At 67.3% G+C, this 113973-nt stretch carries 101 protein-coding genes (1 of these 101 only partly in view); 46 read left to right on the top strand and 55 right to left on the bottom strand.

Annotation, left to right across the window (positions count from 1 at the left end; translation table 11 throughout):
* From DWG20_RS04180 to DWG20_RS04195, 4 genes are all read right to left on the bottom strand, one after another.
* On the bottom strand, positions 1-132 hold the beginning of the coding sequence (locus DWG20_RS04180) for a rubrerythrin family protein (protein WP_115432623.1). The gene continues 291 nt to the left of window position 1, outside the view; only the first 132 of its 423 coding nucleotides appear in the window; its start codon is at positions 130-132; the stop codon falls past the left edge of the window.
* 364 nt (positions 133-496) lie between these two features.
* Entirely contained in the window at positions 497-2500 is a 2004-nt protein-coding gene (locus tag DWG20_RS04185) for a site-specific recombinase (protein WP_115432624.1), read from the bottom strand.
* Positions 2501-2638: 138 nt separating this feature from the next.
* Complete coding sequence (locus DWG20_RS04190; protein ID WP_181880970.1) at positions 2639-4282, bottom strand: methyl-accepting chemotaxis protein; 1644 nt, start codon at positions 4280-4282, stop codon at positions 2639-2641.
* Positions 4283-4429: 147 nt separating this feature from the next.
* On the bottom strand, positions 4430-4867 hold the full coding sequence (locus DWG20_RS04195; RefSeq protein ID WP_115432626.1) for a DciA family protein: 438 nt from the start codon (positions 4865-4867) through the stop codon (positions 4430-4432).
* A gap of 129 nt (positions 4868-4996) precedes the next feature.
* On the opposite strand from DWG20_RS04195, the gene secA reads away from it, so the two are divergent.
* Positions 4997-7726 carry a preprotein translocase subunit SecA gene (gene secA / locus DWG20_RS04200; RefSeq protein WP_115432627.1) on the top strand — a complete coding sequence of 910 codons (2730 nt, stop codon included), beginning with the start codon at positions 4997-4999 and terminating at the stop codon, positions 7724-7726.
* An 82-nt stretch (positions 7727-7808) separates the two neighbouring features.
* On the opposite strand, the gene DWG20_RS04205 is transcribed toward secA, so the two are convergent.
* Positions 7809-8351 (bottom strand): RBBP9/YdeN family alpha/beta hydrolase, encoded by a 543-nt coding sequence (locus DWG20_RS04205; protein ID WP_115432628.1) that lies wholly within the window; start codon positions 8349-8351, stop codon positions 7809-7811.
* A gap of 58 nt (positions 8352-8409) precedes the next feature.
* Positions 8410-10044: a methyl-accepting chemotaxis protein gene (locus DWG20_RS04210; protein WP_115432629.1), complete on the bottom strand. Its 1635-nt coding sequence runs from the start codon at positions 10042-10044 to the stop codon at positions 8410-8412.
* Positions 10045-10268: 224 nt separating this feature from the next.
* Here DWG20_RS04210 and DWG20_RS04215 point away from each other — a divergent pair, with 224 nt between their 5' ends.
* The 6 genes from DWG20_RS04215 (at position 10269) to DWG20_RS04240 (ending at position 17912) form a co-directional block, all read left to right on the top strand.
* The gene (locus DWG20_RS04215) at positions 10269-10862 is read left to right on the top strand and encodes a Maf family protein (RefSeq protein WP_115432630.1); all 594 of its coding nucleotides are present in this window, start codon (positions 10269-10271) and stop codon (positions 10860-10862) included.
* A gap of 65 nt (positions 10863-10927) precedes the next feature.
* The gene (gene rng, locus DWG20_RS04220; RefSeq protein ID WP_115432631.1) at positions 10928-12424 is read left to right on the top strand and encodes a ribonuclease G; all 1497 of its coding nucleotides are present in this window, start codon (positions 10928-10930) and stop codon (positions 12422-12424) included.
* A 132-nt stretch (positions 12425-12556) separates the two neighbouring features.
* Positions 12557-13339, top strand: coding sequence for a serine O-acetyltransferase (gene cysE, locus DWG20_RS04225; protein WP_115432632.1), 783 nt, complete (start codon positions 12557-12559; stop codon positions 13337-13339).
* Positions 13340-13646: 307 nt separating this feature from the next.
* A complete protein-coding gene (locus tag DWG20_RS04230; protein WP_115432633.1) occupies positions 13647-13946 on the top strand; it encodes a DUF3303 domain-containing protein in 300 nt (99 codons plus the stop codon).
* Between the two features lie 49 nt (positions 13947-13995).
* The gene (locus DWG20_RS04235) at positions 13996-16173 is read left to right on the top strand and encodes a UvrD-helicase domain-containing protein (RefSeq protein WP_115432634.1); all 2178 of its coding nucleotides are present in this window, start codon (positions 13996-13998) and stop codon (positions 16171-16173) included.
* An 11-nt stretch (positions 16174-16184) separates the two neighbouring features.
* Entirely contained in the window at positions 16185-17912 is a 1728-nt protein-coding gene (locus DWG20_RS04240; RefSeq protein ID WP_115432635.1) for a response regulator, read from the top strand.
* Positions 17913-17991: 79 nt separating this feature from the next.
* On the opposite strand, the gene DWG20_RS04245 is transcribed toward DWG20_RS04240, so the two are convergent.
* Positions 17992-19080, bottom strand: coding sequence for a L,D-transpeptidase family protein (locus tag DWG20_RS04245; RefSeq protein WP_115432636.1), 1089 nt, complete (start codon positions 19078-19080; stop codon positions 17992-17994).
* On the opposite strand from DWG20_RS04245, the gene DWG20_RS04250 reads away from it, so the two are divergent.
* A complete protein-coding gene (locus tag DWG20_RS04250) occupies positions 19075-19632 on the top strand; it encodes a L,D-transpeptidase family protein (protein WP_115434723.1) in 558 nt (185 codons plus the stop codon). The two genes, DWG20_RS04245 and DWG20_RS04250, sit on opposite strands and share 6 nt — an antisense overlap.
* Before the next feature lie 44 nt (positions 19633-19676).
* Here DWG20_RS04250 and DWG20_RS04255 read toward each other — a convergent pair whose 3' ends face one another.
* Positions 19677-19952, bottom strand: a complete 276-nt coding sequence (locus tag DWG20_RS04255; RefSeq protein ID WP_115432637.1) for an Lpp/OprI family alanine-zipper lipoprotein — start codon at positions 19950-19952, stop codon at positions 19677-19679.
* A 439-nt stretch (positions 19953-20391) separates the two neighbouring features.
* On the opposite strand from DWG20_RS04255, the gene DWG20_RS16540 reads away from it, so the two are divergent.
* Both DWG20_RS16540 and DWG20_RS04260 read left to right on the top strand, forming a co-directional pair.
* On the top strand, positions 20392-20520 hold the full coding sequence (locus DWG20_RS16540) for a hypothetical protein (protein ID WP_281269940.1): 129 nt from the start codon (positions 20392-20394) through the stop codon (positions 20518-20520).
* Positions 20521-21294: 774 nt separating this feature from the next.
* Entirely contained in the window at positions 21295-21705 is a 411-nt protein-coding gene (locus DWG20_RS04260; RefSeq protein ID WP_181880971.1) for a DUF4332 domain-containing protein, read from the top strand.
* A gap of 329 nt (positions 21706-22034) precedes the next feature.
* Here the strand turns inward: DWG20_RS04260 and DWG20_RS04265 are convergent, their stop codons facing one another.
* From DWG20_RS04265 to DWG20_RS04280, 4 genes are read right to left on the bottom strand one after another with little or no spacing between them, the layout of a single operon-like run.
* A complete protein-coding gene (locus tag DWG20_RS04265; RefSeq protein ID WP_115432639.1) occupies positions 22035-23102 on the bottom strand; it encodes a sulfate/molybdate ABC transporter ATP-binding protein in 1068 nt (355 codons plus the stop codon).
* Positions 23103-23111: 9 nt separating this feature from the next.
* Positions 23112-23996, bottom strand: coding sequence for a sulfate ABC transporter permease subunit CysW (gene cysW, locus DWG20_RS04270; RefSeq protein ID WP_115432640.1), 885 nt, complete (start codon positions 23994-23996; stop codon positions 23112-23114).
* A 10-nt stretch (positions 23997-24006) separates the two neighbouring features.
* Positions 24007-24846, bottom strand: a complete 840-nt coding sequence (gene cysT, locus DWG20_RS04275; protein ID WP_115432641.1) for a sulfate ABC transporter permease subunit CysT — start codon at positions 24844-24846, stop codon at positions 24007-24009.
* Positions 24847-24897: 51 nt separating this feature from the next.
* Positions 24898-25893 carry a sulfate ABC transporter substrate-binding protein gene (locus tag DWG20_RS04280; RefSeq protein ID WP_115432642.1) on the bottom strand — a complete coding sequence of 332 codons (996 nt, stop codon included), beginning with the start codon at positions 25891-25893 and terminating at the stop codon, positions 24898-24900.
* Positions 25894-26121: 228 nt separating this feature from the next.
* Here DWG20_RS04280 and DWG20_RS04285 point away from each other — a divergent pair, with 228 nt between their 5' ends.
* From DWG20_RS04285 to DWG20_RS04320, 8 genes are all read left to right on the top strand, one after another.
* The gene (locus tag DWG20_RS04285) at positions 26122-27405 is read left to right on the top strand and encodes a DUF3422 family protein (RefSeq protein WP_115432643.1); all 1284 of its coding nucleotides are present in this window, start codon (positions 26122-26124) and stop codon (positions 27403-27405) included.
* 124 nt (positions 27406-27529) lie between these two features.
* On the top strand, positions 27530-29152 hold the full coding sequence (locus DWG20_RS04290) for a mechanosensitive ion channel family protein (protein ID WP_115434724.1): 1623 nt from the start codon (positions 27530-27532) through the stop codon (positions 29150-29152).
* An 84-nt stretch (positions 29153-29236) separates the two neighbouring features.
* Positions 29237-30463: a PP2C family protein-serine/threonine phosphatase gene (locus DWG20_RS04295; protein WP_115432644.1), complete on the top strand. Its 1227-nt coding sequence runs from the start codon at positions 29237-29239 to the stop codon at positions 30461-30463.
* 20 nt (positions 30464-30483) lie between these two features.
* Positions 30484-31026, top strand: coding sequence for a SiaB family protein kinase (locus tag DWG20_RS04300; protein ID WP_115432645.1), 543 nt, complete (start codon positions 30484-30486; stop codon positions 31024-31026).
* Position 31027: 1 nt separating this feature from the next.
* Positions 31028-31414 carry a DUF1987 domain-containing protein gene (locus tag DWG20_RS04305; protein WP_115432646.1) on the top strand — a complete coding sequence of 129 codons (387 nt, stop codon included), beginning with the start codon at positions 31028-31030 and terminating at the stop codon, positions 31412-31414.
* A gap of 129 nt (positions 31415-31543) precedes the next feature.
* On the top strand, positions 31544-32803 hold the full coding sequence (locus tag DWG20_RS04310) for a glutamate-5-semialdehyde dehydrogenase (RefSeq protein ID WP_115432647.1): 1260 nt from the start codon (positions 31544-31546) through the stop codon (positions 32801-32803).
* Between the two features lie 93 nt (positions 32804-32896).
* Positions 32897-33307: a hypothetical protein gene (locus DWG20_RS04315; protein ID WP_115432648.1), complete on the top strand. Its 411-nt coding sequence runs from the start codon at positions 32897-32899 to the stop codon at positions 33305-33307.
* 154 nt (positions 33308-33461) lie between these two features.
* Positions 33462-34613 carry an MFS transporter gene (locus DWG20_RS04320; protein ID WP_115432649.1) on the top strand — a complete coding sequence of 384 codons (1152 nt, stop codon included), beginning with the start codon at positions 33462-33464 and terminating at the stop codon, positions 34611-34613.
* A gap of 196 nt (positions 34614-34809) precedes the next feature.
* Here DWG20_RS04320 and DWG20_RS04325 read toward each other — a convergent pair whose 3' ends face one another.
* Positions 34810-36546: a nitric oxide reductase activation protein NorD gene (locus DWG20_RS04325; protein WP_115432650.1), complete on the bottom strand. Its 1737-nt coding sequence runs from the start codon at positions 36544-36546 to the stop codon at positions 34810-34812.
* Between the two features lie 10 nt (positions 36547-36556).
* Positions 36557-37351, bottom strand: a complete 795-nt coding sequence (locus tag DWG20_RS04330; RefSeq protein ID WP_115432651.1) for a CbbQ/NirQ/NorQ/GpvN family protein — start codon at positions 37349-37351, stop codon at positions 36557-36559.
* Positions 37352-37454: 103 nt separating this feature from the next.
* Between DWG20_RS04330 and DWG20_RS04335 the strand changes: the two genes are divergently transcribed.
* Positions 37455-38165, top strand: a complete 711-nt coding sequence (locus DWG20_RS04335; protein WP_115432652.1) for a substrate-binding periplasmic protein — start codon at positions 37455-37457, stop codon at positions 38163-38165.
* Between the two features lie 11 nt (positions 38166-38176).
* Here DWG20_RS04335 and DWG20_RS04340 read toward each other — a convergent pair whose 3' ends face one another.
* Complete coding sequence (locus tag DWG20_RS04340; protein WP_115432653.1) at positions 38177-38956, bottom strand: tRNA threonylcarbamoyladenosine dehydratase; 780 nt, start codon at positions 38954-38956, stop codon at positions 38177-38179.
* 243 nt (positions 38957-39199) lie between these two features.
* Between DWG20_RS04340 and DWG20_RS04345 the strand changes: the two genes are divergently transcribed.
* The 8 genes from DWG20_RS04345 (at position 39200) to DWG20_RS04380 (ending at position 46603) form a co-directional block, all read left to right on the top strand.
* Complete coding sequence (locus tag DWG20_RS04345; protein WP_115432654.1) at positions 39200-39427, top strand: hypothetical protein; 228 nt, start codon at positions 39200-39202, stop codon at positions 39425-39427.
* 162 nt (positions 39428-39589) lie between these two features.
* Positions 39590-40618, top strand: coding sequence for a low-specificity L-threonine aldolase (gene ltaE / locus DWG20_RS04350; RefSeq protein ID WP_115432655.1), 1029 nt, complete (start codon positions 39590-39592; stop codon positions 40616-40618).
* A gap of 154 nt (positions 40619-40772) precedes the next feature.
* A complete protein-coding gene (locus tag DWG20_RS04355; protein ID WP_115432656.1) occupies positions 40773-42809 on the top strand; it encodes a prolyl oligopeptidase family serine peptidase in 2037 nt (678 codons plus the stop codon).
* A gap of 359 nt (positions 42810-43168) precedes the next feature.
* On the top strand, positions 43169-43594 hold the full coding sequence (locus DWG20_RS16545) for a type IV pilin protein (protein WP_115432657.1): 426 nt from the start codon (positions 43169-43171) through the stop codon (positions 43592-43594).
* Positions 43591-44070, top strand: a complete 480-nt coding sequence (locus DWG20_RS04365; RefSeq protein ID WP_115432658.1) for a prepilin-type N-terminal cleavage/methylation domain-containing protein — start codon at positions 43591-43593, stop codon at positions 44068-44070. Before DWG20_RS16545 ends, DWG20_RS04365 begins: the two co-directional genes overlap by 4 nt.
* Entirely contained in the window at positions 44067-44774 is a 708-nt protein-coding gene (locus tag DWG20_RS04370) for a prepilin-type N-terminal cleavage/methylation domain-containing protein (protein ID WP_181880972.1), read from the top strand. The genes DWG20_RS04365 and DWG20_RS04370 overlap by 4 nt, the downstream gene beginning before the upstream one ends.
* A gap of 9 nt (positions 44775-44783) precedes the next feature.
* Complete coding sequence (locus tag DWG20_RS04375) at positions 44784-46193, top strand: hypothetical protein (RefSeq protein ID WP_115432660.1); 1410 nt, start codon at positions 44784-44786, stop codon at positions 46191-46193.
* Entirely contained in the window at positions 46190-46603 is a 414-nt protein-coding gene (locus DWG20_RS04380) for a type IV pilus modification PilV family protein (RefSeq protein WP_115432661.1), read from the top strand. The genes DWG20_RS04375 and DWG20_RS04380 overlap by 4 nt, the downstream gene beginning before the upstream one ends.
* Positions 46604-46663: 60 nt before the next feature.
* Here the strand turns inward: DWG20_RS04380 and DWG20_RS04385 are convergent, their stop codons facing one another.
* Complete coding sequence (locus DWG20_RS04385; protein ID WP_115432662.1) at positions 46664-47197, bottom strand: YfaZ family outer membrane protein; 534 nt, start codon at positions 47195-47197, stop codon at positions 46664-46666.
* 251 nt (positions 47198-47448) lie between these two features.
* Here DWG20_RS04385 and DWG20_RS04390 point away from each other — a divergent pair, with 251 nt between their 5' ends.
* Complete coding sequence (locus DWG20_RS04390) at positions 47449-48210, top strand: TlyA family RNA methyltransferase (RefSeq protein WP_115432663.1); 762 nt, start codon at positions 47449-47451, stop codon at positions 48208-48210.
* Between the two features lie 102 nt (positions 48211-48312).
* A complete protein-coding gene (locus tag DWG20_RS04395; protein WP_115432664.1) occupies positions 48313-48639 on the top strand; it encodes a hypothetical protein in 327 nt (108 codons plus the stop codon).
* A gap of 110 nt (positions 48640-48749) precedes the next feature.
* On the opposite strand, the gene DWG20_RS04400 is transcribed toward DWG20_RS04395, so the two are convergent.
* The 4 genes from DWG20_RS04400 to DWG20_RS04415 form a co-directional block, all read right to left on the bottom strand.
* Positions 48750-51803 carry an efflux RND transporter permease subunit gene (locus DWG20_RS04400; RefSeq protein ID WP_115432665.1) on the bottom strand — a complete coding sequence of 1018 codons (3054 nt, stop codon included), beginning with the start codon at positions 51801-51803 and terminating at the stop codon, positions 48750-48752.
* A complete protein-coding gene (locus tag DWG20_RS04405) occupies positions 51800-52867 on the bottom strand; it encodes an efflux RND transporter periplasmic adaptor subunit (RefSeq protein WP_115432666.1) in 1068 nt (355 codons plus the stop codon). Before DWG20_RS04405 ends, DWG20_RS04400 begins: the two co-directional genes overlap by 4 nt.
* A 168-nt stretch (positions 52868-53035) precedes the next feature.
* The gene (gene pyrC, locus DWG20_RS04410) at positions 53036-54109 is read right to left on the bottom strand and encodes a dihydroorotase (RefSeq protein ID WP_245944767.1); all 1074 of its coding nucleotides are present in this window, start codon (positions 54107-54109) and stop codon (positions 53036-53038) included.
* Between the two features lie 27 nt (positions 54110-54136).
* A complete protein-coding gene (locus tag DWG20_RS04415; protein WP_115432667.1) occupies positions 54137-54367 on the bottom strand; it encodes a sulfurtransferase TusA family protein in 231 nt (76 codons plus the stop codon).
* 116 nt (positions 54368-54483) lie between these two features.
* Between DWG20_RS04415 and DWG20_RS04420 the strand changes: the two genes are divergently transcribed.
* The 3 genes from DWG20_RS04420 to DWG20_RS04430 all read left to right on the top strand — a co-directional run bounded on the left by DWG20_RS04420 (position 54484) and on the right by DWG20_RS04430 (position 56765).
* Entirely contained in the window at positions 54484-55254 is a 771-nt protein-coding gene (locus DWG20_RS04420) for an NRDE family protein (RefSeq protein WP_115432668.1), read from the top strand.
* Positions 55251-55760: a CNP1-like family protein gene (locus DWG20_RS04425; protein WP_115432669.1), complete on the top strand. Its 510-nt coding sequence runs from the start codon at positions 55251-55253 to the stop codon at positions 55758-55760. Before DWG20_RS04420 ends, DWG20_RS04425 begins: the two co-directional genes overlap by 4 nt.
* A 114-nt stretch (positions 55761-55874) precedes the next feature.
* The gene (locus tag DWG20_RS04430; RefSeq protein ID WP_115432670.1) at positions 55875-56765 is read left to right on the top strand and encodes a DMT family transporter; all 891 of its coding nucleotides are present in this window, start codon (positions 55875-55877) and stop codon (positions 56763-56765) included.
* A 76-nt stretch (positions 56766-56841) separates the two neighbouring features.
* On the opposite strand, the gene DWG20_RS04435 is transcribed toward DWG20_RS04430, so the two are convergent.
* The 22 genes from DWG20_RS04435 to gatC all read right to left on the bottom strand — a co-directional run bounded on the left by DWG20_RS04435 (position 56842) and on the right by gatC (position 79549).
* The gene (locus DWG20_RS04435; RefSeq protein WP_115432671.1) at positions 56842-57525 is read right to left on the bottom strand and encodes a ParB/Srx family N-terminal domain-containing protein; all 684 of its coding nucleotides are present in this window, start codon (positions 57523-57525) and stop codon (positions 56842-56844) included.
* Between the two features lie 17 nt (positions 57526-57542).
* On the bottom strand, positions 57543-58025 hold the full coding sequence (gene moaC / locus DWG20_RS04440; protein WP_115432672.1) for a cyclic pyranopterin monophosphate synthase MoaC: 483 nt from the start codon (positions 58023-58025) through the stop codon (positions 57543-57545).
* A 10-nt stretch (positions 58026-58035) separates the two neighbouring features.
* Positions 58036-58218, bottom strand: coding sequence for a hypothetical protein (locus DWG20_RS04445; RefSeq protein ID WP_115432673.1), 183 nt, complete (start codon positions 58216-58218; stop codon positions 58036-58038).
* Positions 58219-58230: 12 nt separating this feature from the next.
* Positions 58231-59142 (bottom strand): UDP-3-O-acyl-N-acetylglucosamine deacetylase, encoded by a 912-nt coding sequence (lpxC, locus tag DWG20_RS04450; protein ID WP_181881003.1) that lies wholly within the window; start codon positions 59140-59142, stop codon positions 58231-58233.
* A gap of 101 nt (positions 59143-59243) precedes the next feature.
* Complete coding sequence (gene ftsZ, locus DWG20_RS04455; RefSeq protein ID WP_115432675.1) at positions 59244-60428, bottom strand: cell division protein FtsZ; 1185 nt, start codon at positions 60426-60428, stop codon at positions 59244-59246.
* Positions 60429-60514: 86 nt separating this feature from the next.
* Entirely contained in the window at positions 60515-61723 is a 1209-nt protein-coding gene (gene ftsA / locus DWG20_RS04460; protein ID WP_220272039.1) for a cell division protein FtsA, read from the bottom strand.
* A gap of 23 nt (positions 61724-61746) precedes the next feature.
* A complete protein-coding gene (locus DWG20_RS04465) occupies positions 61747-62478 on the bottom strand; it encodes a cell division protein FtsQ/DivIB (RefSeq protein WP_115432677.1) in 732 nt (243 codons plus the stop codon).
* Positions 62468-63379 (bottom strand): D-alanine--D-alanine ligase, encoded by a 912-nt coding sequence (locus DWG20_RS04470; protein ID WP_115432678.1) that lies wholly within the window; start codon positions 63377-63379, stop codon positions 62468-62470. Before DWG20_RS04470 ends, DWG20_RS04465 begins: the two co-directional genes overlap by 11 nt.
* Positions 63380-63420: 41 nt before the next feature.
* Positions 63421-64812 carry a UDP-N-acetylmuramate--L-alanine ligase gene (murC, locus tag DWG20_RS04475; protein ID WP_115432679.1) on the bottom strand — a complete coding sequence of 464 codons (1392 nt, stop codon included), beginning with the start codon at positions 64810-64812 and terminating at the stop codon, positions 63421-63423.
* A 29-nt stretch (positions 64813-64841) separates the two neighbouring features.
* Positions 64842-65912 (bottom strand): undecaprenyldiphospho-muramoylpentapeptide beta-N-acetylglucosaminyltransferase, encoded by a 1071-nt coding sequence (gene murG / locus DWG20_RS04480; RefSeq protein WP_220272008.1) that lies wholly within the window; start codon positions 65910-65912, stop codon positions 64842-64844.
* A gap of 121 nt (positions 65913-66033) precedes the next feature.
* Positions 66034-67191: a putative lipid II flippase FtsW gene (gene ftsW, locus DWG20_RS04485; protein ID WP_115432681.1), complete on the bottom strand. Its 1158-nt coding sequence runs from the start codon at positions 67189-67191 to the stop codon at positions 66034-66036.
* Positions 67192-68556, bottom strand: coding sequence for a UDP-N-acetylmuramoyl-L-alanine--D-glutamate ligase (murD, locus tag DWG20_RS04490; RefSeq protein ID WP_115432682.1), 1365 nt, complete (start codon positions 68554-68556; stop codon positions 67192-67194).
* Between the two features lie 10 nt (positions 68557-68566).
* Complete coding sequence (gene mraY / locus DWG20_RS04495; protein WP_115432683.1) at positions 68567-69652, bottom strand: phospho-N-acetylmuramoyl-pentapeptide-transferase; 1086 nt, start codon at positions 69650-69652, stop codon at positions 68567-68569.
* On the bottom strand, positions 69653-71020 hold the full coding sequence (locus tag DWG20_RS04500; RefSeq protein WP_115432684.1) for a UDP-N-acetylmuramoyl-tripeptide--D-alanyl-D-alanine ligase: 1368 nt from the start codon (positions 71018-71020) through the stop codon (positions 69653-69655).
* A complete protein-coding gene (locus DWG20_RS04505) occupies positions 71004-72494 on the bottom strand; it encodes a UDP-N-acetylmuramoyl-L-alanyl-D-glutamate--2,6-diaminopimelate ligase (protein ID WP_115432685.1) in 1491 nt (496 codons plus the stop codon). The genes DWG20_RS04500 and DWG20_RS04505 overlap by 17 nt, the downstream gene beginning before the upstream one ends.
* The gene (locus DWG20_RS04510; protein ID WP_181880973.1) at positions 72491-74248 is read right to left on the bottom strand and encodes a peptidoglycan D,D-transpeptidase FtsI family protein; all 1758 of its coding nucleotides are present in this window, start codon (positions 74246-74248) and stop codon (positions 72491-72493) included. The genes DWG20_RS04505 and DWG20_RS04510 overlap by 4 nt, the downstream gene beginning before the upstream one ends.
* Positions 74248-74520 carry a cell division protein FtsL gene (ftsL, locus tag DWG20_RS04515; protein WP_115432686.1) on the bottom strand — a complete coding sequence of 91 codons (273 nt, stop codon included), beginning with the start codon at positions 74518-74520 and terminating at the stop codon, positions 74248-74250. Before ftsL ends, DWG20_RS04510 begins: the two co-directional genes overlap by 1 nt.
* On the bottom strand, positions 74517-75476 hold the full coding sequence (gene rsmH, locus DWG20_RS04520) for a 16S rRNA (cytosine(1402)-N(4))-methyltransferase RsmH (protein WP_115432687.1): 960 nt from the start codon (positions 75474-75476) through the stop codon (positions 74517-74519). The genes ftsL and rsmH overlap by 4 nt, the downstream gene beginning before the upstream one ends.
* A complete protein-coding gene (gene mraZ, locus DWG20_RS04525; RefSeq protein WP_115432688.1) occupies positions 75473-75919 on the bottom strand; it encodes a division/cell wall cluster transcriptional repressor MraZ in 447 nt (148 codons plus the stop codon). Before mraZ ends, rsmH begins: the two co-directional genes overlap by 4 nt.
* A gap of 338 nt (positions 75920-76257) precedes the next feature.
* Entirely contained in the window at positions 76258-77685 is a 1428-nt protein-coding gene (gatB, locus tag DWG20_RS04530) for an Asp-tRNA(Asn)/Glu-tRNA(Gln) amidotransferase subunit GatB (protein WP_115432689.1), read from the bottom strand.
* Between the two features lie 73 nt (positions 77686-77758).
* Positions 77759-79207, bottom strand: coding sequence for an Asp-tRNA(Asn)/Glu-tRNA(Gln) amidotransferase subunit GatA (gene gatA / locus DWG20_RS04535; protein ID WP_425451600.1), 1449 nt, complete (start codon positions 79205-79207; stop codon positions 77759-77761).
* A gap of 54 nt (positions 79208-79261) precedes the next feature.
* Positions 79262-79549 (bottom strand): Asp-tRNA(Asn)/Glu-tRNA(Gln) amidotransferase subunit GatC, encoded by a 288-nt coding sequence (gene gatC / locus DWG20_RS04540; RefSeq protein WP_115432691.1) that lies wholly within the window; start codon positions 79547-79549, stop codon positions 79262-79264.
* Positions 79550-79736: 187 nt separating this feature from the next.
* Between gatC and DWG20_RS04545 the strand changes: the two genes are divergently transcribed.
* The 5 genes from DWG20_RS04545 to rodA are packed head-to-tail and all read left to right on the top strand — an operon-like array spanning position 79737 to position 85264.
* Complete coding sequence (locus DWG20_RS04545; RefSeq protein ID WP_115432692.1) at positions 79737-80780, top strand: rod shape-determining protein; 1044 nt, start codon at positions 79737-79739, stop codon at positions 80778-80780.
* A gap of 43 nt (positions 80781-80823) precedes the next feature.
* Positions 80824-81684 carry a rod shape-determining protein MreC gene (mreC, locus tag DWG20_RS04550; RefSeq protein WP_115432693.1) on the top strand — a complete coding sequence of 287 codons (861 nt, stop codon included), beginning with the start codon at positions 80824-80826 and terminating at the stop codon, positions 81682-81684.
* A 4-nt stretch (positions 81685-81688) separates the two neighbouring features.
* Positions 81689-82186 (top strand): rod shape-determining protein MreD, encoded by a 498-nt coding sequence (gene mreD / locus DWG20_RS04555; RefSeq protein ID WP_115432694.1) that lies wholly within the window; start codon positions 81689-81691, stop codon positions 82184-82186.
* Positions 82187-82194: 8 nt separating this feature from the next.
* Positions 82195-84189 carry a penicillin-binding protein 2 gene (mrdA, locus tag DWG20_RS04560; protein WP_115432695.1) on the top strand — a complete coding sequence of 665 codons (1995 nt, stop codon included), beginning with the start codon at positions 82195-82197 and terminating at the stop codon, positions 84187-84189.
* Positions 84170-85264: a rod shape-determining protein RodA gene (gene rodA, locus DWG20_RS04565; RefSeq protein ID WP_115432696.1), complete on the top strand. Its 1095-nt coding sequence runs from the start codon at positions 84170-84172 to the stop codon at positions 85262-85264. Before mrdA ends, rodA begins: the two co-directional genes overlap by 20 nt.
* A 127-nt stretch (positions 85265-85391) precedes the next feature.
* Here the strand turns inward: rodA and DWG20_RS04570 are convergent, their stop codons facing one another.
* Positions 85392-90851 carry an autotransporter-associated beta strand repeat-containing protein gene (locus DWG20_RS04570; protein ID WP_147289913.1) on the bottom strand — a complete coding sequence of 1820 codons (5460 nt, stop codon included), beginning with the start codon at positions 90849-90851 and terminating at the stop codon, positions 85392-85394.
* 313 nt (positions 90852-91164) lie between these two features.
* On the opposite strand from DWG20_RS04570, the gene DWG20_RS04575 reads away from it, so the two are divergent.
* Positions 91165-91947: a response regulator transcription factor gene (locus DWG20_RS04575; RefSeq protein WP_115432698.1), complete on the top strand. Its 783-nt coding sequence runs from the start codon at positions 91165-91167 to the stop codon at positions 91945-91947.
* A 3-nt stretch (positions 91948-91950) separates the two neighbouring features.
* Positions 91951-94581 carry a hybrid sensor histidine kinase/response regulator gene (locus DWG20_RS04580; protein ID WP_147289914.1) on the top strand — a complete coding sequence of 877 codons (2631 nt, stop codon included), beginning with the start codon at positions 91951-91953 and terminating at the stop codon, positions 94579-94581.
* A 64-nt stretch (positions 94582-94645) separates the two neighbouring features.
* On the opposite strand, the gene DWG20_RS04585 is transcribed toward DWG20_RS04580, so the two are convergent.
* From DWG20_RS04585 to DWG20_RS04595, 3 genes are all read right to left on the bottom strand, one after another.
* Positions 94646-94966 carry an AzlD domain-containing protein gene (locus tag DWG20_RS04585; RefSeq protein ID WP_115432700.1) on the bottom strand — a complete coding sequence of 107 codons (321 nt, stop codon included), beginning with the start codon at positions 94964-94966 and terminating at the stop codon, positions 94646-94648.
* Positions 94963-95673, bottom strand: a complete 711-nt coding sequence (locus DWG20_RS04590) for an AzlC family ABC transporter permease (protein ID WP_115432701.1) — start codon at positions 95671-95673, stop codon at positions 94963-94965. Before DWG20_RS04590 ends, DWG20_RS04585 begins: the two co-directional genes overlap by 4 nt.
* Before the next feature lie 115 nt (positions 95674-95788).
* On the bottom strand, positions 95789-96634 hold the full coding sequence (locus DWG20_RS04595; RefSeq protein WP_245944768.1) for an AraC family transcriptional regulator: 846 nt from the start codon (positions 96632-96634) through the stop codon (positions 95789-95791).
* 222 nt (positions 96635-96856) lie between these two features.
* Between DWG20_RS04595 and DWG20_RS04600 the strand changes: the two genes are divergently transcribed.
* Positions 96857-97324 (top strand): copper chaperone PCu(A)C, encoded by a 468-nt coding sequence (locus DWG20_RS04600; RefSeq protein ID WP_115432703.1) that lies wholly within the window; start codon positions 96857-96859, stop codon positions 97322-97324.
* Between the two features lie 76 nt (positions 97325-97400).
* On the opposite strand, the gene DWG20_RS04605 is transcribed toward DWG20_RS04600, so the two are convergent.
* Complete coding sequence (locus DWG20_RS04605; protein ID WP_115432704.1) at positions 97401-98450, bottom strand: glycerophosphodiester phosphodiesterase; 1050 nt, start codon at positions 98448-98450, stop codon at positions 97401-97403.
* A 183-nt stretch (positions 98451-98633) separates the two neighbouring features.
* On the opposite strand from DWG20_RS04605, the gene DWG20_RS04610 reads away from it, so the two are divergent.
* The 3 genes from DWG20_RS04610 to DWG20_RS04620 all read left to right on the top strand — a co-directional run bounded on the left by DWG20_RS04610 (position 98634) and on the right by DWG20_RS04620 (position 102329).
* Positions 98634-101378: a bifunctional diguanylate cyclase/phosphodiesterase gene (locus DWG20_RS04610; RefSeq protein WP_115432705.1), complete on the top strand. Its 2745-nt coding sequence runs from the start codon at positions 98634-98636 to the stop codon at positions 101376-101378.
* 241 nt (positions 101379-101619) lie between these two features.
* The gene (locus tag DWG20_RS04615) at positions 101620-101913 is read left to right on the top strand and encodes an Rdx family protein (protein ID WP_115432706.1); all 294 of its coding nucleotides are present in this window, start codon (positions 101620-101622) and stop codon (positions 101911-101913) included.
* A gap of 11 nt (positions 101914-101924) precedes the next feature.
* Positions 101925-102329 carry an NUDIX hydrolase gene (locus DWG20_RS04620; protein ID WP_115432707.1) on the top strand — a complete coding sequence of 135 codons (405 nt, stop codon included), beginning with the start codon at positions 101925-101927 and terminating at the stop codon, positions 102327-102329.
* 72 nt (positions 102330-102401) lie between these two features.
* Here the strand turns inward: DWG20_RS04620 and DWG20_RS04625 are convergent, their stop codons facing one another.
* From DWG20_RS04625 to bioB, 8 genes are all read right to left on the bottom strand, one after another.
* Positions 102402-103061: a glutathione S-transferase family protein gene (locus DWG20_RS04625; protein WP_115432708.1), complete on the bottom strand. Its 660-nt coding sequence runs from the start codon at positions 103059-103061 to the stop codon at positions 102402-102404.
* A 69-nt stretch (positions 103062-103130) separates the two neighbouring features.
* Positions 103131-104036: a patatin-like phospholipase family protein gene (locus DWG20_RS04630; protein ID WP_115432709.1), complete on the bottom strand. Its 906-nt coding sequence runs from the start codon at positions 104034-104036 to the stop codon at positions 103131-103133.
* A 63-nt stretch (positions 104037-104099) separates the two neighbouring features.
* Positions 104100-105005, bottom strand: coding sequence for a malonyl-ACP O-methyltransferase BioC (gene bioC, locus DWG20_RS04635; RefSeq protein ID WP_115432710.1), 906 nt, complete (start codon positions 105003-105005; stop codon positions 104100-104102).
* Complete coding sequence (gene bioH / locus DWG20_RS04640; RefSeq protein ID WP_115432711.1) at positions 105002-105766, bottom strand: pimeloyl-ACP methyl ester esterase BioH; 765 nt, start codon at positions 105764-105766, stop codon at positions 105002-105004. The genes bioC and bioH overlap by 4 nt, the downstream gene beginning before the upstream one ends.
* A gap of 23 nt (positions 105767-105789) precedes the next feature.
* Positions 105790-106413 carry a class I SAM-dependent methyltransferase gene (locus DWG20_RS04645; protein WP_115432712.1) on the bottom strand — a complete coding sequence of 208 codons (624 nt, stop codon included), beginning with the start codon at positions 106411-106413 and terminating at the stop codon, positions 105790-105792.
* Between the two features lie 21 nt (positions 106414-106434).
* Positions 106435-109266: an EAL domain-containing protein gene (locus DWG20_RS04650; protein ID WP_115432713.1), complete on the bottom strand. Its 2832-nt coding sequence runs from the start codon at positions 109264-109266 to the stop codon at positions 106435-106437.
* 57 nt (positions 109267-109323) lie between these two features.
* Positions 109324-110493 (bottom strand): 8-amino-7-oxononanoate synthase, encoded by a 1170-nt coding sequence (bioF, locus tag DWG20_RS04655; RefSeq protein ID WP_115432714.1) that lies wholly within the window; start codon positions 110491-110493, stop codon positions 109324-109326.
* Between the two features lie 100 nt (positions 110494-110593).
* Positions 110594-111577 carry a biotin synthase BioB gene (gene bioB / locus DWG20_RS04660; RefSeq protein WP_115432715.1) on the bottom strand — a complete coding sequence of 328 codons (984 nt, stop codon included), beginning with the start codon at positions 111575-111577 and terminating at the stop codon, positions 110594-110596.
* 50 nt (positions 111578-111627) lie between these two features.
* Between bioB and DWG20_RS04665 the strand changes: the two genes are divergently transcribed.
* The 3 genes from DWG20_RS04665 (at position 111628) to DWG20_RS04675 (ending at position 113764) form a co-directional block, all read left to right on the top strand.
* Positions 111628-112359: a ComF family protein gene (locus DWG20_RS04665; RefSeq protein ID WP_115432716.1), complete on the top strand. Its 732-nt coding sequence runs from the start codon at positions 111628-111630 to the stop codon at positions 112357-112359.
* Between the two features lie 40 nt (positions 112360-112399).
* Positions 112400-112864 carry a tRNA (uridine(34)/cytosine(34)/5-carboxymethylaminomethyluridine(34)-2'-O)-methyltransferase TrmL gene (trmL, locus tag DWG20_RS04670; RefSeq protein ID WP_115432717.1) on the top strand — a complete coding sequence of 155 codons (465 nt, stop codon included), beginning with the start codon at positions 112400-112402 and terminating at the stop codon, positions 112862-112864.
* 108 nt (positions 112865-112972) lie between these two features.
* On the top strand, positions 112973-113764 hold the full coding sequence (locus DWG20_RS04675; RefSeq protein ID WP_245944769.1) for a septal ring lytic transglycosylase RlpA family protein: 792 nt from the start codon (positions 112973-112975) through the stop codon (positions 113762-113764).
* Positions 113765-113973 lie beyond the last annotated feature (209 nt).

Consider the following 113973-nt stretch of genomic DNA (forward strand, 5'->3'; position numbering starts at 1 on the left):
CAGCGCGGAGACGTCGTTATAGCCTTCGACGTCGGCCTTGGTCGCGAAGTAAAGATAACGCCGGTTGGCCTGCGATTCGCCGGCGAAGGCGTCCTTCAGGTTCTGTTCGGTCTTGCTGCCTTTCAGACTCATGACTCTCACCTCATCGGGTTCGGTTGCACAGGGCGGCCGCTCGGCCACCACCCGCCGCAAGCAGAATGACAGTCCGCGACGACAGCTCGACCACCCGCCGCGCGCGATCTGCCCACACGACGCTGTCAGCGGCTCTTAACCGTAGCCTAGGCAGGGAAAAGGCCAAGCGGTATTTGATTTTCTTTAAGGGTTGGATAGCGGAAGACAATCGCCGCCAGAAAAAAATAGCCCTGACAAGATGGACCGGCACCGCGTGCATTCCTGCCGGATTTCGCCGGCCTCAAACAAGCCTGCGCCGCCGATACTGCGCGCGTACAAAGAAACAGCCCGCCATCGGGCGGGCTGTCTGCGGCGACGGCGGTTCTTACGCCGGGTCCTGCTCCGCTGCCGCGCCGGGCACGGCCTTCGGCGGCGGCAGGATGAAGCTCAGCGGACTCCTGAAGAAGCGCCTGATCACCGCCGGAACCAGCGGCAGCGCCTCGCGCGCGCGCAGTTTGCGCGAACGCAGCGCGACCCACAGCGCCAGGCTGAAGCTGACCAGCAGGTTGGTCATGCCGACCAGCGCGATGCCGGCGACCGACCACAGCAGCACCGACATCGACAGCTGGTAGTCGAGCGTCACCGACGCGAACGACAGGTAGGCCGACGAGAAGGTGATGTGGCGGATGTCGAGCGGCAGGCCGAGCAGGAAACCGATGGTGCCGGTCACGCCGAGGAACATCCCGAAGTAGAAGTTGCCGGCCAGCCCGCCGAGGTTGTCCTCGATATAGCGCGAGAGCCTCAGCGTGCGGCGCTCGCCGAGCACGCGGTTCAGCCACGGCAAGGCGGCGATGCGCTCGGGGATGCGCCGGTAGATCGCCAGGTTGTCGTAGTAGCCGGCGATCAGGCCGGCGAGGAACAGGTAGACGCCGGCGATCGCCGCGTGAAAGAGCGCGAGGCTCGCCACCGGGTTGAGGTCGGCCAGCAGGTGCCGCGCCTTCGCCGCGTCGATCACCGGCGCGCCGGTGATGTAACGCCACGCCTCGGCGATCGCCCACGCGGTCGGGATCGCCAGCAGCACGTTGCCGAGGATGGCGACGAACTGGGTGCGCAACACCTTGACGACGAGCTCGGTCAACTCGTCGACCCACGCTCGGCCGCCGGCCTTGTCGTGGATCGCCGCGGCGATGCGCGCGGCGGTCATCGCCGGCTGCTTGGTCGCGATGGTGAAGTGCAGCACGTGCACCAGCATGAAGCCGAGCGAATAGTTGAGGCCGAAGGCCAACGCCTCCCAGATCAGCGGCAGGTGAGCCTTGCCGAGCAAGAGCTTGATCAAGGCCATGAAGCCGACGATCAGCCCGGCGCCGGCGGCGGCGCGCGCCATGCCGGACCACTCGGTGCGCGTCTCGGCGATGTAGTGCTCGCCGTGGCGACCGGCGTGCTCGGTCACCTGCAGCGCGATCAGCTCGGTGTTCTCAGTGAACAGGTCGCGCACGCTGTACTTGCGGTTATCGGCGCGCACCAGCTCGGCCAACAGCAGGAACAGCGTCGCATCCTCGGCCGGATCATGGCGCCAGTTCAACAGGTCGAGCAGCATGCGCATGCGGTCGATGTGCTGTTTGAGCCGCAGCACATGGTAGGTGAGGCCGACCGAGATGCCGTAGCGCGCGGCGTTCTTCTTGGCGCGCGCGAGGATGTCCTCGCACTGGTCGAGCAGCACCAGAAGCTGCTTCTCATCCTCGGCCGGTTCGGCCGACTCCATCAGCGCCTCGCGGTACGATTCCGAGTAGCGCAGCGTCTCGGCGCCCAGGTGCAGGAACGGCGACTCGAAGCGCTCGATCTCGGGCACCACGCGCACCAGTTCGGGTTCGAGCCCGATCGCGCTGATGCGCGCGGTCAGCACCTGCACCGCTTCGAGCAGCTGCAGGCGAGTATGGTCGGCGACGCGGCCGTCTTCCTCGCCCCAGGCGAGCGCGCGCCACAGGTCGGACCACACGTCGCGCGGCAGGGCGGCGACCCAGCGGTGATCCTTGCGGTCGGCGAACAGTTCGCCGAACACGTCCTTCAGGTATTCCGGGTTCTTGGCCGGCGGCAACAGCCGCTCGCCGACACGGCGCTTGAACGCCGGGTAGAAACCTTCGTTCGACAGCGTGCCGACGTCGGTGTAGAGGGCGACCTGGCGCGTGCCGCCCATCAGGTTCAGCAGCGCGCTACGCAGCGCCGCGCGGTAATCGGGTTCGCGGTTCAGAAGAAAGGTCAGCGCGCGAACGTTCTTGGTGGCCTGCTCGACGTCGTCGGCGTCGTCGGGGCGCAGCGCGGCGATCAGCCGCGCCAGCAGCGGCGCGGGGGCCGCGTCGGGCAGGCACATGGCTTTGAGGACTTCGTCCATAGGCTCCCTAACATGCGGGCGCCGGCAGGAGCCGGCGCGGGACGGACAATTTACCAAAAAAGGGGGATGACTGCCTAAAAAATAAGCGGGGCCGCTGATCGCGGCCCCGCTCGGCTCGTCACGGCGACGCACTCGGCGTCAGCGCAGCCTGAAGAAGCGCACGCTCTCCTCGAGTCGGGCCGACACTTCGGCGATGCGCCGCGAATTGGCGCTGATGGTCTGCATCGCCGCCGACGTCTCCTCGCTCATCTGCGCCATCTGCTCCATATTCCTGGCGATCTCGATGCTGGCCGCCTTCTGCTCGACCACCGATGCGGCGATGCCGTCGACGTCGGCGTTCGAGCGCTCGACGCTCACGTCGCTGGTGCGGAACAGTTCGGCCACCTGGCCGACACAGCCCCGGCTGGCTTCGAGCGACGACAGGCCCTGACGCACGACCGCGTCGAGCGCGGCCGACTTGTCGCCGAGCTGGCGGTTGACGCTGTCGATCTCGGACGCCGACGTCGCCGACTTCTCGGCCAACTTGCGCACCTCGTCGGCGACGACCGCGAAGCCGCGGCCCTGTTCGCCGGCGCGTGCCGCCTCGATCGCCGCGTTCAGCGCCAACAGGTTGGTCTGGTCGGCGATGTCGCGCACCTCGCGCGTCATGTTGGTGATCGCCTGCGTGCTGCTGACGAAGTCCTGCACCGACGACGCGAGGTTCTGGATCACCTGCTGCATCTGGTGCATCTCGGTCTCCAGCTGGGCGACGCTCCTCGAGCCGTTGCGGCTCATCTCGAGGTTGGCCGAGGAACGGCCGCGCAGCTCGTCGGCCGAGTCGGCGACGGTAGAGATGCTGACGGTCAGCTCCTCGACCGCGGCGGCCGACGCGCTCGCCGCTTCGGACTGGTGACGGCTGGCGTCGTGCACCTCCTCGCTCGCGCCGGCGAGCGATTCGACCATCGAGCGCGATTCGCCGACGCCCTCGCGCACGGTGCGAACCGTGCTCGTCAGGCTGTCGACCATGCGCCTGAGCGAGGCCTGCAGCTGGCCGACTTCGTCGGCGCGGTCGACCTCGATCGCGACGTCCAGACGGCCGTCGGCGACCGCGTCGGCCACCGACACCGCGCGCGTCAGCGGAGCGACGATGGAGCGGGTGATCAGCCACGCGAGCAGGCCGCCAATCAACACCGCCAGCGCCGAAACGACGAGGTTCAGCGTGTTCGCCTGGCTCATCGCCGCGTTGGCCTGCGCCGACAGCTCATCGTTGATCGCGAACTCGATCTCCATCAGTTCGCGCAGCGCGCCGAGCACCTTGTAGTTGGTCGGCGACAGCACGAAGCTGACGTCGGCGCGCGCCTTGTCGACGTCGCCACGCGCGTTCGCCTCGATGATCGCCGCCTGCTGCGCGCCGAAAGCCTGCAGATGCTGCTCGAGCTCGGCCAACTTGGCGCGCTCCTTATCGCTGCCCTCGGCCCCGCCGATCACCGTCTTGAGCTCGGCAAGATTGTCCTGGACGACCTTCTGGTTGACGCCGATCAGCTCGCGCAACTTCGCCTTCTCGGCCTCGTTGGGCGCGAAGTTGTAGTCGCCGGCCGAGCGGAAGGAAATCAGCGACGCCGTCTGCATCTGCGCGACGCGGCGCATGTTCGGGCTGCTGACCTTGGTAATCGAATAGACGGTCTGGTCGACCGACGCCAGCCCTCGCCACGCACCGCCGGCGATGACCACCATGAACGCCAGCAGCACGCCGAAGGCGAGCGCCAGCCGTGTGCCGATTTTCAGCCGCTGTGAAACTCCCATGATCTGACCGTCCTCCATTATTAGAATATGTTGTGCTTGTTATTTTCTGCCCTAATAACCCATAAAGCTTAGGGCGGAGTCATTATTGATGAAGTCAGACGGGGCAACAAGACGGAGCAGACCATGGCCTTACGCCATGGGAAAAGACTATGATTCGCGGGCTTTTTGATGACGAACAAATTTCGCGAGCGCGCGGCGCAGGCCGTCGTCGGGCAGCGTCTCGGCCGCCGCCGACAAGGCGGCGAGGCCCGTTTCGCCGATCTTCAGCCGGTTCTCGCGTTGGCGCGGCGCCAGCGGCGCGGCGACACGGATGCGCAACACGCGAGCCGGGTAACCGGCCTCGGTCAACCTCGGCAGCAGCGTCGCTTCCATGAAGCGCAGGCGGCTGGCGACCGCCGAGTTGGCGGCGAACACCACTAGCGCGTCGCCGTTGATGCACACCGCCTGGCTCGCCTCGGCGAGCGCGTCGGGCAAGAGGCGTCGCCACGCGGCGTCGAGCCGCATCAGCTGCTGCGCCTGGCCGGCGAGCTCGGACAGCTTGCGGTCGGCGTGGATCAGCGCGCCTAAGGTTTTGTTACTCATCATGTGCACCTTCGGGCAGGGGTTCTCATTCTAACGCCCTTGAACGAAGGCATGTCCGCCCCAACCATGGGGAGATTCGCGATGTGCTACACTCAACCGCATTTTTTGCCCTTTTGCCCTGGAATCCTCCGGATGATTTCGACGCTCCTCAAGAAAGTCTTCGGTAGCCGCAACGATCGGCTGATCAAGCAATACCGAGACCAAGTCGCCCGCATCAACGCGCTCGAAGACGGCATGCAGGCGCTCACCGACGCGGCGCTCGCCGGCAAGACCGACGAATTCAAGGCGCGTCTCGCCAAGGGCGAAACGCTCGAGGCGCTGCTGCCGGAGGCCTTCGCGGTCTGCCGCGAGGCGAGCCGCCGGGTTCTGGGCATGCGCCACTTCGACGTGCAGCTGATCGGCGGCATGGTGCTCAACGACGGCAAGATCGCCGAGATGCGCACCGGCGAGGGCAAGACGCTGGTCGCGACGCTGCCGGCCTACCTGAATGCGCTCTCCGGCAGCGGCGTGCACGTGGTGACGGTGAACGACTACCTCGCCAGCCGCGACGCCGGCATCCTGGGCAAGCTGTACAACTTCTTGGGCCTGTCGGTCGGCGTGAACCTGTCGCAGATGCCGCACGACGCCAAGCAGGCCGCGTACGCGTCGGACATCACCTACGGCACCAACAACGAATTCGGCTTCGACTACCTGCGCGACAATATGGTGTTCTCGCAGGACGAGAAGGTGCAGAAGAGGCTCGCCTTCGCCGTCGTCGACGAGGTCGACTCGATCCTGATCGACGAGGCGCGCACGCCGCTGATCATTTCCGGCCCGGCCGAAGACAACGTCGAGATGTACCGCCGCATGAACGCGGTGCCGGCGCTGTTGACCCGCCAGCAGGAAGAGGAAGGCGAAGGCGACTACTGGGTCGACGAGAAGGCCAACAGCCTGATGCTGTCCGAAGCCGGCCACGAGCGCGCCGAACAGATCCTCGCCGACATGGGCCTGTTGGCCGACGGCGACAGCCTGTATTCGGCGACCAATATCACGCTGATGCACCACCTGCTGGCCGCGCTGCGCGCGCACGCGCTGTACCACCTCGACCAGCACTACGTGGTGCAGGACGGCGAAGTCATCATCGTCGACGAATTCACCGGCCGCCTGATGCCCGGCCGCCGCTGGAGCGAAGGCCTGCACCAGGCCGTCGAGGCGAAGGAAGGCGTCGACGTCAACCGCGAGAACCAGACGCTCGCGTCGATCACCTTCCAGAACTACTTCCGCCTGTACGGCAAGCTGTCGGGCATGACCGGCACCGCCGACACCGAGGCGTACGAATTCCAGCAGATCTACGGCCTCGAAACGGTGGTGATCCCGACCAACCGCCCGATGATCCGCGAGGACACGCACGACAAGGTCTACCGCACCGCGCAAGAGAAGTACGGCGCGATCATCACCGATCTCAAGGACTGCTCGGCGCGCGGCCAGCCGGCCCTGGTCGGCACGACCAGCATCGAGAACTCCGAACTGGTGTCGCAGCTCCTGAAGGAAGCCGGCCTGAAGCACAACGTGCTGAACGCCAAGGAACACGCGCGCGAAGCCCACATCATCGTGCAGGCCGGCCGCCCCGGCGTGATCACCGTCGCGACCAACATGGCAGGTCGCGGCACCGACATCGTGCTCGGCGGCAACCCCGAGCCCGAGATCAAGGCGGTCGCCGAAGACCTCGCGCTCGCCGACGCCGAGAAAGCTGCCAGGATCGAAGGCATCCGCGCCGAATGGAAGGGCCGCCACGAAGCGGTGCTCGCCGCCGGCGGCCTGCACATCGTCGGCACCGAACGCCACGAATCGCGCCGCATCGACAACCAGCTGCGCGGCCGTTCCGGCCGTCAGGGCGACCCGGGTTCGAGCCGCTTCTATCTGAGCCTCGAAGACCCGCTGCTGCGCATCTTCGCGTCCGACCGCGTCGCCGCGATCATGGAACGGCTGAAGATGCCCGAAGGCGAAGCGATCGAGCACCCTTGGGTCAGCCGTTCGATCGAGAACGCGCAGCGCAAGGTCGAGGGCCGCAACTTCGACATCCGTAAACAGCTGCTCGAATACGACGACGTCGCCAACGACCAGCGCAGGGTGATCTACGCGCAGCGCAATGAATTGCTCGAATCGGAAGACGTGTCCGACGTGACCGCGAACATGCGCGAAGGCGTGTTCTCGGATCTGGTCGACGCGCACCTGCCGCCCGAATCGATGGAAGAGCAGTGGGACCTCGCCGGCCTGGAGAAAACGCTCGAAGCCGAGTACCTGATCTACGCGCCGGTCGGCGAATGGCTGAAGGCCGAGCCGACGCTCGACATCCCCGACGTCAAGCAGCGCGTGCTCAAGTTGGCCGAGACCGCCTACCGCGGCAAGGTCGAGGAAGCCGGCCCGGGCGTGCTCGCGCAGTTCGAACGCGCGCTGGTGCTGCAGATGCTCGACAACCACTGGCGCGAACACCTCGCGGCGATGGACCACCTGCGCCAGGGCATCCACCTGCGCGGCTACGCGCAGAAGAACCCGAAGCAGGAGTACAAGCGCGAGGCGTTCGAACTGTTCGCCGACATGCTCGAGCGCGTGAAGAAGAGCGTGGTCGGCGTGCTGATGACGGTGCAGGTGCGCGGCCAGGACGACGTCGAGGCGGTCGAGCCGCACGCGCCTTCCGAGATGCAGATGTCGCACGCCGAACCGGAACCGGCGCTGGCCGGCTACGCCGAGGCCGCCGAGGGAGGCAACAACCCGTACGCGCCGGCGGTGCTCGCCGCGCAGGGTATCCGCATCGGCCGCAACGACCCTTGCCCGTGCGGCAGCGGCCAGAAGTACAAGGCCTGCCACGGCAAGCTGGCCTGATTCACACCCGCCGCATCATGAAAAAAGCCGGTCTTCACGACCGGCTTTTTTGTTTCCCGACGTTGGCCGAGCTCGGCCAAGCTTACGCTGCGGCGTAACCCTTCAGCGTCGAGAGCCGCACCAGCCCTTCCGGCCAAACGCCGAGCCCGCTCGCGGCGTTGAGATGGCCGCGCGCGCCGATCTTGACGAAGCGGCTGCCCCAGTCGCCGGCGACGCCGGCCGCGAAGTCCGCGCTGCCGTAGGGATCGTCCTCGCTCGCGACGACGATGGAGTCGAAGCCGAGGCGCTGTCGCGGCAACTGCGTGAAACCCGCCGCCTCGGCCGGGAAGGCCGGGCCGTTGGGGTCGGGCACCGCGACGAGCAGCGCGCCACGGATCGTACGGCGCGTCGTCGCCGCCCAATGCGCGACGGCGAGGCAGCCGAGGCTGTGCGCGACGAGCAGGGTGTTCGGACCCGACGCCGCGACGGCCGCATCGAGCGCCGCCACCCATTCGGCGCGCACCGGGCGCTCCCAGTCGCGCTGCGCGACGCGTGTGAACGCCGGGTTCGTTTTCTCCCACAGGCTCTGCCAGTGTTCCGGGCCCGAGTTGCCGATGCCCGGCACGATAAGAATACGGTTTGCCAAGACGAACTCCTCCTATTTTTATGCGGACCATTCGGCCAACGTTGGCCGAGCTTTTTCGTCAGATCGTGAAGCGCGCCAGCGCGCCGTTCAGGCTCTGCGCCGCGCTCTCCAGGCTCTTCGCCTCGTGGCTCAGCGCGACCGTCTCCTCGACATTGTCTGCGGTCTGGCCTTCGAGCACGGCCAGGCCGACGCGCATCGCGTCGATGTCGCCCTCGATCGCATGGCTTTGCGCGACCGCGTCGGCGAAGGCGCCGCGCAAGGTCTGCATCAGGCCGGTGGTCGCTTCGAGCGCGCCGAGCACCTCGCCCGACGCCGACGACAGCGTGCCGGCCTCCTCGGCCTGCGATTCGATGCGGCCGGCGGTGTCGGCGATGGTCGCCAGCAGGTTCTCTACGTAGGCGTTGGTCTCGGACAGCGTGTTCTGCGTCTGGCCGGCGAGTTTGCGCACCTCGTCGGCGACGACGGCGAAGCCGCGGCCGGCCTCGCCGGCGCGCGCCGCCTCGATCGCCGCGTTCAGCGCCAACAGGTTGGTCTGTTCGGAGATGCCGGCGATGCGCGACAGGATGCGCGTGATCGACTGCACATCCTGCGACAGCGCGTCGAAACGGTGCGCGAGCTCCTGGTTGGCGGCGACGTGGCCGGACAGCGAGCCGGCCATGTCGCCGACGCTGGCGCGCGAGCGCTCGATCTGCCCGGACACGCCGTCGATGCGGCCTTCGAGCGCGGCGACGGTCGCGCTCGACGCACCGGCCAGCTCGACGATATGGCCGGCGCGTCCCGACAGCTCGGTCAGCCGCTCGCGGCTCGCCGCGGCGCTCTCGCGCAGCCTGGCGGCGCTTTCCTGCACGTTTTCGGCGGTGTGAAAGGTGTTGCGCGCGTTGTCGGCGGCGTCGGTGAGAATCTTTCGGAACGCGTCGGCGAGGCGGTTGAAGCGCCCGGCGATGCGGCCGACCTCGTCGTCGCCCTTCACTTCGAGGCGACGCGTCAGGTCCTGGCTCTCGGCGGTGCGCTCGATATGGTCGGCGATGCGGGTGATCGAACCGGCCAAGAGCCGCGCCAGCGCCCACGCGATCACGCCGCCGACGAGCAGGGTCAGCACGCCGATCAGCAGCGTCTCTCTCAACGCCCGTTCGCGCGCGGCGGCGACGTCGGCCAGCGGCACGTCGGCCGCCATCACCACGCGCCGACCATTGAGCTCGGCAGGGATGAACACCGAGCGGAAGGTACCGAACTGGTCTGCATATTCGTCGTAGGTGATCTTGCCCGAGTCGAACGCCGTCTTCAGCCCGGCGCTGCCCTTGTACGGCTGCAGGTGGTGGCCGAATTCGCCCGACTTCAGCTCGGCCTCGCCGGCGCCGTCGGCCAGGTACACGATCTGACCGCCCTGTTGGCCGAGCAGATACAGATACACGACGCCGAAGGGCTTCGCGTACGCGTCGAGCCTGCGCGCGTTGGCCAGCATCTGGTCGTTGCTCACGCTGCCCGGCGTGTACGCACGGGCGAGGAAGGGTTGGCCGAGCAAGGACGGCACCGCGCGCGCGGCGGCGTTCAGCCGGGTGTCGATCAGCTCGACCGCGTGGCGCTCGCTCTCTGCATAGGTGTAGGCGGTGTACGCCGATACGGTCGCGAGGTTGAGCAGCAGGAACAGCCAGGTCAGCTTGGTGCGGACCGACAGACGAGCGAGCCAGGACATGTGACGACTCCGGAATATTATTTAAAAGCAATTCTTGCAATTGGAATAATATCTGGCGGGTTTGACAACCATTTTCTGCATGCCATTGGCAATACTGTCGCATTCGGCGCGCGAGCCCGCGCAAGCCGTGTCAATGTCATGAGCTGTCATCGAAGCACGGCTGACGCGCCGCCCCCGGCTCTGGTAACCTGTGGTGCAGATTTGCCTTACCCGTGGTCCACCCGATGTCCGTCCCCTCCCTGCTCTACCTCGCCTCCGGCAGCCCGCGCCGCCGGGAACTGCTCGAACAACTGGGCCTTGAACTCAAACGCGTCCCGGCCGACATCGACGAAACTCCGCGCGAAGGCGAAACCGCCCGCGACTACGCGCTGCGCCTGGCGATCGAGAAGGCCGCCGCCGGCGAAGCGGCCCGCATCGCCCAGGGCCTGCCGGCCGCCCCCTTGCTCGCCGCCGACACGACGGTGACGCAGGACGACGAACTCTTCGGCAAGCCCGAAAACGCGGCCGACGCGCGCCGCATGCTCGAAGCGTTCTCCGGCCGCAGCCACCGCGTGATCACCGCGGTCGCGGTGTGCGACGGCGACACGGTACGCACCGCGGTGTCGGACACCGAGGTATGGTTCAAAACCCTGTCCGCCGCCGAGATCGACCGTTACCTGGAATCGGGCGAACCGTTCGACAAGGCCGGCGCCTACGGCATCCAGGGCCGCGCCGCGGTCTTCGTCGAACGCATCGCCGGCAGCTACACCGGCGTCGTCGGCCTGCCGGTCTATGAAACCGCCCAGCTTCTGAGCGGTTTCGGCTACCGCTTCCCCTAGAGCGGGCTTCGCGCTGGCGTGCGCGCACGCCAGATCAAAACCCGTTCCAACAAAGAGACAACGCCATGCTGCACCAACCGATTGCCCTGCCGCGCGACATCCCGCGCCCTAAGGAACAGATCCTGGTCAATATCACGCCGCAGGAAACGCGAGTGGCGGTGGTGGAAGACAGCGTCGTCCAGGAATTGCACGTCGAGCGCGCCGCCAGCCGCGGCATCGTCGGCAACATTTATCTCGGCCAGGTCAAAAGGGTGCTGCCGGGCATGCAGTCGGCGTTCATCGAGATCGGACTCGAGCGCGCCGCCTTCCTGCACATCGCCGACGTGCTCGAACAGCGCCAGCACCCGACCGAACCGCAGCGCATCGAGCGCATGCTGTTCGAGGGGCAAACGGTGCTGGTGCAGGTGATCAAGGACCCGATCGGCACCAAGGGCGCCAGGCTCAGCACGCAGATCTCGCTCGCCGGCCGCTTCCTCGTGCACCTGCCGCAGGAAGAGCACATCGGCATCTCGCAGAAGATCGAGAACGAATCCGACCGCCTCGGCCTGAAGGCGCGACTCGAAAAACTGCTGCCGCCCGACAGCCCGCGCGGCTACATCATCCGCACCAGCGCCGAGACGGCGACCGACGCCGAACTGTTGGCCGACATCGAGTACCTGTCGAAGCTGTGGGCCGACATCCGCCACAAATCGGTGCACGAGCCGGCGCAGAGCCTGCTGTACCAGGACCTGTCGCTCGCCTTGCGCGTGCTGCGCGACATGGTCAGCGAGTCGACCGAGCGCGTGATCGTCGACTCGACCGAGAACTACGGCAAGATGGTCGAATTCGCCGAGCTGTACGTGAACCAGGCGATCGAGAAGATCGAGCGCTACAGCGGCGAGCGCCCGCTGTTCGAGCTGCACGGCATCGAGGCCGAGATCGACAAGTCGCTCGCGCGCCGCGTGAACCTGAAATACGGCGGCTACCTGATCCTCGACCAGACCGAGGCGATGACGACGATCGACGTCAACACCGGCGGCTTCGTCGGCAACCGCAACTTCGACGAGACGATCTTCAAGACCAACCTCGAGGCGACGTACGCGATCGCGCGCCAGCTGCGGCTGCGCAATATGGGCGGCATCATCATCGTCGACTTCATCGACATGGATAACGAGGAGCACCGCAACCAGGTGCTGTCGGAACTGGCCAAGACGCTGGCGCGCGACAGGACGCGCGTCACGCTGAACGGTTTCACCAGCCTCGGCCTCGTCGAGATCACGCGTAAGCGCACGCGCGAGAGCCTCGCGCACATCCTGTGCGAGCCGTGTCCGACCTGCCAGGGCCGCGGCGAGATCAAGACCGCGCAGACCGTGTGTTACGAGGTGCAGCGCGAGATCGTCCGCGAGGCGCGCAAGTTCGACGCGAAGAGTTTCCGCATCCTCGCCGCGCAACCGGTGATCGACATGTTCCTCGACGAGGAATCGCAGAGCCTCGCGATGCTGATCGACTTCATCGGCAAGCCGATCTCGCTGTCGGTCGAGGCGACGTACACGCAGGAACAGTTCGACGTGGTGCTGTCGTAAGGCTAGTCCGACCTTGCTGGCGAAGCGCCCCCGCCGAGTCGGGGGCGTCGTCTTTCGGCGCGGCGCAGACATATCCATGTCATAGTCTGCGCGCGCAATAATAGAAAAAACATGAGATCCCGGAGTACACCGATGACCGTCCCCGCCCCCGACCCCTTGTGGGAGGCGATCCGCGCCGAGGCCGCAGACGCCGCGCGCGACGAACCCTTGCTCGCCAGCTTCCTGCACATGACCGTGCTGCGCCACGGCACGCTCGAGGACGTGCTCGCCTTCCATCTGTCGAGCAAGCTCGCCAGCCCGATCATGGACGCGCGCGCGCTGATGGAGCTGTTCTGCGAAGCACTGGCCGACGATGGCTCGATCGCGCGCGCGATGCGCGCCGACATCCGTGCCTGCTACGACCGCGACCCGGCGTGCGACGCGTACTCGATGCCGCTGCTCTACTTCAAGGGCTTTCACGCAATCCAGAGCCAGCGCATCACCCACTGGCTGTGGAAAAAGGGCCGCAAGACGCTGGCCTACTTCCTGCAGAACCGCATCTCCGAAGTGATGGGCGCCGACATCCACCCGGCGGCGGCGATCGGCGAGGGCATCATGCTCGACCACGGCACCGGCGTCGTCGTCGGCGAGACCGCGGTGATCGGCGACAACGTGTCGCTGCTGCAGGGCGTGACGCTCGGCGGCACCGGCAAGGTGCACGGCGACCGCCATCCGAAGATCGGCAACGGCGTGCTGATCGGCGCCAACGCCAGCATCCTCGGCAACATCGAGGTCGGCGACGGCGCCAAGATCGGCGCCGGCAGCGTGGTGCTCGAAGACGTGCCGCCGCACACCACCGTCGTCGGCGTGCCGGCGCGCGAGGTCGGCCGCCCGGACGAGGACATGCCGGCGCTGGGCATGGACCAGCGCATCTGAGACCAGGGTTGGCCGAGCTCGGCCAACCTTTGCCTACACAAGGCCGGGCGCGTCCCGTGTCTTGTCCTCTGGACGTGATCGAGAGCCTACGGCGCCCCCCCGTCGCCACTTCGGCCACCTGCACTGAAGGCTCGGCCATGGCTCCCAACGTTGGCCGAGCCCGCCGCCGCGCGTGCACCCGGCTATGCTGATCTGAGCACCCCGCACGGGTTTGTCCCTTCTTCCTCGTCTAGCCCACCCGCCGCGGCAAGGCACGCGCCGCGCACGGGCGCCGTAGAGCCGTGCCGCTACGCGTTGGAGGTGCAAGATGTTGTTCATCGTCAGCTGGACCGCCTACCCCGAGCACCGGGATACCGCCATCAAACGCTTCGTCGAGACCGGCGGCAAGCCGCCGGCCGGCATCACCCTGCTGGGACGCTGGCACGCCGTCGGCCCGCTCGCCGGCTTCGCGCTGGCCGAAACGGACGACCTGCAGGCGCTGTCGACCTGGACGATGGAGTGGAGCGACCTCCTGCACTTCGAAGTCCACCCGGCGCTGACCGACGATCAGTTCGGCCAGTCGCTCGCCGCCAACCAGGCCTACTGGACCCGGCCGCCCGGCAGCTGAGCGGCCGCGCCGGCAAAGCGCCGGCCCGCCGCTGGTGTAGAATCGCGCCATGGAATCCAACGTCGCCGCACAAGGCAGCCTGCTTGCCGGGCTCAACACCGAACAACTGTCCGCCGTCACCTGGCCGAACAAGAGCGCGCTGGTGCTCGCCGGCGCCGGCAGCGGCAAGACGCGCGTGCTGACCACGCGCATCGCGTGGCTGCTGTCCACCGGCCAAGCCAACCCGGCCGGCATCCTCGGCGTCACCTTCACCAACAAGGCCGCGCGCGAGATGCAGACGCGGCTGGCCGCGATGGTCCCGGTCAACGTCCGCGCGATGTGGATCGGCACCTTCCACGGCCTGTGCAACCGTTTTCTAAGATTGCACCACCGCGACGCCGGCCTGCCGAACACCTTCCAGATCCTCGACTCGGCCGACCAGATGTCGGCGATCAAGCGGCTGATGAAGAGCCTCGACGTGTCCGACGAACGCTTTCCGCCGAAGGCGGTGCAGGGCTTCATCAACGGCAACAAGGAGAACGGCCAGCGCGCCGACGTGCTGGCCGCCGGCGACCCGTACACGCGCAAGCTGATCGAGCTGTATGCCGCCTACGACGCGCAGTGCCGGCGCGAGGGCGTGGTCGACTTCGCCGAGCTGCTGCTGCGCAGCTATGAGGTGCTGATCGCCAACCAGGCGCTGCGCGCGCACTACCAGGCGCGCTTCACCCACATCCTCGTCGACGAGTTCCAGGACACCAACCGGCTGCAGTACGCGTGGCTGAAGCTGTTGGCCGGCGACATGGGCTCGGTGTTCGCCGTCGGCGACGACGACCAGTCGATCTACGCGTTCCGCGGCGCCGAGGTCGGCAATATGCGCTCGCTGCTGAACGACTTCGCGATCGCCGAGCCGATCCGCCTCGAGCAGAACTACCGCTCGGCGGGCAACATCCTCGCCGCGGCGAACGCGCTGATCGAGAACAACGACGGGCGGCTCGGCAAGAACCTGTGGACCGACGCCGGCGAAGGCGAGCCGATCCGCCTCTACGAGGCGTATTCGGACGGCGAGGAAGCGAGCTTCATCGTCGACGAGGTCAAGGCGCTCGAGCGCGACGGCTGGAACCTCGCCGGCATGGCGGTGCTGTACCGCAGCAACGCGCAGTCGCGGGTACTCGAACACGCGCTCGTCAACGCCAAGCTGCCCTACCGCATCTACGGCGGCCTGCGCTTCTTCGAGCGCCAGGAGATCAAGCACGCGCTCGCCTACCTGCGCCTGAGCGCCAACCCGGACGACGACAACGCGGTCTTGCGCGTGATCAACGTGCCGGCGCGCGGCATCGGCGCGCGCACCGTCGAGAACCTGTTGGCGGTCAGCCGCGAGCAGGGCGTCAGCCTGTGGCAGGCGGCATGCGCCGGCGGCGCCGGGCGCAGCGCCGGCAAGGTGTCCGACTTCGTCGCGCTGATCGAATCCTTGCGTGCCAGGAGCGAGAACGCCGAATTGACCCTGGCCGAGACGGTCAGCCTGATCGTCGACGCGTCGGGCCTCAGAGCCATGTATGAAGCCGACCGCAAGGAAGGCGAAGAGCGCCTCGCCAACCTCGACGAACTGGTCAACGCCGCCGCGAGCTTTATGCCCGACGCCCCGCAGGCCGCGCTGATCGAGTTCCTGACCGCCGCCGCACTCGAAGCGGGCGAGCACCAGGCCGAGGCCGGCCAGGACGCGCTGCAGCTGATGACGGTGCACGCGGCCAAGGGTCTGGAATTCTCGGCGGTGTTCGTCTCCGGCCTCGAGGAAGGCCTGTTCCCGCACGAGAACAGCACGGCCGACCGCAAGGGGCTCGAGGAGGAAAGACGGCTGATGTACGTCGCGATCACCCGCGCGCGCAAGCGACTCTACCTGTCGTGCGCGCAGAGCCGCATGCTGCACGGCCGCTCGAGCTACCCGCTGCGCTCGCGCTTCGTCGAGGAACTGCCCGAGGACTTACTCAAGTCACTGTCGGTCAAGGCCGCGCCGCGTGCGGAACGCGCCGCGTGGGCGGCACCGGCCGCGTCCAAGCCGTCACGCAGCGGCATGGGCTCGGCCAAGCTCGGCGGCTACCGGATCGGCCAGTCGGTCGAGCACGCCAAGTTCGGCCTCGGCGTGGTGATCGACGCGGAGGGCGCCGACGACGACGTCAGGCTGCAGATCAATTTCGCGGAACACGGCATCAAGTGGCTCGATCTGCGCTACGCTAAACTCACTCCGGCCTGAAAGACGACCCGATGAGCGCATCGAGCCCTCCCCCCAACCCGCTGGCCCAGCTCGCCGCCGGCCGGCTAGGCCGATCCGAGCGCGACGCCGCCGCCGAAAAGGCGCGGCGCAACCCGTACGCGCACCGGCTGTTCCTGGTGATCGACAGCGTGCCCGAGATGCAGCGCGCGCTGGCGATGACGCTGGCGAGCTTCGGCGCCGACAAGGTCGAGTACGCGAGCCGCGCGTCCGACGCGCTCGCCAAGCTGTCCAAGTACGACTTCGACGTCGTGCTGTGCGACTACGACCTCGGCAACGGCTACGACGGCCTTTACCTGTTCGAAGAGGTGAAGGAGCGCAACCTGATCAAGCAGTCGTGCGTGTTCATGATCGTCACCGGCGAGCGCCGCGCGCCGCGCGTGATCTCGGCCGCCGAACTGGTGCCCGACGATTACCTATTGAAACCGTTCACCGGCGAGGTGCTGCGCCTGCGTCTCGAGCGCGCGATGCGCCGCCGCGAGGCGTTCAAGGTCGTCGACGACGCGGTGCAGCGCCACGACTACCTCGGCGCGATCGACATCTGCAACCGCATGTTGGCCGAGCGCAACGAGTTCATGATCGACTTCATGAAGCTCAAGGGCTCGCTCGCGCTGAAGATCGAGGACTTCCACACGGCGGGCCAGCTGTATCAAGAGGTACTGAAGATCAAGGAAGTCGGCTGGGCCAAGCTCGGGCTCGCCAAGTCGCTGACCGGGCTGAAGTCGTACGACGAGGCCCGCCAGCTGTTCGAGGAGGTGCTGGTCGAGAACGGCCGCGTGATGGAGGCGTACGATTGGCTCGCGCGCCTGCACCAGAACAACCACCAGCTCGAAGAGGCGCAGGCGGTGCTCAAGACCGCGACCGGGCTGTCGCCGGTGGTGATCCGCCGCCAGCAGGCGCTCGCCGCCGTCGCGCTCAGGAACGGCGACCTCGACGTGGCCGAGGCGGCGTGCCAGACGACGCTCGAGCTCGCCAAATACACCTGGCACCGCCACCCGACGCTGTACGCCGACCTCGCGCACGTGCAGCTGTCGCGCGGCGAACCCAGCCAGGCGAGCCGCACGCTGTCCAACCTCAGGCGCGACTTCCGCTACAACGAGGTCGGCGAATGGATGGCCGATGTCGTCGACAGCCAGATCCAGACCAAGACCGGCCAGCCGCAGAAGGCGCAACAGCTGTTGGCCGCCGCCAAGGAGCGCTACCAGAAACTCGCGGGCGAGTTGCCGGCCGAAGCGCAGATGGAATTCGCGCGCGCGTGCTACGCGCAGAAAGACCTCGAAGCCGGCGACGCGGTGATGCGCGAGCTGGTGCGCAACCACCACGACGACGAGGCGCTGCTGTCGCGGATCGGCGCGCTGTTCGAGGAGTCGTCGCGCGGCGAAGCCGGCCGCGAGCTGATCTCCGCGAGCGTGCAGACGGTGATCGACCTGAACAACGCGGCGGTGAAGGAGGCGCAGGCCGGGCGGCTCGATGAGGCGCTCGAGCGCTTCGCCAAGGCACATGAGGAAATGCCCGCCAACGTGCAGGTGACGCTGAACCTGGTGAACGCGACGCTGGCGCTGGTGCAACGCCAGGGCTGGCACGAGAGCCACATGCGCCGCGCGCACGAGCTGATGCTGAAGGTGCGGAAGGACGCGCCGGCCAACGCCAAGTTCCAGAAGCTGCAGCAGGCGTGGCGGCTGGCGATAGACAAGCTCGGCATGCCGCAGTGGACGCTGTAGCGGCGTAGCCGGTCCGTAGGAAAAGCTCGGCCAACCTTTAAGGGTTGGCCGAGCTTTTTGCTTGCGGACGCACCCGCCGTCACGGCCTTTCGCCGGCCGGCGCCGAAGCCTCGGGCGGCAGCTGCGCATTGTTGGCCTCCACGCCATACGGCGGATAGGTGTACGGCTGGACCGCCAGCGCCTGCAGCCAGCGGGGCAGATCGGGCTGGCTGGCCGACAGCGCCACCGGCACCGGCTGCGGCGTACGGCTCAGCCGTGCCACGCGGCCCTGGTCCACATCGGCGGGTAGCGCTTGAGCCGGCATCGTCGCGAGCGCCGCCAGGATGGCCTGGGCGCGCTCGGCGAGCGGGCGCTGATCAGGGTATTCGCGTACCGGCTCGTACGACGCCATCACCCAGCGACCGCGGTCGTTGCCGATCAGGAAAGGCTCGTCGATGAAGCGCACCGGCGTCCCCGTGCGCAGCATCGGGAAGATCTGGGCGGCGTCCTCCGGATACAGGTGGATGCAGCCGTGGCTGGTGCGCAGCCCGACCCCCCACGGCCGGTTGGTCGCGTGGATGAAGATGCCGGGATAGCCGGTCTGCATCGCGAGCATCCCCATCGGGTTGTCCGGCCCCGGCGGGAAATACTCCGGCATCTCGACGCCCTCCTCTTTCAGGTGCTCGGCGCGGATGCTCTTGGGCACGAACCAGCCGGGGTCGCGGAATTTCGCCGTGATCTTGGTGCTGCCCAGCGGGGTCGACCAACCCTCGCGGGCTATACTGACAGGGTAGGTGATCACCTGCCGCGGCTGCCCCTTGGCCGCCGGCGGGAAGTAATACAAGCGGCGCTGCGGGATATTGACCACGATCCCGTTCCAGGGCTTGGCCGGCAGGATGAACTGGGTCGGAACGACCACGCGCCCTGCCGCCAGCCACACGGACACCCCCGGGTTGGCGGACACGATTTCCTCGTAGCCCACGTCGAAGCGCCGGGCGATGTCGAGCAGCGAGTTGTCCGGCGTCGGGCTGACTATCCTCACCTCCCCGACGACGGTGGATTCGTCGGTCGGCAGCGCAAAGGTGGCGGCCGGCGCGTTGAAAGCGACCAGCGCGGCGGCGAGGGCCGCACAGGCCCTGACCCCGTACGAACGTCCGACAATGGCGATGGATTGACGATGTTGATGCATAAGAGGCTCCGACTCGCGTCGTTGCTGTTGTGGCTGTCCCTATATTATGGCCCGGCTTGGGCGGACCAAGCGGGCTGGGTGCTGGTCGAGTCCGGAACCCGCACGCTGACCGTGCTCTCTGGCGAGAACAAGACGCTCGACCGCTTCGACAATATCTCCGTCGGCCGCGGAGGGATCGCGCCGCTGCACTACCGTGGCGACGACACCACCCCGCGCGGCGACTACCGCATCCTGGCCATCCGCCCTTCCCGGCGCTTCGGCACCTTCGTCGCGCTCGACTACCCGACCCCCGACCACGCCGGGCAGGCGGCCGACGCGGGCCGGCTCGACCCGGATAGCTTCGACGCCATCGTCGAGGCGTGGCTGGCCCGCCGCCTTCCGCCGCAGGACACCGTGCTCGGCGGCGCCATCGGCATCCACGGCGTCGGCCGCGGCGACCCGGCGATTCATCGCGCCTTCGACTGGACCGACGGCTGCGTGGCGCTCAGCAATGCCCAACTGCATCGTTTCGCCCGCTGGGTCAGAGTCGGCATGCGGGTGGTTATCCGCTGAGCGCAAAACCGTCACGCCCATGGCACGGGACCACCCGCCTGACCTCACTTCATCATGGTCTTTTTGAACATCCGGTTGAGCTTCTCGTTGGTGTCAGTGGCGGTCTGATTGGCCTGGTTCGACGTGTTCAGCGCCCGATCGGCCTTCTGGTTGGCGGCATTGGCCGTCTGGTTGGCCTGGTCGGCGCTCTGCTGCGCCTGCATGGCCATCGCACGCACCTTTTCCAGTTCGCCGCTGCTGGCGCATCCACCCAATAACAGCAACGAGAGACCAGCCGCCGAGGCGAGCAACAAGGGACGAGCATGGGAAGATCGAAGCATGGCATTCCTCCTAAAAAAAGGGAGACAAACGCGGCGGGCACACACCACCGTCTGGCACGACCCATACGGCGACGCGCATCCGCGCACGATAGAAGCCCGCGGCAGCCCGGCCACCTTCGGTTCGGACGGCAACGACCCCTATACACTGTTCTTTAAGTCCGGCAGAACCCTATCGCGGAAGGCGGAGGCAAACGCGGGCCACTCTATGCAGAGATCGGATTCGGCTGGCGATCGACACCTCCACCCGATCGCCATACGCCCGGCGTTCCATGCTGCGGTCTCGTTGATTTTTTTGAAGCGTAGTCTACGGCTGCGCCAAGCGGTAGGCGCCGGCCGCAATGGGCCCTCTTGGCGGACGCAAGGCACGCAGGCCGGACAAGGCACCGGTGACGCCCGAAGCCCTCAAAACGCCCTGGCGATGCGGCGATACGAAAACCCCATGCGCCGCGTGCACGCACTGCTGCTGAAGGAGTGCAAGGACGCGCCGACCAACGCCAAGTACCAGAAGCTGCAGCAGGCGCGGCGGCTGACGATAGACAAGCTCGGCATGCCGCAGTGGACGTTGTAGCGGCGTAACCGGTTCGCAGAATAAGGCTCGGCCAACCTTCAAAGGTTGGCCGAGCCTTTATGTTCGCACCTAATAAATGGCACGGGGGCTCGGGGCCACGGAAGACACAGCCTCTGGCCGACCAGGAGCCTCTTCGGGGGCGCTGCCGACGTGGGCCCCATGTCTGCCCCCCGCCTGTTAACAGAACTCAGCGGAAGGGCCTCATACGGGCAGGAGCGGACTTTCAACCGCTCTCCAACTCTGGCGGGGGGTGACGTATTTTGATTATGCTATGTGAATATTTAGTGCCGTGAAGCTAGGCAGGACAAGGCTTGGCGGCGACGGTTGGCGGCAGTGACGCAAAAAATTACGCCTTTTAGGACGTCTACTTATAGTTAGGCTATACCTTAGCAGGGTCTATTGCTGAAACACCAAAAAAGGAAGACTTTGCGGTGTTTAAAACCTTCGGCCTACTGATGCCTAGACGGCATGTTTCAATGCGGGTCCATGGAACATCCGCGCATATATAGATCGATCCACCTGATAGGGCAGAGAAGAAATTCCTTATTCAGAGGTTGCCACAAGGCACCTTTGTAACAAACTAAAGGGGTCGTAGTGATTAATCTGAGTTAAATCACTACGACCCCTTATCGCGGCCGCCCCTTAGCCAAACTACAAGGGCTTCCCAAAACGCGTGTTACGAGGCGAGTGGTAAGGAGGTGATGATAGGAAATAAAAAATACTAGAGTCAAAAACACTTATCGACAACCATTTGACGCATTATTGGAGATGACAATGGCTATACCACTTAGCAAACTCGTAGGCATGACCTCAGAAATTGAGGGAAAGTTGAATGAAAAAGGTATCCATGACAGCGATCAATTCGTAGACGCATGTCGGATACCCCACGACAGAAGCGAACTAGCAAAGCACTGCGGCCTGACAAGGCAAAAGCTCTTGGCATTGGCCGACCGCGCAGATCTGGCTCGTATTCATGGGGTCGGCGGGGTTTTATCCGACCTATTAGAGCAAATTGAAGGCGTGAAAACGGTCTCCGATCTCGCCAAACAACGGCCAGAAAAGTTGCACCATGAGCTGGAGGATTTGATAGATCAAAAGAAAATCAGATTGGTAGGCAACCCTACCTCCTTGGAAATGGTGAAAGACTGGATCAAACAGGCCAAAGCTTTGGAAAAGCTACTGTAGCCAGGATGGGGAGGCAAAAGCGGAGCATTGCCCACCTTAACGGCCTAACAGTCGCATCAACTCGGACTGTCAATTACGCTTCGTTGGCAGCCGGTTATGCGGCACGTTATCCTTGGGAATGGCCGCTTCGTATCGACTCCCGACGTCCGGCAATGGCGGTCAACTGCAACAAATATTGCGGGTAAAGGCTAAACCTCACTGACAAAGGTCCGCATGGATAGAATCTCCCATTGCGTCAGTCGGCACATCCCTCGCGACATAGCGCAAAAAAGCTCGGCCAACCTTCAAGGTTGGCCGAGCTTTTGACTAAACGCCGCCGGAAACGACGATCAGATTGAGTAGTCGCCGCCGTCGGACAGGAACACCGACACCTTCTTCGGCTTAAGGTGCACCGATTCGCCGAGCGCGATGCCGAGTTCGCGGTAGGTCTCCTTGGCGAGCACCGCTTCGAGCGTCTGCCCGTTGCCGGTCGCGACCTCGAGCCGCACCACCGGGCCGACCGCGTGGATGTGCTCGACGGTGCCCGACGCGAGCGCGTCTTCCGGCGAGCGGCTCACAATTAAATCATGAGGCCGCACGTAGGCGACCGCCTTACCCTCGCCCGGCACCGTGGTTAGCCGGTGCGCGTAGTCGCCGATGGTCAGGTGCGAGCCGTCGACGCGGCCGTGGAACAGGTTCACGTCGCCGAGGAACTGGGTGACGAAGGGGCTGGCCGGATGCTCGTAGATGTCGTCCGGCGCACCGACCTGCTCGATGTGGCCGTGGTCCATCACGACGACGCGGTCGGACACCTCGAGCGCCTCTTCCTGGTCGTGGGTGACGAACACGCTGGTCACGTGGATCTCGTCGTGCAGGTCGCGCAGCCAGCGGCGCAGGTCCTTGCGTACCTTGGCGTCGAGCGCGCCGAACGGCTCGTCGAGCAGCAGCACCTTCGGTTCCACCGCGAGAGAGCGCGCCAAGGCGATGCGCTGGCGCTGGCCGCCGGACAGCTGGGTCGGGTAGGCGTCGGCCAGCCAGTCGAGCTGGACCAGCTTCAACAGCTTCATCACCTTGTCGCGGATTTCTTCCTTGCCCGGACGGATCGAACGCGGCTTCACCGTCAGGCCGAACGCGACGTTGTCGAACACCGTCATGTGGCGGAACAGCGCGTAGTGCTGGAACACGAAGCCGACCTCGCGCTCGGACACGTGGGTGTGCGTCGCGTCCTCGCCGCCGAACAGCACCTGGCCGGAATCCGGCGTCTCGAGGCCGGCGATGATGCGCAGCAAGGTCGTCTTGCCGCAGCCGGACGGGCCGAGCAGCGCCAACAGTTCGCCCGAGTTGACGGTGAGGTTGACATTGTCGAGCGCGACGAAGTCGCCGAAGCGCTTCTGGATATTGCGGATTTCGATGCTCATGATGTGCTCTCAGTGCGCGGCCGCCAGGCGGGCCTCACGGGTACGATTTAGCGACGCGGCGTGCGCGCGGGCGAGGCGCCACTCGATGAACGTTTTCACGAACAGCGTAATCAGCGCGAGGAAGGCCAGCAAAGACGCGCACGCGAAGGCGCCGACGAAGTTGTATTCGTTGTACAGAATCTCGACGTGCAGCGGGATGGTGTTGGTCTCGCCGCGGATGTGTCCGGAGACGACGCTGACCGCGCCGAATTCGCCCATCGCACGCGCGTTGGTCAATATGAAGCCGTACAACAGGCCCCACTTGATGTTCGGCACCGTCACGCGCCAGAAGGTCTGCCAGCCGGACGCGCCGAGCACCATCGCCGCCTGCTCCTCGTCCTGGCCCTGTGCCTGCATCAGCGGGATCAGTTCGCGCGCTACAAACGGGAAGGTCACGAAAACGGTGGCCAGCACGATGCCGGGCACGGCGAACATGATCTTGATGTCGTGCTCGGCCAACCACGGGCCGAGCCAGCCCTGCGCGCCGAACATCAGCATATACATCAGCCCGGCGACCACCGGCGACACCGAGAACGGCAGGTCGATCAGCGTGATCAAAAAGCTCTTGCCGCGGAACTCGAAGCGCGCGATCGCCCACGCGGCGGCGACGCCGAACGCGAGGTTGAGCGGCACCGCGAACAGCGCGGTCAACAGCGTCAGCTTGATCGCCGACCACGCCTCGGGCTCGACCAGCGAATCGAGATAGAGCTGCCAGCCCTTCGAGAACGCCTCCCAGAACACCGACACCAGCGGCACCAGCACGAACAGCGCGACGAAGACGAGCGCGACGGTGGTCAAAGCGACGCGCACCCACAACGGTTCGTTGGTCGACGTGCGCTTGGAAGAATCGGCCATGGTCCGCTCCTTAACGTTTGGCGCCGTGGCGGCGTGACGCCCACCACTGGATGGCGTTGATGGCGAACAGGATCACGAACGACAGGCCGAGCATCACGACGGCGACCGCGGTCGCGCCCAGGTAGTCGTACTGGTCGAGCTTGGAGATGATGATCAAGGGCGCGATCTCGGACACCAGCGGGATGTTGCCGGCGATGAAGATCACCGAGCCGAACTCGCCGGTCGCGCGCGCGAACGCCATCGCGCCGCCGGTGATCAGCGCCGGCACCGCCGCCGGGAAGATCACGCGGCGGAAGATCTGCCAGCGGTTGGCGCCGAGGCAGGTCGCCGCTTCTTCGAGTTCCTTCTCGAGGTCTTCGAGCACCGGCTGCACCGTGCGCACGACGAAAGGCAGGCTGATGAAGATCAGCGCGACGACGATGCCCAGCGGTGCAAACGCGACCTTGATGCCGAGCGGCGCGAGGTACTGGCCGAACCAGCCGTTCGGCGCGTACAGCGTGGTCAGCGCGATACCGGCGACCGCGGTCGGCAGCGCGAACGGCAGGTCGACCAAGGCGTCGATCAGCTTCTTGCCCGGGAATGGGTAGCGCACCAGCACCCACGCGAGCAGAAAGCCCATCACGATATTGATCAGCGCGGCGATCGCCGACGCGCCGAACGACAGCTTCAGCGACGCGACGACGCGCTCGGCGGTCACCGTCTCGACGAAGGCGGTCCAGCCCATGTCGGTGGTCTTGAAGAGCAGCGCGGCGAACGGCAACAGCACGATCAGCGTCAGCCAGAACAGCGTGACGCCGAACGACAGGCCGAAACCGGGCAGCACGCTGTGTTGTCGGTTAAGCAGGTTCATAAGCGGGACTCTAAAGATAGGCGCGGGCGGCTTGCCCGCGCCGTGCGGGACTTACTTTTTCGTATAGATCTGGTCGAACACGCCGCCGTCGGCGAAGTGGGTCTTCATCGCCGCGCGCCAGCTGCCGAACACCTGGGTGACGCGGAAGGTCTTCACCGGCGGAAACTGCGCGGCGTACTTGGCGGCGACCTGCGCGTTCTGCGGGCGCAGGTAGTTCTGCGCGGCGACGGTCTGGCCTTCTACGCTCCACAGGTAGTTCAGGTAGGCGTCGGCCTCCTTGCGCGTGCCCTTCTTGTCGACGACCTTGTCGACGACCGCGACCGGGTTCTCGGCCAGCACCGACACCTTCGGATAGACGATGTCGAAGCCGCCGCGGCCGAATTCGCGCGCGATCATCTCGGCCTCGTTCTCGAAGGTGACGAGCACGTCGCCGGTCTGGCGCTGGATGAAGGTCGTCGTCGCCGCGCGGCCGCCGGTGTCGAGCACCGGCACGTTCTTGAACAGCCGGTTCACGAAGTCGCGCGCCTTCGCCTCGCTGCCGCCCGGCTGCTTGAGCGCCTGGCCCCACGCGGCCAGATACGTGTAGCGGCCGTTACCCGACGTCTTCGGGTTCGGCACGATCACCTGCACGCCGGGCTTGGCAAGGTCGTTCCAGTCGCGGACCGCCTTCGGGTTGCCCTTGCGGACCAAGAACACCGTGATCGAGTTGAACGGCACGCTGTCGTTAGGCAGGCGTTTGGCCCAGGCCGCCGGGATCAGGCCCTTGTCGGCCAACAGGTCGATGTCGGTCGCCTGGTTCATCGTGATCACGTCGGCCGGCAGGCCGTTGACCACCGACAGCGCCTGCTTGCTCGAGCCGCCGTGCGACTGCTGCAGCGTGACGGTCTCGCCGGTCTTGGCCTTGTAGGCCTTCTGGAAGACCGGGTTGTAGTCCTTGTAAAAGTCACGCATCACGTCGTACGAGACGTTCAGCAATTGGGTATCGGCGAACACGCTGGTGCTCGCGAGCGACAACAACAGGGCGGTCAGGGTCAGACGCGGTTTCATGCCGTATCCTCGGGGAGGGTAATCAGAATGGCTAGAAGACTAACCCAAGCAATATATATCAACAAATAACAATATTTGCCGACAGTTTATTTAAACGGTTATAAGAAGGCTCAGGGTCGGCCCTCAAGTACGTGGGCATCGTGTATGCTGACGCCCCGGCGAGAGCCGTTCGCCCAGCCCCTGCTTAGGGGGCTCGGCCAACGTCTTTTGCGCTTGAAGGATTGTTTCATGTCCCAACTCACCGCCCACCCGATGCGGCGGCCGCTGAACGACGAGGCGCACGCGCGCCCGCCGGTCGCGGTGCCGTCGCCGTCGCGGCTGACTTCGCTGACGCTGTTGTTCGAGAAGAACGACGCCGGCCAGCGCGAGGCGCTCGCCGATCTGGCGCGCCGCCTCGGCCTGCCCGCGCCGAACGACAACGGCAGCAACTACACCGGCGTCGCCGGCGAACTCTCCTTGCGCTGGTCGCTGCACACCGAGTTCGCGCACTACGTGTTCATCCTGCCCGGCGTCTGTCCGGACCCGTTCGACCGCACCGTGCTCGACAGGCTGCCGAAGGACTGGCTGTCGTCGCTGCCCGGCTCGCTGATGGTCGCAATCCACGCGGTGCTCTTGCCCGCGTCGGAAGAAAAGCCGGTGCAGGAGATCGCGCGCCGCTGGTTCGGCGGGCGCGAGCTGATCGGCGGCGAGATCGGCGAGGGCAACGGCGTCGCCTATACCGACCTCAGGCTGCACCCGGACCCGAGCTTGGCCGAGGGTTTTTCGCGCTACGTGATCATCGACCGCGCAATGGGGCCGAACCAGAGCGGCCGCATGCTGCAGCGGCTGTTCGAGATCGAGACCTACCGCATGCTCGCGCTTCTCGCGCTGCCGATCGCGAAGCAGCAGATGGGCGAGATCAACCGCCTCGGCCAGAAGCTGCGCGACGTGACCGAGGGCATGCTCGAGGAAGACCGCCGGGACGCGACGCTGCTGTCCGACCTCACCGAACTGGCGACTCACGCCGAGCGGATGGTCGGCGAGCACCAGTTCCGCTTCTCGGCGAGCCGCGCCTACTATCAGTTGGTGACGCAGCGCGCGCTGGAGCTGCGCGAGCGGCGCCTGCCGGGACTGCAGCCGTTCCGCGAGTTCATCGAGCGGCGGCTGTCGCCGGCGATGGCGACGTGCGAGACGGTGGTCGGCCGCCAGGACCGCCTGGTCGCGCGCGTGCAGCGCACCACCGCGCTGTTGCGCACGAGGGTCGAGGTGCTGCACGAACAGCAGAACCGCGCGCTGTTGGCGAGCATGGACAAGCGCGCCGAGCTGCAGCTCAGACTGCAGCAGACGGTAGAAGGACTTTCGGTCGGCGTGCTGACCTATTACGCGGTCGGCCTCTTGGGCTACGCCTTCAAGGCGGCCAAGGCGGCCGGCGTGCACCTTGACGTCGAACTCGCGATGGGGCTCTCCATCGTGCCGGTCGCGGCGCTGGTCTGGTTTGGCGTCAACCGCGTCAAGCGTTCGCTCGGACACTGAGACAAGGCCGCCCGCACGGGCGGCCTTTTTTGACACATTAGGAGAGGCGATGGGGGCTGGGGCTTTCGCGCGCGTGCCGCGCATGACGTTGGGTTTTGCTTTGGCTTGGCGGCATATCATTTTCATGTTGTGCGCCATACTGGTTGCGCTGCCGGCGCTCGCCGCGTCGGCCGAAGCGGCCGAGCCGGCAGACGCCGCGGCGGCGCAAGAAGAGCGCACGCTCAGGGTCGCCAACCGCGAGGTGTTCACCTTCGCCGCGACCGTGTTCGGCCTCAGTCCCGAAGAGCGTGCCGAGCGCGCCGGAGGGCGCATCCGCGCGCTCGCGCCCGACGATCTCGTCGCACCCGTCGTCGCGCAGCCGCTCACCTTCGAGAAGGAGACCGGTGTCGCGATGATGCACAAGGGCGTGCCGCTGTTCACCGTCTATCAGTCCGACCTCGACCCGGTCGAGTCGCCGCCCTTGCCCAAGGTCGCCGCCGAGGTGCGAACGAAGCTGCAAGCGGCGCTCGCCGCGCGCTACGAACAGGGCAGCGCCAAGCGGCTGGCTATAGGCACCGCGCTCGCGGCCGCCGCGACGATAGCCCTCGCGATCGTGCTGGTCGCGCTCTACCGCTCGCAGCGGCGCCTCCTGACGGTGATCGACAGCAAACTCGTACGCCTGTCCAACCGCCACCTACTCAACTGGCGCGTGCTGCTCTTGGGCGCCGAGCGCTATCTCTTGATCGCAAGCAGCGGCGTCGCCGCCTTCGCGCTCGTCTACCTGTGGCTCGCGTTCTCTCTCGCGCAGTTCCCTTACACCGCGCCTTGGGGCGCGCGCCTCGGCCAGTCTATGGTGTCGCTCGGCGAACGGCTCGCCGGCGGCGCGATCGACGCGCTGCCCGGCCTCGTCACCGTGCTGGTGATCTTCGCGCTGACGCGCTTCGCCGCGCGCGGCCTGACGATGATCTTCGACGCGGTAGAGAGCGGGCGCCTCGCCCTCCCCGGCCTGCACCCGGAAACGGTCGGCGCGACGCGCCGGCTGACGCTGGTCGTGCTGTGGCTGTTCGCGCTGACCGTCGCCTACCCCTATCTGCCCGGTTCGCAGTCGGACGCTTTCAAGGGCGTCAGCGTCTTCCTCGGCCTGATGGTCACGCTCGGCTCGGCCGGCATCGTCAATCAGGCGATGAACGGGCTGGTGCTGGTCTATTCCCGCGCGCTGAAGAACGGCGACTACGTGGTGATCGGCGACGTCGAGGGCTATGTGAGCGAGCTCGGCCCGCTGTCGACCAAGCTCGTCACCCGCAACGACATGGAGGTGACCGTGCCCAACTCGGTGATCACCGGCGGCAAGATCGTCAACGCTTCAAGGTTGGCCGAGGGGCGCGGCATGCCGGTCACGACCACGGTGACGATAGGCTACGACACGCCGTGGCGCCAGGTGCACGCGATGCTCGAACTGGCGGCGCGGCGCACCGCGGGGCTCAGGGACGACGCGCCGCCGCGCGTGCGCCAGACCGCGCTGCAGGACTTCTACGTCGCGTACGAACTGATGGTCAGGCTCTCCGACGGCGCGAGCCGCGCCGACACGCTGACCGCTCTGCACGGCCACATCCAGGACGTGTTCAACGAATTCGGCATACAGATCATGTCGCCGAACTTCGAGGCGCAGCCGCACCAGCCGGTGCTGTCGCCGCCCGACACGTGGTACGCGTCGCCGGCCGCTCCGCCGGACGAGGCCCGCACCATTAATGACATTGGCGTCATTTAGTCAATCCTTCATCTATTCGTCACGCCGACGCAACGGCGGCTTCCTACAATGCGGCGCATTTCCCAGCCCTACCGGAGTCGCCCCATGCCGCTGGATAGCTCGCTGGTCGCCACCGCCGGCCAGTTGCTGCAAAGCCCGCCCACCGTCGGCCCCGAGCACAGCAACTACCAGGTGCTCGACCTGTTCTCCGCCGATGTCTCGCTGTCCAACCTGCCCGTGATCGACGGCGCACGCCCGGTCGGCATCATCAACCGCAACACCTTCATGAGCACGATCGCGCGGCCGTTCCACCGCGAGATCTTCGGCCGCAAGCCGTGCACCGCGTTCATGAACGCGTTGCCCTTGGTGGTCGACTACCACATGCCGCTGACCGAGCTGTCGTTCCAGGCCTTGTCGGCCGGCGCATCGGTGCTGTCCGACGGTTTCCTGATCACCGTAGACGGCGACTACGCCGGCCTCGGCCAGGGCGTGTCGCTGATGCAGGCGCTCGCCGACCAGCAGGCCGAGAAGCACCGGCAGATGATGGAGAGCATCCACTACGCGAGCGTGATCCAGCAGTCCTTCCTGCAGAGCTCGCGCCGCGACATGGCGGCCGCGCTGTCCGACTACTTCATGGCGTGGGAGCCGCGCGACGTCGTCGGCGGCGACTACTACTACTTCGTCAAGCGCGACGACGGCTTCTTCGTCGCGGTGATCGACTGCACCGGCCACGGCGTGCCCGGCGCATTCATGACGCTGATCATGGCGTCGGCGCTGAAACAGGTTTTGACCACGCGCGACCTGCACGACCCGGCCGCGCTCTTGGGCGCGATCAACCGTCAGGTCAAGGAATCGCTCGGCCAGCTGTCGTCCGACGAGCTCGAACACGACGCCGAGGTCGAGATCCGCTCCGACGACGGCATGGACTGCGCTTTCTGCTGGTACGACAAGAACAGCCGCACCTTGACCTACGCCGGCGCAAAGACGCCGATCTTCGTGCTCGACCCGGCGGCCGACGACGTCGAGGTGATCGACGGCAACAAGAAGGGCGTCGGCTACGTGTCGACGCCTCTGGATTATGCGTGGACCAACAAGAAGATCGCGCTCGACCCCGGCAGCCAGCTCTACATCAGCACCGACGGCATCATCGACCAGATCGGCGGGCCGAAACGCATCGGCTTCGGCAAGAAGCGCTTCAAGGAACAACTGCTCAAACACCGCCACCGGCCGATGACCGAGCAGCGCGGCCGGCTGCTCGACGCCTTCCACGCGTGGCAGGGCGAAAACTCGCGCCGCGACGACGTCAGCCTGTTCGGCGTGCGCCTGCCCTAACTACATACGGATTGAGCACTATGGGCCTTGCCGCCTTCCACCGCTTCCAGGACCTCGCCCGCGAACAGAACGTGGTGTTCTATTACACCGGCTATTTCTCGCAAGCCGTCGTCACCGCCATGGGCGATGCGCTGCGCCAGCGCCTGAACCGTTCCGACGCCGCCAACGTCACCCGCCGCAAGCTGTTCTCGGTCTTCATGGAGATGGCGCAGAACGTCGTCCACTACTCGGCCGACCCGCTGACCGAGTCCGACGACCACGAGCTGCGCCGCGGCGCGCTATGGGTCGGCGAGAGCGACGGCCATTTCTACGTCGTCTGCGCCAACCCGATCGAGCGCGACAAGGTCGCGCGCATGCAGGACAAGCTCGAGCCGCTGCGCACGATGACCAACGCCGACATCAAGGCGCTCTACAAGGAAAAGCTGCGCGCCGACGGCGAGGCCGGCAGCAAGGGCGCAGGCCTGGGCTTTTTAACCGTCGCGCGCGACGCCTGCGAACCGATCGAATTCGACTTCGTCGACGACGACACCTCCACGCTGTTCTATCTGAAAGCGACCATCTGATATGCAGAACATCCACCTTTCCGCGACCGCGGCCACGCCGGAAGTCGACTTCCGCTTCGACAGCCACCAGCTGAGCCTGAAGGGCGAGAGCTACCCGGAAAACGCGCAGTCCTTCTACGGCCCGCTGCTCGACGCGGTGGCCGGGTATCTGGCCACGCTCGACCACGTGCACATCGCCGTCGACGTGCAGCTCGCCTACTTCAATAGCTCGAGCACCAGGCTGTTGATGAGCCTGTTCGAGCTGTTGAACGACGCCGCGGTGAAAGGCAACTACGTCACGCTCAACTGGCACTACGACGAGGACGACGACACCATCCTCGAATTCGGCCAGGAAATCGCCGACGACTATCCGTCGCTCGACTTCCACCCGCTCGCGCTGGTGGCCTGACGCTTTACCGTTTCTTCCCTGTCTGATTTGCGCCGGCTCCTGCCGGCGTTTCGGGCTAGGCCAACCTTGGCGGCGGCCTGCGCTTGGGATAAGCTTTTCCCATCCGATAAAGACACGCCAGAGCCCGCCATGAACGTCCACGACTATATGCAAGAGGTCGGCCGAGCCGCCCGCGCCGCCAGCCGCGCCATCGCCCGCGCCGACACCAACCAGAAGAACAAGGCGCTGTTCGCCATCGCCGACGCGCTCGAGCGCGACCACGACAAGCTGGTCACCGCCAACATGCTCGACCTTAACGCCGCCGAGAAGGCCGGCCTGGAAGCCGCTCTCGTCGACCGGCTCGCCGTCACCGAAGCCACCGTGCGCTCGATGGCCGAGGGCTTGCGCCAGATCGCCGCGCTGCCCGACCCGGTCGGCGAGATGGACGACTTCACCTACCGCCCGAGCGGCATCCAGCTCGGCAAGATGCGCGTGCCGCTCGGCGTCGTCGGCATCATTTACGAATCGCGCCCTAACGTGACCGCCGACGCCGCCGGCCTGTGCCTCAAGTCGGGCAACGCCGCGATCCTGCGCGGCGGCTCCGAGGCCTTCCACAGCAACCAGGCGATCGCCGCCTGTGTGCACGAGGGCCTCGCCGTCGCCGGCCTGCCCGCCGGCGTGGTGCAGGTCCTCGGGACCACCGACCGCGCCGCGGTGACCGAACTCGTCACCATGCCCGACTACGTCGACGTGATCGTGCCGCGCGGCGGCAAGGGGCTGATCGAGCGCGTCAGCCGCGAGGCGCGCGTGCCGGTGATCAAGCACCTGCACGGCAACTGCCACGTCTACATCGACGACACCGCCAACCCGGACAAGGCGTTCAACATCGCGCTGAACGCCAAGACGCACCGCTACGGCACCTGCAACACGATGGAGAGCTTGCTCGTGCACTCGGCGTTCGCCGAATTCATCCTGCCGCGCCTCGCGGCAGCGTATTGGGAAAAAGGCGTCGAGCTGCGCGGCTGCGAGCGCACGCGCGCGATCCTCGGCGACAAGGTCGTCGCCGCGACGGCCAAAGACTGGGAAACCGAGTACCTCGCGCCTATCCTCGCGGTGAAGGTGGTCAAGGACCTCGACGACGCGATCGAGCACATCAACACGCACGGCAGCCACCACACCGACGCGATCGTCACCGAAGACTACGGCCGCGCGCGCCGCTTCCTGCGCGAGGTCGACTCGGCGAGCGTGATGGTCAACGCCAGCACGCGCTTCGCCGACGGTTTCGAGTACGGCCTCGGCGCCGAGATCGGCATCTCGACCGACAAGATCCACGCGCGCGGCCCGGTCGGCCTCGAAGGGCTGACCAGCCAGAAATGGGTGGTGCTCGGCGACGGGCAGATCCGCGAATAAGCTTTAGCCGGCGCGGTGAAAAAAAGCGGGCCTTGCGCCCGACGGCACCCGGCCCACCAAGGCGGGTGCCGTTCGTTTTTCGAGGAGCTTGCCATGAACCCAGCCTTCCCGCGCCGCGGCGCGTGCGTGGCCATCGCCGCCCTCGTCCTGTCGGCCTGCGCCGGGACGGGCGCGACGCGCGACGGCCGCGGCGACGCCTCGCGCGTCGAACCCTCGCGCAGCGGCCGGGTGCTCGTCGACGTCGCGAGCGGCCGCTCGCCGCAGGCGGTCGCCGACTGCGTCGTCGACGGCGTGCGCCGGCTAAAAATCCCGGACGACTACCTCGCCCGTCGCCGGCTGCCGGGCGGCGGCCAGGCGGTGATGCTCAACAACCCGGCGACCGGGCGCACCGGCCTCACCGTCGACGTCGCCGCGCGCGGCAGCGGCTCGCAGGTCAGGCTGTATGAGAACGGCATGGTGGTGTCGGGGCAGTGGCGCGCGCTGGTGCGGCGCTGCGCCGGCTAATATCTTTATATGAAGATTTATGGTTTATCCCGGTATTTTGCCGATTTGCAACAAAGATCAGGGCTAATACAGCCATAAGTCCGAATAAATCATTTATCTTCATCAGAAGATAAGTGATGATGGTCCGCATCGCCTCTACGGAAGGAGACGGACCATGAACCCCCGCATCGCGCTGCTCGCGCTCACCGCCTTCGCCGCCGGCATGGCCGAAACCCTGGTCGGCGGCATCCTCGGACCGGTCGCCTCGAACCTTAACGTCTCGCTGTCGGCCGCCGGCCAGCTGACCGGCGTGTTTTCGCTGACCTTCGGGCTGACCGCGCCGCTGCTGTTCTACGCGACCGCGCGCGTCGAGCGCCGGCGGTTGCTGCTTACGACGCTCGCGCTGTTCGCGCTGACCAATATCGCAGCGGCGCTCTCGCCCAATTACGCGGCGCTGTTCGCATCGCGCGTCGCGTCGGCCGCGTGCTGTGCGCTGATCGTCGTGCTCGCGACGACGCTCGCGTCGCAGCTGGTCGAACCGGCGTTGCGCGGCCGGGCGATCGGCGCCGTGTTCATGGGTATCAGCAGCTCGCTCGTGCTCGGCGTGCCGGCCGGCATCCTGCTCGCCGGAGCGGCCGGCTGGCGCGCGCCGTTCGCGGCGATCGCCGTGCTGTCGCTGTTGCTGATCGGCGTGCTGCGCGCGACGCTGCCGGTCTTCGCGCCGCGTCCGCCGCCGCCGCTGTCGCGCTACTGGAACCAGCTCGCCACACCGCGGCTGTTGGCCGGGCACCTGGTGTCTATCCTGCTGATTGGCGGCCACTTCACGCTGTTCGCCTACCTCGCTCCCTACGTCGGGCAGGAGCTCGGCTTGGTCGGCGACACGGTCGGCGGCGTCTTCCTGCTGTTCGGCGTCGCCGCGGTCGCGGGCGGCTATCTGGGCGGCTGGCTGTCCGACACGCTGGGCGCGCGGCGCGCGCTCGCGTTGATCCCGGCGCTGTTCCTCGCTGCGCTCGCCGCCTTGCCGCTGGCAAGCGCGTTTACGCCACTCTTCCTCGTCGCGATGGTGGCGTGGAGCGCGCTGAGCTGGACGATCTCACCGGCGGTGCAGAACTACCTGATCGAGACCTCGCCCGACGACGCCGAGGCGGGCATCGGCGTCAACAGCTCGGCGATGCACCTAGGCGTCGCGCTCGGCTCGGCCTTCGGCGGCGCGGTGCTCGCGTGGCGATCGATCGACTGGAACCCGTGGGCCGGCTGCGTGCTGGTCGCGTTGTCGCTCGCCGTCGCGCTCGGTGCGGCTCGCGCAAGGCCGCTGGCCGCATCCTGACGGGGCTTATCCGGTGACGGCGGCGCGATGCGAATCGAAATTATCCGCCACCATGCCCTCCTTCCATCGCATCGCCCTTTCCCTGCTGGTCGCGCGCCGCTAGCCAAGGTTGGCCGAGCTCGGCCAACCTTGGCCCCAAAAGAAAACCGCCGCCCGGATCGCTCCCGGCAGCGGTTTGGCATTGCTAAAGACAAGCTCAGCGCGTCATCTGCGCGTACAGCCGCGTCAGCACGTGCGGCAGCGTGTCGGCCTGCTGCACGACGACGAAGCCGTTGCTGCCGAAGATGTGCGGCAGGTAGGCGCTCGCCTCCTGGTCGACCGTCACGCAGAACGGCGTGACGCCGGCGGCGCGCGCCTCGCGCACCGCTTCGCGCGTGTCCTCTACCGCGTAGCGGCCGTCGTAATGATCGAGGTCGCTCGGCTTGCCGTCCGACACGATCAGCAGCAATCGCCGCTCGGCCGGCTGCTCGGCCAACACCGCGGTCGACTGGCGGATCGCCGCGCCCATCCGCGTGTAGTAGCCGGGCCTGAGAGCGAGCACGCGGCCGCGCGTCTCGTCGTCGTAGCGCTCGGCGAAGTCCTTCAGCACCAGGTAGCGGACCTCCTCGCGCTGGATCGACGAGAAGCCGTACAGGCCGAAGCGGTCGCCGCTCGCGGTCAGCGCCTCGGCGAACAAAGTCAAACTATCCCGGATCACGTCGATGATCTTGTGCCCCGTCGGCAGCCGGTTCTCGGTAGACAGCGACAGGTCGGCGAGCAGCAGGCAGGCGAGCGAACGCTCGCGCTGCGGCCACGCCTGATAGAGGCCGGGTTCGCCGATCGCGTGGCCGCTGTGGCGCTCTACGAAGAAGCGGATCACGCGGTCGAGGTCGATGTCCGGGCCGTTGAACTCGCCGTTCTTGCGGCTGCGCTCGGGCGTCAGCGCCTGGAACTGGCGCTGGATGTAGCGTGCTAGGCTACGCAAGCGCTCCGGTAGAGGCTGGCGGCTCGCGCCGGCAGGCAGCATCGGCTTCAATAGACAGTAGTCGGGCAGCAGCACGTTCTTGCGGCAGTCCCACTCGGGCAGCTTGATCCCCGGGCCGAGCGGCGTGTCGTCGTTCTCGGTGTGCCACGCGAAGCCGTAGGTCATGCCGCTGGTCGCCGGCGGCGCGTCGTCGCCGTCGATCGCGCCGGTCGCGCGCGGGCCCTTCTCCTCCTCGCCGCTGCCGCCTTCGCCGCCGCCCTGACTATCGCGGTGGTCGTTGAGGTAGTCCTCCCAGCGCGGCTTGGCCTCGAACTTGAAGTCGGTCAGCGCGACCTTCTTCTCTTCGCCGGTCTCGTTGTCGGTCTTCTTCGCGCGCGGCCCGTCAGCAGGCGCTTCCGCCGGCGCGGCGCCGCCCGATTGCTTGTTCGCGCCGGCCTCGGGCTTGGCCTGAGGACGCGGCGGGTTCGGGTGCAGCCACAGCGGAACCGGTGCCAGACCTGAAAGGTTGGCCGAGGCCGGCTGTCCCTGTTCAGGATTCAACAAGGCGGCGCGCACGGCGAGCTCGACCAACCTTGCGTCGCCCTCCAGGCTTTCCGGGTCGGGACGCAAGGGCAGGAAGGCGGCGACGAGTTCACGGTACTCGTTCGCCAGCCCCGGCTGGCGCGCGAGGCAAGCTGCTGCGGCGGCGCGGTTGCGCTCAAGCCAATCGAGATGGCTATCGACCGGCTCGGCCGACAGCGCGGCGAGCCACACGTAGAGCTGGCGGTTCAGGTCGGCGTCGGCAAACAGCGCGATCGATTCGGGCAGGTAGAGCGTCGCCTCGTCCTGCCAGGCGTGCGCACCGTGGCCGCCGGCCGGCTTGAGTTTGAGCGCCGGGTCGCCGCCGAGCGCGCGGAACAGCACCGGCAGCAGCGTTTCCATCGCCGACAGCGGCACCGCCGCCTCGGCGTGGACCGGGTAGGCGTTCATCGCGCGCCCCTTACGCGGCGAACTGCGCGTTGACGATGGCGGCCAGCGCGGCGACGGTGTCGGTGTCGTCGGACAGCGGCTCGACGAGCGCGGTGCGGCACGCGAGGCGCGCGGCCATGCCGGCGGCCATCAATTTCGCCGCGTACACCAGCAAGCGCGTGCTGACGCCCTCTTCGAGGTCGTAACCGGCCAGCCGGCGCAACTGACCGGCGAGCGTGACGAGCTGGCCGATGCGCGCGTCGTCGAGGCCCGACTCCTGCTTGAGCACCGCGGTCTCGACCTCGGGGCGCGGGAAGTCGAACGACAGCGCGATGAAGCGCTGGCGCGTCGACGGCTTCAAGGATTTCAGCACGTGCTGGTAGCCCGGGTTGTACGACACGACGAGCATGAAGTTTTTCGGCGCGACCAGCGTCTCGCCGGTGCGCTCGATCGGCAGCACGCGGCGGTCGTCGGTAAGTGGGTGCAGCACGACGGTGGTATCCTTGCGCGCCTCGACCACCTCGTCGAGGTAGCAGATGCCGCCCTCGCGCACCGCGCGCGTCAGCGGGCCGTCGACCCAGTAGGTCGCGCCGTCGCCGATCAGGTGGCGGCCGACGAGGTCGGCGGCGGTCAGGTCGTCGTGGCAGGAGACGGTGATCAGCGGCAGGTTCAGCTTCGCGGCCATGTGCGCGACGAAGCGCGTCTTGCCGCAGCCGGTCGGGCCCTTGATCAGCACCGGCAGCTGCTGGCGCCACGCGGCCTCGAACAGCTCGCATTCGTCGCCGACCGGCTGGTAGTAGGGCAGTTCGCGCTCGGGGGCGGTCATGGTGGTGTCTCCTTAGGTTTTATCTCTTGGCCGCTATTGTAGAGCGTCGCACCGAGCGAAGCTGCTATCCTGCGCAAAACTCATTCGACATAAACCCGCCCGCATGTCGCTCCCCCGCTTCGCCATCGCCTTCGTTCTCGCCGCCGCCTGCTGCCCGCTCGGCGCCGAGCCGCTGGTCCTGCACTATTTCGAACGCCCGCCGTTCTACTACTCGCTGCCCAACGGTCAGCCGGCCGGCCTCGTGGTCGATCGATTGCGCCGTGCACTCGCGCTCTCGGGCCTGCCGTACCGCTGGCAGCAGACGCCGTCGAACCGGCAGCTCGCGCAGATCGAGGCCGACAGCGGCGCCGACTGCATCGTCGGCTGGTTCCGCACCGCGGAGCGCGAGCGCATCGGCCGCTTCAGCGCACCGCTGTACCGCGACCGGCCGCAGGTGGCGATCGTCAACGAGAGCCTGCCGCTCGACGGCCCGCCGGCGGTGGCGCGATTGTTGGCCGAGCGGAACGGGATCTTCCTGCGCCGCGAGCGCTTTTCCTATGGCCACGCGCTCGACGCGCTGTTGGCGGCGAAAAAGCCGCGCGAGATGGCGACCAGCGTGCCGATCGCCGACATGGTGCGCATGGTAGGCGCCGGCCGCGCCGCCTACACCTTCGTCAGCGCCGAGGAGGCCGAGACGCTGAAGCTCGACGGCGCACGCGCCGTCACGCTGGCCGACATGCCGGCCGGCGAGACGCGGCATCTGCTGTGCAGCCGGCACGTGCCGGCGGACACGCTGGCGCGGCTCGACGCGGCGCTGCTCAAGCTGGGGGAGTGAATCGGGGAGGATCAGCGCTTCTTCGGGCGCGCGATCGCCTTGAGCGCCTCGGCGACGGCGAACAGGCCGAAGCTCGCGGTCACGACCATACTCGCGCCGAAACCGGCACAGGATAGGCCTTGTGGCGCGGCGGTGTTCGCGGCGTCGATGTCGCAGGCGGCGGCCTTCGGATAGATGAGCTGCTCGGTCGAATACACGCAGGGCACGCGCATCCTGCCCTCGCGCGGCAGACCGTAGCGGCGGCGCAGGTTGTAGCGCAGGTTCGACAGCAGCGGGTCGTTCGTCGTCTCGGACAGGTCGCCGACGCGGATCAGCCCCGGGTTCATCTGGCCGCCGGCGCCGCCGGACACGACGAAGGGCTGGCGATGCTTCACGCACCAGGCGGCGATCGCCGTCTTGATCTTCAGGCTGTCGATCGCGTCGAACACGAAGTCGTAGCCACGGCCGAGCAACTCGTCGAGGTTGTCCTCGTCGACGAAGTCCTCGACCTCGCTCACCACGCATTCCGGGTTGATCGCGCGCGCGCGCTCGGCCAAGGCCGAGACTTTCGCCATGCCGAAGTAGGGATCGAGCGCCGGCAACTGGCGGTTGACGTTCGATTCGGCGATATGGTCGAGGTCGATCAGCGTCAGATGGCCTATCCCGCTGCGCGCCAGCGCCTCGACCGCCCACGAGCCGACGCCGCCGACGCCGATCACGCACACGTGCGCGGCGGCGAAACGCTCGAGAACGTCGTCGCCGTAGAGACGGGCGATGCCGCCGAAACGGCGTTCGAAGTCGGCTTGCGACATGAGGCTTTTTCTCCACACGGAAACGGCAGGGGCGAAGCATAGCGAATCGCACCGCACAAGGCCAGCGCCGGCGCCCCCACGGCCACGGCAAGGCGCTGAATCGAAAGCGGTTTTCCGCACTGCAGCAACGGGCGCACCGCTTGGCCTTTCCGAGCGGCGGGCCTATGCTCAGGAAGAGCCCCGGGACGCGTTCGCGCCGCTGGGCTTCGTTTTCCATCAACGTCGAAGTCAAGGACCCCTCCGATGAAGCCGACGCCGCAATTCGATATCGATCTGGACAAACACTACAACGCCACGGTGGTCATCGCGTGCACCGAATGCGGGCACGAAACGCGTCATAACCTCAAAACCCTTCAGCCCAGCGGCGCGCTGCAATGCCAGTGCGGTGCCGATATCTCGATGGACGACAGCGCGGTGGCGCAAGCCTTCCGGCGCGTAGGTGAAATCAAACAATCTTACGGACTGCAGTAAACCCACCTCGGACCTCTGAGCGCCGCTCGGGCGCGCACCGGCCTTGAGAGGCTGGCACAATCGGGTGACCGACCCGATCCCCCTTCGATGGCGACCCCTGGGTCGCCATCGGCCGTTTACTGACGGTTCACCTACCCGACGAACCCGCAACAAGGAAAACCCATGACCTGGATCGACCTCAGGAGCGACACCGTCACCCACCCGACGCCTGCGATGCGCGACGCGATGAGGGACGCCGAAGTCGGCGACGACGTCTACGGCGACGACCCTAGCGTCAAGGCGCTCGAAGACGCCGCCGCCGGCAAGCTCGGCAAGGAAGCCGCGCTGTTCGTGCCGTCGGGCAACTTCGGCAACCAGCTCGCGCTCTTGACCCACTGCGACCGCGGCGACGAGGTGATCCTCGGCGACGACTGCCACATCGTCTGGCACGAGACCGGCGGCGCGGCGCTGATCGCCGGCGTGCAGCTGCGTACGATCGAATCAGACAAGGGCGTGATGCCCATCGACGCGATCCGCCGCAGGATCAGGGTAGGAGAAGACATCCACTGGCCGAAAACCGGGCTGATCTCTCTCGAGAACGCGCACTCGAACGGCCGCGTGATCCCGCTGTCGGCGATGGCCGAGACGGCCGCGCTCGCGCGCGAGCACCACATCCCGGTCCATCTGGACGGCGCGCGCGTGTTCAACGCGGCGACGCACCTGAGGTGCGACGTGCGCGAGATCACGCAGCATGCCGACACGGTGATGTTCTGCCTGTCCAAGGGCCTGGCCGCGCCGGTAGGGTCCATCATCGCCGGCAGCGCCGACTTCGTCCGCCGCGCGCGCCGCAATCGCAAGCTGATGGGCGGCGGGCTGCGTCAGGCCGGCGTGCTCGCCGCGCCGGGGCTGATCGCACTGAATGAAATGTCTCAAAGGTTGGCCGAGGACCACGACCGGGCGCAAAGCTTGGCCGAGGGGCTGGCCGCGCTGCCGGGCGTGTCGGTACAGCGTGAAGACGTCCACATCAATCTGGTGTGGTTTCGGCTGCCCGAAAACACCGACGGCGCGGCGCTTGCCGCGTATCTGCTCGAACGAGGCATCAAGGCCAACCCGCCCGAGGACGGCCTGATGCGCTTCGCGACGCACTGGCAGGTCGACGGCGAAGCCGTCGAACGCACGCTCGCCGCGATGCGCGCCTTCCTCGCCGGCTGAGGCCGCTGCGCTTCTTACCCGCCTCCGGACTGACGTTGGCCGAGCGCTTCCTTCGCTCGGCCAACATTGCGAAGCAAGCGCCGCGCTGGCCGGATAGGGCGCGATCGCTTAGGCTGCACGCTTCCCCATTGATCCGTCCCGCGTCCCGCACCCGATGAGCGATACCCAAGACCCCTACCTGTGGCTCGAAGACCTGGAAGGCGAGGAAGCCGCCGCCTGGGTCGCCGGGCAGAACGCGCGCACCCAAGCGCGCCTCGACGCCGACCCGCGCTTTGCCGGCGTCGCCGGCGCCGTGCTCGCCAACCTGCGCGACACGCGCCAGATCCCGTTCTTCACCGAATACCAGGGCTGGCTGTACAACTTCCACCAGGACGCCGAGCATCCGCGCGGCGTCTACCGGCGCACCACGCTCGACGGCTATAGAGGCACGGCGCCCGACTGGCAGACCGTGCTCGACATCGACACGCTCGCCGCCGCCGAGGGCGAGGACTGGTACCTCGACGGCGTGTCGCACTACACGCTCTCGCCCGAACACTGCCTCGTGCACCTGACGCGCGGCGGCCAGGACGCGACCGTCAGCCGCGAATACCACCTCGGCCGCCGCGAATTCGTCGACGGCGGCTTTGCCTTCCCCGAGGGCAAGAACCACGTCACCTGGCGCACGCTCGACGAAGCCTTCGTCTGCCCGGCCTGGCACGACGAACAGCTGACGCGCGCCGGCTACCCGCGCGAGGTGTGGCTCGCGCGCCGTGGCGAACCGTGGTCGATGGCGCGCCGCGTGCTGCAGCTGCCCGAGGACGCGATGATGGCGATCGCGTGGCGCTTCCTCGGCGACGGCGTGAAGCCTGTCGACATCGTCGAGGCGAGCGATGGCTTCTACAGCAAGCAGTATTTCATTCTTAATAACGACGACGCGCTGAGCCCGCTGCCGCTGCCGGCCAAGGCCGACATCGAGGGCTATCTCAACGACGCCTTCATCGTCAGGTTGGCCGAGCCGTGGCGCTGGGCCGACACCGAACACGCGGCCGGCAGCCTCTTGGCCGTGCCGCGCGCGACGCTCGTCGCCGGCGCAGGTCCGATCGAAGTTCTGCTCGCGCCAACGTCGCGCCAGTCGGTCAGCGGCATCGAGACGACGCGCCGCTTCGTCGTCGTCAACCTGCTCGACAACGTGCAGAGCCGCCTCGTCGCCTTCGAGCCGCTCGACACCGGCTGGCGCCGTTTCGAGCTGCCGACGCCCGAGACCGGCGTGATCGAGTTCGTCGACCAGCCGTGGCAGACCGACATCCTCAGCTACAGCTTCAGCGACTACCTGACGCCAGCCGGCCTGTACCGCGTCGAGCTGCCCGGCGGCGAGCCCGAATGCCTGCGCGCGCAGCCGGCCGCCTTCGACGCGGGCTCCTACGTCGCCGAGCAATGGCAGGCGAACGCGCCGGACGGCGAAGCCATCCCCTACTTCGTCGTGCGCCGCCGCGACGCGCCCTTCGACGGCTCGACGCCGACGCTGCTCTACGGCTACGGCGGCTTCGAGGTGCCGATGCTGCCGCACTACGTCGACAACTTCGGCCCGCACTGGCTGGAGAAGGGCGGCGCCTTCGTCGTCGCGTGCATCCGCGGCGGCGGCGAGTTCGGCCCGGCCTGGCACCAGGCGGCGCAGCGTGCCAACAAGCCGGTCAGCTTCGCCGACTTCATCGCCGTCGCCGAAGACCTTGTCGCGCGCGGACTGACTTCATCCAACAAGCTCGCGATCGAGGGCGGCAGCAACGGCGGCCTGCTCGTCGGCGCGGCGATGGTGATGCGCCCCGATCTGTTCGGCGCGGTGGTCTGCGAAGTGCCGCTCTTGGACATGCTGCGCTATACGGAACTGCACGCCGGCGCGAGCTGGATAGACGAATACGGCGACCCGGAAGACGAGCTCGAAGCCGAGGCGCTCGCCGCCTATTCGCCTTACCAGCGCGTCGAAAACGGCGTCGCCTACCCGAGCGTTTTCTTCACCACCAGCGCGCGCGACGACCGCGTCCACCCGGCGCACGCGCGCAAGATGGCGGCCAAGCTGCAGGGACTCGGCCGGGACGCGCTGTTCTTCGAGACCGGCGGCGGCGGCCACAGCGGCAACACCGACCAGGCGCAGACCGCCGACGAACTCGCGCGCGTGCTCGTCTATCTGTATCAGCGGCTGATCGACGCCGAGTAAATCACGTCAAACAAGGTTGGCCGAGGCTCGGCCAACCTTGCTCCCGCCCGCCTGCCCCTCGCCGTTAACGGCGCCCCTGCTTGATCCCCGGCTGGACTGGCCCGCGCCCGTCCCAGCGACATAAATATGCAAAATAGTTACACATGGCCGGCAATAATAGCCTTTAAGCATAAGTTTATCTTCGTCAGAAGATTCTTGTTTGCTAGCATCCCCACAAAATAGCCCGACGGCATGGCGCACGAAGAGGCGCGCCGCGGGCGATAAAGCGTGGGGACGCAGACATAACACGCCCGCCGCCGACAAGGCCGGGCTGTACGCCGGCGCGCGCCCCGCATCCGCCACAAGACCCAGGACGCGCCGTGCCCCTTCCCCGACTCTCCCGTTCCGGCTTCACGCTGATCGAAGTGCTGATCGTGCTCGCCATCGTCGGCATCCTGCTGGCGGTCGCACTGCCGGCCTACCAGCAATACGTGCAGCGCAGCCGCCGCGCCGACGCGCACGCCGCGCTGATGGCCGCCAGCCAGAAGCAGAGCCGCTACTTCCTGTTCAACAACGAATTCACCGACAGACTCGCCAGCCTCGGCGTCTCGGCCGACAGCGATGCGCGTTACTACACGCTCGCCAATCCCGTCTCGGCGGACCGCACCGCCAGCTACAGCATCACCGCGACCGTCGCCGCCGGCGGCGCACAGGCGAGAGACACCGACTGCACCACGATCACGCTGACCGCGGCCTCCAGCGGCGGCATCGACTACACGCCGGCCGGCTGCTGGGGGCGCCGATGACACGACGTCCAGCACAAGGCTTCACGCTGATCGAACTCCTGGTCGCGCTGACGATACTCGGCGTGCTCGCCACGCTCGCCGCGCCGAGCTTCAGGAACCTGCTCGAAAGCCAGCGCATGAAGGGGGCGCTCGCGGCGATCGGCGGCCTGTACGACAACGCGCGCTGGCACGCGGTGCGGCAGAGGAGCGATGTCGTCTTCGTGTTCCAGCCCGGCAACAACAACACCTGGCAGGCACAGCTCACGAGCGGCGGCGCGACGCTGCAGAGCGTCACGTCCGGCGACTACCCGAACGTGTTCAGTACCGCCGGGCAGGCCAGGGTCGAAATCACGCTGTCGAAGAGCCAAGGCCTGCCGCGCAACATCGCCAACGCGACGATCGGCCTCAGCAACCCGGTCTGCCAGAACGGCGCGTCGTTCACCGTGTGGGCGACCGGCCTGTCCAGCACCGACCGTTCACGATGCGAGGGCGCATGAACACGCAACGCGGCTTCACCCTGATCGAACTGATGGTCGGCGTGCTGATCTCGCTGATCGTCACGCTCGCGCTCGCCAAGATGCTGGTCAGCTTCCTCGACGACCACCGCGCGACCGAGGCGCAGCTGAGGCTGTCCAAGAGCCTCGCCGCGCTGAACCAGCTCGCGGTCGGCGAACTGCGCCGCACCGGCTACGCGGCGCCCGAGTGCCGTACCTACTCGGCGAGCGGCGTCAACGCCGGCCTCGACTACCCGAACGTCGCCAGCGGCACGCTGGCCAGCGCGGCCCTCGAAACCGTCCGCATCGAGAACGGCGTGCACTGCGTGCGCTTCGCCTACGCGCCGCCGCCGGCGAGCGCCGGCAGCACCCAGTGCGAACGCGGCCCCTACTTCGGCCTGCAAAGCTCGCAGGGCCAGATGTGGGTGTTCGACGCCAGCAGCTCGGCCAACTGGCGTTGCAACACGGCGCTCACACCGGTCGCCGACAACTGCGCCAACGGCTGGTGCCGCGCGCACAACGCGAGCGACCTGCAGGTGCAGCTGACCGCGAGCAGCACCGCCACAGCGAGCGCCACCACGATCCATCTCACGCTCTCCGCCAGCCAGGGGGCGCTGTTCAACGGCGACCAGGCCGGCGAACGCAAACTCAAACAGACCGTGCTGCTGCGCAATATCGCCTCGGCCAACGTCAAGACCATCCAGTAGGAGAACCGAATGCCTACCGTCCCTTTCCTTAGCTGCCAACGCGGCGCCTCGACGCTGCTCGTCTCGCTGATCCTCGTCGCCAGCACCGGCATGGCCGCCGCCTACGCGCACCAGCAGACGCAGCGGCACAGCCAGTCGACCACCAGCAACTACCGCTACCAGCAGGCGTTCGCCAACGCGGAACTGGGGTTGGCCGAGGCGAAGAAGGCGCTGGTCTCCGGCCGGGTGATCGAAGACACCGGCAGCGCGATCAAGCTCAAGAGCCTGGACGGCAAGACGGTGTATCCCCTGCCGACCAAGAGCGGGATCTACGAGACAAGCCTGAAAAAAGTCACGACACCCGACCCGACCATCGGCCCCGGTCGGCAGCAATATCGTCTGGTATCTGACGGTTTCTACCAGGATGCACGCGCGCAGGTGTCGCTGCTGGTGACGCTGGAGATCACCTGCGCGGCGGGAACGACTACGGCCCAATGCAAGGTGGTCAACAACGGGAAAGACAAGCAGGAAGAAAAGACTTACGGCAACGGGCCGCGCATCAGGGTAGGAGCCAACATCAATACCAAGCGCCTGTCGGGTAGCGACTACAGCGACCTGAACGTGCGTGGCGACAGCCTGCTGATGTCCGGCCATTTCGCAGTCGATGGTGACGATAAACCGACTACCGACTCCGCTAACCTTAAAGACAATGATCCGAGCAACGACCGCAATCGCTGGGGTCCGCACGAGCAGATGAACGAACAGGACACGGCGGAACTGGCCCACTTACTCGACACGATGCCCAAGCGGGAAGATGAAATTCCCGATGACTCCAAGGATTACTTCGCGGTATGGGACCAAGACATTTTTAGATGTGGCAATCAAAAGCCGCCGGAGCCCCCTAATCCGACCACCGCACAAAAAAAAGCGCTCAAGACATGGCACGAAGAGACCCTACTAGGTTTTGTGGACAAAATCTGGCGACGCACCCAAGCGGCTGGCAAGCCGATGCCCGCTTATCTGGTTCTGAATGCCCAACTTCTGCTTGGAGATGACGGTACGGAACTCGGCGACTGCGAGGTAGGCTGGAAAGACATGGTAGCGGTGGCTCCTCAACCCGCATCCCTCATAGGGAAGTTGGAACACCCGACGATTCCCACCCTCGTCGTCACCGGCAACCTAAGCAGTGACGCTTCGCTGATCTTCCGCAATATGGGACTAATTGTAGGAGGCAGCATCGGCACCAATGCGGGGCATACCATTGGCTGGAATGATCAAACTATCGGCCGTACCGGCAAGAACCAGAGCATCTTGCAGGTGCTTATCTCGCAAAAAGGCCAGGAAGGCGGCACCACCACCGTCGAAAAGGAAACCCCGTCGACGGTGAGCCAGATCGACCCGTCCAGCGTGATGAACGCCAAATACTGGGCCGACCTATGAGCCGTTCGCAACGCGGCATCTCGCTGCTCGAGGTGCTGATCAGCCTGGTCGTGATCGCGGTCGGCGTGCTCGGCACCAACAAGCTCCTGGCGATCAACCAGGCGAACCGCGCCGACGCACTGGCGATCGAGCGCGCGACCTTCCTCGCGCAGTCGCTGGCCGAGGAGGCACGCAACAACGCGGCGGAGCAAGAAAAGCTGCTCTGCTGCAAAAAAGACAATTACAAAGAGAAAGCTGGATGCCGCCGCACCGACGCTCAGGGACGCGAGTGGCGCTTCTGGGTCGTGCCGCCCGACGCCTCGTCGACCGCGGTGCTGACCGTTCCGGTCGACGCGAACGCCACCGACGCCGAGGTGCACAGCGTAAAACTGTCGGTGCCGTTCGAGACGGCTACCTGCACGGCATCCTGAAAAAAAAGCTCGGCCAACGTTGGCCGAGCTTTTTCACACCAGCAATGCGGGGCGGCGCGCTCAGAACGCCAGCCCTGCGCCGATATACGGGCCGTCGGCCAGCGTGCGGGTGCGGGCCGCGTCTTCGCGTTCGACCTTGAAGTAGCGGTAGCCGGCTTCGAGCGACACGAGAGGCAGCGGCTGCCAGCGCACGCCGGCGGTGTTGTCGCTGACCGACTTCACGCTGCCGCTGGCCGAGCCGGAGGGCGCGTAGTAGGCCTGGCCGAACAGCGACAGGCTGGCCGGCAGCTCGACGCCGACGCGGGCGCCGACGAGGCCGGCGGTGGCCGAGCCGCCGTCGGAGTCGATCGCCAGCGCCTTGGCGCCGACCGCGGCGGTCAGGGGGCCGGCCGGCAGCGCGAAGTCGAGGCCGACGCCGCCGGCCGAGTCGCCGCCGTCGCGCTTGACGTAGTCAAGCGTGATGCCGGGGCCGAGGCCGGTCGGCGTGCGGTTCAGGTGGACGAAGTCTTCGCCGGCGCCGAGCGTCAGCGTGCCGGCCTGCGAAGCGGCGGCGGTGGCGATGAGGGCGGAGGCGATCAGCAGACGTACTCGCATGCGGGGAATCCTTTGCTAGGCGACAAAAAGCGGTGACGGCATCTTACACAAGTTCGCCGCCCCCTCCATCCGGCCGACCCACTCGTGCGCCATCCTATGCATACGCGCTGGGCGCCGCCGCGCTCTTCGCGCAGGCCACCTGTTTTTCGCCGGCCCGGCCCGCTTCGCGCTAAGCCCTTGATCGCGCAAGGCTTGACAGCGTCGCGCCGGCTCGCCACGCTAACGGGTTTTTCCGCCCCGGACCGCCCGCCATGCAACGCGCCGACCTCCTCCTCGTCGAACGCGGCCTCGCCGCCAGCCGCACCGCCGCTCAGAACCTGATCGACGCCGGCCGCGTGACGCTGCTCGACGCCGGCCGCGCGCGCGTCGTCGCAAAATCGAGCCAGAAACTCGCACCCGACGCAGAGATCGTCGTCGCGCCCGACGCGTCCGACCGCTACGTGTCGCGCGGCGGGCTGAAGATGGAGGGCGCGTTGAAGGAGAGCGGGCTCGACGTCGCCGGGCTTACCGTGCTCGACGTCGGCATCTCTACCGGCGGCTTCACCGACTGCCTGCTGCAGGCCGGCGCGGCGCGCGTGGTCGGCGTCGACGTCGGCCACGGCCAGCTCGCGCAACGCTTGATCGACGATCCCCGCGTGACGCTGTTCGAAGGCGTGAACGCACGCGCGCTCGACGCCGGGACCCTCCTCGCCGCCAACGAAGGCCGGCCGTTCGACCTGATGGTGTGCGACGTGTCGTTCATCTCGCTGACGCTGGTGCTGCCGTCGGCGCTGCCGCTGGTCAGACCGGGCGGCCACCTGTTGAGCCTGGTGAAGCCGCAGTTCGAGGTCGGCCGCGCCGGCATCGGCCGCGGCGGGCTGGTGAAGGATCCCGCGCTCTACCCGCTGGTGCGCGACAAGGTCGAGACGACGGTCAGGCAACTGCACGGCGAGCCGCTCGCGTGGTTCGACAGCCCGATCAAGGGCGGCGACGGCAACCACGAGTTCTTTATCTTCGCGCGGCTGACCGAATAAATGTCGAATGAATTTTTATAACGAGCGTTTTATACTGCTTGTTGCAAGGCCGGTCTCGCGACCGGGCGTCCGTCCATCCGCCCTCACGGGAATCCTGACGCCATGACCGAATTTCTGATCCTGCTTGTTCTCGTCGGCCTCGCCGCCGGCGTGTGGTTCCTGCGCCACCACCGCGCACACGCCAAAAAATCTGCTCCCGAGCGCGACGCCACGCCGTACGCGACGCACACGCAGGTCCGCGGCGTCGAGGCGCAGAGCCACCTGACCGGCGCCGCCTTCGGCCAGCTGCTGAAGGCGGCGCACGGCAACCGCCAGCGCGTCGAACAATGGATCGTCAACGAGCAGCGCCACGACCCGATGCTGCGCCGCGACGCCGCGATCGAACGCCTGGCGCGCAGGCTAGAGCGCCAGGCGCGCGAGACGGCCTGAACGCCCTTCGCCCAAAAAAGCTCGGCCAACGTTGGCCGAGCTTTTTCATGAGCGGGCGAAAGAGGCGACGGCTTTACGCCGCAGGCTCGGCTGGCCGAGCCCCGATCACTTTAAACGGCCTCGGCTTGCGACCTGGCTTTCTTCGTCCGCCCCTCTACCAGCGAGTACGCGCACGGGATCACCAGCAGGGTCAGCGCGGTCGAGCTTGCGAGGCCGCCGATCACCGCGATCGCCAGCGGGCCGTTGGTCTCGGCGCCGGCGCCGAAGCCGAGCGCCGCCGGCAGCATCGCCAGCACGACGGTCAGCGACGTCATCAGCACCGGCCTGAGCCGCACCGGGCAGCTCTGCGACAGCGCCTCGTCGATCGCGAGCCCGCGCGCGCGGTACTGGTTGGTGACGTCGACGAGCAGGATCGCGTTCTTGGCGACGAGGCCGATCAACAGCACGAGGCCGATCGCCGAGTAGACGTTGAGGCTCTGCCCGGTGACCCACAGCGCGAACAGGCCGCCTACCACCGCCAAGGGCTCGGCCAACATGATGATCGCCGGCTGCACGAAGCTGTTGAACTGCGCGGCGAGGATCAGGTAGAGCATCAGGCTCGACAAGGCCAGCACGAAGAACAGCTCGCCGCCGGTGCGGCTCAGTTCGCGCCCCTCGCCGAGGAACTCGACGCGGTAACCCGGCGGCAGCGTCTCGCTCGCCGTCTGGCGCACGACGGCCATCGCCTCGCCCAAGGTGACGTCGGGACTGCCCGACAGCTGCACCGCGTACATCAGGCTGATGCGGTCGATCTGCGTCGGGCCGAACGTGAAGGCGACGTCGGCGACGCTGGCGAGCGGCACCTGCGCGCCGTCCTTCGCCTTCAGATAGACAGACCCGAGGTCGGCCGGCCGCGCAAGCGACGCGTCGGCCGCCTTCACGCGGATGTCGTAGCGCTCGCCGTCGCCGTCGGAGAACTGCGCGACGTTCGAGCCGGCGGAGAGCAGCTTGATCGCCGACAGCACGTCCTCGGTCGACAGGCCGAGCCTGGCTGCCGCCTCGCGCTTGACCGCGACCGACAGCATAGGCTGGCTCGCCTCGCTCTCGCGGTCGAGCCGGCCGATGCCGGGCGCGGCGGCGAGCTTTTGCGTCAGCGCGTCGACCGCGGCGTCGACGGCAGCCAGCTGAGGCCCGACGACGGCGAATTTCAGCTTGCCGCCGCGGCTCTCGCCGGCGCGCGGGAACGGGAAGGCGCTGACGCGCGCGCCGGGGATGCCCGACAATTTTTTTCGCAGATCGCCGACCAGTTCGCCCTGGCTCTTCTCGCGCTCGCCGCGCGGCGACAGGCCGACGACGAAGGTGGTCTGCGTGCCGGTGGCGCCGGAGAAGCCGCCGACGATGGTCAGCACGCGCTGAACCTCGGGGATCGTGCCCAGCAGCGCCTCGACCTCGCGTGAGCGCTGGTCGGTATACCCGACGCTGGAGCCGACCGGTGTGCGCAACTGGATCAGGAAGCGCCCCTCGTCTTCTTCCGGATAGAACTCGGTCTTCATCAGCGCGACGATGCCCAGGCTGGCGACCACTAGCGCGAGGCTAGCGGCGAGCACCGTCCTCCTGTGGCCGAGCGCCCACGCGAGCGCGCGCTTGTAGCCCGACTCGATGCTGTCGAAGCGGCGCTCGAACCAGCGGTAGACCCGGCCGTGGCTAGGCGCCGCCTTAAGAAACCTCGAGCACAGCATCGGCGTCAGCGTCACCGACACAAACAGCGACACCAGCACGCCGAAGGCGACGACGATGGCGAACGCGTTGAACAGCCGGCCGACGGTGCTGGTCAGGAACACCACCGGCAGGAAGATCGCGACCAGCGACAGCGTCGCCGCGACGACCGCGAAGATCACCTCGCGCGTGCCGTGCTCGGCGGCGTGCAAGGGGTCTTCGCCGCCCTCCTCGCGCCGGTGGATCGCCTCGAGCACGACGATGGCGTCGTCGACGACGACGCCGATCAACAGCAACAGCGCGAGCAGGGTGATGGTGTTGAACGTGTAGCCGAGGAAGTACATCAGCGCGACGGCGCCGAGCAGCGACACCGGGATCGCCGTCGCGACGATCACCGTCGCGCGCGCGTTGCGCAGGAAGGCCCACACCACCAGCGACGCGAGCAGCGTGCCCTCGAACAGGTGGTCTTTCAAGGCACCGACCATCTCGTTGATGAAGGTCGCGGTGTTCGACGCGACGGTCAGCTTCATCCCCGGCGGCAGGCCCGGCCGGATCTCGGCGTCGAGCCGGCGCAGCACCTCGTCGGCGATCGCGACGGTGTTGGTGTTAGGGATTCTTACGACGCCGATACTGACCGCCGCCGTCCCGTTCAGGCGGGTGAAGCTCCTCAGGTCGCCCTCGCCGTCGAGCACGCGCGCGACGTCGTTAAGCTTGACCGGCGCCTGCCCGAACCAGCCGACGACCAGGCCCTTCAGCGCGTCGACCGAGTGGAACTCGGCGTCGAGGTCGATCAGGTATTCGCGCGGGCCATCGGTAAGGATGCCGCCGGCGTCCTGGCGGTGTTCGCGCTTGATCGCCGCGCTGACGTCGTCGGCGGTCAGCTTGTAGCCGGCCAGGCGCAAGGGGTCGACCTCGACGCGGATCACGCGCTCGCCGCGGCCGCGGATGTTGACCGCGCCGACGCCGTCGATGGTTTCGAGCTGCTTCTTGACGACGTTGTTGGCGTAGCGGAACAGGTCGCGCTCGGTGCGCTCGCCGGTCAGCGTCAGCCACAGGATGGGCGAGCCCGAGCTGTCGGCCTTGGTGACGATAGGCGCGTCGGCCTCGTCGGGCAGCCGGCGTCGCGCGGTCTCGAGCTTCGTCTGCACCTCGTTGAAAGCGACGTCGATGTTCTTGGTCAGCGAGAACGTGATCGTCACCGTCGAGCGGCCGGGCGCCGAGCTCGACTGCAGGATGTCGATGCCCGGCACGCTGTTGACCGCGCTCTCGATCACCTGCGTCACGCTCTGGTCGATGACCTGCGGCGTCGCGCCGGCCAGCGTCGTCGACACCGACACCTGCGGCTGCTCGATCGCCGGGTAGCGGTCGACGCCGATGCGCTGGTAGGCGACGACGCCGAAGATCACCACCACCGCCGACAGCACGAAGGCGAGCACGTGGCGGTGGATGAAGAGGGCGACCCCGTTCACGCGCCGCCCCCCGACTTGGCCCCGGGCTCGGCCAACCTGACCTTAGCCTTGTCGGCGAGGAAGCCCGCGCCGTCGACGGCGACGACGTCTCCGGCCTTCAGCCCCGACAGCACCTCGACCCTGCCGTCGGCCGCCAGCCCGGTCGCCACCTTCACCTCGCGCGCGACGTCCTTGTCGATCACGTAGACGACGCGGCCCTGAGGACGCTCTACGAGTGCGCCGGTTGGCACCGCGAGCGCCGCGTGGCGGCCGAGTTCGACCGCCACATTCAGCGTCTCACCGACGCGCAAGCGGAGGCCCGGGAACTCGGCGTAGGCGACGCGCGCGCGGCTGGCGGCGTCGAGCCCCGAAGCGAGCGCGACCACCTTGCCGACGCCGTCGCGGCCGTCGATCTTCACCGTCTGGCCGGCGGCGAGCCTCTCGCCCGCCGCACCCGAAAGCGCGAACCTCACCCGCGACGCGCCGTCGCCGGCGACTAGGAACAGCGCCTTGCCAGCCGGCACGTAGTCGCCGACGTTTGCCAGCTTCTGCTCGACGATACCGGCCAGCGGCGCGCGCACCCACGCACGGCCCACATCGCGCTCACGCGCGCTGGCGGTCGCGCGCGCGGCCTTCAGCTGCGCGTCGAGCGCGGCCAGATCCGCGCGGCTCTTGTCGAGCGCGGCGGCCGAGATGAAGCCCTGCTGCTCGAGCGACTGGTCGCGTTTGAGCTGGCTTGCCGCCTGGTCGCGCAAGGCGGCAAGGCGCGTCGCCTCGGCCGAGGCGGCACGGCTCGCGTCGGCCAGGTCGGCCGCTTCCAGCCGCGCGAGCGGCGCGCCGGCGGCGACGCGCTGGCCTTCCTTGACGACGATCTCGAGCACGCGGCCGGCGACCTCGGCGGCGACCTCGGGCGCGTTGCCGGCCTCGACCTCGCCATAGGCGCGCGCGGTGTCGACCAGCTCGGTTTTGACCACCTTCGCCACCGAGACCGACACCGCCGGCGGACCGCCGGGTTTCTTGGCGGCGTCGCCCTTCGAGCAGGCGACGAGGAACAGGGGCAGGATAAGAAAGAGCAGTTTGCGCATGGGGGCGGGAGACTTTGGCGATGTCATGCAGACCGCGCGCACCGCGCGGCGTTCCGCGCGGGCGGGTCTGTTTACACGCCGTTTACAAAAAGCCCGACAAGGGGCGGGAAAGAAGCGGCCGCAAGACGCGACGACGCCCGGGCTGGCCGGGCGTCGCGTTCAAAACGATCAGTCCTTGAGCTTCCAGCGCACCGGCTCGCCCGCGCGCATCGGCACGAGTTCCGATTCGCCGAAGACGACGGTATGCGGAACGTACCAGTCCTCTTTTACCAGCGTGACCCTGTCCTCGTTCACCGGCAGATTGTAGAACGCCGGGCCGTTCAGGCTGGCGAACGCCTCGAGTTGGTCGAGCGCGCCTGCCGACTCGAACGCCTCGGCGTACAGCTCGATCGCCGCGTGCGCGGTATAGAGGCCGGCACAGCCGCACGCCGCTTCCTTCGCGCCCTTCGGGTGCGGCGCGCTGTCGGTGCCGAGGAAGAACTTGGCCGAGCCCGACGTCGCGGCCTTCAACAGCGCCTCGCGGTGGCTCTCGCGCTTGAGGATCGGCAGGCAGTAGTAGTGCGGGCGGATGCCGCCTACCAGCATCGCGTTGCGGTTGAGCAAGAGGTGGTGCGCGGTGATGGTCGCCGCGACGTTGGCCGAGGCCGCCGCGACGTATTCGGCCGCCTGGCGCGTGGTGATGTGCTCCATCACCACCTTGAGTTCCGGCAGGCGCGCGAGCAAGGGTTCGAACACCGTCTCGATGAACACCGCCTCGCGGTCGAAGATGTCGATAGCCGGGTCGGTCACTTCGCCGTGCACCAGCAGCGGCAGGCCGACCTCGGCCATCGCCTCGAGCGCCGGCATCGCCTTGCCGAGGCTGGTCACGCCGGCGTCGGAGTTGGTCGTCGCGCCGGCCGGGTAGAGTTTCACGCCGTGCACGAAGCCGGAGGCGCGCGCCTTGCGGATCTCGTCCGGCGCGGTCTTGTCGGTCAGGTACAAGGTCATCAGCGGTTCGAAGCTCGAGCCTTCCGGCCGCGCGGCGATGATGCGCTCGCGGTAGGCGGCGGCCAGTTCGACCGTGGTCACCGGCGGCTTCAGGTTCGGCATCACGATCGCGCGGCCCATCTGGCGCGCGGTGGCCGGCACGACGGCGGCGAGCGCTTCGCCGTCGCGCAGGTGCAGGTGCCAGTCGTCGGGACGGCGTAGGGTCAGCGTGGCGCCGGCCGGCAGCGGCTCGGCCATCTTGCGGTAGTCGGTCATTTGAGTGCCTTATTTCTCAATGGGTGATTATTTGCGGCGCAGCACCATGCGGAACTTGCCTTCTTCGGTGGTCGACGATTCGACGAGGCCGTTGCCGGTCTGGCGGCAGAACGCCTCGAAATCCTTGGGCGCGCCGGGGTCGGTGGCGATCACTTCGAGCACCTGGCCGCTCACCATGTCGGCGAGCGCCTTCTTGGCGCGCAGGATCGGCAGCGGGCAGTTGAGGCCGGACAGGTCGAGCCGTTTATCCAGTTGCATGCAGTATTTCCGGGCGTAAGCGCGGCCGGCGCGGCGGAACGCGCGGTCTTGAGCTTGGGTTACAATCGATCCTTTATTGTACCGCCGCCGCTGACTCGGCGCGCGCCGTAACCGCCATGTGTGTGATCGCCCTCGCCTACAAGAGCCCCGCGCTCGGCCCGCTGTTCCTCGTCGCCAACCGCGACGAGCGCTACGCGCGCCCGGCAGCGCCGCTTTGCTACTGGCCCGACGCACCTCATGTCCTCGGCGGGCGCGACCTCGAGGCGGGCGGCAGCTGGCTGGCGATCGGCCACACTGGACGCTTCGCCGCGCTGACCAATATCCGCAACGGCCGGCCGCAGCCGGGCCGGCTGTCGCGCGGCTTGCTGGTGCGCGATTTCGTCACCGGCATTGCTACCGTGCGCGACTTCGCGGCCGGCTTGTCCGCGCACCGCGCCGACTACGCGCCGTTCAACCTGCTCTACGGCGACATGTCTGACCTCTTCCATTACCACAGCGTGACGGGCGCGCTGACAAGGCTGACGCCCGGCATCCACACGCTGTCGAACGCGACGCTCGACACGCGCTGGCCGAAGACCGAAAAGTTGGCCGAGCGCCTGGCCGCGTGCAGTCGCCGGCCGTCCGCGGCCGAGGCGTTCGGCTGGCTCGCCGACCGCGCCGAGGCGCCGACCGATCGGCTGCCCAATACCGGCGTCGGCCTCGCGCTGGAAAAGATGCTGTCGCCGGTCTTCATCCACGGCCGCGACTACGGCACGCGCGCCTCGATGGTGATCTCGGCCAACGCGCGCGGCGACGTCGACTTTGCCGAACGCAGCTTCGGGCCTTCCGGCCGCGAAACCGGCCTCGTCTCTTACACCCTACGCCTAGCCCCAAGGAGAAACGCGTGATTTCACGCAAGCTACTCGCCGCCACGCTCATCGGCCTCGCCTTCACCGCGCACGGCGAAACCCGCCGGACCTACAACACCAACTACGCGTTCGACAGCGACAAGCCGTGGGTTGAGTCCGAGTACGCGCTGCCCGCCTACCCGAAACAGGCCGCGTGGCTGCCCTTCTTCGTCCATCGCGACTACCCGAACCAGGCCCAGGCCGACGCATCCACCCTGTCGCTCGGCGACGACGGCGTCGTGCGCTACGTGCTGCGCCAGACGAGCCCGTCCGGCGCGAAGAACGACAGTCTCGAGGGACTGCGCTGCCGCACCCGGGAACTGAAAAACTACGCCTTCGGCGACGCCGTCAACAGCCGCTGGATCGAGTCGCTCAAGCCCGCGTGGCGTAAAATCGACACGGACGACCGCGTGCGCAAGGCCTTGCATGAGATCGTCTGCCCGGACAACTGGGAACCCAAGTCGGCCGAGGCCGCGGTGAGCCTGCTGAAAAAAGCGGCCAACTGAGCCTGCGAAGGCCGCTAAGGTAAACCCCTCGGGCGGGGGATTGCCCGCCTTGGCGGCCGGGCGGACGACGGACAGAATCATCGGATGATGTTTATTCCGATGTACTAACGCGTCATGCCCCCCTTCCTCGCCGGTTGTCTGCAGGTGCTGCTGTCCGCCGCCGCCTTCGGCGCGATGGCGATCTTCGCCAAGCTCGCCTACCAGAGCGGCCTTAATGCGCCGCAACTCTTGTTCTGGCGTTTCGCGATCGCCGCGCTGGCGCTCGCGCCGCTGATCGTCTGGCGCCGGCTGCCGTGGCCGTCGTGGCGGACGACGCTCGGCCTCGCGGCGATGGGTGGCGCCGGCTACGCCGCCGCGTCGCTGTGCTACTTCGCCGCGCTGAACTACGCCGCCGCCGGCACGGTGGCGCTCTTGCTCTATCTCTACCCGGCTCTGGTCATCCTGCTCGCGCGCGTACTGCACGGCGAAGCGCTCACGCGCCGACGGCTGTCCACGCTCGCGCTCGCGCTGACCGGCCTCGCCGTCACCGTCGGCCTCGACCTCACCGGCCATCCGCTCGGCTTCGTGCTCGGCGTCGCCGCCGCGCTGTGCTACGCCGCTTATATCGTCGCCGGCGGCCGGCTGTCGGGCGCTTCGCACCCGCTGGTCGGCGCGTTCATCGTGATCGCCGCGGCGGCGCTGAGCAACACCGCGGTCGTCGCGACGCAGGGCTTCAAAGTGCCCGATACGCCGGCCGCCTGGTCGGCGGTGCTGATGCTCGCGCTGGTTTCCACCGTCGCCGCCATCGTCGCCTTCCTCGCCGGCCTGTCCAAGATCGGCGCGACGCGTGCGTCGCTGCTGTCGACGGTAGAGCCGCTGGTGACGCTGCTCTTGGCCGCAGCGGTGCTCGGCGAGCCGCTGACCGCCGCGCAGTTCGTCGGCGGCGCGCTGATCCTGTCGGCGGTCGCGCTGATCGCGCGCGAGTCCGAACCGAGGCGTGCGCTGCTGGCCGACCTGCGCGACTGAGCGCCGCCCCAAACGAAAAAGGTTGGCCGAGCATGAGCTCGGCCAAGCTTTTCACTTCCATCAGATACCCGTCGATTCAGCGCTTCGCGCACGCCCGCCCGGGCTCGCCGGGCAACTTTGCAGTCGGTACGACGCAGATGAGACGCTTCACCGTCGCGAGGTCGTCGTCCAGCGAGTCGCGCGTCGGCGGCGCGGGCAGCCGCGTCACCAGCCATTCGGCCCAGACGAACTCTGCGAAGTAGCCGTCGCCCGACTTGCCGACGAAGCCGGCATCCTCGGCATAGCCGGCGAGCGAACGCCACGGATCGTCCGGCAGCTCGGCCAACGTTGCCGGTAATTTTTCGGGCGGCAGCGGCCGCCCGGCCGCATCGCGCAGCCACGCCCAGTGCCGCGCCTGCATATCGTTCCAAAAAGTCGTGGCCTTATCCAAGCGGCCGACCAGCCGCGCCGGTACTTCGCGCTGGCCGAGCCTCAACAGCGCACGGCTCTGGTGGTGCCGGTCGACGAGGTACAGTGCCCCGTCCGGCCCTGCCACCAGCGGCACGCGGCGCTTCTTCAGCCGCTTCTCTAGCGCGTCGGGCGACAGCCCGGCCAAGCTGGCCGCCTCGTCCTCGACGCGCATCAGCCCGACCGCCGGCTGGGTCGGACGCAGGCTGGCTAGCGTGGCGACGCAGCGGGTCCCGACCTCAAGCTTGGCCGAGCAGACCGGCTCGGCCGCCGCGGTGCCGGCCAGGAAAAAGACGCAAAAAAAGGCGGCCATAAGCCGCCCCCTCGTCGTCATTGCGCATCCACCTTCCAGTGTCCGCTCTTGCCGCCCTCCTTCTCCAACAGGCGCATCCCGTCAATCACCATGCCGCGGTCGACCGCCTTGCACATGTCGTAGATGGTCAACAGGCCGACGCTGACCGCGGTCAGCGCCTCCATCTCGACGCCGGTGCGGCCGACCGTCTCGGCGCTCACCTCGATGCGCACCGCGCTGTCCTGTTCCGACAATTCGAACTCTACCGTGACGCGCGTCAGCCCGATCGGGTGGCACAGCGGGATCAGCTCGCCGGTGCGTTTGGACGCCATGATCGCCGCGAGGCGCGCGATGCCGATCACGTCGCCCTTCTTGTGGCCGCCGCCCTTGATCAGCGCAAAAGTAGACGGCAGCATGCGGATCCAGCCCTCGGCGACGGCGCGTCGCGCGGTCTCGGCCTTGGCGCCGACGTCGACCATATGGGCCTGGCCGGATTCGTCGAAATGGGTCAGTGGCGACACGGGAAATCCTTTAGAACAGAAGACGGCGCGCGAGCCAGAACAGCGCGATCAGGCCGGCGACGTAGGCCGACCAGCGGATCGCGGCGCGGGCGCGCCACAGGTAATCACGATTGCGCGTCAGCGCGTAACAGATCAGCGCCCAGCCGAGCACCAGCGCGAGGACGACGAGCCACAGCCGGAACAGCCACAGCATGACGGCGAGCCCTCAGGCCACCGCGGGCAGGCGGTGGAAGCTCGACGGCGCCTCGTCCGGGTGCGTGAAACGCACCGTCTCGTAGGCGTCGGGGCGGGCCAGCAGTTCGCGCAACAGCTTGTTGTTCAGCGCGTGGCCGGACTTGTGGCCCGAGAAGGCGGCGATCAGCGGATGGCCGACGACGTAGAGGTCGCCGATCGCGTCGAGGATCTTGTGGCGGACGAACTCGTCGGGAAAGCGCAGCCCTTCCGGGTTCAGCACGTACTCGTCGTCGATCACGATCGCGTTGTCGAGGCTGCCGCCGAGGCCGAGGCCGTTCTTGCGCATGTACTCGACCTCGTGCATGAAGCCGAAGGTGCGCGCGCGCGAGATCTCGTCGATATAGGAGCGGCGGGCGAAGTCGATCTCTACCGTCTGCGGCGCGAGGTTGAACGCCGGGTGGTTGAAGTCGATCGACAGCGTGACCTTGAAGCCGTCGTGCGGCTCGAGGCGTACCCACTTGTCGCCCTCGACCACTTCGACCGGTTTCAGCACGCGGATGAAGGCCTTGGGCACCGGCTGTTCGACGATGCCGGCGCTCTGCAACAGGAAGATGAACGGCGCGGCGGACCCGTCCATGATCGGGATCTCCGCCGCCGTCACTTCGACGATCAGGTTGTCCAGCCCTAGCCCCGCGAACGCCGACATCAGGTGCTCGATGGTGCCCACGCGCACGCCGGTGTCGGTCACCAGCGTGGAGGAGAGTCGCGTGTCGTTCACCAGCGCCGGACGCACGTTCACATCCACCGCTTCGGGCAGGTCGGTGCGGCGAAACACGATGCCGGTGTCGGGCGGCGCCGGCAAGAGGGTGAGTTTCACCCGCTCGCCGGAGTGCAGCCCCACTCCGGTCGCCGTGATCGGCTGTTTCAGCGTGCGCTGCAGGATCATGGTTCACCTGTTCGGGTCAAGTTTATTGACGCCGATTTTAGCACAAGCCGTCGCCGGGACTGATCGATTAAACCGTTAATATCTATAGTGTTACGCTATTAGTCCGCCTGTTTGCGCAGGAAAGCCGGGATATCGTAGCTGTCGCTGACCTCCGGGTTCGAGAAGTCGCTGGAGCTCGGCGCGCGGCGGCCGCGGTTGCGCATGATGGCCGGGACGTCGGACAGTTCGTTGTAGTCCAGCACCTCGACCGGACGGTCGTCGGTGCCGGTCTTGACGATCTTGATGTACTCCGGACGCTCTTCGCGCTGCGGTTTCTTGGCGCCGAGGCCAGTCGCGATCAGCGTGACGCGGATCGTGTCTTCCGACATGCCCTCGACTTCGGCGGTGCCGAACTTGATCTGCGCGTCTTCGTCGGCGTACTGGCGGACGATGCCCATGATCTCGCGGTATTCGCTCATCTTCAGGCAACCCGGCGCGGTCGAGATGTTGACCAGCACGCCGCGGGCGCCGTCGAGCGTGATGTTGTCGAGCAGCGGGCTCGCCACCGCCTGTTCGGCCGCGACGCGCGCGCGGTCGATGCCGGCCGCGTGCGAGGAGCCCATCATCGCCAGGCCCATCTCGCCCATCACGGTGCGCACGTCGGCGAAGTCGACGTTGATCAGGCCCGGGCACGTGATCACTTCGGCGATGCCGGCCACGGCGCCGCGCAGCACGTCGTCGGCGGCGCGGAACGCTTCGCGCATCGTCACGTCTTCGCCGAGCACTTCCATCAGCTTCTCATTCGGGATCACGATCAGCGAGTCGACGTGCTTTTTCAGCTCGTCGATGCCGGCCTGCGCGATCTTCATGCGCTTGCCTTCGTGCGCGAACGGGCGCGTGACGACGCCAACCGTCAGGATGCCCAATTCTTTGGCGACTTCGGCCACCACCGGCGCGGCGCCGGTGCCGGTGCCGCCGCCCATGCCGGCGGTCAGGAACACCATGTGCGCGCCCCTGAGCGTGTCGGCGATGCGTTCGCGGTCTTCGAGCGCGGCGCTGCGGCCGGTTTCCGGGTTCGCGCCGGCGCCGAGGCCGCGCGTCAGGTTCTGGCCGAGCTGCAGACGGATCGGCGCGCGGTTGCGCTTGAGCGACTGCGCGTCGGTGTTGGCGCAGATGAACTCGACGCCGTTCACATGACCCTCGACCATATTGTCGATCGCGTTGCAGCCGCCGCCGCCGACGCCGATCACCTTGATGACGGCTTCGGACGCCGTCTCCTGCATCACTTCGAACACCATGCTCATTTCTCTCTCCTCAAAGACGAGCTTGCTTCAAACACGAAAAATCTTTATGCGGCCGGGCCCGGGGCTCGGCCAAGCTTGCCGGCACTTTAGAAATTGCCGGCGAACCAGGCTTTCATTTTGCCGAACATCGAACCGATGCCCGGGTCGACCCTGCCGCCGGTCGCAGTCTGGATCTGGTCCTTGCCGTGCAACAGCAGGCCGACCCCGGTCGAAAAACGCGGATTCTTCACTACCTCGGACAAACCGCCGACGTATTTGGGCACGCCGATGCGCACTGGCATGTGGAACACCTCTTCGGCCAGCTCCATCATCCCCGGCATCAGGCTGGCGCCACCGGTCAGGACGAGGCCGGACGACAGCACCTCCTCGAAGCCGGAACGGCGCAGCTCCTGCTGGACCAATTGAAACAGTTCCTCGACGCGCGGCTCGATCACTTCGGCCAGCGTCACGCGCGACATCTGGCGCGGGCCGCGCTCGCCGACGCCCGGCACCTCGATCATCTGCGAAGGCTCGGCCAGGCCGGTCAAGGCCACGCCGTGCTGGATCTTGATGTCTTCCGCTTCTTTAGTCGGCGTGCGCAGCGCCATCGCGATGTCGTTGGTGATCTGGTCGCCGGCGATCGGGATCACCGCGGTGTGGCGGATCGCGCCGTTGACGTAGACCGCGATGTCGGTCGTGCCGCCGCCGACGTCGATCAGGCACACGCCGAGTTCCTTCTCGTCTTCCGACAGCACCGCCAGCGCCGATGCCATCGGCTGCAGCACCAGGTCGGACACCTCGAGACCGCAGCGGCGCACGCACTTGGCGACGTTCTGCGCCGCCGACACCGCGCCGGTCACGATGTGCACCTTGGCCTCGAGCCTGACGCCGCTCATCCCCAGCGGTTCGCGCACGCCTTCCTGGCCGTCGATGCTGTATTCCTGCGTCAGGATGTGCAGCACCTGGTGGTCGGGCGGGATCGTCACCGCGCGCGCGGTTTCGATCACGCGCTCGATGTCGGCCTGCATCACCTCGCGGTCCTTGATCGCGACCATTCCGTGCGAGTTGGTGCTCTTGATGTGACTGCCGGCGATGCCGGTGTAGACCTCGTGAATCTTGCAGTCGGCCATCAGCTCGGCCTCCTCCAGCGCGCGCTGGATCGCCTGCACCGTCGACTCGATGTTGACCACCATGCCGCGCTTCAGGCCGCGCGACGCGGTCTGGCCCATGCCGATGATGTTCAGCCTGCCCTCGTCGAGCACTTCGGCGACGATCGCGACGATCTTCGACGTGCCGATGTCGAGCCCGACCAGCATGTTCTTGCTTTCTCTCGGTTTGCTCACCGTGTAGCTCCAATGTGTGCCGGCGGCGCCTTGTAATCGGGCATCCGCGCGGCAAATCCGTTCGGGTAGCGCATGTCGACCGTGTCGATGCGGTATCCAAGCCCGGCCAGCGTGTCCTTCCAGTGGCCGGCGAAACGCTCGGTGCGCATCAGCACATCGCTGCGCCCCAGCTCCAGTTTCACGCCGTTGTCCAGCTCCACCCGCCACGCGCGCCGCGCCGACAGGTTCAGTACCACGGGCTTCAGCCCCGACGACGCGAGCGCCTGGCGAAGTTGGCCGAGCATCGCGCTCATCTCCTGCTCGCTGCCGGCCGGCCCGAAGAACACCGGCAGTGGCGCGTCGCTCGCCGCGTCGAACCACACGCCGCTCGTGCTGATCAGGCCGTTCTCGCCCCAGCGCGCCATCGCCTCGTGCTCGACGACGATGATCTCGAGCGTGTCCGGCCAACGGCGCCTGACCTGCGCCTCGCGCACCCACGGCAGCTTCCCGAACGCCGCGCGGGTGTTGTCGATGTCGAGCGTGAAGAAGGTGCCCGACAGCTCGTGCTCGGCGATGTACTTCAACTGCTCCGGCGTCACCTTCTTCAGCGCGCCGTCGATCTGGATCTTCTTCACCGGGAACCACGGCGAATGCACGAACCACACGCCGCCGGCGTACAGCAGCATGGACAGCGACGCCAGAAGCAGGAAATTCGCGAGGCTCCTGAGCGCCTGGTGGTTATCCCACATGGGCCATGCCGAGGATGGTCAGGCACAGCTCCTCGTAGCCGACGCCGGCCTGGCGTGCCGCCATCGGCACCAGGCTGTGGCTCGTCATGCCCGGCGCGGTATTCACTTCCAGCAAGTAGATCTTGCCCGCCTCGTCCATCAGGAAGTCGACGCGGCCCCAGCCGCGGCCGCCGAGCACCTTGAACGCGACGCGCGCCAGTTCTCGCGCCTCGGCTTCGACCGCGTCCGACAGACCGCTCGGGCAGCGGTACACCGTGTCGTCGCGGAAGTACTTCGCCTGGTAGTCGTAGAACTCGGTCGCCGGTTCGATCTTGATCGTCGGCAGCACCGAGTCACCGACGATGGCGCAGGTGAACTCGCCGCCGCCGACGAAGGCTTCGGCGATCACGATGGAGTCGTACTTGTTCGCCTCTTCGAACGCCGCACGCAGCTCGCCGCGATTCTTCACCTTGGTCACGCCTATGCTCGAGCCCTCGGTCGCCGGCTTCACGAACAGCGGCAGGCCGAGCTCTTCTTCGACGGCGTCGAAGTCGGCCGCGTCGTCGAGCAGCCGGAACGCCGGCACCGGCAAGCCGGCGCCCTGCCAGACGAGCTTGGTGCGCCACTTGTCCATGCCGATCGCGGAGGCCATCACGCCGCAGCCGGTGTACGGAATGCCCAAGGTTTCCAGCGCGCCCTGCAGCGTGCCGTCCTCGCCGAACGGGCCGTGCAGCGCGATGAACACGCGCTCGAAGCCCTCGTCCTTGAGCGCCGACAACGGTTTTTCCGCCGGGTCGAACGCGTACGCGTCGACACCCTTAGCACGCAGCGCGGCCAGCACGCCGCCGCCGCTCATCAACGACACCTCGCGCTCCGACGAGGTGCCGCCCATCATTACTGCCACTTTGCCAAACTGCTGCATTTGTCTCTTCCTGCTGTGGCCGAGGCTCGGCCAACCCTGAATCATTTGCCGGCGGCGAGCTTGCCCGGCACCGCGCCGATCGAACCGGCGCCCATGGTGATCAAGACGTCGCCGTCGCGCACCGCGGCGTGTACCGTCGCGGGCAGCTCGGCGATGTTTTCGACGAAGATCGGCTCGACCTTGCCGATCACGCGCACCGCGCGTGCGAGCGAGCGGCCGTCGGCGGCGACGATCGGCGTCTCCCCTGCGGCATACACCTCGGTCAACAACAGCGCGTCGACGGTCGACAGCACCTTGACGAAGTCTTCGAACAGGTCGCGGGTCCGGCTGTAGCGGTGCGGCTGGAAGGCGAGCACCAGGCGCTTGTCCGGGAAGGCGCCGCGCACCGCTTCGAGCGTCGCGGCCATCTCGACCGGGTGGTGGCCGTAGTCGTCGACCAGCGTGTAGCTGCCGCCATTTTCCAGCGCGACCTCGCCGTAGCGCTGGAAGCGCCGGCCGACGCCGGCGAACTCGGCCAGGCCCTTCTGGATCGCCGGGATGTCGGCGCCGCATTCGAGACCGATCGTGATCGCCGACAAGGCGTTCAGTACGTTGTGACGGCCCGGCAGGTTGAGCACCACCGGGAAGCGCGTCGTCGTACCGTTTCTCACCACGCAGTCGAAGTGCATCTGGCCGGCGGCGGCGACGACGTTCTCTGCGTACACGTCGGCGTCGTCCGTCAGGCCGTAGGTGGTCACCGGTTTCTTCACCTGCGGCAGGATGGCGCGCACATGTGCATCGTCGATGCACAGCACGGCGCGGCCGTAGAACGGCAGCCTATGGAGAAAATCGACGAAGGCCTGCTTGAGCTTGTCGAAGCTGTGCTCGTAGGTGTCCATGTGGTCGGCGTCGATGTTGGTCACCACCGCCATCACCGGCGCCAGATGCAGGAAGGACGCATCCGACTCGTCGGCCTCGGCGACCAGAAATTCACCGGAACCGAGCTTGGCGTTGGCGCCGGCCGCGGTCAGCTTGCCGCCGATGACGAAGGTCGGGTCGAGCCCGGCCGCCGCAAGCACCGACGCGGCCAGGCTGGTCGTCGTCGTCTTGCCGTGCGTGCCGGCGATCGCGACGCCCTGCTTGAAGCGCATCAGCTCGGCCAACATCATCGCGCGCGGGATCACCGGGATGTGCTTGTCGCGCGCGGCTATAACCTCCGGGTTGTCCGCCTTCACCGCGGTCGACGTCACGACGACGTCGGCGTCGCCGATGTAGGTCGCGTCGTGGCCGAAGAAGACGCTCGCGCCCTGGGCGGTCAAGCGCTGCGTCGCCGTCCCGTCGGCCATGTCGGAGCCGGACACGGTGTAGCCGAGGTTGAGCAGCACCTCGGCGATGCCGCACATGCCGACGCCGCCGATGCCGACAAAATGGATGTGTTTGACCTTGTGTTTCATCTGCGTAAATCCTTGCCGGAAATCCGGCCTTATTCCTGTGTCAGCGCCTCGCACACGTCGGCCACACGGGCCGCCGCGTCGGTCAGCGCCAGCGCGCGGGCCTTTTCGGCCATCGCGAGGCATTGTTCGCGCGTCAACGAGGCGAGCCAGTCGGCCAGTCCGTCGACGTCCAATTCATTCTGCGGCAGCAGCTTCGCCGCGCCGGCGTCGGCCAGATACCGGGCGTTGCCGGTCTGGTGATCGTCTACCGCGTGCGGGTAGGGCACGAGCAGACTCCCGACGCCCGCCGCCGCCAGTTCGGCCACCGTCAAGGCGCCTGCGCGGCACACCACCACGTCGGCGGACGCGTACTCGGCCGCCATGTCGGCGATGAAGGCGCGGCAGTCTGCCGTCACGCCCACCTTCGCGTAGTTGGCCTTAAGTTCGTCGATCGCCTTCGAACCAGCCTGGTGCACCACCTGCGGCCGCCTGTCGGCCGGGATCCTGGCCAGCGCCTCGGGCACGGTGTCGTTGAACACCTTGGCGCCGAGGCTGCCGCCGACGACCAGCACCTTCAGCGGACCGGCACGGCCGGCAAAGCGTGCTTCGGGTGCGGCAATGGCCGCGATGTCGGCGCGCACCGGGTTGCCGACGAGGCCATCGGTCCCCGGGAAAGCGCCCGGGAAGGCAAACAGCGTGCGACTGGCGATCTTCGATAGCAGCTTGTTGGTCAGCCCGGCGACCGAGTTCTGCTCGTGCACGATGAGCGGCTTCCAGAAGAAGCGCGACGCGAGGCCGCCCGGAAAACCGGTATAGCCGCCGAAGCCGATCGCAATGTCCGGACGGTGGCGAAAGATCACGACCGTGCTCTTGAGCAAGGCGCCGGCCATCACGAAGGGCAGCGCGAGCTTGCGCGCGATTCCGTTGCCGCGCACGCCGCGGATCTTCACCGTCTCGATCGCGAAACCGTGCTCTGGCACCAGGCGCGTTTCCATGCCGCCCTCTGCGCCCAGCCAGATCACCTTCCAGCCGCGCGAGGTCAGCTCCTTCGCGACCGCGAGGCCGGGAAAGATATGTCCGCCGGTGCCGCCGGCCATGACCATGATGGTTCGGTTCGCCATTCTGCCTTTACCCTCGGCCAACCTTCCGGCGGGCCGCGTTAATCTTTGTTACCACTTTGCTCACCGTGAGCCACGTAACGCCGTACCTTTCGGCGTTCCTCAACCCGTGCCGGACGCGTGGCTACACCTTGTAGCCACGCATTATTCTTCTATTCTCCCAGTCCACCCGCACCAGCACCGCGACCGCGATCAAATTCATCAGCATCGCCGAGCCGCCGAACGACATCAGCGGCAGCGTCAGCCCCTTGGTCGGCAAGAGGCCCATGTTCACGCCGATGTTGAAGAAGGACTGGATGCCGAGCCAGATGCCGATGCCCTGCGCGACCAGCGCCTGGTAGTAGCGCTCGAGCTTCTTCGACTCGACGCCGATGTGGAAAGCGCGGCGCACGATCCACGCGTACAGTCCAATCACGACCAGGATGCCGAAGAAGCCGAACTCCTCAGAGATCACCGCCATGATGAAGTCGGTATGCGCCTCGGGCAGGTAGAACAGTTTCTCGACGCTGCCGCCGAGCCCGACGCCGAACCACTCGCCGCGGCCGATCGCGATCAGCGAGTGGCTCAACTGGTAGCCCTTGCCGTACGGGTCCTCCCACGGGTCCATGAAACCGAGCACGCGTTTCAACCGGTACGGCGACGTGACGATCAACAGCACAATCGCCATCATCGCCATCACCGCCAGCCCGCCGAAGATCCTCAGGTTGATGCCGCCGAGGAACAGGATGCCCATCGCGATCGTCATCACCACCATCAGCGCGCCGAAGTCCGGCTCCATCAAGAGCAGGAAGGCGACCGCGACGATCGCCGCCAGCATCGGCAGGAAGCCCTGCGTGAAGCTGTGCATCTTGGCCGACTTGCGGAAGGTGTAGTCGGCCGCGTACATCACCGTCGCGAACTTCATCAGTTCCGACGGCTGGAAGTTCAGCACCACCAGCGAAATCCAGCGCCGCGAGCCGTTCACCACCTTGCCGATGCCGGGGATCAGCACCGCCACCAGCAGCACCAGCCCGACGATGAACAGCCGGCTCGCGTTCTTCTGCCACGCCGCGGTCGGCACCTGGAACGCCGCGGCCGCGCCTATCATCCCGACCGACAGGAACATCACGTGTCGGATCAGGTAGAAGAAGCGGTTTTGCGTGTCCGGGTCGGCCTCGGCGTAAGCGATCGACGCCGAGTACACCATCACCAGGCTCACCGACAAGAGGAGCGCGAGCGCCCACATCAGCGCTTCGTCGAAGGCCGTGATGGGGGAAAAACGCCGCGCGCCGGGGATGACCATTTAAGTTCGCCCGGCCTTCAAGCTGGCGACGGTGTCGATGAACACCTGCGCGCGGTGCGCGTAGTTGCGGAACATGTCGAGGCTGGCGCAGGCCGGCGACAGCAAGACCACGTCGCCTTGCTCGGCCAAGCTTGCCGCCTCGCGTGTCGCGTCCTCGAGCGAGGCGCAGTCGATCAGCGGCAGCGCGAGTCCGGCAAGCGCTGCGCGGATCTTGTCCGCGTCGCGGCCGATCAAGAGCACCGCGCGGCCGATGCGTTCGAGCGCCGGCTTGAGCGGCGTGAAATCCTGGCCCTTGCCGTCGCCGCCGGCGATCAGCACCACCGGCCGCGTCATGCCGTAAAGCGCCGCCTCGGTCGCGCCGACGTTGGTGCCCTTCGAGTCGTCGATGAAGGCGACGCCGCCGAATTCGTCGACCAACTCGACGCGGTGCGGCAGGCCCTTGAAGGTTGCAAGGCCCGCAAGCAGCGCGCTGCGCTCCAGGCCTATAGCCTCGACAAGCGCCAGCGCCGCCAGCGCGTTCGCCGCGTTGTGCAGGCCCTGCAGCGACATCTCTTTGGTGTCGAACACCGCTTCGCCGTCTGCGGCAAGCCAGTGGCCGCCGTCTTTCTCCAACAAGCCGTAGTCGGCCGAGCCTTTCAGCGAGAACCACTTCACGACGCGGCCGGCGCGGCTCATCGCGCGCGTCAGCGCGTCGTCGCGGTTGAGCACCTGCACGCCGCCGCCGTTGAACACCGCGGTCTTCGCGTGCGCGTAGTCGAGCAGATCCGTATAGCGGTCGAGGTGGTCCTCGGAAATATTGAGTACGGTCGCCGCGTCGGGCTCGAGCGACCAGGTGGTTTCCAGCTGGAAGCTCGACAGCTCCAGCACCCACACGTCGGGCTGCTTGCCGGCCTGTTCGCGCTCGAGCAGCGCGGCGAGCACCGGCAGGCCGATATTGCCGGCGACCACGGTGTCGAGGCCGGCGGCTTCGCACAGATGGCCGACCAGGCTGGTGACGGTGCTCTTGCCGTTAGAGCCGGTGATCGCGATCACCTTCGCGCCGCCGTCTTCGATCGCACGCGCGAACAGCTCGACGTCGCCGAGCACTTCGCCGCCCTCGATCTCGAACGCGGCGATCGCCGGCGTCGACACCGGTACGCCGGGGCTGACGACGAGAATGTCGGCATCGGCGAAGGTCAGGCTGTCGAAGGCGCCTGCGCGCAGTTCTACGTTGGGCAGCAGCTCGGCCAACGTTTGCGCGTTAGGCGGCGTCGCGCGGCTGTCGGCGACTGTCACGCGTGCGCCGTGCGCTGCGAGCCAGCGCGCGGCGGCGAGGCCGGTGTCGCCGAGGCCGACGACGATGACGTGTTGTCCCTTGAATCGCATCGCCGTCTCCTTAACGCAGCTTGAGGGTGGCGAGGCCGGCCAGCACCAGCATCATGGTGATGATCCAGAAGCGGACGACGACCTGCGTCTCCTTCCAGCCCTTCAGTTCGTAGTGGTGGTGCAAGGGCGCCATCCGGAACACCCGCTTGCCGGTCAGCTTGAACGATGCGACCTGGATCATCACCGACAGCGCCTCCATCACGAACAGGCCGCCCATGATGAAGAGCACGATCTCCTGGCGGACGATCACCGCGACGGTGCCGAGCGCGGCGCCGAGCGCCAAGGCGCCTACGTCGCCCATGAACACCTGCGCCGGGTAGGCGTTGAACCACAAGAACCCGAGGCAGGCACCGGCCATCGCCGCGCAGAACACCACCACCTCGTGCGCGCCGGGGATGAACGGCAGGCCCAGGTATTTGGCGAACACCGCGTTACCGGCGACGTAGGCGAAGATCGCCAGCGCGCTGGCGACCAGCACCGTCGGCAGCGCGGCCAGGCCGTCGAGGCCGTCGGTCAGGTTGACTGCGTTCGACGTGCCGACGATGACGAAGTAGGTCAGCACGCAGAAGCCGATCGCGCCCATCGGATACACGACGTTCTTGAAGAACGGCACGATGAACTCGGTCGACGCCGGCAGTTGGGCGGTGGTGACGAGGTAGACGCCGGCCGCGATCGCGATGGTCGACTGGCACACCATCTTGAAGCGCGCCGACACGCCCTTCGGATCCTTGTAGACGACCTTCTTCCAGTCGTCGTAGAAGCCGAGCGCTCCGGTGCCGAACATCACCGCGAGCAACAGCCACACGTAGACGTTGGCGAGGTTCGCCCACAGCAGCGTCGTGATGCCGATCGCGAGCAGGATCAGCGAGCCGCCCATCGTCGGTGTGCCGGCCTTCACGAGGTGGGTCTGTGGGCCGTCGCTGCGCACCGCCTGCCCGACCTTGAGCAAGGTCAGTTTCCGGATCACCCACGGCCCCATCACCAGCGAGATGCCGAGCGCCGTCAGGCTCGCGAGCACCGCCCGCAGGGTGACGTAATTGAAAACGCTGAACGCGCGGATGTATTCACTCAGCCATTCGGCCAACCAGACCAGCACTTACTTCTCCCCGGGGTGTGTGTTGTCCGCCAGCAGGTGCTCGACCACCGTTTCCATCTTCATGAAACGCGAGCCCTTGACCAGCACCGTCGCGCCGGCTGGCAGATGGATATCCAGATGCGCGAGCAGGGCTGCGCGATCGTCGAAAGGTGTTGCGCCGGCGCCGAAGGCGTCGGCCGCGTGGCGGCTCAGCGGGCCGAGCGTCACGAGCGCGTCGATGCCCTTCTGTTTCGCGTAGGCGCCGACCTCGGCGTGCAAGGCCGGCGCGGTCTCGCCCAATTCGCCGATGTCGCCCATCACGAACACGCGCGGCGCGGGTGCGGCGGAGAGCACGTCGAGCCCCGCCTCCATCGAGTCCGGGTTCGCGTTGTAGCTGTCGTCGATGATCGCGATGCCGCCTCGGCCAACCTTGCGCTGCAGCCGGCCCTTCACGCCGGCGAAAGCAGCGAGGCCGGCGGCGATCGCCTGCAGCGGCACGTCGAGCGAGAGCGCGATCGCTGCGGCGGCGAGCGCGTTCTTCACGTTGTGCAGACCCGGCGACGCCAGCTCGGCCAACGTCTCGCCTTTGGGCGAAACCAGCGTAAAGCGGCTGCCCTCAGGCTCGAGTACCACGTCGCGAGCCTTGACGTCGCCGTGGTCGAGGCCGAACGACAGCGTTTCATGGCCGCCGGCGGCGGCGCGGAACAGCTCGGCGTGTGCGTCTTCGGCCGGCACGACGGCGATACCGCCGTCGGCGAGGCCTTCGTAAATCTCAGCCTTGGCGCGCGCGATGCCCTCGACGCCGTCGAAACCGCCGAGGTGCGCGCGCAAGGCGTTGTTGACCAGCGCGACCTCGGGCCGCGTCAGCCCCGTCAGATAGGAGATCTCGCCCGGATGGTTCATGCCCATCTCGATCACCGCGTAGCGGTGTTGATCGGTGAGCTTCAACAGCGTCAGCGGCAGGCCGATGTCGTTGTTGAGGTTCCCGGCGGTCGCGAGCACCGCGTCGGCACCCGCGTGTGCGGCGAGGATGGACGCCAGCATTTCCTTGACCGTGGTCTTGCCGTTCGAGCCGGTGATGCCGACGACGCGCCCTTCGAAACGGTTGCGCCAGCCGGCGGCGAGTCGGCCGAGGCCCAAACGCGTGTCGTCTGCGACGATCAGGTTCGCGCCGGCCAGCTCGAATCCTCGGCCGACCATGGCGGCTGCGGCGCCGTCGGCCAAGGCCTGCGCGACGAAGTCGTGCGCGTCGAAACGCTCGCCCTTCAAGGCGACGAACAGGTCGCCCTTCTGGATCGCGCGGCTGTCGGTGGTGACGCGCGCGAACGCGGCTTCCAGGCCGACCGCTTCGCCGCCTGCGAGTGCCGCCGCTTCAAACGTCGTCAGCATGCTGCTCTCCCCACGCGGTGAGCGCCGCTTCGGCGACGCGGAAGTCGGAGAACGGGTGCTTGACCTTGTTGATCTCCTGGTAGTCCTCGTGACCCTTGCCGGCTACCAGCACGATGTCGCCCGGGCGCGCCGACTGCACCGCCCACGCGATCGCGGCGGCGCGGTCCTGGTCGACGTGGCCGGCTTTTTCCATGCCGGACAAGATGTCCTCGATGATCGCCTGCGGATCTTCGGTGCGCGGGTTGTCGCTGGTGACGACGGCGACGTCGGCGTATTTCTCGGCGATGCCGCCCATCATCGATCGCTTGCCCTTGTCGCGGTCGCCGCCGCAGCCGAACACGCAGAAGAGCTTGCTGCCGGCCGTGCGGATCTCGGCCAAGGTGGACAGCGCTTTTTCGAGCGCGTCGGGCGTGTGCGCGTAATCGATCACGACCAGCGGTTCACGGCTGCCGCCGATGCGCTGCATGCGCCCGCGCGCCGGCTGGATGCGCGACAGCACCTGGGCCGCGTCTTTCAGAGACACGCCGTTCACGCACAGAGTCGCGAGGCAGGCCAAGAGATTGGCGGCGTTGAAGCGGCCGAGCAGTTCGGTCTTGATCGCGACCTCGCCCCACGGCGTCGCAACGTCGAGCGCGAGGCCGTCCAGGCTGGCGGCAAGCTTAAGCGGACGCACGTCGCCCTGTTCAAGGCCGTAGCTGACGACCTGCGTCGCGTTCTGGTCGATGTCGGCGATCAGCTGGCGGCCGAAGGCGTCGTCGGCGTTGACCACCGCGTGCTTCAGGCCTTCCCAGTGGAACAGCTTGGCCTTGGCCGCGCCGTAGTCTTCCATGCTGCCGTGGTAGTCGAGGTGGTCGCGCGTCAGGTTGGTGAACACCGCGGTCGCGAAGCTCACGCCGTTGACGCGGCTCTGGTCGAGCCCGTGGCTCGACACTTCCATCGTGACGACCTTCGCGCCCTGGCGCTGGTACTCGGCCAACCTTTGCTGCACGGTGACCGGGTCGGGCGTCGTGTGGCTGGTCTCGGTCAGCTCGCCGTAAAAGCCGTTGCCGACGGTGCCGATCAGCGCCGCCTTGCGGCCCAAGAGCGAGAACGCCTGCGCGAGCCAGTGCGAGATCGACGTCTTGCCGTTGGTGCCGGTGATGCCGAGCACCACCATCTTCAGGCTGGGGTGGCCGAGCACGTGGGCGGCGACGATGCCGGCGCGTTCGCGCAGCTCGGGCACCGGCAGGTTGGGCACCGCCCAGTCGGGGTTCCACGCGAAGCCGTCGGCGTCGTCCCACAGCACGGCCGCCGCGCCGCGCGCGAGCGCGGCGGCGATGAAATCGCGGCCGTCGGTGTATTCGCCGCGGCACGCCAGAAACAGGTCGCCCGGCAGCACGCGTCGGCTGTCGGACTCGATGCGGCGCAGGGGGACGCCAAGGGAGGTCAATTGCGCCGGGTCCCAGTCGGACAGCGGCGTTACGCGGCTTTTCATGCGTCTTCTCGAATTTCCGGTATCTGGTCGACCGGAATCAGGGTGTTGTTGGAGGGCGCATCGGGCTTCACGCCCATGATGCGCAGGCTGCCGGCGGTGATCGCCGAGAACGCCGGGCCGGCGACGGTGCCGCCGTAGTAACTGCCGCCAGTCGGCTCGTCGATCATCACCGCGACGATCAGCCGCGGCGCGGTCGCCGGTGCGAAGCCGACGAAGAGGCCGATATGCTTGTCGGCCGCGTAGCCGCCGTTCACCAGCTTGCGCGCGGTGCCCGACTTGCCGCCAACGTGGTAACCGAGCACCTGCGCGCGGATGCCGGTGCCGCCTTCCTGCGTCACGGCCATCATCATGTCGCGCATCTTCTTCGCGGTCCCGGCGCTGATGACGGGCTTGGACGGCATCGGCGCGGCCAGCCGCGCGAACGACACCGGCAACAGTTCGCCGTTGTTGGTGAAGATCGTGTAGGCGTGCGCGAGCTGGATCAGGCTGACCGACACGCCGTAGCCGAACGACATCGTCGCCTGCTCGATCGGGCGCCAGCCCTTCCAGTTGCGCAGCCGGCCGCTCGCCTCGCCCGGGAAGCCCGAACGGGTCGAACGGCCGAAGCCGACCTGGTCGTAAAACGTCCACATCTGTTCCGGCGCGAACATCAGCGCCATCTTCGACGAGCCGACGTTGCTCGACTTCTGGATCACCTCGGTCACGGTCATCGCGGGCTTCGGGTGCGAGTCGCGCACCGTCGCCGGACCGATCATATACGGCTGGGTATCCATCCAGGTGTCGGGCGTCACCTTGCCGTTCTCGATCGCCATCGATACCGGGAACGGTTTCATCGTCGAGCCCGGCTCGAACAAGTCGACCACTGCGCGGTTGCGGCGCATCTCGGGCTCGAGGATGCGCCGATTGTTCGGGTTGTACGATGGATAATTCGCCAGCGCGAGCACTTCGCCGGTCTTGCCGTCGAGCACGACGACGCCGCCGGCCTTCGCCTTGTTCACTTCGACCGCATTTTTCAGTTCGCGGTAGGCGAGGTACTGGATACGCTGGTCGATGGACAGCACCAGCGTCTGGCCGTCCCGCGGCCGTTCGATCGCCGCCAGATCCTCGATGATGTGGCCGCGACGGTCTTTCAACACGACGCGGCTGCCGTTCTTGCCTGCGAGCATCTTCTCTCGCGCCAGCTCCAGCCCTTCTTGACCCTTGCCGTCGACACCGGTGAAGCCGACCACGTGCGCCATCACCTCGCCGGCCGGGTAGTAGCGGCGGTATTCCTGCTGACGGGCGACGCCCGGGACGCCGAGCGCCATGACCGCGTTGGCGACCTCGGGGCTGATCTGGCGCTTCAAAAACACGAACTCGCGTTTCTTGTCCGCGAGTTTGCCGGCGATGTCGCTGGCGGGCATTTCGAGCAGGCCGGCCAGTTTCCTCAGCTTGTCGGGCGGCACCGGCACCATGTCGTCGGGGCTCGCCCAGATCGACTGCACCGGCGTGCTGATCGCCAGCGGTTCGCCGTTGCGGTCGGTGATCACGCCGCGGTTGGCTTCCAGCACGAGACTACGGCGGAAACGCGCGTCGCCCTGGTTCTGCAGGAAGTCCTGCTGCACGACCTGCAGGTACAGCGCGCGGCCGACCAGCGTCAGGAACAACAGGCCCAGCCCCAACAGCACGACGCGCACCCGCCCGGGCCCCATGATGAGGCCCGGATGGCGCACGGCGCTGGCCTGACGTCGGCCGCGGGGCTGGGCGGTGCGCATCAGGCGCCGCCTTTCACTGACACGATCTGGACTTCACGCTGGTCGGGCGTGTGCATGCCGAGGCGGCTGCCGACCGCCTTTTCTATGCGCGCGTGCGCCCCCCAGGTGCTCTGTTCGAGCAAGAGCCGCCCATAGTCGACCTCGAGCGTCTGCGCGAGCTTCTGCTCCTTCTCGAGTTCGCTGTAACGCTTGCGTGCGTCGTACTGGGCGGTGACGACCGACCACGACGAGAACACCACGAGGGTGAGCAGCAAGACGTTGAGGCGGTTCATTCGTCCCCCTCACGCCACGGCGCGCCGGTGCGTTCGGCGATGCGCAGGATGGCGCTGCGCGAGCGCGGGTTGGCGCGCACTTCGTCGGCGCTCGCGCGCACCGCCTTGCCGACCAGCTTGATCGGCGGCTCGGGGATGTCGGCGGCGCGCACCGCGACCCACGAAGGCAGTTCGTCGGCGGTCGCCGCGTCCTTCATATAGTGCTTGACGATGCGGTCCTCGAGCGAATGAAACGCGATCACCGACAGGCGGCCGCCGGCCTTCAGCCGGCGCGCCGCCTGCGGCAGCACCGCCTTCAGCTCGTCGAGCTCGCGGTTGATATAAATGCGGATCGCCTGGAAGGTACGCGTCGCGGGGTCTTGACCCGGTTCGCGAGTACGGACGTTTTTCGCGACGAGGCCGGCGAGCTCGCGCGTGGTCGTGATCGGGGATTCAGCCCTTGTCGCAACAATGGCTGCTGCAATCTGGCGAGCAAACCGCTCTTCACCATAGGTTTTGATCACCTCTCGGATATCGGCCTCGGACGCCTCGGCCAACCACTCGGCGGCGGTGACGCCGCGCGTGGTGTCCATGCGCATGTCCAGCGGCGCGTCGAATCGGAAACTGAACCCGCGCGCGCCGTCGTCGATCTGCGGCGACGACACGCCCAGATCCATCAGCACGCCGTCCACCGCGTCGACGCCGAGGCGGTCGAGTTCGCGCGTGAGCGTCTCGAAGGCCTCGTGCACGATGGTGAAGCGGGGGTCGGCGGCGGCGAGGCGGTCGGCCTCGGCCACCGCCAGCGGGTCCTTGTCGAAGGCGATCAGCCGGCCCGTAGGGCCCAACTGTGCCAGGATGGCGCGGCTATGGCCGCCGCGCCCGAAAGTGCAGTCCACGTAAACGCCGTCCGGGCGGATCGCCAGCGCGGCGACCGCCTCGTTCAAGAGGACGGTGACGTGTTGAAAGCCGGCGCTCACAGCGAGAAATCTCCAAGATGCGGCTCGAGGTCAGCCGGTTCGATGTTGAGCGCCTCGTCGGTCACGCGCTCCCAGTCGGCCGCGTTCCACAGCTCGAAGCGGTTGCCCATCCCGACCAGCGCGACTTCCTTGTCGAGCTTGCTGCGCTCGCGCAAGCGGGCTGGCAGCAGCACGCGGCCGTTGCCGTCCATGTCGAGTGGCTCGGCGTGGCCGAGCATGACGCGCTGGTAGGCCTTGACCGAAGGGTTGCCGGTAGGCAGTTTCAGGAGGCGGGACTCCACCTCGCGCCAGTTCGGCTCGGGGTAGATCAGCAGGTGGTCGGGGGAGTCGAGGGTGACGGTCAGACGGCTGCCGAACGCGGACAGCAAGCTCTCGCGGTGCCTGGCCGGAATGGCCAAACGCCCCTTGCTGTCGAGAGAAACGATGCTGACGCCGCCGAACATGACTTGAGAATACTGACCGTTTGGTTCGTCCCAGACCGGGGCTTTGGCCCCACTTTTGCCCACTTTCCCCCACTTGCCGCCACTATAGGGAAGAACCCGGACAGGGTCAATCGGCGATATGCCCTTATTCTTCTTTTACGACAAAGACTTACCGGGAAAATAACGAGCAATAAACGAGACAAATCAGAGCGTTAACCAAGGCATTAAAAGTACGTCGTCAAGAAACCGTCTTTACAACAGGGCCTTGCACCCTTGGGACACGGGATATCGCGCGGGGACTCGCAAAAAAATCACGGGGCGGCACCCGCGGGCGCCGCCCCGTTTTCATGCTTTCGACATCAGGCGAGCTTGGCGCGCAGGATTTCCTGCACCTGGGCCGGGTTGGCCTTGCCCTTGGACGCCTTCATCACCTGGCCTGCGAGCGCGTTCAACGCCTTTTCCTTGCCGGCGCGGAATTCCTCGACCGCCTTCGGGTTGGCCGCGAGCGCCTCGTCGACCAGCTTCTCGATCGCACCGGCGTCGGACACCTGCTTCAGGCCGTCGCGCTCGATCACCGCATCGGCCTCCAGCTCGCCGTCCCACAGCGCGTCGAACACCTGCTTGGCCAACTTGCTCGACAGCGTACCGTCGGCGATGCGCGCGACGAGGCCGGCTAGGCGCTCGGCCGAGATCGGACTTTGCGCAATATCCAGGCCGTCGCGGTTCAGGCGCGCGGCCAGCTCGCCGCTCACCCAGTTGGCGGCGAGCTTGCCCTGGCCGGTCGCGCGGGCCACCGCCTCGAAGTAGGCGGCGATCGCGCGGCTGGCGGTCAACAGGTTGGCGTCGTAGGCCGACAGGCCGAATTCGGCGATGAAGCGCGCCTTCATCTGGCCCGGCAGCTCGGGCATTTCGCCGCGCACGCGCTCGATCTGCTCTTCCGACACCCTCAGCGGCAACAGGTCCGGGTCGGGGAAGTAGCGGTAGTCGTGCGCGTCTTCCTTGCTGCGCATCGCACGCGTCTCGCCCTTGTCCGGGTCGAACAGCACGGTCGCCTGCTGCACGCGGCCGCCGTCCTCGATGGTGTCGATCTGCCACTGGATCTCGGCCTCGATCGCCTGCTGCAGGAAGCGGAAGGAGTTGAGGTTCTTGATCTCGCGGCGCGTGCCGAATTCGGCCTGGCCGAACGGACGGACCGATACGTTGGCGTCGACGCGGAAGCTGCCTTCCTGCATGTTGCCGTCGCAGATGCCGAGCCAGGTCACCAGCGTGTGCAGCGCGCGCGCATAGGCGACCGCTTCTTCGGGGCTGCGCATGTCGGGCTCGGAGACGATCTCGAGCAGCGGCGTGCCGGCACGGTTCAGGTCGATGCCGGTGCGGCCGTGGAAGTCTTCGTGCAGCGACTTGCCGGCGTCCTCCTCGAGATGCGCGCGCGTCACGCGGATCCGCTTTTCCTCTTCGCCGACCTGGATCGCGAGCTCGCCCATGCCGACGATCGGCAGTTCGAACTGGCTGATCTGATAGCCTTTGGGCAGGTCCGGATAAAAATAATTCTTGCGCGCGAAGATGCTCTTACGATTGATGACAGCGTCAAGAGCGAGGCCGAGGCGGATCGCCTTGTCGACCGCCGCCTTGTTCATCACCGGCAGCGCGCCGGGCAGCGCGATGTCGACCACCGCGGTCTGCGTGTTCGGCTCGGCGCCGAAGGCGGTGCTGGCGCCGGAGAAAATTTTCGATACGGTGGAAAGTTGCACGTGCACTTCCAGACCGATCACGACTTCCCATTTCATGGTTGGAAAATCCTTTTCATAGAGCGAGCGTGGCCGAGCTCGGCCACGCTCGCGAGTTCTTACGCTGGCCGGATCAGAGAACCGGCGCCTTCTGGTGCCAGTCGGTCGCTAGCTGGAACTGGTGCGCGACGTTCAGCATCTTCGCCTCGGCGAAGTAGTTGCCGATGATCTGCAGGCCGACCGGGCGGCCGTTGTCGGCGAAGCCGGCCGGCACGCTCATCGCCGGCAGGCCGGCGAGGTTGACCGACAGCGTGTAGACGTCCGACAGGTACATCTCGACCGGGTCGCTCGACTTCTCGCCGAGGTTGAACGCGGCGGTCGGCGCCACCGGGCCGAGGATCACGTCGCACTGCGCAAACGCGGCCTGGAAGTCGCCGGCGATCAGGCGGCGGATCTTCTGCGCCTTCAGATAGTACGCGTCGTAGTAGCCGTGGCTCAGCACATAGGTGCCGACCATGATGCGGCGCTTCACCTCGCTACCGAAGCCTTCGGCGCGCGTCTTCTCGTACATGTCGGCAAGGTCGCCGTACTCGGCGGCGCGGTGGCCATAGCGCACGCCGTCGTAGCGACTGAGGTTGGAGCTCGCCTCGGCCGGCGCGATCACGTAGTAGGCCGGGATCGACAGCTCGGTGTTCGGCAGGCTGACCTCGACCACCTCGGCGCCGAGCGTCTTGAGTTCGGCTACCGCGTTCTCGATCACGCGCGCCACGTCGCTCGCCAGGCCGTCGGCGAAATATTCGCGCGGCAGGCCGACCCTGAGGCCGGCCAAGGGTTGGCCGAGCTCGCGGGTGTAGTCCTCGGCGGCGCGTTCAAGGCTGGTCGAATCGCGCTCGTCGAAGCCGGCGATCACGTTGAGCAACTGCGCGCAGTCCTCGGCGGTCTGCGCCATCGGGCCGCCCTGGTCCAAGGAACTCGCGTAGGCGACCATGCCGAAGCGGGAAACGACGCCGTAGGTCGGCTTGATGCCGGTGATGCCGCAGTGGCTCGCCGGCTGGCGGATCGAGCCGCCGGTGTCGGTGCCGAGCGCGGCCGGCGCCAGGCGCGCCGCGACCGCCGCGGCCGAGCCGCCGGAGCTGCCGCCCGGAATCGCCGCCAGGTCCCACGGGTTCTTCACCGCGCCGTAGAAGCTGTTCTCGTTCGACGAGCCCATCGCGAACTCGTCCATATTGGTGCGGCCGAGCGTGACGAGGCCGGCGGCGCGGCACTTTTCGATCACCTGCGCGTCGTACGGCGAGACGAAGCCGTCGAGCATCTTCGAGCCGCAGCTGGTTCTCCAGCCTTGCTGGCAGAAGATGTCCTTGTACGCGATCGGCACGCCGGCAAGGAGCCCGGCGGCGCCGGCGGCGCGCGCCGCGTCGGCGGCACGGGCCTCGGCCAAGGTCTTGGCGGCGTCGACCGTGATGAACGCGTTGAGCGTCGGGTTGAGCGCGTCGATGCGCGCCAGGTAGTCGGTGGCCAGCTCGGTGGCCGAGATCTCGCGCGCCGCAAGAGCGCGCGCCAGCGAAGTCAGGGTGCTGTTCATGATGTTGTCAGATCGGGGCGTTAGGCTGCGCGTGCGCTGAACGGCACGCGCCGCTCATTCGATGACTTTGGGAACCAGGTAGAGGCCGGCTTCCACCTGCGGGGCGACCGCCTGGAAGGCGTCGCGGCGGTTGCTTGCGGTCACGGCGTCGTCGCGCAGACGGAGACTGACGTCCTGCGGGTGGGCCATCGGTTCGATACCGTCGGTATCGACCGCGTTCATCTTCTCGATCAGGCCGAAAATGCGGTTCAAATCGGCGCCGACCGCCTCGATTTCGGCACCGGAAACCTTGATCCGGGCGAGCTTGGCGATGCGGGCGACATCCTCGTGGGTCAGCGACATGGCGTCCTCGTCAAAACCTTTAATAATTCAAGATTTGTAGGGTATCATAACCGGCTTTATCATCCCAAGATTGCAAGCGGTCCGCCGCATCGATTCGCCCCCGGAACCGCCCGGACGCTGTCGTCATATGCGGGCCGCTCGAAGTGCCGCCTTAGGCTCATAACTAACGAATAACCAGGAACGCCCAATGCTTCGTTCGCTGACCGGCTACTTTTCCAACGATCTCGCTATCGACCTCGGCACGGCCAACACCCTGATCTACATGCGCGGCAAGGGCATCGTGCTGGACGAACCGTCGGTGGTCGCCATTCACAACGACGCGCCGACCAACAAGAAATCGATCCTTGCCGTCGGCGTCGAAGCGAAAAAGATGCTCGGCCGCACCCCCGGCTCGATCCAGGCGATCCGCCCGATGAAGGACGGCGTGATCGCCGACTTCACCGTCACCGAGCAGATGCTCAAGCAGTTCATCAAACGCGTGAACCCGAGCCGCTTCTTCGCCGCCAGCCCGCGCATCGTGATCTGCGTGCCCTGCGGTTCGACCCAGGTCGAGCGCCGCGCGATCAAGGATTCGGCGCTGGCCGCCGGCGCGCGCCGCGTCGAACTGATCGAAGAGCCGATGGCCGCCGCGATCGGCGCCGGCCTGCCGGTCGAAGAGCCGACCGGCTCGATGGTGGTCGACGTCGGCGGCGGCACCACCGAGGTCGGCATCATTTCGCTGGGCGGCGTGGTGTACTCGAATTCGGTGCGCGTCGGCGGCGACAAGTTCGACGAGTCGATCATCAACTACATCCGCCGCAACTACGGCATGCTGATCGGCGAGACCACCGCCGAGGACATCAAGAAGACCATCGGCTCGGCCTTCCCGGGCGCCGAGGTGCGCGAGATGGAAGTGAAGGGCCGCAACCTGGCCGAGGGCATCCCGCGCGCGTTCACCGTGTCGAGCAACGAGATCCTCGAAGCGCTGACCGAGCCCTTGAACCAGATCGTGTCCGCGGTGAAGATCGCGCTCGAACAGACCCCGCCGGAATTGGGCGCCGACATCGCCGACAAGGGCATGGTGCTGACCGGCGGCGGCGCGCTGTTGAAGGACATCGACCGTCTGTTGGCCGAGGAAACCGGTCTGCCGGTGTTCGTCGCCGAAGAGCCGCTGACCTGCGTCGTACGCGGCTCGGGCAAGGCGCTCGACAAGATGGACAAGATCGGCACCATCTTCACCAACGTGCCCTGACTCGTGACCATCCACGCCGCCCGCCCGGGCGGCGTCTTTGTGTATGAATTTCACCAATACGCCCAGCTTCATCAGCCACGGGCCGCGCCCGGGGCTGCGCCTCACGCTCGCCGTCGTGGCGTCGGTCGCGCTGCTCGTCGGCGACGCCCGTCTCGGCCTGATGGACCCCGCCCGCGAGGCGCTGTCGGTCGCGCTCTACCCCTTGCAGTGGGTGGTCAACGCGCCGCTGTCCGGCGCGCAGCACGCGAGTGAATTCTTCGCCGACCAGACCCGTCTAAAGCAGGAAAACGCGCGGCTGAAAACGCGCGAGCTGAAACTGTCGGCGCAGCTGGCCGAGCTTGCCACCGTGAAGAACGAACTGGCCGAGCTCAAGGCGATGAACGCGTTGCGTGCACAGCGCGCCGAAAAGAGCCTGTTGGCCGAGGTGCTGTACACCGGCCGCGACCCGTTCTCGTACAAGATCATCATCGACAAGGGCCAGGACGCCGGCCTCGTGGCCGGCCAGCCGGTCGTCGGCGATGCGGGCCTGATCGGCCAGATCACGCGCGTGCAGCCATTGACCGCCGAGGTGACGCTCGTCATCAACAAGGACCAGATGGTGCCGGTGATGGTCGAGCGCACCGGCGTGCGTGCGATCCTGTACGGCTACGGCGGCGGCGTCGAGCTGCGCTATCTGCCGGTCCACGCCGACCTGGTGATCGGCGACCGGCTCGTCACCTCGGGCATCGACGGCGTCTACCCGGCCGGGCTGCCGGTCGCGCGCGTCACCAAGGTCGAACGCAAGCCCGGCGCCGCCTTCCTGCAGGTGGCCAGCCTGCCGGTCGACGGCGTCTACCGCCAGCGCTACGTGCTCGCGCTCGATACCGGCGCGAACCGTCCGCCGGCCCCGCAACCGCAACCGTAAAACCATGGACCGACCCCAGGAACTCGTGAAGCCGGTCAAGCGCCGCTTCATCTATCTGACCTTCGCGCTGGCGATGCTGGTCGAACTGGTGCCGCTGCCGTCCGGCTCGACGCGCTGGCTGCCCGACTTCGTCGGCCTGTTGCTCCTCTACTGGGTGATCAACCTGCCGAGTCGCGTCAACATCGGCACCGCGTTCGCGCTAGGGCTGATCGCCGACGTCGCGACCGCCGGCTTGTTTGGCCAGCACGCGCTCGCCTACTCGATCACCGCCTACCTCGCGCTGTTGCGCCAGCGGCAGCTGGTGATGTTCAACCTCGGCCAACAGGCGCTCGCCGTGCTCGCGTTGATGCTGACCAACCAGGCGATCATGGTCGTCGTGCGCATGATCACCGGCGCCGCCTTCGTCGGCTGGGGCTACTTCCTGCCGCCCTTGATCGGCGCGCTGCTGTGGCCGCTGTTGACCAAGCTCTTGGTCCTCCCCTACCGGCGCCATTCGCTGTAAGCCCCGCCATGCGCCCGACCCGCTTCAAGAACGCCCAGGCCGAAGAAAACCAGCTGCAACTGCGGCTGGTCGTCGCCTACGGCTTCATGATCCTGATGTTCCTGCTGCTCGCGGCGCGCTTCGTGTGGCTGCAGGTGCTGCAGTACGACCACTTCTCGACGCTCGCGCAGAACAACCGCATCTCGCTGGTGCCGATCCTGCCCAACCGCGGGCTGATCCTCGACCGCAACGGCGTCGTGCTCGCGCAGAACTACTCGGCGTACACGCTCGAGGTCACGCCGTCCAAGACCAACGGCCTCGATGCGACCGTCGCCGAGCTGGCCAAGATCGTCGAGATCACGCCGCGCGATACCAAGCGCTTCAAGAAATTCCTGTCGGAGAGTAAGGAATTCGAGCCGGTGCCGCTGAAGATGAAGCTCACCGAGGAGGAGACCGCTCGCGTCGCCGCCCACGCGTGGCGCTTCCCCGGCGTCGAGGTCAAGGCGCGCCTGTTCCGCGACTACCCGTACCGCGAGCTGACCAGCCACGTGATCGGCTACATCGGCCGCATCAACCAGAAGGACCAGGAAAAGCTCGAGGAAGAGGGCAAGACCGCCAACTACCGCGGCGGCAACTACATCGGCAAGCTCGGCCTCGAGAAGGTCTACGAGGACGAGCTGCACGGCACGGCGGGCTTCGAGGAGATGGAGACCGACGCCGGCGGCCGCGCGATCCGTAGCTTGCGCCGCACGCCGCCGACGCACGGCAACAATCTGAAACTGGCGCTCGACATCCGGTTGCAGGAGCTGGCCGACAATCTGTTCGGCGCGCGACGCGGCGCGCTGGTCGCGATCGACCCGCAGACCGGCGGCGTGCTCGCCTTCCTGTCCAAGCCTGGCTTCGACCCGGCGCTGTTCATCGACGGCATCGACACCGCGACGTGGAAGGCGCTGAACGAGGACTGGGAAAAACCGCTGGTCAACCGCGCGCTGCGCGGCGTCTACCCGCCGGGCTCGACCTTCAAACCGTTCATGGCGATGGCGGCGCTCGAGTCGGGCTCGATCACGCAGACCGCCGTCCGCCCGGCGCCCGGCTTCTTCACGCTGCCCGGCTCCAGCCACCGCTTCCGCGACTCCAAACCGGCCGGCAACGGCTCGGCCAACCTCGCGCGCGCGATCCAGGTGTCGAGCGACACCTTCTTCTACAAGCTCGCGTGGGACATGGGCATCGACAAGATCCACCCGTACCTGGCCGAGTTCGGCCTCGGCAAAAGGACCGGCATCGACCTCGACGGCGAGGCGATCGGCGTGCTGCCGTCGAAGGAATGGAAGGCGAAGCGCTTCGCCAAGCACCCGGAGAACGTGCGCCGCTGGTACCCGGCCGACGTGGTCAGCATCGGCATCGGCCAGGGCTTCAACGCGTACACGCCGCTGCAGATGGCCCAGGCGACCGCGGTCATGGCCAACGACGGCGTCGTGTTCAAGCCGCACCTGGTGCGCGAGGTGGCAGACGCCAAGTCCGGCAAGTCGCGCGCGATCGAACCTGACGCGCAGCGCACGCTGGCGTTCAAGCACGACAATTTCGAATACGTGAAGCGCGGCATGGAGAACGTGCTCAAGCCGGGCGGCACCGCGTGGCGCATCGGCCAGAACCTGCCGTACACGATGGCCGGCAAGACCGGCACCGCGCAGGTGGTGCAGATCAAGCAGGGCGCCAAGTACAGCGCCGCCGCGACCGCCGAACGCTTCCGCGACCACTCGTGGTTCATCGCGTTCGCGCCGGTCGAAAAACCCAAGATCGCGATCGCCGTCATCGTAGAGAACGCCGGCTTCGGCGCCGCCGCCGCCGCGCCGATCACCCGCGCGCTGTTCGACTTCTACCTGAGCGGCAAGGTGCCGGCCGACCTCGCCGGATCGCTCAGGACGGTCAGGACCGAGGTCGTCAGCGCCACCGAAGCCTCGCAGGCCCAGGCCGCGCGCGCCGCCGCCGAACAGGAGAGCGCAAATGCAGCCCCATCTCCTTAAACGCCTCTGGGGCTTCGTCAAGGGGCCGCTCGACGGCCCGCTGATGCTGTTCCTCGGACTCATCTATCTGTTGAGCCTGTTCGTGCTGTATTCGGCGTCGAACCAGTCGTTCTACCGGCTAGACGACAAGTTCGTCTACACCGCGCTCGGTCTGGTCGTGATGTGGGGGCTCGCCTACGTGCGCCCGCAGACGGTGATGAACTTCGCGCCGCCGATCTACGTCGTCGGCGTGTTGCTGTTGATCGGCGTCGACCTGTTCGGCGTCATCGTCAACGGCTCGCAGCGCTGGCTGAATATCGGCGTGACGCGCATCCAGCCGTCGGAAATCATGAAGATCGCGCTGCCGATGATGCTCGCGTGGTACTTCCAGAAGAACGAACTGAACCTGCGCTGGTGGCACTACCTCGTCGCCGCGACGCTGATCGCGGCGCCCGGCGCGCTGATCCTCAAGCAGCCCGACCTCGGCACCGCGACGCTGATCATGGCGTCGGGCTTCTTCGTGCTGTTCTTCGCTGGCCTGTCGTGGAAGCTGATCTTCGGCGGCATCGGCCTGTTCGCCGCCAGCCTGCCCATCGTGTGGAACCTGATGCACGACTACCAGCGCCGCCGCGTGCTGACCTTGATCGACCCGACTCAGGACCCGCTCGGCGATGGCTACCACATCATCCAGTCGATGATCGCGATCGGCTCGGGCGGGCCGTGGGGCAAGGGCTGGCTGAACGGCACGCAGACCCACCTCGACTACATCCCCGAGCGCACCACCGACTTCATCTTCGCCGTGTACTCGGAAGAATTCGGCCTGGTCGGCAACATCGTGCTGTTGGTCCTTTATCTTCTCGTCATCAGCCGCGGCCTGATGATCACCGCGCGCGCGCCAACGCTGTACGGCCGGCTGATCGGCGGCGCGCTGACGCTGACCTTCTTCACCTACGCCTTCGTCAACATGGGCATGGTGTCCGGCATCCTGCCGGTGGTCGGCGTGCCGTTGCCGCTCGTGTCCTACGGCGGCACCGCGACGCTGACCATCCTGATCGCGATGGGCATGCTGATGAGCATAGGCAGCCAGCGGCGCTGAGCTGACCGCCAAACATAAAAGCTCGGCCAGGCCGAGCTTTTTTCATGCCTATGCCGGCCAGACAAAAAGGCCGGCGAGAGCCGGCCTTGTCAGAATGGGAACGCCTGTCAGGCGTTCCTTATGTGCATCAGAAACGGATGCGCAGCCCCGCCGTCGCACCGAACTCGCTGCGGCCCGACCCCACCTCGCCGTTCAGGCCGAAGTAGGCGTAGGAGCGCCGATCAAGCTGTACCGTCCCGTTCAGCGACGCCTGCACGAAATCGCGGCCGCTGCGCGGCGCGACCACCGTGAGGCGCTCGCCCGCCAGACGCGCCTGGACGGCCGGCTGGCCCTCATCGCCGATATCACGCCCCACCGCGACGCTGAACTGGTAGGTGAAGGAATCCGCCAGCGGGTCCTTGACCGGCGAGCCGCCCGACAGGCCAGCCAGCACACGGGAGCCGTTGGCCGAGTAGTCCTGCAGCGACAGTGCGGCCGCGGACGCCGTGCCCTCGCCTGCGCCGTCGCGCCTGGACTGTTGCCACAGCGCGCGGGCGAACGGTTCGAGCGACATCCCGCCGGCCTCGAGCGGCAGACGCACGCCGACACCGAGCAGTGCCTCCTTGCCGTTGGCGGCCGTCTCGAAGACGCCGGCCTGCTGCAGCGGATCGCTACGCTGCGTCTTCCAACGGCTATAGCCGTAGGCCGCGATGCCGTCGACGATGAAGTCGCCGGCGCCGACCTGGCCGTAGACGAAGGCCATCGTAGCGTCGACCGAACCGGAGCCCGCGTCGGCCGTCACATGGTTGCGCGCATACGAGACGCCTGCGCCGAGACGGCTCTTCGTCGCGCCGTTGCCGTACAGGTCGCGACCGAGCGTGTACTGGTCACGCTTGGTGCGATAACCGGACGCGTATTCGTCGGCGTCGAAGTCGCCGCGACTGGTCGAGACGTCGAGCCACAGATCCTGTTCGGCGCTGAGGTCGTTGCCGATCGCCGCGGTCGAACCGAGACGTCCGGCCACCTGGTTTTGCAAGGCACGACCCGCCTGCGGCGCGGCCGCCGCGAGCGCACCGTGGACTTCGCCGGACAGCCTACGGGCCAGATCCGGCATCGCGCCGCCGCTGACGCCCGCCACCGCATACAGCAGTTCGCTCTGCGTTGCCGTGGCGCTGCCGTCGTCCTGATGCGTGAGCAGCTTGTCGAGCACCCCGCCGGCCGACTGGGCATTGACGTTGCCCCTGCCGTTGCGCAGATAAGCGGCGTAGGACGTCGGCGTCAGCGCCAGGTCCACGCTGTTGCTGCCGCGCATATTGTAGAAGGCGGTGAAGCGGGTATCCGCAGCCAGGCCGCTCGCCGGCTGGGTCAGCGTATCGAAACGGCCGACGACGCCGCCGTCGGCGGTGACGATGCGGAACAGGTCGCCCACCGACGGCGTGAAGGTGTTGTTCGCGCTGCCGGTGATGCCGCGCAGCTGCGGTGCCAGCGTGACGTTGTCGTTGATGATGAACTGGCCGCCGGTGATCTCGAGGTGCGAGTAGTGGCCCGCGCCGTTGCCGATGGTCGTCCCGTCGATGTCCTCCTGGAAGGTGCTGCCGGCGAGCATCGTGGTGGTGCCGCTCTGGGTCAGGAGGCCCGGCGAGTTGCCCGGTGCCAGCGTACCGTTCACGGTCATGTCGCCGTTGATCTGACCGGTACCGCGCAGCGTGCCGGCCGCGTACACCAGCACCCAGCTGTTGAGGGCACCGTTGGCGCGCAGCATGCCGTCCTGGACGCAGGTCCCGTTGTTCAGGGTCGCGCTGCCGGTCATGTTCAGCGTGCCGGAGCCGGTCTTGTTGAAGCAGCCGCTGCTGCCGCCGTCGCTGATGGTGCCGGACAGCAGGGCGGTGGTGCCCGCGTCGACCCTGGCCTGCGAATTGCCCGAGACCAGCACCTGCTGGTTGGCCGCGAGCGTCTCCGTGGTGTGCAGCGTACCGCCGTTCAGCAGCACGGTGCCGGTTCCGAGCGACGAACCGTCGGCCACCTGCACGTCGCCGCCGTTGATGGTGGTGCCGCCGCTGTAGGTGTTGGTGCCGGTCAGCACCAGCGTGCCGGTACCGGCCTTAAACAGTCGGCCGCTGCCGTCGATGCCGCCGTTCTGGGTGAAGGTGGTGCCGGCGTCGGTCAGCAGCTGGCTGTTCGACAGCAGGGTGATCTTGCGGTCGGTGCCCATGTTCGCCGTGGTCTGCAGTGTGCCGCCGTTGAGGGTGATGTCACCGGATGCATCGCCGAGCGCCGCGTCGGAAGCGACCTGCAGGATCCCGTCGTTGACGACGGTGCCGCCGTGGTAGGTGTTCTCGCCATCCAGCGTCAGCGTACCCGCGCCGTTCTTGATCAGCGGCCCGTTGCCGGAAACCGTGCCGGTACTGCTCAGCGCCTTGCCTGTCGCGACGTCCAGCCTGCCCTCGCCGGCCAGCGCGATGTCGCGCGCGGTGGAGAAGCTCTCGGCGACCTTGAGCGTGCCGTTGTTCAGGCTCAGCCCGCCGCTCGCCGCACCCAATGCACCGTTGGACGCGATCTGCACCACGCCGCCGTTGATGGCCGTGCCGCCGCTGTAGTTATTGACCCCTGACAAGGTCAGCGTGCCGCTGCCGGTCTTGCTCAGGCCGCCGGTCCCGCCGATGTCGCCCGAGAAGGTGCTGCTGCCGTTGTCGCCGCCGGTGTTAAGGTTGGCCGAGCCCAGCGCAACGTTGCCGGCGCCGGCCAGCGAGCCGATGCTCTGGTCGAAGCCGTCAAGGTCCAGCGTCGCGCCCGACGCGACGGTGACGGCCGAATCCTGCGGCAGCGCACCCGCCTTGCCGGCCTTGAGCGTGCCGCCGTCCACGTGGGTGGCGCCGCTGTAGCCGTTGTCGCCGGACAAGGTCAGCGTGCCGCTGCCGGTCTTGCTCAGCCCGCCGGTGCCGGCGATGTCGCCCGAGAAGGTGGTGCTGCCGTTGTCTGCGCCGGTCGTGAGCTTGGCCGAGCCCAGCGCCACGTCGCCGGCGCCGGCCAGCGAGCCGATGGTCTGGTCGTGGCCGTCAAGGTCCAGCGTCGCGCTCTCCGCCACGGTGACGGCCGAATCCTTAGCCAGCGCATCGGCCTTGCAGGCCTTGAGCGTACCGGCGTTCACCGTGGTGGAGCCGGTGTAATCGCTGCCGCACAGCACCAGCGTGCCTTGCCCTTCTTTGGTCAAGCCCCCGGCTCCCGAAATCGTGCCGTTCTCGGTCAGCGTGGTGGCATTGGCCACGTCGAAGGTACCGTTGCCGGTCAACGCGATAGCGCGCGCCGAATCGTGGGTCGCGGTGGTCGCCAGCGTGCCGTTGTTCAGCGTCAGGCCGCCATCGGCGGCGCCCAGCGCCGCGTCGGCCGCCACTTTGACCGTCGCGCCGCCGCTGATCGTGGTGCCGCCGCTGTAATCGCTGCTGCCACTCAGGGTCTGGGTGCCGCCGACTACCGTCAGCCCGCCCGTGCCGTGGATGCCGCCGGCGAAGTTGCCGCTGGCCTGGCTCAGCGTCAGCGTCTTGCCGCCCAGTTGCACCGCGCCGTTGCCGGACAGCGTCTCAATAGTCGTGCCGTTGTGGGTATTGGCGATGTCGAAAGTGCCGTTATTGGCCAGGCCGCTCGATGCGGCGATGTTGCCGTCGCCGGCCAGTGCCAGCGTCGCGCCATTGTCGACGGTGGTCGCGCCGGTGTAGTCGTTGTCGCCGGACAGGATCTCGGTGCCGCCGGCCACGGTGACGCCGCCGCTGCCGTGAATCGCGCCGGCAAAGCCGCCGCTGGCCTCGACATCGCTGCCTTCGCCGGCGACGAAGGTGCTGTTGGCGTTGCTCAGCGTCAGCGTCTTGCCGCCGAGTTGCACGTTGCCGTTGCCGGACAAGGTCTTGATGGTCGCACCGCTGTTGGTGGCCGCGATGTTGAAGCTGCCGTTGTTCGCCACGCCGCTCGACTCGGCGATGTCGCCGCTGCCCGCCAGCGCCAGCGTCGCGCCGCTACCGATGGAGGTCGAGCCGGTGTAGCCGTTGTCGCCGGACAGCGTCAGCGTGCCGCTGCCGGTCTTGTTCAGGCCGCCGCTGCCGCCGATGTCGCCCGAGAAGGTGGTGCTGCTGTTGTCGCCGCCCGCGTTGAGGTTGGCCGAGCCTAGCGTCACGTGGCCGGCGCCGGCCAGCGAGCCGACGGTCTGGTCGTAACTGTTCAGGTCCAGCGTCGCGCCCGACGCGACCGTCGTGGCCGAAGCCGACGACAGCGCGCCGGCCTTGCCGGCCTCGAGCGTGCCGCTGTTCACGTTGGTGGCACCGCTGTTGGCATTGCTGCCGCCGAGCACCAGCGTGCCGCTGCCGGTCTTGCTCAGAGCGCCGCCGCCCGAAATCACGCCGTTCTCGGTCAGCGTGGTCGACGCGGCCACGTCGAGCGTACCGTTGCCGGCCAGCGCGATATTGCGCGCCGAGCTGTGGGTCGCCGTGCTCGCCAGCGTGCCGTTGTCAAGCGTCAGGCCGCCGCTGGCGGCGCCCAGCGCCGAATCGGCCGCCACTTTCACGGTCGCGCCGCCGCCGATCGTGGTGCCGCCGCTATAGGTATTGGCGCCGCTTAGGGTGGTGGTCCCCGAGCCGGTGAAGGTCAGACGGCCCGAGGCGCCGCTCTTGTCGGCGATCACGCCGCTGAAGGTCGCCGAATTGCCGTTGGCGTCGATGGTGCCGCCGCTATTGGCGACGGTGAAGTCATTGCTGATCGTCGGGCTGGCGCTGTCGATCTGCAGCGTGCCGCCCTCGAACGCCGGGTTGACGGTGCTGCCCAGCTTGCTGGCGAGATAATGCGACTGCGCGGTGTCGATGTCGGTCGCGGCCGGCTGCTGGGTCGACGAACCGGCGTTGCCCGGCACCGAGTTGAGTTCGACGGAGGCCGAGCGCAACGTGCCGCCGGCGTACAAGACATCGCCGTTGCCGTCGCCGTAGATACGGACCTGGTCGAAGAAGTTGGTGTCGTTGATCGCGCCGATAAAGGTGAAGGTCCTACCGCCGCTCGATTCGGGCACGTCGGACATCTGAGTGGCCGTGCCGATCAACTGGGCCGTATCCCAGGTGCCATTGTTGCCGAACTGGATGTACAGCGACGAGTTGTAGCAGCAGGTTCCCCAGTCGCCCATTTCGATGCCGAACGCGTTGAACTGGCTGCCAAAATTGAAAGTCAGCCCCGAGCCGATGGCCCCCGCCCCCGACACGGCGCTCATGTTGATGCCCTGGCCGGTCGGCGAACCGGCCAGGCTGGGCGCGTTCGACAGGTAGGTGTCGTCGACCGTACGGCTGGCGCCGTTGCTTGGCGTGATGCTGATCCCGTTCGCATTCCAGTTCGTCCCTGCACTCAATCCCGACAGGCTCGTCGAGATTAGGTTCGGCGTGCCGCCCTGTGCATACTGGCTGACCGTGTTGTCGAAGTAGGTCCGGCCGCCGGCAAGGGTCTGGAAGTACACCACCGGCACCGCCAGCGCCGCCCCGGACGCGCCGAACAGCACCGCCCCCGTCAGCGCGCATACCGCGACCGAAGTCATCTTGCCGCCCACCTTGGTGAGCTGATACGTCAAATCGGTTCTTTTCACCTTCTACCCCCTAGTTTTTGCAAATCGAACATCCGGGAATCGGCGCGCGGCACTCCGGCAAACCCGCCAGCGCGGGTCGCACCTCCCGAGTCAGGGGCAGATGCTAACGGGATGACAAATGGCTCGAATTTGGAAAGCCGGACGGGTTCTTTGCGAAAAGGAAAAGAGGGGCGGAAAGACGGGAGTGGATGGGACGAGTGGTCAAGACCCGTCACATACGGGCCCTTCTCAGGCGTTAAACCCTATGGAAAATAGGTAACCCCGCCACAAGTCGGTAAAATCGTTAATCAAATAAAAATACATTGCAAAACGTATGTTTAATGCCAATGGCCAAAACGGGACGCCCCACCTCTTGATCGTCGACGACTCGCTCGACGAGCTGCGCCTCTTGAAGGCCCTGCTCGACGCGCACCGCTTCCGGCTGTCGATCGCGTTCGACGGCCAGCAGGGCTACCAGCGCGCGCAGACGCTGCGCCCCGACCTGATCCTGATGGACGTGCGCATGCCGAAGGCCGACGGCTTCGCCGCCTGCCGGCTCTTGAAGGCCGACCCGAAGACGCGCGACATCCCGGTGGTGTTCCTGTCGGCGGCCAACGCGCCCGAGGAGCGCTTGACCGGGCTGTCGATCGGCGGCGTCGACTACGTGACCAAGCCCTTCCTGGCTGAAGAAGTGCTGGCCCGCGTGCGCATCCACCTGCAGCTGGCAGGGCGGCCGGCGGAAAGCCAGACAGACGCAGCCGAGCCGCTCGATCCCGACGAGGTGCTGCTGCAGGCCGGCATCGCGCTGATCCGCGGCCGGCTCTCCGAGCCGCTGACGGTCGAGGAGATCGCCACCCAGCTAGGCAGCTACGAGAAGAAACTTTCGGCGGTGTTCCGCGAACGCACCGGGCTGACGGTGTTCGCCTACCTGCGCGAGGAGCGGCTGCGCACCGCGCGGCAGTGGCTGGCCGAGAGCGACGCCAGCATCCAGGACGTCGCCGACCAGCTGGCCTTCCAGAACGCGGGCAATTTCGCGACCGCGTTCCGTGAACGCTTCGGCCTGACGCCGACCGCCTACCGCAGGTCGGTCCGCGCCGGCCGCCCCGTCGAGGCCTGAACCGTGTTCCCAACCCTCTATGGCCGCTGGCTGGCGTTCTGCCTGTGCCTCGGTTGGAGCCTTGTCGCCCACGCCGCGATGCCGTTCGTGCTGACAGGCAATGAGAGCGGCCAAGCGCTGCAGCCCTTCGTCGAACGGATGGAGGACCCGGGCCGCGGGGCGACGTTGGCCGAGGTACTCGCGCATGGGCGCTTCGCGCCGGCGACGCCGGTGCAACTGACCCCCGGCTTCTCCCGCTCGGCGTTCTGGCTGCGCGCCCGCCTCTCCAACCCCGCCCCCCATCCGCTCACGGTCTGGATCGAGGCTGGCTCGGCGCGGCTGCAAGAGGTCTCGCTCTACCAATGGGAAGCGGGCCGCTGGCGGGTCGAAGAGGCCGGCACGCTGCAGCCCTTTGCCAAGCGGCCGCTCGACACGTCGACCCCGGTCTTCCCCGTCACGCTCGAGCCCGGCGAGACGCGGCAGATCGTGTGGCGGGTGGCGAGCCGCACCGCGATGTCGATGGCGCCGCGCGCGTGGACGCCGGAGGCTTTCCGCGCCGAGGAGGCGGTAGGCACTCTGGTGCGCGGCCTGGAGTTGGGTTCGCTGACGGTGATCGGCCTGTACAGCCTGATGCTGTTCCTGTCGCTCGGCCAACGTGGCTATGCGTTCCACGGCGTGTCGGCGCTGACCTTCGTGGTCTACGAGCTGGCCATGACCGGCCTGGGTTTCCGCTTCCTGTGGCCCCAGGCGACCGGCTGGGCGACCCACTCGGCCTCGCTGAGCGTCAACGTGTCCCTCGTGTGCTTCCTGCTGTTTTTCCGCGAATTCCTAGAGACGCGCACGCGAATGCCGCGTTGGGACAAGTTCATGCTGGCGCTGATAGCCGGGCTGGCGGTGTCGATCATGCTGTCGCAATTCGTCGACTATACCGCCAGCGCGCGGCTCGGCACCCAGCTCGGCCTGCTGATCACGGTGGTCATGCCGCTGTTCTGCTTCTGGACCTTGTTCCGCGGGCCGGCGACGAGTTGGGCGTACACGCTCGCGACCTTTACGATCTCGCTCGGCAACCTCACCCGCGTCCTCGAGAGCCTCGGCCTGCGCACACCGGACCGGCTCTCGTCCTACGGCGTGCCGCTGGCCGGCGTGCTGTGCACCTTCCTGCTGCTGGCCGCCTTCACGCAGCAGATGCGGCGCGTCCGCATCCAGAAGGACCGGGCGACGGCGTCTCTGCTCGCCTTCCGCGAAAAGGAACGCGAGGAGCTCGAGGAATTGGTCGCGACCCGCACCGACGAGCTGAACGTCGCGCTCGATCGCGCCCAGACGGCCAACCGCGCCAAGAGCGCGCTGCTCGCGCACATCAGCCACGACCTGCGCGCGCCGTTGTCGACCATCATCGGCTACGCGCGGCTGCTGCTGCACCCCGAGGCGGACCTCCAACGCAGCCGGCGCGCGATCGAAGACAACGCGCGCCACCAGCTCGAACTGATCGACGAGCTGCTCGACTTCTCGCGCGGCGAGCTGGGCGAGGTCGCCATCCGGCCGGCACCCGGCTACTGGTACGCGTTCGTCGACGGCGTCGCCGACGACGCGCGGCAGTTGGCGCTCAGCCACGACAACCGCTTCTTGCTCGACAGCGATGCCGGAGTACCGCCGGTGCTGAGCACCGACTTCAAGCGCCTGCGGCAGATCCTGTCCAACCTGATCTCGAACGCGGCCAAATTCACGCGCGACGGCACGATCCGGCTGGCGATCCGGCGCCTGGAGGGGGACGAAGACCCGACCAGCGTGACGCTCGGCTTCGAACTCTACGACAACGGCATCGGCATGTCGTCGGACACGCTGTCGCGCCTGTTCCAGCCGTTCGAGCGCGGCGACAACGCCTACGAGCACGAGGGCACCGGCCTAGGCCTCGTCATCGCACGCTCGCTGGTGCGCAAGCTCGGCGGCGAGCTGACCGTGATCAGCCAACTCGGCGAGGGCAGCTGCTTCGCGTTCACCCTCAGCTTCGAAACGCAGGACGAGGCCGCCCTGCTCGCCGCCGGTGGCGCGAGCCCCATCGCGCTGCCCGCCGCGCGGCGGCACTACACCGTGCTGGTCGCCGACGACGTCCCAGAGAGCCTCGCGCTGACCGCCCACTGGCTGCGCAGCGCCGGCCACAAGGTACTCGAGGCGGCCGACGGCGACGAGGCGCTGCGGCTGCTCGGCCAGCAGGCGGTGGACGTGCTGGTATCCGACCAGCGCATGCCGCACCGCGACGGCTGGGGCCTGCTCGCAGCGATGAACGAACGGCCCGCGCCGCCGCCGGCGCTGCTGTACTCGGCCGAGCCGGCGCGCCGCCCGGCCGGGCTCGCAAACGCGCTGCATTTTGATGCCGAACTGCTCAAGCCGGCCGACCCGAGCCAGCTGCTCGGCATGATCGATGCGCTGTTGAACGTTGCCCAAGCCGAGCCCGTGCCGCTGAAGCCCGACCCGATCCACCTGTCGATCTTGCGCGACCTGATCGCGGACGGGCGAATCAGCGACATCGAGGACTGGGCGAGCTCGCTGGAGAGCGCAAGCCCGGCGCACGCCGACTTCGCACGCGAAGTCGCACGGGCCGCGGCGAGCCTCGACTTCGACGCGCTGGCGCGCTGCGCTGGCCTCGACACCGTCTAGGCCGCCGCCCGACAGAAAAAAGCTCGGCCGGCCGAGCTTTTTTTACAGGCACGCCGCGTACGCTTCAGACGAACAGCAGCCGCCAGGCCAGATACACCGCGAAGCTGACCATGATCGCGAGCAGCGTCTTCTTCGTCCTGATCGCCACCGCCGCCGCGACCAGCGTGCCGATCAGGTAGGGATTGGCCGGCGTCAGCCACCAGTCGCCGCGCGGCAAGAGCGCCATCGGCACCACCAGCGCCGGCAGCACCGCCACCGGCACGTAGTAGAGCGCGCGCTTCACGCCGGCCGGGAACTGCAGCTTCTGGCCGAACACCAGGAAGCTCGCGCGGATCAGGAAGGTGATCGCCGCCATGCCGGCGATCAGCCACAGGATCGAGTTCATGCCCCGGCCTCCTCTTTCTTCGGCATCTGCCGCGACTCGGCCCACAGCCCGGCGACGACGCCGGCGGCGGCGGCGGCCATCAGGTCGAGCTTGTACGGCCAGCCGTGGCCGGCGAGCGCGACCGCGCTCGCTGCGGCAGCCGCACAGAGCGACGGCCGGCTCTTCAGCTGCGGCGCGACGATGGCGGCGAAGGTCGCCAGCATCGCGAAGTCCAGCCCCCAGTCGGCGAGCCCCGGCAGTTCGGAGCCGAGCATCACGCCGACGGCGGAAAAGAGCAGCCAGTTGCCGTACATCGCCAGCGACGAACCGAACGCGTAGGGCATGCCGCCCTCGGCCAACCCCGTGCGCAGCCGGTGCTCGACCACCGCATAGCTCTCGTCGGTCAGCCAGAACGCCAGCGGCAGCCGCGCCGACAGCGGCCAAGAGCGCGCGTACGGTAACAGCGCGGCGCTGTAGAGCGCGTGGCGCAGGTTGACCACCAGCGTGGTCATCCAGATCACCGGCCACGCGGCGCCGGCGCCGATCAGCGTGACGGCGACGAACTGCGACGAACCGGCGAACACGAAGGCCGACATCGCGAGCGTCGCGGCCGGCGACAGCCCGGCGCCGACGGCCAGCGTGCCGAAGATCAGGCCGAACGGCGCGGCGCCGACCAGCATCGGCACGGTGTCGCGCACGCCGGCTAGCAGCGGGGAAACGGGTTTCATGGTCTGGGGTCCCGGTAAGCGATTCATCGCCCGCGCCTGCGTCGAGGGATCACAGACGGATGGCGGATCATCGAAGCCTAGCGGGCGTGAAAGCGGAAGGCTTGAACGATCTTGCTCAGCCGCGCCGCGTCGCCGCCAGCGTCTTCCGGTAGGCGGCCGGGGTGACGCCGAGCGAGCGCCGGAACGCGCGCGTCAGGTGGCTCTGGTCGGCAAAGCCGGCCGACAGCGCCGCCTCGGCCGGCGTCACGCCGCGCGCAAGCAGGCCGCGCGCCCGCGCGATGCGCAGCTGCAATCGCCACGCGATCGGCGGCAGCCCGTAGGCTTTGTGGAAGGAACGATTGAAGTGGTAGGGCGACATGCCCGCCTCTTTAGCGAGCTCGGCCAGGGTCAGGTTGTCGGCGAGGCGGTCGGCGAGCAGCGTGCGGGCGCGTGCCACGCCGTCCCTGCACGGAGCGGGCTCGACGGCGCGCACCTGCATATGGCGCGTCATCAGGTCGCCGAACACCGCGGTCAGCAGCGACTCGCGCAACAGGCGGTCGTGGCTGTGGCGCAGCACCTCATAGAGCCGCACCAGGCGTCCGGCGAGGTCGGGGTCGAACACGGCGGTCGTCGTGAAGAAGGGCTCGGCCGACGTCTGGCCGGACAGGTCGGCCGCGAGGCGCCGCATGAACGACGCCGTCGGCAGGAAGCCGTGGTAGGCCCAGCCGTGGTCGGTGCCGGCCTCGCCGGTATGGACCGTGTCCGGGTTGACCAGCACCAGCGCGCCGCGGCCGGCCGAATGGACATCGCCCTGGTAGCGGTAGCGCTGCACGCCGTCGATCAGGGTGTTGACGACGTATTCTTCGTGGAAGTGCGGCGCGAACACGTGGCCGACGAAGCGCGCCGACTGGCATTCGAGCGGCGCGACGTCGTCGGCGCGGAAGAAGCGGGCGTATTCGGCGGCGGCCACCGGCGGGGACACGGGGGAAGGCATCCGCTCATTGTCATCGCGCACCGCGCCGCTGCCAAGGCGGGAAGAACCGGACGCCCCAAGATCCACGCCGGCCCGCCCGGCGGCCACCGCATCGCGAACCCCGATTGCCATCCAGGTTGCCGACGGCTGCGGCAGACTGCCGCAGACCGCGTCCCGGTGCCGGTGCTAAGCTAGGCAAGCCCCCCTTTCGACGACAGGAGCCCCGCCACGATGAAAGCCCATCTCGCCGCCCTCGCCCTCGCCGCGCTGCCGCTGTTCGCCCACGCGCACGACTTCACCGCGGGCAGCCTCCACATCGACCACCCGTGGAGCCGCAGCACCGCGCCGGGGGCTGCGACCGGCGCCGCCTACTTCGCGCTCGAGAACCGAGGCCGCGACGCCGACACGCTGCTCGGGGCGAGCACGCCGCGCGCCGCGCGCGCAGAGATCCACGAACACGTGCACGACCAGGGCGTGATGCGCATGCGGCAGGTTTCGGGCGGCGTGAAGGTCGACGCCGGCAAGACGGTGCGCTTCGAGCCGGGCGGCTACCACCTGATGCTGAACAAGCTCTCTTCGCCGCTGAAGGCCGGCGAGCGCTTTCCCTTGACGCTCGAATTCGCGAAGGCCGGCAAGCTGAAGGTCGAGGTCGCGGTCGACGGCAGCCAGCACAAGGCCGACGAGCACGCCGGCCACTGAAGCGGGCCGGCATCCGGCAAGCTCGGCCAGCTCGCATAAGGTTGGCCGAGCTTTTTGACGCACCCGCCCGGCGCGTTCAGCGCGGCCCGGCCGCGCCGAGCAGCTCGTCGCGCACCGCGACGGCGGTGTCGGAGAAGTCGGAAAACACGCCGTCGACGCCGAGCGAATAGAACAGGCGGTATTCGGCCCGGGCATCGCCATGGTAGTCGGCGGCCAGCCCGCTCGCCTCGTTGCGGAAGGTGAACGGGTGGACCATGAGACCGGCGGCGTGCGCGTCGCCGACGAGAGACGTCGGCGCGAGCAAGGTGTCTCCCGCTGACGTTTTCAACGCCGGCACGATATACGCCTTCCACGGGCCGATCGCGTCGGCGAAGCGGCGGATCTCGGCGAGCCCCTCCGGCGTCATCAGATCGGCGAAGCGGCGCGCATCGCCCGACAGGACGAAGTCGTACGGCCGGCCCGACACGACGCGGCCGTCGGGCGTCACCGTATCGCCGTCGATCAGCAACACCTTCTTCACCGGCGTGAGCGCACCGAGCGCCTTCAGGTTCGCGGTCTCGAACGACTGGATGAACACCGGCGCGTCGGGCCGGTCGAGCCCGTATTCCTGCAGCAGCGCGACGAGCCGGGTTTCGAGCGGCAGACCGTGCTCGGCGTGCCAGCTCGGGTGCTTGGTCTCGGGGTAGACGCCGATCTCGCGTCCCGTTTCCCTGGCCAGCCTTTCCCGCAGCGCGAGGATCTCGGCCAGGGTCGGGATCAGGAAGCGGCCATTGAACGCCTGCGGCCGCTCGGCGCGCGCCTGCACCGCGCGCAGCGTGCGGATCTCGGCCAGCGTGAAGTCGGCGGCGAACCAGCCCTCCTCGGCGCGGCCGTCGACCTTCACCGTCTTCTTGCGCGCGGCGAACTCGGGATACGCGGCGACGTTGGTCGTGTCTGTCAGGTTGGGTTCGTGACGCGCGATCAGCACGCCGTCGCGCGTCGCCACCAGGTCGGGCTCGATATAGTCGGCGCCGAGCTCGGCCGCACGCGCGTACGCCTCGAGCGTGTGCTCGGGGAGGTAGCCTGACGCGCCGCGGTGCGCGATCACCAGCGGCGGCGTACCGTTTAGGGTAGGGAACGGGCTCATCTTCGCAGGACCGGGTGGCGGCGGCGCCCAAAGCGCCGCCCGCTCTTCCCTTTGTACATCAGAAGCCGGGCGGGCCGAGGGAACGCGAACGGCAAGCGCCACGCATATCGCAACGGGGTTTTCCACGACGATGACCGAACCGCTATCATGGCGGGATTCCCTTTCCGACCGCTCCCGCCTTTCATGAGCCCACGCCCGACCCTGTCGCTGTTCCGCCGACTGAAGCAGCCCGCGTGGCTGCTGGCTTTGCTGATGCTGGTCGGCGTCGCCGGCAGCTGGGCGCTGATCACGTCGGCCAGCCACGACGCGGACGCGCGCTCGCTGGCGTTCGCGGCGAGCCAGATGGCGCGCGAGCTCGACGCGGAGCGCGAGGAACTCAACCTCAAGCTCGCCGACTACACCGTCTGGGACGCGATGTACGCGGCGACCGCACGGCCGAAGATCGACCGCGGCTGGCTGCAGGACAACCTCACCGGCTCGGTCTACCCCACCCTCGGCGTCGGCGTCGCACAACTGCTCGACGCGCGCGGTGCGCCGCTCTACACCGTGCGCGACGGGCGCATCCAGTCCCAGGCCGGCCCGGCCGACCTCTTCACCCCGTCACAGTGGACCAGCCTGCGCCGCAGCGTCGAGCGCTACGACCCCTACGGTAAACAGGGCTACCCGAGCGCGCTGGTGCGTATCGACGGGGCAGCCGGCCAGCAACGCTTCTTCCTCGTCGCGCTGCAGCGCGTGGTGCCGGAACACCGCCGCCCCGACCCTGACGCGCCGCCGCGCTACCTGCTGTTCGCGCGCGAACTCGGCCCGGAACTGCTCGCCCGCCTGTCGCACGGCCGCGCGGCGAGCGAGCTGCGCCTCGTCTACGCGCCGCCCGAGCCACCGCTGGCGTCGCTGCGCCTGTCGGGCTTCAACGGCGAGATCCTCGGCTGGCTCTCCTGGCGCGAGAAACTGCCCGGCGGCAGCCTGCGCGACCAGCTGCTGCCGCGCTTCCTGTTGCTGGTCGCGGCGCTGACCGCGCTCGCCTTCCTCATCCTGCGCCGCGCGCGCCGCGTCGAGCTCGCGCACCGCTCGGTCACCGAGCGGCTGGTGCGCCAGGGCGCGACGCTGCGCAAGCTGGTGGTCAAGCGCCGGGAGGGCAGCGACGCGCTGAACGACTACCTCGACACCATGGTGGCGGCGATCGCGCGCACGCTCGACGCCCCGCGCGTCAGCCTGTGGCGCTTCACCGCCGACAAGCGCGAGATGGAGTGCATGGCCGGCGTCGACAAGGGCGAACCGGCGCTGCGCGGCGAGCGGCTGCAGGTCGACGAGCACAGAGACTATTTCGACGCGATCGGCGACGGCCGCGTGCTGGTCGCCTCGCAGGCGCGCACCGATGCCCGACTCGCGAGCCTGCGCGGCGACCTGATCGAGAACCGCATCGAGGCGATGCTCGATGCGGCCATCGTGCTCGGCGGACGCCAGCACGGCGTGATCTGCGTCGAGGAGCGCCGCGCCGGCCGGCGCTGGCAGCAGGACGAGGTCAACTTCGTCAGCTCGGCGGCCGACGTCGTCGCGCTGGTGCTCGAGTCGAGCGCCCGGCTCGAGGCCGAGGGCGAACTCTACCGCCAGTTCTACTACGACCGCTTCACCGGCCTGCCCAACCGCGCGCGGCTGATGATGCAAATCGACGAGCAGATCGCCCAGGGCGAGGGCCGGCCGTTCGGCTGCCTGCTGATCACGATCGAGGGCCTGGCCAACATCAACGACCTGTACGGCCGCGAGCACGGCGACCAGTTGATCGCCGCGCTCGGCGAGCGGCTCGAACGCTTCTTGCAGCCGGGCGAGCTGCTCGCGCGTTCGGCCGACAACCGCTTCTGCCTGATCCTCGCCGGGCGCGACGAAGCCGCGATCGGCCGGCGCGCCGACGAGCTGACCCGCGCCGCCGCGCTGCCGGCCCGCAGCGCCGGCGAGACGCTCAGCCCCACGCTGCGCGGCGGGCTGGCGGTCTATCCGCACGACCTGCAGGACGCACGCGACGCGCGCAAGCTGATCGACCACGCCGAGTTCGCGCTGCAGACGGCGCGCGCGCAGGCCGGCAGCACCTGGCTGCGCTTCGCCAGCAGCATGAGCGACGAATGGCTGCGTCGCCAGCAGCTGGCGCACGACCTGAGGGAGGCCGCCGGCGCCGGTCAGCTGACGCTGCATTACCAGCCCTACCTGTCGCCGGGCACGCGTCGCGTCGCCGGCGCCGAGGCGCTGCTGCGCTGGCTGCACCCGGAGCGCGGCATGGTCTCGCCGGCCGACTTCATCCCGCTGGCCGAAGAGACCGGCCTGGTCGTCGAACTCGGCGAATGGGCGCTGTCTGCCGCGTGCGCGCAGGCGGCGCACTGGCGCGCCGCCGGGCATGCGCGCTTCACCGTCTCGGTCAACGTGTCGCTGCTGCAGCTGGAGACCGAGTCGTTCGCCTTGCGCGCCGCAGCCATCCTCGAGGCGAGCGGCCTGCCGCCCGAGGCGCTCGAACTCGAGGTGACCGAGGGCCTCGCGCTCAGCCACTCGCCGGTGATCGACCGCAACGTCGACGCGCTGCGCGCGCAGGGCGTGCAGCTGGCGATCGACGACTTCGGCACCGGCTACGCGTCGTTCAGCTATCTGCGCCGCTTCCCGGTCGAGAAGCTGAAGATAGACAGGGAGTTTCTCGAACACGTGCCCGACAACGCGCAAAGCGCGAGCCTGGTGCGCATGATCGTCGCGATGGGCCACGCGCTCGGCGCCAAGGTGACCGGCGAAGGCGTCGAGACCGCGCGCCAGCTCGCCTTCCTCGCCGAGATCGGCTGCGACTATGCACAGGGCTTTCTGCTGTCCCGTCCGCTCGACACCGACGCGATGGGCCGCTTCCTCGACGCGCCGCGCGCCGCGCGCACCGACGACGCGCCGTTGCAGCAATGAAACATGCTGCAACACAGCATACGCGGCCGTCCTTGTCGCTGCCCGGCTCTTGCGGCAGACTCTCGGCCGTGGATTGTTAAACAATCGGACTTTGTCCGACACGGTCCCCGCCGCAGGCCCCATCAAACGACAGACCCGCCAAGTTCACACCAGATACGACACGCGATGATGGAGGAGCGGACCGCACGCGGTCCGACACACACAAAGGGCGCCTGCGGCGCCTCTTTTTTTCGAGGTCCCGATGACCACCCCCGCCACCCCCCGCCTCGCCATCCACTACTGCACCGGCTGCCGCTGGCTGATGCGCGCCGCGTGGACCGCGCAGGAATTGCTGACCACCTTCGAGGCCGAACTCGGCGAAGTCGCGCTGATCCCCGGCAGCGGCGGCATCTTCCAGGTGTGGGCCGACGACACGCTGTTGTGGGACCGCAAGCGCGACGGCGGCTTCCCCGAGCTGCGCGAGCTCAAACAGCGCGTGCGCGACGCCGTCGCGCCCGACAAGGCGCTCGGCCACAGCGACCGGCCGGCGTCCTGAACCCTCCGACCATGGCCTTCGACGACCGCTTCCGCCTCAGCGCCCACGCCGTCATCACCGACGCGGCCGGCGCCGTCTTGCAGCTGAAAGCGAACTACGGCGACTTCGGCTGGGGCCTGCCCGGCGGCGCGCTCGATCCGGGCGAGACGATCCACGAGGCGCTGCTGCGCGAATGCCGCGAGGAGCTCGGCGTCGATGTCGCAGTACAACAGCTGACCGGCGTTTACTACCACGCCGTCTACGCGTCGCAGGTCTTCATCTTCCGCTGCACGCTGCCCGACGGCGCCTGCCTGCTGCTCAGCGACGAGCACTCGGCGTGGCGCTACTTTTCCCTCAGTGAGCTGTCCGCCGTCCAGCGCCATCGCATCGACGACTGCCTCGGCTACGACGGCACGGTCAGAAGCGCGCGCTTCTAGTTTGTCGACCCGCAAAAAAGCTCGGCCAACCTTTGAGGTTGGCCGAGCTTTTTATTGACGGTTCTACTGACGTCAGAGCAGTTGCAGCCTGCCCTCGCGCAGCGCCTCGAACAGCGCGTCGCGCGCCGCCCAGGTCTCGGCGACGCTAGCCCGGTCGCCGAGACGCTCGAGGTAGTCGACGAGGTCAGGTAGCTCGGCGACGAGGTCGCGGCCGAGCACCTGCTGCGTCGCCAGCGCCACCAGCGGCAGCACCGCCGCCGCCGTCACGTCGGCCAGCGTGAACGCTTCGCCGGCCAGCCACGGCGAGAAGCGCGCGCGGCGCAGGATAGCCGCCAGGCCCTTCTCGATGCGGTCGGTCGCGGTCGCACGCTGCGCGTCGTTCGTATGGTGGCCCCACAGCCATTCGCCCATCAGCGGGCGCGTGGCCTCGAGCACCGCGTATTCGATGAAGCCGTTCAGTTCGCGCACATGCGCGCGCGCGAGCGGCGAATCGGGCAACAGCGCGGTGGTCGGGTAGGCGTCTTCCAGCCATTCGACGATCGCGCCCGATTCGGCCAGCGGCTGGCCGTTGATCTCGACGCAGGGAATCTTGCCGAGCGGGCTCTTTTCCAGAAATTCTTCGCTCTGGTTCGGAGAAGTGGGCTCCTCGCGGTAGTTCACCCCCTTCTCGATCAGCGCGATCCTGACCTTGGCGTAATGGGGCGACAACGCGGCACCGTACAGCGTGATCATGCGACTCTCCTTCGGCAAGGGTAGAAAATGCGGCTTCCCCGCACGGTATAGCCCGTATTGTGCGCTGCGTCAGCCGCGTTTGGCCGCGATCAGCCCCACTTTCTGCGCCAGCATTTTCTTGATCACCGGCACCGCCAGCAGCCCCACGCGTTCGCCCTCCAGAATCGTCTGGTTGCGCGCCGCGAACGCAGTGCTGCCGAGCTGCTGCACCTGCGGGCGGATGATCACGTCGGCCTGCTTCAGTTCCTGCGCCAGCGCGACCTTGTTCATGATATTGATGCTCTGGTCGAGCATAGAGAGGAAACCGCCGGCGCCGCCCTGCGGCTTGGCCGAGATGTCGACCGCGATCACGAAGTCGGCGCCCATCTCGCGCGCGGCGCTGACCGGCACCGGCGACACCAGCCCGCCGTCGACATAGCGGCGAGAGCCGATCGTCACCGGCTGGAACACGTTCGGGATGCTGGCCGACGCGCGCACCGCCTGGCCGGTGTTGCCCGAACGGAACACCTTCTTCTCGCCCGAGTCGAGATCGGTCGCGACCGCGGCGAACGGGCGGGCCAGCTTCTCGATCGGCCGGTTGCCGACCATCTGGTTGATGAAGCCGGCGAGCGCCTCGCCCTTGATGAAGCCGCTTCTCGACAGCGTCACGTCGGCCAGCCGGCTCTCGTCGAGCTCGATCGCCTTCTTCTGCAATTCCAGGCCGCTCAGGCCCGACGCGTACAGGCTGCCGACCACGCTGCCGGCGCTGGTGCCGGTGACGATGTCGACCGGGATGCCGGCCTGCTCGAGCACCTTGATCACTCCGATGTGCGCGAAGCCCTTGGCGGCGCCGCCGCCGAGCGCGAGTGCGACCTTGATCCGCGGCGGCGGTTTGATTTCGGCCGGCTTGATGGGCGCGGTCGGGGTGGTACACGCGGCGGCGAGCGCCAGCGTGGCGAGCGTGGCGCAGCGCTTGAGATTCAGTACGAAAGACATGCGGTATCCATCAGAAAAGGCCGAGCTTTCTGTCATCTCGGCCAACCTTGTCGGGGTTTCGGTTCAGCGCGGCTTGTCGCCCGGTTTCACGAAGTCGATCACCTGGCGCCCGTCGGGCAGCGTATTGCCCTTGGGTTTCGGGCTGCCGCGCCACGCGTGGCCGTATACGACCTCGTAGGTCGCCGGGAGTTTCCCGTCGCGTCGCCGCGCCTCGTAGTGGTCGACCACCGTCTGCCACGCGTGCTTGCCGAACAGGCCCTTGCGGCGGCCGGCGGTGACGTTGTGCGCGCCGATCGCCTTCAGGTCTTCCATCACGCCGCGCGCGTCGTCGTAGGTCAGCACGATCTTCTCCATGTCCATCACCGGCGTCGCGAAACCGGCCGACAACAGCGCGTCGCCAAGGTCGTGCATGTCGATGAACTGGTTGACGTGCGTCGCGCCGTCGATGCCGGCGAACGCCTGCCGCAATTCGAACAGCGTGTCCGGGCCGAGCGTCGAGAACATCAACAGGCCGTCGGGTTTGAGCACGCGGCGGAATTCGGCGAACACAGGGTCGGGCACGTTGACCCACTGGATCGCCAGGTTCGACCAGATCATGTCGACGCTGGCGTCGGCCAGCGGCAGCCGCTCGACGTCGGCGCACACCTGCCACGGCGACTTCTGGAACAGCCGGGACAACAGACCGGCGCCGTCCTTGTGCTTCTCGCGGCTCGCCCGCAGCATCGAATGCGCGAGGTCGAGCTCAACGATGCGCGCGTCCGGGTAGCGCTTCTTCAGCGCGGCCGCGCCGTAGCCGGTGCCGCTGCCGGCGTCGAGGATCACCGGCGGCGCCAGCTTGATGTAGTCGAGGCGCTCGGCCATGCGGTCGGACACCTCGCGCTGCAGCACCGCGGCGGAGTCGTAACGGGTGGCGGCGCGCTCGAAGGCGGCGCGCACCTGGGCCTTGTCGGTGTAAAACGGTTCGCTCATGCGTGTTGTTCCAGATGGCGCGCGAGCGCCACGGCAAATTCGGATTCGTGCGACAGGAAGGGCGCGTGCGACGCCTGCTCGAACACGGTCAGCGTCGCGTCGGGCAAGGTCTCGGCCAACCAGCGGCCGGCGGCCAGCGGCGTGATCATGTCCTTGGCGCCGTAGAACAGGCCGGCCGGACAGCTAATGTCGCGCGCCAGGAGCCTAGCGTCGTCATGCAGCAGCCAGCCCAAGGCCGCCTCGAGCCCCTGCGGGCGGCCGTGCGAGAACAGCGTGTCCTTCAGCGCCTTCAGCGTCTCGCGCGCGTCGGGCGCGCCCATCAGCTGCAGGCCGAGGAAGCGCTGCAAGGTCAATTCGAACGCGCCGGCGAGGTTGGCGCCGACCGCCTCGATAGACTCGCGCGTCTGCGCGTGCGGCCAGGCCGGCTCGCGCACGAAGCGCGGGCTGGTCGCGACCAGCGCGACGCTCTTCACGCGCTCGGGAAAGCTCGCCGCCCAGTGCTGCGCGACGAGGCCGCCGAGCGACCAGCCGACCACTTGCACCGACAGCGGAAACAGCTCGGCCAACGTTTGCGCGACCTTCGCCGGGCCATCGGCGTCGCCCAGAGGGCTGTGGCCGTGACCGGGCAGGTCGACCAGGTGGACGGTGAAACGGTCGGCGAGGAAGGCGGCCTGGCGCTCGAAAACGCCGCCGTGCAGACCCCAGCCGTGCAGGAAGACCACGTCCGGCCCGCGGCCGACGGTGTCGATGAAAACGCTCATAGAGGGGCAGGTGGGGGAAAACGCTATTTTCGCAAGAGAACGATGCGAAAGAAACCGCCAAAACCGGCGTCTTCGTCATGAACCTTCACGAGCGCCGTTGCCGACAGGATATCGGCCAGCCGCCGGTTGATATCGGTCGCCACCAGCCGCGCGATCGGGTTGGCGAGCCAGCGCACGGGGCCCGGCCGTTTGCCGTCGGGCAGGAACTTGTCGAACACCACCGCGCGGCCGCCGGGCTTCAGCACGCGTTCGACCTCGCGGATGCAGGCGATGGGGTCGGGCACGACGGCGAGGATCAGGTGCAGCACCACGACGTCGAAATGCGCGTCGGGAAAATCCATCCGCTGCGCGTCCATCACGCGCGCGTCGATGTCGACGCCGAGCTTCTGAGCGCGACGCTCAAGCCTCGAGATCATCGCCGGCGTGATATCGATGGCGGTCAAGCTGCGCTGAGAGAGCAAAAAATCGAGGTCGAGCCCGCTGCCGGCGCCGACGATCAGCACCTTGTCGTCGGGCCGCGGCGCGAGCAGCGCGATCGCACGGCGGCGCTGCTCGACGAACAGCCCGGCGACGAGGTCGTACACCGGGCTGTACAAGGTATAGCGCCAGCGGTTGAAGCGGGTGGCTAACGCGACGAATCGTTTCATCTGTTCCCGGCCGCGCCGCGCTCAGGCGACGCCGACCGCTCCCTCGTGTTCGCAGACCAGCCTGCCCCAGTCGATCGCGTCGGCCGGCGCCGGCGCGGCAAAGTAGAAGCCCTGCAGCTTCGCGCAGCCCATCTCGCGCAGCTTGTGCATCTGCGCCGCCGTCTCGACCCCCTCGGCGACGACGTCGAGGCCGAGCGCGGCGGCCAGCGCGAGGATGGCGCGCACGATCGCTTCCGACTCCTCCTTCCGGTCGACCTCGGCGACGAAGGCCTGGTCGATCTTCAGCACGTCGAAGTGGTAGCGGTGCAGGTAGGACAGCGCCGAGTAGCCGGTGCCGAAGTCGTCGAGCGCGAGGCGGATGCCGAGGCGGGTCAGCGCCTGCATCACCGTCACCGCGATGTCGGGCACGTCGATCAGCGCGCTCTCGGTGATCTCCAGGTGCAGCGTGTCGGGCGGCAGCGCGTACTGGGTGACGAGTTCGGTCAGCCAGTCGACGAGGCCGGGGTCGTGGAAGTTGGCCGACGACAGGTTCAGGTGCAGCGACAACTGGTCGATGCGGCGTCCCTCGGCGCGCCACGCCACCAGCTGGCGGCACGCCCTGTCTATCATGTAGCGGTCGAGCCGCGTGACCAGGCCGCTCTCTTCGGCCATCGGCAGGAAGACCGCCGGCGAGATCAGCCCGCGCTCGGGGTGGCGCCAGCGCACCAGCGACTCGAAGCCGACCAGCGCGCCGCTCTGCGCGTCGACGAAGGGCTGGAAGTAAGGCACGAGCTGCTCCTCCTCGTCGAGCGCGCGGCGCAGCTCCGACTCGAGCGCGAGCTGGTCGGCCTGGTTGCGGCGCAGCTCGTGGTTGAACAGCGTGTAGCCGTGGCGGCCCTGCTGCTTGGTGCGGTACATCGCGTGGTCGGCGTCGCGCAGCAGGTCTTCGGCGCGGTGGTAGTGCTCGGCGTCGGCCAGCACGACGCCGACGCTGGCCGAGGTGAACACTTCGCGGCCGGACAAGATGATCGGCCGGTCGAACTCGTTGACGATGCGCCGCGCGGTCGGCTCGCAGCCTTCGAAGCTGCCGACGCCGAACAAGAGCACGGCGAATTCGTCGCCGCCGAGGCGCGCGAGGAAGTCGTAGTGCCTGAGGCAGCTCCTCACGCGCGCGCCGGCCTCGTACAGCATGTGGTCGCCGGCCAAGTGGCCGAGCGTGTCGTTGACGAGCTTGAAGCGGTCCAGATCGATGAACAGCACCGCGAAGCGCTCGCCGCCGTTGCTGTAGCTGTCCCACGCGCGCCTGAGCGCCTTGCCGAAATAGGTGCGGTTGGGCAGCTTGGTCAGCGGGTCGTGCAGGCTGTCGAACTCGAGCTGCGCGTTGACCGCGTCGAGCTCGCTGGTGCGTTCGCGCACGCGCTGTTCGAGCTCGGCGTACGCCACTTGCAGGTCTTCGAGCGCGCGCACGCGCGCCAGCGCCGCGCCGATGTGGTTGGCGACGAACTCGAGCAGCTCCTGGTCGCGGTAGCCGTAGCGGGTCTGCGTGTCGTAGCTGTGCACCGACAGCACGCCCATCAGCTCGTGGTCGCAATAGAGCGGCACGCCGAGCCAGCCGGACACCGGCGGCAGCGACGCGTCGGAAAGATCGACGCTGCCGCCGTGCGTGAGCAGCGCGCGGCCGCTGTGCAGCACCTGCTCGATGAGGCCGCGGCCCGGGCGGCGCGGCTGTAGCTGCGGCGAGAATTCGTCGGCGCAGTAGGGGAAGGTCAGCAGGTCTTCGCCGGCGTGGTAGAGCGCGACGAGGCAGTTGGCCGCCGGGACGAGCTCGGCCAACATCCGGTGCAGGCCGGCGAGGAAGGCCTCGAGCGACAGGCTGGTATTCGACAGCTCGGCGATGCGGAACAGCATGGCCTGCATCTTCTCGGCGCGCTGGCGCTCGGCGACCTCGGAACGCAGCCGCGCGTTGGCGCCTTCGAGCTCGCCGGTCCTGAGCCACACCTGGCGCTCCAGATGGGCGCGGTAAAGCAGCTTGTTCAGCGCGAAGCCGATGTGGCGCGCGACGAACAGGAACAGCGACTGCTCGGCAGCGGAGAACGGGCGCTGGTCGTCGTAGCCCTGCACCACGACCGCGCCGAGCACGCCGCCGGTGGCGTTGAACAGCGGCACGCCGAGCCAGAAGCGCGGCACGACGCCCGGCGCGAAACCGGCGTGCGCGCCGAGCGCGCGGATATTGTCGCGCGTGAGCACCAGCGGGCGCGCGTGGCGGATCAGGTGGGCGATCAGCGCGACGCGGCTCGATCCCAGCGTGAAGAATTCGGTAGGCGACGGCGCCTCGTGGGTCGTGCTGTCGCGGAAGAAGGGGTAGCGCAGCGCGCCGGCTTCCTCGTCGTAGAGCGCGATCTGGAAGTTTGTCGCGTCCATCAGCCGCGACACGCACTGGTGCAGGCGCGGCAGGAAGGCGTCGAGCGTGCCGCCTTCGCCGGCGAGCTGGCTGATCTCGAGCAGGGTCTCGTGCGTGACGCGCGAGACCGCGAGTTCGGCGCGCAGGCGCGCGCACACCAGGTGGCCGGACAATAGCGACGCGAGTTCACCGACGTCGCGGCTCGGCGTCCCGCGCCAGACCAGCCAGCCGACCTCGGCCTCGCCCGACACCAGCGCCAGCGCGCCGCCTTGCGGGCCGGCCTGGCGGCCGGCTTCGAGCGCGGCCGCGTCGACGAGCGTATCGGCGTCGCCGATCGCGGCGAGACGCTGCCAGCCCTCGTCGACGCGCGACCACACCGCAGCGGCCGTCAGTCCCCCCCATTGCTCGAGGAGCGACAGCGCGGTCTGTGCCGCTCTTTCAGGAGAAAAAAGGTATTCAGCCGTGCTTTTCATAGAGTTATGGGTAGCCGGCGCCCCCGCTTCACCCCCTAAGCAGGCAAGGCACGCCGTCTACAGCTTTTCCTCCCAGTCGATGCTGTCCAACGCATCGATCAGACGATCGATATCGGCCTCTTGGTGGGCCGCCGTCAACGACACCCGCAATCTGGCGCTCCCCTCGGGCACGGTGGGCGGCCTAATCGCCGGCACCCACAGCCCCGCCTCGCGCAGCCGGGCGGCACAGTCTAGAACAGCTTCGTTACGGCCAATGATAATGGGCTGAATCGGCGTTCGGGAAGCAGTCAAAGGCCATGCGTGCGCCAGACCCGCCTCGCGCAGCCTCGCGATGTGGCTCATCAGCGTCAAGCGGCGCTGCGGTTCGCCCGCGATCACGCCCAGCGCAGCGCGACACGCCTCGGCCACCGCCGGCGGCTGCGCCGTCGTATAGATATAGCTGCGCGCCGTGTTGACCAGCCATTGAACCAGCTCGGCCGACCCGGCGACGCAGGCTCCCGCGACGCCGGCCGCCTTGCCGAGCGTCGCCATGTAGACCACCAGCGGATGGCCTGCGAGGCGCGGATGCTCGTAGAGGCTGCCGCGGCCGCCACCCTGCACGCCAAAGCCGTGCGCGTCGTCCAGATACAGCCACGCGTCGTAACGCTCGGCCAACGTCAACAACTCGTCGAGCGGCGCTTCGTCGCCGTCCATGCTGTACACCGCGTCGACCGCGATCAGCCGCGTCGCCGCCGGCGTACTCGCAAGCAGGCTTTCCAGGTGCTCGAGGTCGTTGTGCCGGAAGCGCTTGAACGCCGCGCGCGACAACAGGCAGGCGTCGTTGAGCGACGCGTGGTTGACCCGGTCGGCGAACACCGCGTCGCCACGCCCGACGAGGCTCGTCACCACCGCCAGGTTGGCCGAGTAGCCCGAGCCGAAGGTCAGCGCCGCCGGCAGACCGAGCCAAGCGGCCAGTTCTTCTTCGAGCGCCTCGTGCACCGCGTGATGGCCGGCGACCAGGTGCGATGCACCCGAGCCGACGCCCCAGCGAGCGACGCCATCACGCATCGCCCCGGCTAAGGCCGGATGGTTGGCCAGGCCCAGGTAATCGTTGCTCGCGAACGCGAGGTAGGGCGCGCCGTCGATCGTCACACTCGGGCCTTGCGGCGTGTCGACGACGGGGCGGCGGCGCAGCCGGTGTTCATCGGCCAGTGCGTTCAGCGCAGCGGCAATCTGTCTCGCTTGCATTCTTTTTCAATCAAAAAAAATGGCGGCTTATCGGGACAGCATATTAAAGCCATGCTATCAGATAAACCGCCTTGTATATAAGGGTGTCGGCGCGCGGGGCTTACATCGGTTCGATGTCGAGCTTGGCGAGCAGCGCGCGGTCGAAGTTCTCTTCCGGGTTCTCGGTCGTCAACAGCTTGTCGCCGTAGAAGATCGAGTTCGCGCCGGCCAGGAAACATAAGGCCTGCATCGCTTCCGGCATCGCACGTCGGCCTGCCGACAAGCGGACGAAGCTCTCCGGCATCGTCAGCCGCGCGACCGCGATGGTGCGCACGAATTCGGTCCAGTCGAGCGCCGCGGCGTCTTCGAGCGGCGTGCCGTCGACCTTCACCAGGTTGTTGATCGGCACCGACTCGGGCTGCGGGTCGAGGTTGGCCAGCTGCGCGATCAGGCCGGCGCGGTCGGTCTGCGTCTCGTCCATGCCGACGATGCCGCCGCAGCAGACGTTGAGACCCGCCTTGCGCACCTTGCCGAGCGTGTCGAGACGGTCTTCGTACTCGCGCGTCTGGATGATGTCCGCGTATTTTTCCGGCGCGGTGTCGAGGTTGTGGTTGTAGTAGTCGAGGCCGGCGTCCTTCAGCCTCTCGGCCTGGCCGTCCTTCAACAGGCCGAAGGTGCCGCAGGTCTCGAGACCCAGCGCCTTGACCGCCTCGACCATCTCGATCGCCTTCGTCAGGTCTTCGTCCTTCGGGCCGCGCCACGCGGCGCCCATACAGAAGCGGCTGGCGCCGTTTTCCTTGGCGGCGCGCGCGGCGGCGACCACCTGGTCGACGCTCAGCATCGGTTCGTTCTCGACCGGCGTGTCGTGGTGCACCGACTGCGGACAGTAGCCGCAATCCTCGGGACAGCCGCCGGTCTTGATCGACAGCAGCGTCGACAGCTGCACGCGGGTCGGGTCGAAGTGCATGCGGTGCACCTCGGCGGCGCGGTAGACGAGTTCCATGAACGGCAGCGCGAACAGCGCTTCGACTTCTTCTACGCTCCAGCGCGGCGTTTCCGGATGGAGGGTGGGCGGACGATAAAACTGGACAGAGGCCTGGGACATGATCTTGAAATAAGGTGATAAGCAAAAACTAACCCGGTGAATGCTGAGCGATGCCCGTGCCGCTGTCAAATTACCTGCCGCGCATTTTGAACAGGCGCCCGTTTTTTCAGCAGCCGTGCCGGCTTTGCGGCCGCCATGAAGGACGGGACGGCCTGTGCGATGGCTGCCGCGCGATACTGCCGACGCTGAACGGCCCGCTGTGCCCGGTCTGCGCCGAACCGCAGCCGCACGCGCTGCCGCCCGACGTCGCCTGCGGTCGTTGCCAGCGTCGCCTGCCGGCGTTCGATGCCTTGTTCGCCCCCTACCGCTACGACTATCCGCTGGCAGAGCTTCTGCATCATTACAAGTACGGAAAAGCACTCGGCGACGGCGCGCTGCTGGCGTCTCTTTTAGCCGGGTTCGCGCATCACAAACAGGGCTCGGCCGACCTCGTGGTTCCGGTTCCGCTGGCAAAAGAACGACTTGCCGAACGCGGCTTCAACCAGTGCGATGCGCTCGCTTTAGCACTCGCTGATATAATGAAAAGCGTTTTCTCGCCGAAACTGTGTTGGCGAAAACGCAACACTGCGGCGCAAGCCCGGCTCGACCTTACCGCGCGGCGCCACAATCTTGATGATGCTTTTGGCGTAGAGTCCAGGCTCGACGGGCTCTGCGTCGCCATTGTCGACGACGTGGCGAGCAGCGGATCGACGCTGTCCGCGCTCGCTTTTTCTCTCAAGAAACAGGGGGCAAAACGGGTCGAAGCCTGGGTGCTGGCTCGCGCCGTTTCGCCCAAAACTTGACCAAGTTTTTGATTCCTTGGAACAATCCACTCTGCCAACGATGTTCACTGTTGTTCTTTTTCAGCCGGAAATACCGCCCAACACGGGCAATGTGATTCGTTTATGCGCCAACACCGGCTGTGAACTGCACCTGGTCAAACCACTCGGTTTCCCGCTCGACGACGCCAAGTTGAGACGCGCCGGACTCGACTACCACGAGTACGCGAATCTCACGGTGCACGAAGACTGGGAAGCGTGTTTGACCGCCTTGGCGGGGCGTCGGATTTTCGCCGCCACCACCAAGGGGGCCACCCGGTACGACCAGGTCGCCTTCCACCCCGACGATGTGCTGCTTTTCGGTCCGGAATCGCGCGGACTGCCGGACGACGTGCTCGCACGTTTTCCCGCCGAGCGCCGGATCAGGCTGCCGATGCAGCCAAGCTCACGGAGCATGAACCTGTCCAATGCCGTCGCCGTGACGGTGTTCGAGGCATGGCGTCAACAGGGGTTTGCGAACGGAGGGTAGACGCAGTTCACGAGTTGGGCGCAACAGCATAAGGGAGGTGTAATGCAACCTGTTTTCCGATGGCTGGGGCTTGTGCTCGTCAGTATTGTGCTGGTGGCGTGCTCCACCGTGAAACCCGCCAGCGCTAGCAATCAATCTTCGACCAAGTCGCCGAAGAAAGTTGTCGCCAAGCGCGGCGCTTACTTCCAAAACGACGGCCCGGCCGACCATATTCCAGCCAATCTGGATCTGGTTCCGGACGCCGTTCCGCGGGACGAACCGCTGATCAAATCGGCCAACCGTCCTTATTCCGCGCTCGGCATGAGCTTCACCCCGGTCTCCGACGCCAGGCCTTATCGGGCCGCCGGCCGCGCTTCGTGGTACGGCAAACAGTTCCACGGACGCAAGACCTCGTCGGGCGAACGCTATGACATGTTCGCGATGACCGCCGCGCACCCGACGCTCCCCATCCCGAGCTATGCCCGGGTGACCAACCCGCAGAACGGCAAGTCGGTCGTGGTGCGCATCAACGATCGAGGCCCGTTCCACAAGGGCCGGATCATGGATCTTTCCTATGCGGCGGCGCACCGCCTAGGCTATGTCGACTCGGGCAGCACCAAAGTGGTGGTCGAACGCGTCTGGCCGAGCGGCAACGGCGACGGCGTCGACACCCGTCCGACCCGACTCCAGGAGGCGAAGGCCCAACCGGTCTTCCTGCAACTGGGCAGCTACAACAAACTGGCCACCGCCGAGGCCAAGCTGATGCAGATGCAGGGCAAGCTCGACACGCCGATGGAGCGCAAGCTGCGCATCGTCAACCAGGAAGGCGCCTACCGCGTCCGTCTGGGTCCGTTCGACAACGCGCACGCCGCGAACGCCGCGGCAAGCGCGATAAAGGTCAACCCGGTGCTGGCACTGTAAGCCGCACGCGAGACCGCACGACAAAGGCCAGGGAGCATTCCTGGCCTTTTTTCATGGCGATGAAGCAGGGCAAAGAAGATGGGGGCGCGGAAACGGCGCGCATAAAAAGCCCCGGCTCAAGGAGGATGCGCCGGGGCAAAAGCCTTAACGTTCAACATTAAGGCACCCGCTCAGGGAGGGAAAGCGGGAGGTGTGTAACACCTGTGGAG

Origin of the sequence: Crenobacter cavernae (assembly GCF_003355495.1) — a bacterium.
GTDB classification, from domain to species: Bacteria; Pseudomonadota; Gammaproteobacteria; order Burkholderiales; family Chromobacteriaceae; genus Crenobacter; species Crenobacter cavernae.

Bases quoted from the DNA above. Each gene is read 5' to 3' on its own strand.
- DWG20_RS04375 (WP_115432660.1), top strand. From the start codon at position 44,784: ATGCCTACCGTCCCTTTCCTTAGCTGCCAACGCGGCGCCTCGACGCTG.
- DWG20_RS04260 (WP_181880971.1), top strand. From the start codon at position 21,295: ATGGCTATACCACTTAGCAAACTCGTAGGCATGACCTCAGAAATTGAG.
- DWG20_RS16540 (WP_281269940.1), top strand. From the start codon at position 20,392: ATGCGCCGCGTGCACGCACTGCTGCTGAAGGAGTGCAAGGACGCGCCG.
- DWG20_RS04365 (WP_115432658.1), top strand. From the start codon at position 43,591: ATGACACGACGTCCAGCACAAGGCTTCACGCTGATCGAACTCCTGGTC.
- DWG20_RS04615 (WP_115432706.1), top strand. From the start codon at position 101,620: ATGACCACCCCCGCCACCCCCCGCCTCGCCATCCACTACTGCACCGGC.
- DWG20_RS04190 (WP_181880970.1), bottom strand. From the start codon at position 4,282: ATGGGAGTTTCACAGCGGCTGAAAATCGGCACACGGCTGGCGCTCGCC.
- DWG20_RS04265 (WP_115432639.1), bottom strand. From the start codon at position 23,102: ATGAGCATCGAAATCCGCAATATCCAGAAGCGCTTCGGCGACTTCGTC.
- DWG20_RS04315 (WP_115432648.1), top strand. From the start codon at position 32,897: ATGAACCCAGCCTTCCCGCGCCGCGGCGCGTGCGTGGCCATCGCCGCC.
- DWG20_RS04665 (WP_115432716.1), top strand. From the start codon at position 111,628: ATGCCCGTGCCGCTGTCAAATTACCTGCCGCGCATTTTGAACAGGCGC.
- rodA (WP_115432696.1), top strand. From the start codon at position 84,170: ATGCAGCCCCATCTCCTTAAACGCCTCTGGGGCTTCGTCAAGGGGCCG.
- DWG20_RS04420 (WP_115432668.1), top strand. From the start codon at position 54,484: ATGTGTGTGATCGCCCTCGCCTACAAGAGCCCCGCGCTCGGCCCGCTG.
- DWG20_RS04390 (WP_115432663.1), top strand. From the start codon at position 47,449: ATGCAACGCGCCGACCTCCTCCTCGTCGAACGCGGCCTCGCCGCCAGC.
- DWG20_RS04575 (WP_115432698.1), top strand. From the start codon at position 91,165: ATGTTTAATGCCAATGGCCAAAACGGGACGCCCCACCTCTTGATCGTC.
- DWG20_RS04305 (WP_115432646.1), top strand. From the start codon at position 31,028: ATGCAGAACATCCACCTTTCCGCGACCGCGGCCACGCCGGAAGTCGAC.
- DWG20_RS04370 (WP_181880972.1), top strand. From the start codon at position 44,067: ATGAACACGCAACGCGGCTTCACCCTGATCGAACTGATGGTCGGCGTG.
- DWG20_RS04620 (WP_115432707.1), top strand. From the start codon at position 101,925: ATGGCCTTCGACGACCGCTTCCGCCTCAGCGCCCACGCCGTCATCACC.
- bioF (WP_115432714.1), bottom strand. From the start codon at position 110,493: ATGCAAGCGAGACAGATTGCCGCTGCGCTGAACGCACTGGCCGATGAA.
- DWG20_RS04585 (WP_115432700.1), bottom strand. From the start codon at position 94,966: ATGAACTCGATCCTGTGGCTGATCGCCGGCATGGCGGCGATCACCTTC.
- DWG20_RS04345 (WP_115432654.1), top strand. From the start codon at position 39,200: ATGAAGCCGACGCCGCAATTCGATATCGATCTGGACAAACACTACAAC.
- cysW (WP_115432640.1), bottom strand. From the start codon at position 23,996: ATGGCCGATTCTTCCAAGCGCACGTCGACCAACGAACCGTTGTGGGTG.
- DWG20_RS04545 (WP_115432692.1), top strand. From the start codon at position 79,737: ATGCTTCGTTCGCTGACCGGCTACTTTTCCAACGATCTCGCTATCGAC.
- DWG20_RS04645 (WP_115432712.1), bottom strand. From the start codon at position 106,413: ATGAAACGATTCGTCGCGTTAGCCACCCGCTTCAACCGCTGGCGCTAT.
- murG (WP_220272008.1), bottom strand. From the start codon at position 65,912: ATGGCGAACCGAACCATCATGGTCATGGCCGGCGGCACCGGCGGACAT.
- DWG20_RS04285 (WP_115432643.1), top strand. From the start codon at position 26,122: ATGTCCCAACTCACCGCCCACCCGATGCGGCGGCCGCTGAACGACGAG.
- murC (WP_115432679.1), bottom strand. From the start codon at position 64,812: ATGAAACACAAGGTCAAACACATCCATTTTGTCGGCATCGGCGGCGTC.
- bioC (WP_115432710.1), bottom strand. From the start codon at position 105,005: ATGAGCGAACCGTTTTACACCGACAAGGCCCAGGTGCGCGCCGCCTTC.
- ftsZ (WP_115432675.1), bottom strand. From the start codon at position 60,428: ATGAGCATGGTGTTCGAAGTGATGCAGGAGACGGCGTCCGAAGCCGTC.
- DWG20_RS04470 (WP_115432678.1), bottom strand. From the start codon at position 63,379: ATGCAGCAGTTTGGCAAAGTGGCAGTAATGATGGGCGGCACCTCGTCG.
- gatB (WP_115432689.1), bottom strand. From the start codon at position 77,685: ATGAAATGGGAAGTCGTGATCGGTCTGGAAGTGCACGTGCAACTTTCC.
- DWG20_RS04300 (WP_115432645.1), top strand. From the start codon at position 30,484: ATGGGCCTTGCCGCCTTCCACCGCTTCCAGGACCTCGCCCGCGAACAG.
- gatA (WP_425451600.1), bottom strand. From the start codon at position 79,207: ATGAACAGCACCCTGACTTCGCTGGCGCGCGCTCTTGCGGCGCGCGAG.
- DWG20_RS04335 (WP_115432652.1), top strand. From the start codon at position 37,455: ATGTCGCTCCCCCGCTTCGCCATCGCCTTCGTTCTCGCCGCCGCCTGC.
- DWG20_RS04430 (WP_115432670.1), top strand. From the start codon at position 55,875: ATGCCCCCCTTCCTCGCCGGTTGTCTGCAGGTGCTGCTGTCCGCCGCC.
- ftsW (WP_115432681.1), bottom strand. From the start codon at position 67,191: ATGGTCATCCCCGGCGCGCGGCGTTTTTCCCCCATCACGGCCTTCGAC.
- DWG20_RS04330 (WP_115432651.1), bottom strand. From the start codon at position 37,351: ATGACCGCCCCCGAGCGCGAACTGCCCTACTACCAGCCGGTCGGCGAC.
- DWG20_RS04610 (WP_115432705.1), top strand. From the start codon at position 98,634: ATGAGCCCACGCCCGACCCTGTCGCTGTTCCGCCGACTGAAGCAGCCC.
- DWG20_RS04625 (WP_115432708.1), bottom strand. From the start codon at position 103,061: ATGATCACGCTGTACGGTGCCGCGTTGTCGCCCCATTACGCCAAGGTC.
- DWG20_RS04245 (WP_115432636.1), bottom strand. From the start codon at position 19,080: ATGCATCAACATCGTCAATCCATCGCCATTGTCGGACGTTCGTACGGG.
- DWG20_RS04325 (WP_115432650.1), bottom strand. From the start codon at position 36,546: ATGAACGCCTACCCGGTCCACGCCGAGGCGGCGGTGCCGCTGTCGGCG.
- DWG20_RS04630 (WP_115432709.1), bottom strand. From the start codon at position 104,036: ATGTCTTTCGTACTGAATCTCAAGCGCTGCGCCACGCTCGCCACGCTG.
- DWG20_RS04415 (WP_115432667.1), bottom strand. From the start codon at position 54,367: ATGCAACTGGATAAACGGCTCGACCTGTCCGGCCTCAACTGCCCGCTG.
- mreC (WP_115432693.1), top strand. From the start codon at position 80,824: ATGAATTTCACCAATACGCCCAGCTTCATCAGCCACGGGCCGCGCCCG.
- DWG20_RS04510 (WP_181880973.1), bottom strand. From the start codon at position 74,248: ATGCGCACCGCCCAGCCCCGCGGCCGACGTCAGGCCAGCGCCGTGCGC.
- DWG20_RS04650 (WP_115432713.1), bottom strand. From the start codon at position 109,266: ATGAAAAGCACGGCTGAATACCTTTTTTCTCCTGAAAGAGCGGCACAG.
- DWG20_RS04405 (WP_115432666.1), bottom strand. From the start codon at position 52,867: ATGCGCAAACTGCTCTTTCTTATCCTGCCCCTGTTCCTCGTCGCCTGC.
- DWG20_RS04385 (WP_115432662.1), bottom strand. From the start codon at position 47,197: ATGCGAGTACGTCTGCTGATCGCCTCCGCCCTCATCGCCACCGCCGCC.
- rng (WP_115432631.1), top strand. From the start codon at position 10,928: ATGCTGCACCAACCGATTGCCCTGCCGCGCGACATCCCGCGCCCTAAG.
- DWG20_RS04435 (WP_115432671.1), bottom strand. From the start codon at position 57,525: ATGGCCGCCTTTTTTTGCGTCTTTTTCCTGGCCGGCACCGCGGCGGCC.
- DWG20_RS04250 (WP_115434723.1), top strand. From the start codon at position 19,075: ATGCATAAGAGGCTCCGACTCGCGTCGTTGCTGTTGTGGCTGTCCCTA.
- ltaE (WP_115432655.1), top strand. From the start codon at position 39,590: ATGACCTGGATCGACCTCAGGAGCGACACCGTCACCCACCCGACGCCT.
- DWG20_RS04465 (WP_115432677.1), bottom strand. From the start codon at position 62,478: ATGTGGGATAACCACCAGGCGCTCAGGAGCCTCGCGAATTTCCTGCTT.
- DWG20_RS04355 (WP_115432656.1), top strand. From the start codon at position 40,773: ATGAGCGATACCCAAGACCCCTACCTGTGGCTCGAAGACCTGGAAGGC.
- cysT (WP_115432641.1), bottom strand. From the start codon at position 24,846: ATGAACCTGCTTAACCGACAACACAGCGTGCTGCCCGGTTTCGGCCTG.
- DWG20_RS04605 (WP_115432704.1), bottom strand. From the start codon at position 98,450: ATGAGCCCGTTCCCTACCCTAAACGGTACGCCGCCGCTGGTGATCGCG.
- bioH (WP_115432711.1), bottom strand. From the start codon at position 105,766: ATGAGCGTTTTCATCGACACCGTCGGCCGCGGGCCGGACGTGGTCTTC.
- DWG20_RS04340 (WP_115432653.1), bottom strand. From the start codon at position 38,956: ATGTCGCAAGCCGACTTCGAACGCCGTTTCGGCGGCATCGCCCGTCTC.
- DWG20_RS04380 (WP_115432661.1), top strand. From the start codon at position 46,190: ATGAGCCGTTCGCAACGCGGCATCTCGCTGCTCGAGGTGCTGATCAGC.
- gatC (WP_115432691.1), bottom strand. From the start codon at position 79,549: ATGTCGCTGACCCACGAGGATGTCGCCCGCATCGCCAAGCTCGCCCGG.
- mraZ (WP_115432688.1), bottom strand. From the start codon at position 75,919: ATGTTCGGCGGCGTCAGCATCGTTTCTCTCGACAGCAAGGGGCGTTTG.
- DWG20_RS04445 (WP_115432673.1), bottom strand. From the start codon at position 58,218: ATGCTGTGGCTGTTCCGGCTGTGGCTCGTCGTCCTCGCGCTGGTGCTC.
- DWG20_RS04320 (WP_115432649.1), top strand. From the start codon at position 33,462: ATGAACCCCCGCATCGCGCTGCTCGCGCTCACCGCCTTCGCCGCCGGC.
- DWG20_RS04230 (WP_115432633.1), top strand. From the start codon at position 13,647: ATGTTGTTCATCGTCAGCTGGACCGCCTACCCCGAGCACCGGGATACC.
- DWG20_RS04255 (WP_115432637.1), bottom strand. From the start codon at position 19,952: ATGCTTCGATCTTCCCATGCTCGTCCCTTGTTGCTCGCCTCGGCGGCT.
- DWG20_RS04310 (WP_115432647.1), top strand. From the start codon at position 31,544: ATGAACGTCCACGACTATATGCAAGAGGTCGGCCGAGCCGCCCGCGCC.
- DWG20_RS04505 (WP_115432685.1), bottom strand. From the start codon at position 72,494: ATGAAAAGCCGCGTAACGCCGCTGTCCGACTGGGACCCGGCGCAATTG.
- DWG20_RS04195 (WP_115432626.1), bottom strand. From the start codon at position 4,867: ATGATGAGTAACAAAACCTTAGGCGCGCTGATCCACGCCGACCGCAAG.
- mreD (WP_115432694.1), top strand. From the start codon at position 81,689: ATGGACCGACCCCAGGAACTCGTGAAGCCGGTCAAGCGCCGCTTCATC.
- DWG20_RS04290 (WP_115434724.1), top strand. From the start codon at position 27,530: ATGTTGTGCGCCATACTGGTTGCGCTGCCGGCGCTCGCCGCGTCGGCC.
- trmL (WP_115432717.1), top strand. From the start codon at position 112,400: ATGTTCACTGTTGTTCTTTTTCAGCCGGAAATACCGCCCAACACGGGC.
- ftsA (WP_220272039.1), bottom strand. From the start codon at position 61,723: ATGCTGGTCGGGCTCGACATCGGCACGTCGAAGATCGTCGCGATCGTC.
- DWG20_RS04590 (WP_115432701.1), bottom strand. From the start codon at position 95,673: ATGAAACCCGTTTCCCCGCTGCTAGCCGGCGTGCGCGACACCGTGCCG.
- pyrC (WP_245944767.1), bottom strand. From the start codon at position 54,109: ATGACCGACTACCGCAAGATGGCCGAGCCGCTGCCGGCCGGCGCCACG.
- DWG20_RS04280 (WP_115432642.1), bottom strand. From the start codon at position 25,893: ATGAAACCGCGTCTGACCCTGACCGCCCTGTTGTTGTCGCTCGCGAGC.
- DWG20_RS04395 (WP_115432664.1), top strand. From the start codon at position 48,313: ATGACCGAATTTCTGATCCTGCTTGTTCTCGTCGGCCTCGCCGCCGGC.
- DWG20_RS04185 (WP_115432624.1), bottom strand. From the start codon at position 2,500: ATGGACGAAGTCCTCAAAGCCATGTGCCTGCCCGACGCGGCCCCCGCG.
- ftsL (WP_115432686.1), bottom strand. From the start codon at position 74,520: ATGAACCGCCTCAACGTCTTGCTGCTCACCCTCGTGGTGTTCTCGTCG.
- DWG20_RS04215 (WP_115432630.1), top strand. From the start codon at position 10,269: ATGTCCGTCCCCTCCCTGCTCTACCTCGCCTCCGGCAGCCCGCGCCGC.
- secA (WP_115432627.1), top strand. From the start codon at position 4,997: ATGATTTCGACGCTCCTCAAGAAAGTCTTCGGTAGCCGCAACGATCGG.
- DWG20_RS04235 (WP_115432634.1), top strand. From the start codon at position 13,996: ATGGAATCCAACGTCGCCGCACAAGGCAGCCTGCTTGCCGGGCTCAAC.
- DWG20_RS04210 (WP_115432629.1), bottom strand. From the start codon at position 10,044: ATGTCCTGGCTCGCTCGTCTGTCGGTCCGCACCAAGCTGACCTGGCTG.
- mrdA (WP_115432695.1), top strand. From the start codon at position 82,195: ATGCGCCCGACCCGCTTCAAGAACGCCCAGGCCGAAGAAAACCAGCTG.
- DWG20_RS04500 (WP_115432684.1), bottom strand. From the start codon at position 71,020: ATGCTGACGACGTTTGAAGCGGCGGCACTCGCAGGCGGCGAAGCGGTC.
- bioB (WP_115432715.1), bottom strand. From the start codon at position 111,577: ATGTCCCAGGCCTCTGTCCAGTTTTATCGTCCGCCCACCCTCCATCCG.
- DWG20_RS04295 (WP_115432644.1), top strand. From the start codon at position 29,237: ATGCCGCTGGATAGCTCGCTGGTCGCCACCGCCGGCCAGTTGCTGCAA.
- DWG20_RS04600 (WP_115432703.1), top strand. From the start codon at position 96,857: ATGAAAGCCCATCTCGCCGCCCTCGCCCTCGCCGCGCTGCCGCTGTTC.
- DWG20_RS04240 (WP_115432635.1), top strand. From the start codon at position 16,185: ATGAGCGCATCGAGCCCTCCCCCCAACCCGCTGGCCCAGCTCGCCGCC.
- cysE (WP_115432632.1), top strand. From the start codon at position 12,557: ATGACCGTCCCCGCCCCCGACCCCTTGTGGGAGGCGATCCGCGCCGAG.
- murD (WP_115432682.1), bottom strand. From the start codon at position 68,556: ATGCGATTCAAGGGACAACACGTCATCGTCGTCGGCCTCGGCGACACC.